Here is a 115343-nt window from a genome sequence, read left to right on the forward strand (position 1 = left end):
CAAGACTGAAACTTAAAGGAATTGGCGGGGGAGCACCACAAGGGGTGCGGCGTGCGGTTTAATCTAACTCAACGCAGAGAATCTCACTAGAGGCGACGGCAGTATGAAGGTCAGTCTGAAGGGCTTACCTGACGAGCCGAGAGGTAGTGCATGGCCGCCGTCAGCTCGTGCTGTGAGGTGTCCTGTTAAGTCAGGCAACGAGCGAGACCCACACCTACAATTGCTAGCTGATCAGAAATGATGCCAGAGCACATTGTAGGGACTGCCCGGGAAACTGGGAGGAAGGCGTGGGCCACGGTAGGTCTGTATGCTCCGAATCTTCTAGGCTACACGCGCGCAACAATGGTTGGGACAATGGGATACAACTCCGAAAGGAGAAGTCAAACCTCTAAACCCAATCTTAGTCCAGATTGAGGGTTGTAACTCACCCTCATGACGATGGAATCCCTAGTAATCGGATGTTATCAGCGTCCGGTGAATATGTCCCTGCTCCTTGCACACACCGCCCGTCAAACCATCCGAGCAGGGTTTAGATGAGAACTAGTTTCTTTGACTAGGGCGAATCTAAGCTCAGTGAGGCGGGTTAAGTCGTCACAAGGTAGCCGTAGGGGAACCTGCGGCTGGATCACCTCCTTTTATTTTTCATCGGGTTATGTTTCTCAACTCTTATTCATTTTATTTTCAGACAATCCAAAGTTGATAACTTTAGGTTATCACCTCATAATCCTGGGCCTGTAGCTCAGCCTGGTAGAGCATCGCCCTTGCACGGAAGAGCAAGTCCCTACTGACTTGATTCTCAAGTTAGGCGGGGGCCGCGGGTTCGAAATGCTCGCCGTCAAGACGAGCTCGGAAGTCCCGCCGGGTCCATTTACACTCATCGATCAAATTGGTTCGCGATGTTGATCATTGCGGCCCTTAGGTGGAAATGTTTTTTCCCACATCACATTGATGAAACCATGCATAGGAAGATTCACGCTATTAGGTGGATGACTTGGCTCAAGAGCCGAAGAAGGGCGTGACAAGCAGCGATATGCTCAGGGTAAGCGCATGTAGCTTTTGATCCTGAGATACCCGAATGAGACTTCTCATTAGATCCGAAAGGATAGGGAACGCAGGGAATTGAAACATCTCAGTACCTGCAGGAAAAGAAATCAATTGAGATGCTGTCAGTAACAGCGAGCGAACACAGCAGAGGGCAAACCGAATCTGGTGTGGTAACATACCAGGGATGTGGTGTTTGGACCATCTTTTAGTCCTTTTTCACGAGCAGAACGTGTCTGGAAAGACAGGCCCCAGAGGGTGAAAGCCCCGTAAGCAGAATGAAGAAGGATGTGGTGAGTTCCAGAGTACCGTCTACCGGAATCTAGGCGGGAATGCGGGGGACATCAACCTCCAACCCTAAATACTACTTGAGTCCGATAGCGAATAGTACCGTGAGGGAACGTTGAAAAGAACTCTTAACAGAGAGTGAAAAGAGTCTGAAACCTAATAGCTATGGTGAGGTACTGCTCTTAGGAGTTGTACCGTGCGTTTCGAATAACGTGCCAGGGAGTTTATGTTAGTGGCAAGGATAATCCGCAAAGGAGCATCCATAGGGAAACCGATTTCCCGCAGTTCACGAGGGGAATGGTATGAAAGTGCCATGAGTCACTAGCATAAGATCCGAAACCGCTCGATCTAGCCGTGGGTAAGGTGAAATGAGGGTAAAACTTCATGGAGGCCTGCAGAGGTGCTACGGGCAAGTGCTCTTCTAACTTGCGGCTAGGGGTGAAAAGCCAATCGAGAGCGGCGATAGCTGGTTCCTGCCGAAGTAGGCCGCAGTCTAGTGATGGAGGAGACAGGACAAGAGGTAGAGATACGGATTTGGGATTTAGGCATCGAAAGGTGTCGGTTCCTTGTCCAACTCCGAATATTTGTCCGTCGTAGAATCCATTAAACGCGGGCCCTGGGGTAAACTTGGGTCCGGAAATGGGAACAACCAAGACCAGAGTTAAGGTCCCTAAATGTTCTTTAAGTGTCAAACTACAAGAGCGTTTACAACCAGAGACAGCGAGGAGGTTGGCTCAGAAGCAGCCATCCTTTAAAAAGTGCGTAACAGCTTACTTGTCAAGGTTGTAGGTCTCTAAAATGGACGGGGCTAAATGAACTACCGATACTTTGGATCATCGCAAGATGAATGGTAGGCAGGCGTGCTGTTAGGGCGAAAGCCAGTCCGGGAGGATTGGTGAACCTTTCAGTATTGAGGATCCTGGCGATAGTAGGATTTGAGTAGAGTGAGAAACTCTATCACCGAATGGGCAAGGGTTCCTTGACAATGCAAATCAGTCAAGGGTTAGTTGATCCTAACCGTAGTCCTAACTGGTCTAACGGGAAAGGGAAACCGGTTAATATTCCGGTACTATCTGAGTATATGCGGCGACGCAAGTTCAATACCTGACGCTTCGGGATAAGTGGACATGGATCATCGTCCATGTTAATTAGGACAGGTCTGGGGAGTACTGTAATGGTGAGAACCAGAGCAAACCTTAGAACAGTGTCGCTTAAGCGGCATTCCACTGAGTCCTGGAGCCCATGAAAAGGGGATTGATCAGATCTCAGATAATCATACCCAAAACCAACACAGGTGCCCCTAGGTGAGCAACCTCAGGTGTAAGGGTGTAATCTAATCGAGGGAACTCGGCAAATTGGCCCCCTGACTTCGGTATAAGGGGTCCCTGAATTTGTAACTACGCGTTGCGATTTCAGGGCGCAGTGGCTAGGTCGGTCCGACTGTTTAACAAAAACTTAGCATCCTGCTAAGCCGTAAGGCCTTGTACAGAATGCGACATCTGCCCAGTGCCAGCACTTCAAAGTCCTTTCCAAGGGACCTAAGAACTGGTAAACGGCGGGAGTAACTATAACTCTCTTAAGGTGAACGAGTTGCCTTAGTAAAATCTGGCTAAATGCTGGAACGTCTGAGTATCCCAGACTACTCGTTTTCCACTGGTCACAGGTCGTTTTGACATTGACCTTAAATATGTGGAAAGCAGTGAAAATGTCATGGGTGCAGATAATCAGCAGGAAAGGCTAGATGCCCGATGGATTTCCGGATTTGTTGACGGAGAAGGTTGCTTTTATGTTGGGATCAATAAGATGCCGAATATGACAATTGGTTGGCAAGTGTTACCGGAGTTCCGGATTGTGCAGCACAAAAGAGATATTGAGATTCTTAAAGGAATCCAAGAATATCTCGGATGTGGTGTGGTAAGAAGGAATCATGGTGACAGGTTTGAGCTCAGGGTGCGAGGGATTTATGATTTGAATCAAATCATCGTATTCTTTGACAAGAACCAGTTGCATACCAAGAAAAGGAATGACTTCTGCAAATTCAAAGAGATAGTAAGACTCATGAATGAAGGAAAGCATCTTACTGAACAAGGACTCAACATGATCGCAAGAATGGCTTCTCAGATGAACAGACAAATTAAGAATGGGTATCTAGAATCCTCAGAGACTATACGCCGGACCAACAATGCGGAATAGTTGGAAGATATAGTCCGACCCGTGCAGCGATGTACGGATGTAAGCAGAAATGCTTGCACGCCATCAACAGATGGTCAGTACCAAATCGGGAAGTAACAGAAGTGAGCGAAATGCCTTGCCGTTTGATTGACGGCCTGCATGAATGGTGTAACGAGATCGACACTGTCCCCGGTTGGAAGCCCCCGAACAACTGTCCTGGTGCAAAGGCCAGGGATTTCCAGTGGGAAGCGAAGACCCCGTGAAACTTTACTGTAGCTTGTTGTTGTGACGTAAGTTTTGTTGTGTAGGGTAGCTAGTAGTCGCCATGGTGCAGTCGCCAGATTGTACATAGACACAGCTGAAACACTAGCCTACGAAGTTTATGCCACTAACCTAGAAATAGGGACATCAGCAGGCGGACAGTTTGGCTGGGGTGGCACGCTGTTGAAAATGTATCAATAGCGCCCAATGGTTGGCTCAGTCCGGTCAGAAATCGGACGTGGAGTGCAAGAGCAAATGCCAGCCTGATTGGATCTGGGATAAGGACAGATCCAAAGACGAAAGTCTGGTCTAGCGAACCCCTGCAGCGCCTTGATGGCGCTTAGGGATGACCGAAAAGTTACTCCGGGGATAACAGAGTCGTCTCGCCCGAGAGCTCATATTGGGACAAGGAATTCTTGTTCCAAGAGTTTATCGACGGCGAGGCTTGCTACATCGATGTCGGCTCATCCTATCCTGGCGGTGCAGAAGCTGCCAAGGGTGGAGGTGTTCACTCATCAAAAGGGTTCGTGAGCTGGGTTCACAACGCTGTGAGGCAGTTGGTTTGATATCTACTGGAAATGCGTGATGTCTGAAGGGAAGGATCTTCTAGTACGAGAGGAACGAGGGTTCGAGGCCACTGGTCTGACGGTTATCCGACAGGGTATGCCGTGCAGCTACGCCTTAAGCGATAAAAGCTGAAAGCATCTAAGCTTGAAGCGCACCCTGAAAAGAGACATCTTAGAACACGAGTAGAAGACTCGTTTGATGGAACCGGTGTGTAAGTGCGAAGCTTCGGCGACGTATTCAGCATGCGGTCCCCAATAGTTCATACCTTCCTATGCATGGTTTTCTCATCTTTTTCTTCCAATGAGAGAACAGCTAGCGATAGCTCTGTGATTCTTATGCCATTTTTTTTTACTAGTTCTTATTTCTTCTTTGCCCTGCTTTCTTTTTAGCGGGAAAATTCAAGAGGTCCTGACCAGATGTGCAAAGCAAATCTGGATAAGATATTTCTAATCCCTTGAATTATCTATCAAAATACATAGCATGGCACAGTATGCAGAGAAAGAACAAAAACCCTATATCATCACTAACACAAGGAAAACCTTTTTAAATGGATTCGAGTTTGATTGTGTTAAAGAGGTGAATTCAATGGCAGATCGCATTCCTACAGGCATTCAGGGCTTTGATGAGCTGGTCCAAGGAGGCTTTCCAAGAGGGAGTTCTATTCTTTATACAGGCACACCAGGTACAGGCAAGTCTATATTCGGCATGCAATTCATATACAACGGAGCCCTGAAATTCAAGGAAAAAGGAGCATATGTCACGTTTGAAGAGACTGCAGATGAGATAAAAGAACAGGCAACAATGTTCGGGTGGGACTTTGACAAGCTTGAGAAAGCAGGCAAGGTCAAGATAATATCTATACCTGCAAGACAGATCACAGACACCACATCAACTGAAATAATAAACTTGGTGAAGAAAGATGGATACAAGAGGCTAGTCATAGACTCATTGTCAACACTCTCCATCAATGCACCGATCTACAATGTGATGGGAGATGTCAGGGTGAAAGATGTCGTCGGTGACAATGTATTCTTCTCGCCGCCAGTTGTCGGCGACGTGCTCATCAAGAAATTCATCTACGGATTCATCGATGACCTCAAATCAATGAAGGATGTCACCACAATATGCATCTCAGAGACGCCCAAGGAATCAGAATATCTTTCACGCGACACAATATCTGAGTTCTTGTGTGATGGGGTGATTGTCGTGTCATTCGAGTCTCTCGGAGGCGCTTATTCAAGATCACTGCTTGTCAGGAAACTGCGAAGGACGAAGAATGACGAGGACATCCACCCAGTGGAGATCTCAGAGAAAGGTCTTGTAGTGCATAGTATCGAATAATCTTACATTTCTTGTATATTTTTCTGTTTTTGGCTAATATTTGATAGTCTGTTAATATCTCATAGGAAAAAGTTCCAAAGGCATAAGAATCTTGATAATAAGAAAGAAATGCGCGCCACCGTAGGTTAATAAGGTAAACCGCTCAGCTAACCACCGAGTGAATTACGAGACATCAGGCATTAAAAATCTATCGATTTTTAGGTGTCAAAACTTGTTTTGACATTTCAAAAAGCTTTCGGTTTGCCGGAGGTTTGAAACCCTGGAATGGGCAAAAAACTCCCCGCGCCGGCGCACATTTCTATTTAAATAGTGTTGTTCTATAAAGGGCAAAAAGATATAAAGAAAACCTGAAAATCTTCTATAAATGCTATCCAATGACCTGTTCGTAAGGCATGTATCAGAGGCCCTTCAGAAGCAGCAGATGGTTGTTTTTGGGGCTAGATGCTCTGTGAGGTATTCAGGAAGGGCTGAATCATTCTTGCCTTTCGGGGATCGCCTTATTGTGATAAAGACAGATGGCACGATGCTTGTCCACCAGCCAAATGGGGCAGCGCCAGTCAATTACATGAAAGACAGGACAACCCATAGGGTCTATGCAGATGAAGAGCTGGTGAAGATGAAATCACAGAATCTCATTCTGAAGGAATTCATGGAAGTCATGATTGATCAGGTTCATTTTTTGCATACCCAATATATGGATGATGCAGAGAAGATAGTGCTGCAGGGCTCTGAACGTGACATGGCAGACATGATAATGAAGAATCCAGGTCTCATAGAATCTGGATTTGTGCCGGTTTCGCAGGAAGAGCAGACAAAATATGGCTATATCGACGTCATGGGGAATGACAAAGACGGGACATTGGTCATCATCGAATGCAAGAGGTATAGTGTCGGCCTTTCAGCAGTGCAACAGGTACGGCGCTATGTCGAGAAGATCAAGCAGTCAAAGGGGCTTGACAAGGTGCGCGGTATATTAGCTGCACCAAAGATAACACCAAATGCAGAGAAGATGCTATTGGATTGGGGCTTTGAATACAAGCGAGTGGAACCGCCAAAATACCTGGAACAGTTCAATAAGAACCAGATGAGCATCGGTGAATTTCTGAATAATTAGATATTGTCACAATATTCCTATGTTATATGTCATAACAAAATATTTCATTTATCTATTATTTGTTATATTATCTAACAACTAGAAAGGAGATCTCTCCTGAACATCCTTTTAGGAATCATGACTGGCAGGTATCTATATTCTATCTTGACATGATCAAAAAAATCCTTGGCAAGCTCTATCTTTGACAAGGGAACGGCGATGACATTGTCAGAAATCCTTATGCCCTCAATATCCCTTATTACCCCTATGCTTGAACCCCTGCCATTCAAAGCATAATAAAACTTGGTCTTCTGCACATTTGACATTCCTTTTGTTGAATAGATAAAAAATCCCAGTGAAGAGAACCCATATCCATCAGCCAAATATCTGCCTGTAATCAGACTCATCCCCTCAAACAGGATCCCTTCCCTCGCATCAAAATCCGGAGATCTTATAGCCCCTTCAATCTTAGATATCAAAGTGATCCGATGATCAATGACTTCAAGTCTCTTCCTTAACACATATTCCAGGTCTTTGTCAACCTTCTGCTTGAAAACCAAGAGCATATCAATATCGGCTGGCTGTTTCTTTCCTCTCATCATTGAGCCAAACACCAATATATCAGATACTTGACTCTTATGCTCACTGAAGAAAACCCTGCAAACCTTCCTAAACTGAATGTCTTTTGATCTCATCTTCCACCAGACTCCTTATCCTGCTGCAGGTAGGCTTGTCCAATATCTTTGTATAAGTATCACGATAAGTAGAGAATTCCTTGTCAAGGATTGTGTAGCTCTCTGGGAAATATTTCTGGAGCATCCTGAAACGCTCGTTATGATCCTTAGGGGACTGCCCTATCTTCTCGAGAAGGATAAAATCCTCAATAGCAAAAAGGGTCTTGAAATAGAGTATTGTCGCTGATGTGAAATCGCCAGCACTGAACAATATATCTGCACTGCTCTTGAAAGTCAATATGTTCGTCTTCGCCATCACGTTATTAATTATAACATCAAAGGAGTATATATATCTTTTGGTTATATGTGATAACAAAATGGAAACATTTATATATTCATTGTATATACAATAGCTATATGGCTACTGAGATGATAACACTGAAGCTTGATAGGGAATTCTTACGTGATATAGATGAGATGGTGAAGCACAGGCATTACCACAACAGGACAGAGTTCATACGAGAGGCATTACGTGAGAAGCTCACAGCAGAAGAGAAGGAGTATATGCTCGCTCATCTGAAGAAGATACGCGGTTCTGCGAAGAAGAAAGTGACAAAGGAAGAGTATGAAAGAGTGAGAAAGACTGCAGCGGATGATCTGGCAAGGGAGAGAGGTTGGATCAAATAAGGCTTTCTGGTTTCCTGTAATAAGTTATATCCCTTATTTTCTTAAAATGCTTATCACGAGCAATAAGCAGAGATGCACTATCTCTGGAAAGTATCGCATGCAGGACATCATCTTTTGGTAAATTCCGTGACTTACTTATCTCTGTGGCCTCGGCATGCTGATCCAAATTAAAGAAAATCAAATCAATAACTTTCTGGAATGGCCTAAACATTGAATTGAGGGTTTCATCAGAATAGAATCTCCTAAGTTCTTTGATCACTATATCTGAAGTCACAATTCTTGAATCTTCTGACATGATCATAGAAATAAGCTTAGCTGCATACCTCCCTAATGGCTCTCCCCTGAAACCTTTCCGGTCCTCATACAGATCCATCCAGATGGAGGTGTCCAAGTAATATCTCATCCTTAAATGCTTGATTTTGAGGTTTATTTGGGTTGAGGGGAAAAAGGCGGAAAGCTTTTGCATCTAAAGCCCATTGCATTAGTAATCGCTGAATAAGCCAACTGCCTTCTTATGATATTCCACGACACTCTTCTCTGAAAGACCGGCAATAAGATTATGTATCTTTGATATAAACTCTTCCGCCACCCTTATGGAATTGACTGCCTCTTCCAAACCGACTGAGAAGTCAACATAATACTGCTTGTCGACCCTTTCTGATTTTGCTTTTTTTATGTCACTTGAGTCAATGTCAAATATCTCCTTAAGAAATATTATCGACGCCATGTGATTCTCTGATTTTATGCCTATCCTGAAAAGCGCTGCAAGAAGACAATGATACATTGAATAATAAGCAAGAGCGACTGAATCCTTCAGGTTGCCTATCTTAAGCAAAGCTTTGGCAGAAGAGAGTGATTCGTCTGATCTCAGCAGATAAGCCTTCTTTATCTCATCGCTTGGCTCAACAGCCTGTAATCTCCCTTCTTTCGCCAGCTTAATCAAAAAATTTATTCTTTTCGTAATAAAGCTCTACCCCTTTAATTATGACATGATTCTTCTCAATCTCTTTGATAAGGATACTATCCTTATTATACATGCCGATCTTGACGCTTATCCTCGAGTCAATGCCCTGTATTTCCTCTTTCAACCCATTATCTCCAGTCTCGATATAGACATCAATATCACTATCTTTCCTTGCAATGCCTTTTGCATATGATCCGAAAAGAATCGCCAGACTAATCTTGTTGTTCTGCTTAATCGCTTCAATGACCCTCCTTAAAGATGGATATTTCCTAACAGTTTCAATAAGCTTCTGGCTCTCAACCTGATAGGCAGATTGTTTGGCCTCCAATGATCTCTTAAGGAACACAACTTTGTTCTTCCCTTGCTGCCTGAAATCAACCACATTATTCTTGCTCAGGTCATTCACTTTCCTTGCAATAGATGTTTGGTTTGTATTGATCAATTTGGCTAGCCCCCTGATATGATTCTCTGACCTAAGCAATGCTTCAATGATTTTATTGTAAATATTTTGTGACATATGTAACAATAATGTTACATTAGTATATAAATGTTGCTGTTTTTTAGGTATCTGCATCAACAATCCTGACTGTTCCATGCAATCCACTATAGATTTCAAGGTTTATATCATTTTATGAGAAAAATCCGCAAGATATCTGATTAACGCAGGGAAGGGGGTTAAATATAATCAAAGATTGATCACAAACTTGCAATCCTTGGGACCCTGGGCTGCACATTCAATCTCGTTACAATTCAAATCTTTATCTCTTAGAAAACTGAATAAGCCAGCTATTGCACCTGAGGTGATATTACAAACAGGATCCTTGTTGTAACCTTGATGTGTTTTCTTATATTCTGCGGCAAGTGTCGAGTTTGGAATGTTCACAACTATAATCTTGCCACTACTCTCTGCAATCTTGATATTGCCCAAACCCAAGCTTCCGAACAGCTCTTCAACAACAAAAGTCTGCTTTGCTTGTGAAGCACCAAGCTTACGAAAATAACTCTTGGTCAGCTCCTTCACATGCTCTTTTGTCAATGAATACACTTTTGCTTTATCCATCTCCGTCTGGAGGGCATAAAAGAAGGATGATCTGAACATGATATTTTCCTGATCAAGGATATTTATCTTTCCATTCCCTATATTGAACTGCCTTGCCAGCATCAGCTTCTTCAGGAAAGCAGATAACATTATTAACCCTCCTTTCCTTTCTTAATACTCTTCAAAGTCTCCCATTTTTTATAGGTCAAAGAGATATCATCTTCTGATTGAACTTCTATTGACTGGAGAAACATCTCTTTGATAGGTGTGTCTGGCAATGTCTCATATAAAGTCTGTCTAAGAGCTTCTGCAAAAGTCTTTGCATGCTCTTCCTGAAAAAAATGAGCATTCATAGCAACAGGAGCCTCAATCATTATCTCAAAAAATCCTCCTTCCTCAAAGATAAAACGCTCATAAAACCTTCCCGCTATCTCATCAAATCCCAGATAGAGTATTTTCTTATTGAATCTCTGTTCCAGAACACCAATAAATTTCATCAATTCCTGTCTTGATCTCTCCTGCTCCTGCATTGATTCCTCAAGATTCTCATAAGAACGGAATGTGAAAGGCAGCATCTCTTCAATATCGACTAATGGAACAAATATATGGTGAGTCTCCATAAAACAGAAAAATAGGATAATAATTTATAAAGCTTTCTAAGACTAAGCTGTGCGGAACTGCGTCTCTTTGAGCAATTCCTTCACTCTGGTGTAAAGGTTTGCATCCTCATTTTCTGACTGCTTCTGGATGACACCATCAACAACTTTCACCCTTTTACCCGATCTGGTCACAAGTTCCTCGTTCGCCATCTTCAGTATATCATTGAACTGGGCTTGGCCAGTAAGAATCACCACCCGTGTATTCTGATACTGCTGCTTAATATGCCTGGCTACTTCAAGGCCATTTGTCCCGTGACCCAGGACATGATCAAATATCAATACATCTGGGCCGCCAATCAATCTGTGGCCAGTTGGGTCAAATTCTCCTGCATCATCGTCATATTTTAATGTATCAAGAGGATTTAGCTTGAACCCTCCATTCTCCCTCACAATATACATGGATGGTTCCTCTGAAAAACCAAAGAAAAGTTCATTATGCTCATTGATTTCTGGATCATCCAAAAACATCTCTGCCAATCTTTCAGCTTTGCCCTGAGCAACACCCGGTATGTCATCTAGCAACAATATGTCTCTCCTCTGCTTTGTCGTATCAAACTCTTTCATGATAAGATCATAGATTTCACATATCCTTGCATAACTTCTCTCAAAATCATCTTTCTCAGCATCTGTCAGAATATCATAATGAAAAACAACTTTTCCATCCTTCTTGCTGACCGGCAAGCCAATAACATGGTCCCTGAATTTAACCCCCTCAACAGTAATTGGATGGTTCTCTGCAAGGATGAAATCAATTGTCCTCATCAATCCATGGGCAGGGCCATACCAAGTCCCGCCTTGCATCACAGCAATCCTGGGTCCATCCATCATAGCCTTCTTCTGTATATCAACCATATCTTCATGAGTAAGCCCAATGTCTTCCAACGATTTTCCATTTATCCTTAATTGGGATTCTGGGAATACCTGAGTCGGCCCATGCTCACCAATGACCCTCGCTGCTACCTCCAACTCACTAGGATTAATACCATACCTCTTTGGATCTGATATCACATGCTTGACAATCTGCTCAACATACCTCCCTGTATCAAGCACAGGACCAAATGCATAGACCTGATGATCAGCAATCCCTGAATATCTCTGGAAATAAGTACATAAAGGATTCACTGGGTTTGTGACCATGACAACACTGCCTTCAAAGCCATTCTCGGCAGTCCTCTCTGCTATCCTCCTAATCATAGAGGGATCATATTTCAGTCCAACAAGCCTGATATCCTCCGGAGGATAGTCCTTGTAATTATAGCCCTCTTTTGCTGTGACTATGGTGATGCCATTCGGATTAATCTCCAGAACATCATCAACTCGCATTATCCTAGTTCCAGACCCATCAATGACAGCACCGGTCCTCAAATCATCTAGGGCAGCAAGCGATTCAGGCCTTGACCCTCTTGTATAAACATTAATCTCGGGAGTCTTGCCAACCAACAAAGAAGCAAGTTCTCTACCAACATTACCAAAACCCACAATATTTATCGGAATCTGATATTTCATTTTCTCATCACATCCAACAAGAAGTATGAACCCTGATGCGGCTTGAAAACATCCACACCCAAAGACATATTTAATTTAAGAGTATCATGAGGTATCCTTGATGATAGATAATCCGCTAGCTCCCCTGTCCCAAACACACCCAAAGACAGAAGCTTATCGGTGCCCCTTACATGCATTGAATCCCTTATCTGCTTAACAGCTCCGATATAAGTGCTATAAGGCAGAAGAGCTATCACGGGAAGAGAAACCTCTTGAGCCTCCAAAACCTTAGATGAAGGAAGCTCGTATATCATCAGATCGATATCATTCTTATCGGGAAAAATCCTACCAAAACGAGGACTCAATCCGGAATCCAAAATCCCTCTTAGCGCGGATTCATGAAACCTCGGCAAGTCTGTCTTTGGATTTGTTGGACTGCCATGCTTCAAACCCTTTGCTCGGTTTTCAAGAGCATCTACAAATTCATCATACACATCTTCATGGACATAGACAGCAGTCACTGCCCAGCATTTATTCCCCTTATTCCTTGCAGAAGCATAAACTAGCTCATCAGCAGCCTGATCAATGTCAGCACCATTACCCACTATGGCAATACTATGACCAGAACCGTAACGCCTTGATGACCTTCCGATTGACAAATCCTTGATAACCCTATCCCCCACAACTGTACGAACAATCCGCTCATAAGCTGCATTTGAAGAGAATATTGAGAATCCCTTGCTGAATGCCAATGCCTCCTGAACCATCTCAGGCTTGCTTAGTGATGACCAACTGAGCTTCTGCGCAAGATAAGGCAATCCCATCTCCGCAATCTTCTCAAAAAGTATGTGAGCGGCAATATCATTCGCACTAGGCCTTATTATCGCATGAGCCCCACCAAGAATGCTCTGGCCCACAATGAAAGGTGTCTCATAGACCTCATCATTGCCAGCAGCGACAATGAAATAAGGGCTAACAAGAGATCTTTCAGAAAGATGAACACCATCTCGTTCAACAGAGAACCTGTCGACATTTTCAACAAATCTCCCAAGATCATCAGCCCAAGTCCGCAGGGAGTCAGCAGTGCCTGAAAGATAGTTGACAGGAGTTCCATGCACAAGAGCCACATTCTCCAGCAGACGCGAATCTGACAATGTCCTGCTGATCATCTCATGAACCAGTCCAATCCTGTCCTCAAGAGGCAGAAGATCAACCTTGTGACCTTCATTATATGCAAATATCCTAGCTTCGACAAGTTCAGTTCTTCCTGAATCAGGAACAGTCGCAACAACACCCTTACCTGAGTAGTCTGTTACCTGCAAATCTACACCTTCAGCTGAATCCTGCATCTCTCCCCTGACAAAATTCTGGAATCTCATCTTGACCTCATTGCTCGGGCATCGAACAGCTGTCCGAGCCGGTTATCTGGAATAATGAAACACCTTTTAAGGTTGGCGCTTCAATCTTTTTCTGTGCAATATCATCTGGTGACCCATCAAAATCATAAGTCCTCTCAAGACCTTCCCCCTTTGCAGTGTACCTGCCACAACCACACTCATGGGGTGCTGAATAAGTTGTAAGGTTCATTGTTCCGCTGAATCTCAAGAGCTGTGTCGCTTGATTAGGTATAATACCTGAACTCTTATGATATAATGATTTCAGTTGTGCAATTATCTCATCTGTATGCTGCGAAAGAATATCTGCACCATAGAATCTTCCAAGATAATCCCTGTCTGCACTGTCAATATTCTTCCCATCTGCCAATCTTCGCTCAGCCCTGACAGCAGCATCATAAAGGCCTTGAATTATAGGATCGACAACCCGCTGACCGGCGATCCTGCTCACCAGGACCCTGCCTTTCTCCCCATCTGTCACATGCCTTTTTTTTTCGTCGACAACCTCAAAATATATATGGCCCTGCATGAGATGGAACCTCCCCGGATCATAAGGGCAATTTATTGTTGATGGGCCTGTATCAGTTGATCCACCAACATCCTTAACATAATCAATCCCTACATCATCCAATGCTCTGCGGATCCTGTATGTCAAGGGAGTGCTTGATGTAAGGATGAATCTGATATTATCACCAGTCAAGAAAGGATTCTCCGGATCATCATGCACCATGAGGTCCATGATCCCCTGTCCTTTTCCTTTGTATGATGATGGAGGTGAAACCAGACCATTGACACCTGCCTGTCTCATCAGCCTGAAAGCATCCTCATTTGTAAGATTAGGAGGCCTTGGATGCGCGACAACACCAAAGTGCTTGTTGAGAGTGTCAGAGAAGCAAGGTGCAGCAATATGATCCCATGTATAATTGATGAAGACCTCCCCAGGCATCTGAAATCTGGGATGCTCTTCAACAAGAAATCTCGCAGTTGACAAGGAAATCCCGAGCCAATCACTGTTTGAGTATCTAATATTTGTGAAATCAGCTACACTCTTAATGGAGGTACCCCCCGTGTAACGCATGATGAGATGAATCTGCTGATCTATCGGTAAACCTGATTGACCAGAGTTGAGAGATGCATGGTATCTCTCAGGCAAGAATGCATTTGAACCATATCCCCTGAACATCTTCTTTGTTGTCACAGGAAACTTCTCTTCAAAATCACCCAAAGACTTTATGTCATCCAAAGTCAATCCTGCTTCATTCATTATTGCCAATATAGCAGGGGTCCTGTGACGGACTGCAAAGTGCAACTGCTCAAGAATCCTTGCTTCAAGCCAGGATTGCCTCTCATCAGGGCTCAAGCGATCTAGAGCACCATCCCCAAGCGAATTTATCTCTGCCATAATCTTATATTAGGGGAAGATTAAGTATTTATAAATATTATGTATGTAATCACTTAGAAGTAACTATTCTGTTAATAATTTATCATATATCACAAACAGCGAAACAGACTGATTAACTGTCTGGGCCTGGCGATTCTGCACAGTCCCGATCTCACCAAAGGTATGCATACCCACCACTTTGAGAGCAGGATGGGCTTTCTTTGCAGCATCCACTTCTTTATTTATCTCCTGGCCAATGATCGCTTTTCTCCCACAACAATCAAAGACAAATGATATCGCTCCTTGGTCTAGAGTAGCATGTGCTTTCTCAGCTGCAGATATGATACCCTCCTTGATTGTGTTTATGGTCTTTTCCTGATCATAATCAACAATAGTGATTGCGGAATTCGGTGCAAGTCTCATGAGAACATTCATAGCATCATTATCCGGAAACGGCATCCACTCTTTGATGTACAATGATCCATCAGTATCAATCACACCAATAGGGTGCTCAAAAGTGTACTTGAAAGGATCCTTCCTTACGATTTCTTTGTCAACATCCAATAATCTTGAGTATTCCACCAGTGCAGGTTTCCCATTCAATTCTTCAAGCTTATGCCCATCAGGAGACAGCTTGGTAGCAAGAGCAACCCTGTTAGACATCAGGTAGCCGTTTGCGAGATTTGTTGAGAAATGAAGATTTGAAATCACAAAAACAACCAAAGCTGCATGCCTCAAGACCTTACCATCTGCAAATAGGAATAGGTTAGTCTGGTTTTTGTGCAGGAATGTGTCAAGGTCAGAGCTGCAAGCCTGACCGACTATCGGAAGATGAGAACCTGTCACATTAAAAATCCCCTCTAAGAATTCATTTTCCATACCCGGCACCATAACCCCATCTACAACCTCCACACCAGTAGAAAAATCGATGATAAAATAAGGAGGTGTCTTGACAATCTCATTATAAGACTTTGTCTGGGCTCTCCTGAACTGTATATATGGATCAACAATCTTGTCTGAATGGACCTTATCAAGAGCCATCTTGATGGCTTCTTCACCTGATCTCTGCGGGTTCTCTTTATAGTCTTCCTTGTATCCGACACCAAAATGCATATGATCTGTGTCAAGTACAATAGCTTGAATCGCTTTTTGGATGTATCCATCCTTATTATTGAACTGGCTGTCAGCAGAAGTGCCAACCCAATCCTTACCGAAATGAGCATTGGCTACTTCTGCAACCTCATAAGGATTGTAGCTATCATGCACAAACAGGAAAGCAAATCTTGGTTTCTTGATGTCGCCATCAGCCATAGAATTCTTGATCGCTTCCTCTACGCATTTCTTAGTATCCTCTTGAGAACTTAATCCAACACCCACTTTTATATGCTTGCCTTGCATAATGTTAGTTATATTATGATAGAACTTTAATAAGTTTTCGCTTTCTCGAATGAAATGGTGAATGTTGTGTACTCTCCAAGCCTTGACTCCAATGAGATTTGACCATTCATACGCTCGATGTTGCTCTTCACAGTAGATAAACCCATTCCATGGATGCCAGGCTCATCCCTTGTGGTGAATCTTGGCTCAAAAACTCTCTGTTGTATGTCTTCAGGAATACCCGTGCCATAATCCTTGAATTCGAAATAAATCCTGTCATCGCACTCATATGTCCTGATGTCAATCCTCCTTGAATCAGGTCTTGCAAACTGGAAAGCGTTCTCAAAAAGATTCTTGAGCACAAAATTGAACAGGGCGGGATTCACCATCGCAACTTGAGATGTTGCATCAGGCAATGGATTGCCTTGTTCGTCAATTACAGAATTCCCTTCCCGGTCATAAAAATGGAACTCAAATCCCGCTTTCCTCAGCTTGAAATCATAATATCTTGCCATCTTGATAACAAATGGATTGACATCATAGGAAGCCATCTCATCCCTCTGCTGGGCATAATCTTCCATCTGATTCAACTGCTGAGCTATCATGCCTGCACCATGCAGGGCAGATTCCAGATCCTGGGGGGGGATTGCTTTCCCTCTTTCCAACCTTCTCTGCATCTTCTTCAACCTATCTACAACAACAGTCAGAGGACTTCTCAACTCATGGGCAATGGTCGATGCAAAATCACCATAAGCAGCAGAAGACAACAAAGCAACTCTCTCATTCTGCAGTTCATCCCTCTGCCTGCCAGTCTCCTCCAAATCAGCGTAGGCTTGTCTTAAAGCTTCATTCCTTCTGTAAAGTTCATTGCCGAAGATTGCAAATTTTATTATCCCATCAACCTTACCTGCTATCCTAAGCACTCGTTTCATCTTCTCCTCTGGAGGGGGTAAATGGTAATCAATATCTATCGGAGAATCCAGAGATATCATTCCAATAGGTTCTCTGACCCCCTGAACAAATCTGAACAACCCTATATGTAATTGATAGAAATATTCATCAAATGTTAAATTTGGGTTTTTTGGTTTTATCCCAACTTCAAAAGTATTCTTGGAACGATGGAAAGTGCCTTCTGGCAAGATTCCTTTAGATTCTAATTGTAACATGTATGACTCATCATTCAAACAATAGGTATATTCCAAATCTCCAGTAAATAGCCCAACAGGAGGGCCTGGTAATCTGCCTGCTCGAATTTCTTTTAGATCGGCAAACATATTTTTAACATAGTCTAAATACTCTTGCTCATAATTGACTCCTGTGATCCATTGCAGAAATCTGGTACCCCCAAACAGATCACCCATTTTCCCTGGTGTTATCAAAGTGTTATTAGGATCCTTTATCAAAGCTATCTCACAACATCTGAATCCTAGAAACTTGCTCATTGAATGTAAAATTGTCTGAAGTGAATCAATTAGATAATCCGGACCAATGGAATCAACATCAGATACTTTATCTGCCAGCTCGGTCTCTAGTTGTTCCATTATAGAAGCATAGTCAATAACTTTAGCAGTATCTTGAAAATCTGACATACAGAATGATGAAAATTTAAAGATTTATAAAATTATTTATTACTACAAAGAAATAAATTGGACATATTAACTCTTATCTTGCTTTAAGACCTAAACCTAGAGTACCTATCCTCTTCTTCTTGCCCTTTGCAGGGGCTTTCTTCTTTGTTTTTGCCATACCACATCCTCCGCATACCATATTTGCACCTCTTGCCTTAACAAGAAAAAAAGGCCAGCAAAGCTGGCCAGTACTGTGATTTCTTGTTAAGATAGCCTATTACGCTATATGCAGCTACCCCTATATATATTTTTCTATACTGGAATAGAGGAGATATAGGAAAAATAAAAACGTAATATTTATATAACATTTGTTATTATTTTATTACAGATGTTAAAAAAAAGTAACAGACAGAAGCTCTTGAACTTATTCTTCACAGATCCTTCTCCACAATACCAATTAAGAGAGATATGCAGAAAAATCAGATTAAGCCCAAAATCTGTCAAGAATTATCTAGAAGAATTAAGCAAAGAAGGACTCATAAGGATCACAAAGCACCGAGTGCATGAATATCCTTTGTATCAAGCAAACAGAGATGATCCTTTGTTCAGATTATTAAAAAGAAATGAGCTTATCCTTGAAATCAAAGAGACAGGATTGCTGGATCTCCTGAATGACAGATATATGCCAGATGTAATAATCCTGTTCGGATCAGCATCAAGAGGAGAGGATACAAATGAAAGTGATATTGATCTCTTCCTCCAATGCAAAGGTGACAAAACAGAATTCAGGTCAGCAGAACACCAACTGAACCGGAAAATCAACCTATTCTTCTCAGAAGACTTTAATAAGCTCAGCAGCGAACTCAAGAACAACATAATCAATGGAATAAAATTGAGAGGATATCTGAAAATATGGGGATAATCAGCATAACACCAGACAAAGAGAGATGCAGATCAATAATGAGAATGGCAGAGACAAGCCTGAACATGATAAATGAAATTGATCACCTAAAATATCCCTCCAATGTGATAAAAGAATATTATGAGATCATCAGAGAGCTCTTGAGTGTAATCATGCTGCTTGAGGGCAAGAAAGCAGTAGGTGAAGAGGCCCATAAGAGACTGATAGAACACATAAGATCAATGAACATATTCCCTGAGAATGAGATCCAGATGATTGATGATCTGAGAATCCTGAGGAATCGCATTGCATATGAGGGATTCTTCATAAGACCAGATTATCTGGAAAGAAATCATCCAATGATAAAACAAATAATCAACAGACAAAATGAGATTATACAGAAGCAGATATAGCAAATATTTATAAATAAAACAACGAGAAACCAATCAAAAGAGGTCTAGGAATGCAGAAACATCAGAAGAATCTAAAATTATTATATTATATTGAGGCATTTTTCTCATTCTCCGGCAGCCTGATTGCAGACATGATAACATATTATGCAGAATCCATAGGCATATTCAGGGGCCTTATCGGCATGATATCCGGGTTCATAGAGCTGGTGTCATACACATCAGAGGTCATAGCCGGATACCTGTCAGACAAGTTCCAGCAGAGAAAGATATTCCTGATCCTCAGCGTGACAGCATGGACACTCATGTGGATACCTATAATACAGACAACAAACCACATGCTGTTCCTCGGTCTGGTCCTGGTGCAGGCATTCCTTGGGGGATCGATAGTGCCTGTCTTCGATGCTCTGACATTCTCGAACTCAAACCCGAAGAACAGGGTGCATGTGATAACAAACCTTGATTTCATAAACCAGCTGTTCGGATTCTTCGGCACCCTGGTCGCAGCAGGGCTCGCATTCTATTACAAGGATGTGCTCCTCACAAATATTGAGATAACAAGGAACCTTTTCATACTTGCGGCATGCATACAATTCATAAGCCTGGCATTCATAGTGCGGATAAAAGAAAGCCCTGTAAAGAGCAATTCAAAGAACCTCTTCAGGGAAGCGAATTTCATAAACAAGTACTTCTTCCAGAAGAACAAGAGGCTCAGGACATTCCTGCTGGTCAATCTCTTATGGGCATTCGCGACAGGAATACCTTTAGGATTCATGTCAATATACATAATAAACGAGATGGGCGCTTCCATGTTCTTCTTCTTCATGACAAATGCAGTCATGGTCATCAGCATGCTCGCCTCAATCAAGAGCTGGGAGGCATTTGCAGAGAAGTTCGGAGGAAAGGTGACATTATTCTTCTCAGCGCTCCTTACAACAATAGCGATCGCAGGCTACCTTTTCCATTACGAAATGATTATATTCGCAAACATAATACTGGGAATAGGCTGGGCAGGGTTCAACATGACAGCATCAGTCCTGTTCATGAATTATCTCCCAAAGGATGACACTGCCGGATTTGTGGGGATGTTCGACCTCTATATGGGAGTGGTCTTCTTCATAGCTCCTATAATAGGAGGCATACTCGCAAGCCAGTATGATATAAGGATGATAATAATAGTATCACTCATACTTAGGATATGCGTCGTGCCATTATTCTCATTCATACAGGAAGAATACAAGGAAGTAATCACATGAACCAGGCAATATCATACCTCAGGAAACAGAATCTCAAGTTCTGGGACATAAGGATAGAGGAATCGCATGCATCAAGCCTGTCTGTGAGAAACAAGGAAGTGCAGGACATAGGCTATTCCAACAACAAGAGCTACTCGATAAGGGTCCTGCATAAGAACGCGTTCGGCTTCATCAATTCAGACAACTTCAGCCAGATGCTGGAGAGTGCCAGGAAAGCTGTCAGGATATCAAAAATCCTCGAGAAGCACACAAAAGACAAGATAGAGATAGCGCCCTACAAAAGGATCATGGAGAACAAGTCAATGCGGCTGGTCGACTTCAACATTGAGCAGGCAAGGAAGCTCCTCATCGATGCCACAGACAGGAAGAGATGCAACAATCACATCAAGGATATCGGAGCAAGCTTCAGCCAGCAGGATCTCGAGAAGACCTACTACAATTCTGAAGGATCCGAGATAATCCAGAACCACCAATATTCAGAGGGGGTCATAACAGCAACAGCCCGACGAGGCAATGCCACTGAATCATATTCAAACGCGTTCCCGAACTTCAGGTATCTTGACATAGTCACACAGAGGGCCTGCAAGCATGCAGTTGAGATGCTGGATGCAGTTGAACTGAAGACAGGCCACTACGATGTGCTTCTAGACAATGAGCTCACAGGGGTATTTGTACATGAAGCACTGGGGCACTGCCTTGAGGCAGACAATATAATCAGCAGATCAAGCGTCCTCTGGGACAAGAAAGGCAAGAAGATAGCGTCAGACAAGGTCACAGTCATAGATGACCCTGAACAGCAGGGATACGGGTTCTATTATTTCGACGACGAGGGCATACCAGGCAAGAAGACCACACTCATAGAGAATGGATTGCTGAAAGGATTCATGCACTCGAGGGAGACAGCAGCAGCGATGGGAGCAAAGCCAACAGGCAACGGCAGATGCCAGGACATAAGCACAAGGCCCATTGTCAGGATGTCAAACACATACATCAAGAAAGGAGGCAATACATTCGACCAGCTCCTGGAAAAGCTCAAGAACGGGCTGTATCTCAAGGGAGAGAACTCCGGAGAAGTGGACAGCACCACAGGCGAGTTCGAATTCTCGGTCAAGGCAGCATATGAGATAAAGAACTACACTGTGGCAAGACTTTTCAAGAATGTCACATTGGTCGGGAACCTGCTCGACATAATGAAGAATGTGAGCGCTGTGGGCAACAAGTATGACATCCCTAAGCCCAGCTACTGCGAGAAGGACGGACAGCAGGTTCCTGTGAACGGATTCAACCCGCAGATACTCATAAAAGATGCGCTGGTGGTGGGCAATGACTGAGATATATGAGAAGGCGCAGAACCTGCTGGACTATGCAAGGAAGCATGCAGACGAAGCCCAGGTGAATGCGATACACCAGAAAGAGAAGGTCATGCTGATACAGAACAACAAGGTCGAGCTCATAGAATACGGGGAAAGGAAGGCTTACTGGCTCAGGATAATCAAGGACAAGAGGATGGGCACAGCAAGCAGCAACAATCCGGACCAGAACCTAGCAAAAAGAGCACTGAAGATCGCAAGGACAAGCCCGAAGATGCATCATTATTACGGCCTGCCTCAGAAACAGAGATTCAGGAGGATGAAGATATTCGACAAGAGGATGCCTCTGATCGACTTCGAGCAACTCTCACAGACAGGCAAGGATGTGCTCAAAGGGCTCAAAGGGCTCAATGTGCTGCTTGTCAAGATCATCACAATGGAAGGGGACACCTGCATACTCAATACGAACGGCGTAGACTACACTGAGCTCGAGACAAGCAACTCGATAGGGTCAAGCACATCAAACAAGCTGAACATCAACCTGTGGAAGACAGCATCAGAAAGGAGACTCATAGACTTCCATGCATACGCGCGGAGCGTGGCAGATGACATGAAGAGGATGAAGAAGCCTGAGCCTCTCAAGAATGCAGTCGATGACATAGTATTCGCGCCAGTCCCGTTCTCAGAGATAATGGACGGGGCATTCATGGGGAACCTTGACCTGTCATCGACAAACTCAAGATTCAGGACAGGGTATGATTTCGGCTGCGACATGAGCATAACAGACAAGGGCCATATGGATTACGGCATAATGACAAGCAGCTTCGATGACGACGGCGTGCCTACAAGCGACACGCAGCTCATAAAGAACGGGATAATCAATGAGAAGATCAGCGACTACCAGACAGCAAAGAGATTCAGGAAAAGGCCCACAGGAAATGCAGGAGGATTCTCGAATGTGGTTGTATCAGGGAAGAACAGCATCAGAGACATCGACAAGGGTGTCCTTGTGACAGCAGTCCTGGGAGAAGACAACTCAAATGCGCTCACAACAGAATTCAGCGTAGAGGTCGACAGGGGATTCATGATCGAGAATGGGCAGATAACAAGGCCTGTGAATGAGTTCATGATATCAGGGAGGTTCACAGACCTCATGAAGAGTATAGCAGGGTATGGGAAAGACGTTACAAATGTCCATGGGTTCTACCTGCCGTCAGTGCATGTGCACGGGCTTAAGACAAAACTTTTCTGAGAAAAATTAATAAATCATGGAAACATACTATTCTTATGGTAAAAATATCAAGCATCAGGTTCAGGAAGCTGAAGATGCCAGAGATTGAGAAGATAAAGCCTCTCTGGCAGGGACTGATGGATGATAACTTCGATAAAGTCGCAAAGAGGAATCCTAATCTCAAAGAAGAAAGGAAGATGATCAAGAATCCCTGGAGGGATGTGAAGAAATATTATTCTGACAATATAAAGAAAGGGAAAGGAGTCATATTTGTTGCTGAACATAATGATGAAATCATAGCACATAATTTCAACCTCATCAAGCTCAACATACCTATCTTCCTGCCAAAAGAGCTAGGATATATCGGAGAGCTCTATGTTGAAAAAGGATATAGAAGCTTAGGGATAGGAAACAGGTTCAGGAAGATGGCATTTGATTGGTTCAAGAAGAAAGGCATCAAGAGAGCTTCAATACAGGTCATGAGAGATAATCCTATGGCACATAAGTTATATAAGAGATGGGGCTTCCATGATTTCAAGATAGAGATGCGAAAAAATCTTTAATATGTTTTAAATAAATTGTGATATATTCTTAAAATGTTGTAAATTTTGCTTAACTTAAATGATGATAATTGGTAAGATGTTGAATATGTATAATTTGTATAATTCTGTATACTGAAGTTTTTTATAATCCAAAATACTCCCTTGCCCCATGCAGATGTTTGATTTTTACAAGCGGATAATCGAAGAGGAACTGAAGCAGGCAATACCCAAAGAGATGACATTCAACTATGCAAGAAGCTTCTCAAATTCCAAGGAATATGAGTATGACTACAAGGCGCTGACAAAAGCAATCCTTGAGCCATTATGGGAATTCCTCAACAGAGGAGGCAAGAGATGGAGGCCTGTGCTCATGATGCTGGCACATGAGGCGACAGGAGGGAATCCGCTTGAGATAAGAAGGCTCAGCATAATACCTGAACTCATACACAACGGCACGCTCATAGTGGATGATATCGAGGATGACAGCAAGACAAGGAGAGGAAAAAGGGCATCGCACCTGATATTCGGGAAAGATGTCTCGATAAACATGGCAAACTTCCTGTATTTCCTGCCGCACAAGATAATCAGCGAGTCAGACCTTACGCCGAGAAAAAAGAAGACACTCAATGACCTGATAAACCAGGAGATGTCACGACTCCACCTGGGACAGGCAATGGACATACACTGGCATAATTCCAAAGAGCACAATGTGGCAGAAGCGCAGTACTTCCAGATGTGCGCATTCAAGACAGGATGCCTTGCAAGGCTTCCTGTGAAGATGGGTGCAGTCCTGGCAGGAGCAAGCAGGAAAGAGATAAATGCGCTTTCAAGATTCGCAGAGGCTGTGGGGATAGCTTTCCAGATAAAGGATGACATACTCAACCTCACAGGATCAAAGCACTGGGGCAAGGAAGTCGGGGATGATATACAGGAGAACAAGAAAAGCCTCATCATGATACACTTCATGAAAAGCTCAAGCCAGAAAGACAGGAACAGGATGATATCCTATCTTGGGAAGAAGCCAAGCAAGAGTGACATGGCAGCCATACTCTCGCTCCTCAACAAATATGGCTCAATCGAGTATTCCATGAAAAAAGCAGAGGACATGATAAGCAGAGCCCAGAGAGAGCTATACACATCGCTCCCTGACACAAGAGCAAAGAATGACCTGCTGATGATGTCAGGCTATCTCATAACAAGAAAATTCTGAATCTGACACCAGCACCGTCACGCACCGTCACCTTTATTAATATACAGTTTACATCAGCAGGAATGGCATTCAGACTAATCATGGATGATATCCTCCTGAAGCTCATTGTATCAGTAGCAGTGCTACTCATAGGGTTGCTCCTATCAAAGGCAGGAGAGAGGATAATCATATCATATTACAGGAAGAAATACAAATTCATCAAGAAGGCTCCGCTCGCAAGGACATATTCAGCGATAGTCTGGACACTGACAATCATCATAGCACTTCTCTTCCTCAGGGTAGATATCTCAAGAGAACTGTTCCTGAATGCCTACCAGTCCCTGCCAAGGCTGCTCAGCATAGTGCTGGTGCTCATACTCGTGATAACCCTCGTCAACCTTGTCATATATTTCCTGAAAAAGATACTATCGACAACAGGACTGACAGATTATCTCAGGGAGAACAAGAACGAGCAGGTGATAGATGTCATAATATGGGTGCTGAGGCTGCTCCTGTATATCCTCCTCGGACTGGCAGCACTTGAAGCCCTCGGGTTCAATGTCAGCAGGGCCATATCCACCTTCGGCAGCATAATCTACCCATTATTCCTGCTCTTCCTGCTGTTCGTATTCATCGGACTCAAGGATATCTTCCAGAACTTCTTCATCAGCCTATATCTCAGGGGCAACAAGAAATACAGGGTCGGCATGAGGATAAGGATAAATGGGGATGTGGGCACGCTGAAAGAGATAGGGAGCCAGGATGTCCTGATAAGCACAGACCAGGGCAATTACCTTTATGTGCCGAACAAGAGCTTCATCAACTACAACAAGAACATCAAGAAAGCCATGACAGACCTGGACACCCTTGAGAAGATAAAATCACATTTCGTCGCACAGCACCCGAGCTACTGCGGGCCTGCAAGCGCGAGCATGATACTGAACATATTCGGATTCGAGATAAGCCAGGAGCAGATAGGGGAACAGGCAAATACAGAGAAGGATGTGGGGACACACCCGGATGCGCTCATCAAAGTCATCCAGAAACTCGCAAAGAACCAGGTCAAGGGCGTATGGATAGACACCACACAGTTCAATGACCTGAAAGTGGAGCTCCAGAGCTGGCTCAATGACGGTGCACTCACCATAGTCGACTACAAGAAGAACATCCTCTTCCCGAGCTCAAAGAAGGCGCATTACTCTGCATGCCTGGGCATCGAAGGCGATGATGCGATCATACTCGACCCGTCAAAAGTGACAGGAGGGGTCTACTTTGTCAACATACCTCTGCTGTTCAAGGGCATGGACACATACTCAGATCTCATCCAAGGCAAGAGAGGTTTCATAGTGCTCGCCCCTAAAGGGACGACAGCATTCGAGAGGATCGAGCAGGGCATGCATTTCTATGACATATCATTATACAAGAAGCTGAACAAGAATTTCAGGAAGAACCTCAACAGCATGATAAAGGAGACCAAGCTTCTCGAGTTCATACTGCCTGACCCGGTAAGGGAATACATGAAAAAATATGAAAGCAGCGAGAAGGTCTCAAGGATCTGGAGCGTATTAGAGGCAGAGGAGAAGGAATAGTGTCTCAATCAAAAAAAATCCAACATATGGGCATCAAGTGATTGTCTTCATATCAACAATGCAGTCGACGACATTCCTAATCTCCTTTATCCTCCGGGTAAGGTGCTCGAGATATCCTATGTGAGGACTTGTCCATTCGAATATGACATGTATCCTGTCCTTCTTGGACACAGAGTTCACAGAGGAGATATCGACATTCTCAGCAGCAAAGGCATCAAGCATCTCAGCAAGCAGACCGACCCTGTTCTGCACAACAACAGTCATCCTGACAGACTTCAGCTCCTTTTTCCAATTCAGATCAAGCCTCCTGGCTTTTCCCTTGAGGACAGCAATGTTAGGACAGCCAACCTTATGTATCGTGATCCGGTTATCCCTTGTCTTGTATGATTCTATATCATCCATATACCCCGGGTTGCAGCATTTTGAGAGCTTGACATTGGATTTATCCTTCTCATCGATCTCGAGATGATCCAGGGGATTAGACCCAGTCTCCTTCTGCTTGGCCTGATGACGCAGCCTTGCCTGCTTCGCACTGTGTTCGAGAGAAAGGCCGGCAGCCTGTCTGATCTTGTTCTTGGCCTTAGTGGTGCGGACAAAGTTGAGCCACTGCCTATTAGGCTTCGCGCTCTTGCTGGTGAGTATGTCAACTATATCCCCGCTCTTGAGCACTGTATCGAGCTGGACCATCTTATTATTCACCTTGGCCTTGGCAGTCCTGTTCCCTATGCTCGTGTGGATCTCATAAGCGAAATCAATCGGAGTGGATCCTTCAGGAAGGGAGATAGGATCACCTTTTGGGGTGAAAGCGACTATCTCGTCTTTCAGGAAATCTATCTTCAATGTCTCGATGAAATCAGAAGCATTATCAGAGTGACGCATCCACTCAAGGACCTGCTTCAGCCAGTCGACCTTCTTGTCGAACTTCTTGTCACGCTCAGTGCCGGAATAACGCCAGTGGGCAGCAATGCCCTCCTCAGCAAGATGATGCATCTCCCAAGTCCTTATCTGCACCTCAAGTATCTTGCCATGAGGCCCTATCACAACAGTGTGGAGGGACTGATACCCATTTGATTTAGGGACAGCAATATAATCCTTGAACTTCCCAGGCATGGGCTTCCAGAGGTCATGGATGATGCCAAGGACACTGTAGCAGTCAGGCACAGAGCCGGTGATGATCCTCACTGCATTCACATCAAAGATCTCATTGAACTCCTTATGCTTCTTCACCATCTTCTTGTATATAGAAAAAAAGCTCTTTGCCCTGCCGAAAACCTCTGCCTTTATACCCCTAAGGCTGATCTCATGCTTGATGGTCTCGATTATCCTCTTGATATCCTTGTCCCTCTGATCAGCATCCTTAGCAAGCCTCTGCTCGAACTGCCTGTACACTTCTGGGAAGCGCCACTTGAGGGCAAGATCATCAAGCTCAGCCTTGATATTGTTCATGCCAAGCTTATGCGCTATCGGAGAATATATCTTATGGACCTCTTCAGCGATCCTCTTCCTCTTATCCTCCCTGAAATGCTGGAGGGTCCTCATATTATGGAGCTTGTCTGCAAGCTTGACAAGTATGACCCTGATATCCTTCATTGATGCGATCAGGATCTTCCTGATGTTCTCTGCCTTGTATTCCTCTTTTGTCTCGAACTTGATCTGGCGCAGATTGGTCAAGGCCTGCACTATATTAGCGATCTCATCACCGAACTCCTTAGCGATCTGATCCTTTGTCACAGGAGTATCCTCTACAACATCATGCAGCAAAGCAGCGCAGATGGAAGCAGTATCACCACCCATCTCGACCACTATCTCGGCACATGCGTACAGATGGATGAAATAAGGCTCGCCAGAGGCCCTCTTCTGATCCTTATGAGATCTTTCTGAAAGCCTGTAAGCTTTCTGTATCAGCTCAATATTAGCCTTGGGATTATGTTCTAGAATGTGCTTCTTGAGTTCCTGGAAATCCATTGAATATGTAGTGTATCGGTGATTTATAAAGGTTTTCGGGCAAATCTGAAAGAGACAGACCAAAAAAGGCAGAAAAAAGCAAGAAAAATGAGCCAGCTTATGTTTGAATGGAAAAGGCCTAATGCAAAGCTCCTGCTGTGTAGACCCACCCAGATAAGGAGCATGAGCCTGAAAATGTTCAGGCACCAGATCAAAAAAAGGCCGATCAGCAGTAGGGACAGCATCTTTCTGTGACAGACCTCTCTCCTGCTGATTATCCAGAAAACCAGGAAAAGGGAAAGGAACAGCAACAAGGATTCTATTCCAGAACACTGTTCGGCTATTGTTATTATGAAATCATCTACCTTGATTATATTGGCTGATATCAGCCTAGCAGTTGGAAAAGGCAGGATTATCAATCTGGAGATTGCAGGTATTAGTGATGAAGTCAGCCCTCTGAAGAATATCACAGCAAAATAGGCTGTCAGTACAAACAAGGGCATCAACACAATATGCACTTGATATCTTCGTGCCAGCATCCTGATGTTCCTTGAGCCAAAAACAGCAGACAAAAGCGAAGCACAAGCAAAGAAAAGGATAGGAAATCTCAGCAATGGATCATGATGCCCAGATAATTTCAGGAACAGATAGACAGAAAAGAGAAGGATAGAGATGAGTGAAGATACCGCAATCTCTATGGCGCTCATCCTATGAAACTGGATATTCTTCAACCCATCCCAACAGAGCAGAAGAAAGACAACACCCACGAACAGGGCGGAGCCGACAAGATCTGTTGTGTACACTGCACCCGGAAAAGGATATTTCCTGTCAAACAAGGAGAAGAAGAACTGCAGAGCGACAATGATCACACAGTACAATGCTGACCTAAGAATAATAGACCTGCGCAGCTCCATTATCATACACCTTGTTCTCGTCTGCAAGCATATTTGGAAATATTGTCTGACTGATCGGGACTGAATATATTGTCTCACCGATATCAATGAACTCCCTGTTCCTCTCTCTCAAGAACACAATGCTGTCAGGCGGCAATGAATCAATGCCGGCCAGCTCCTGTGCATCATCCAACCCTTTCAAAATCAGTATGCCTCTTGCCCATGAGTTCGCATAGATCCTGGCGATCTTCTGCTCTGAGACCCACTGAGCAGCATCCAGCTCAGCATCATGGATATATATCCTGTCATAATCAAAACCTGAATTAGAAAAAGCAATAGGATAATCAACATCATACATTGCGTAAATGAGGCCTGAATTCGTGATGAGCTGAAGGATGAGAATGATAGATAACAATGGCACTGAAAATCTTCTGAGCGGCTTTGCACCAAATACAAACAAAGGAGCAAGGATCACCAAAGATTGTTGATATAATCTTGTGATTCCATAATGCTTCTGCAGCAGTGGAGAAGCGAGCATAACCAGCAGGAAAAGAAAGAATATTGAGGTTGCGATAAGCATGAAAGAAGATTCTTTGTTAATGAAAAACCGGCACAGAACATAAATGAACCCAATAATAATAAGCAATCTTGTCAACAGACCGGCAATTTTTACGATTCTCTTGACCTTGTTCAGCTCTGAGAGCCTGTCTCTGTAAGGATTGGACTGGGTTGAGGCGCTTTCCTTGTTGATAACTGGTCCAGCTATTGAAGCACCCGGCTTCTTGTAGATATCCATGACTTTATCCTTGCTGAAATCAATCGCAGAGAAGGCAGACCTGATGGAATCATGATATAAAATGTTTGAAAGGACACCAAGATAAAGGAGTATGAAAGAGCACACCAAAATCACAAAAGACAGCTTAATCCTGTTATGGGACAAGATCCTTGACATGCAGAGCAATGCAAGGAATACAGCAAACATGAAAGCTGTTGTGTAATGTGAGACGACGATAAGCAATGCGAACAGGACCATTAGCACAATGTTGCCATGCATATATGCCAAGATGAACAAAGCGAATAAAAGGAGTGCAATCTCCTGCCTGATATGCCTGGGCATCTCATAGATGAAAGTCCATTGGGCAATGAACAAGAATGATGCGAGGAAGCTCTCCATGTCTGACAGGAAAAATCTCGCTATGAGGGATACAGTCGGGGCAGATATCGCAAAGATGAGCTGCATCAGGACCTTATAGACCCAGACAGGATCCATCCTTGTGATAAAATAAAGAATTGAAGGCAGGATATTCGTGCTCAAGGACCAATTGTAAGGATGCGTGTCTGCAGGATCCCATCCATTCTCCAGGGTCTGCTGGAAGTAGAAGAATTCTGTCCTGATATCCTCTCCGACAACATGACCTGACCTGGCAGAGTTCATGAGAAGCAAAGAGAAAGCGAACAGGAACAGGATGATGCAGAAAACTGCAGGTGAGAGATTCTTATGGACTATGATGCAGAGTATGAATATGACGATTATTGAGATGATGAGGATTATGTTCAACAGAGGGCTTCCTGCATCCATTGACTTTGCTCCAAACAGAGCCACCAATGGCAAAGGAGCTGCAGCAAACAATATCAGATCTGACCAATGCATGAGAAATGATTAGGAATAGGGATTAATAAGATTATACAAGAAAAAACCGGAAAAACTTCAGACTTTGGCGATAATGACCTCGATTGTCGAGACCCTTACTTTCCTACCTTCCTTGTTCTCGAACTCCTCGCTGTCGATCCTTATGTCCTTGACCTTGGCCTGCCCTTCCAGAAATCTCTTGGTGGCCACCTCAACGACATCCACTGCCCTGGAGATGAACTTGCCCCTCGCCTTCACTATGACTTCGCCGGCGTTCTTCGTGGTCAGCTGCATCACAACACCAGTCACATAATTCATGAACGGCTTGCCGCCGATAAAGATAGAGTTGTCGTCTGTCATTTCACCCACCCCCTATGCTGTGTCAACGTGAATCAGAGTATCTGTGTTATCAGATGGTCTCTTTCTTCTTCGAAAGCCTGGTGACATATCCTGCGATGATGTTCCTCATCTTCTTCGAAGGTATGTCCATGAATTTGGAGACCAGTCTCTTATTCTGCTCAAAGTCAACCTTGAAGTCATCCATGTGCCTATGGATAAGCTCATTTGTGGTTCTCTTGATTAGTTTAGTCTTGATTCTCCCCATGAGAATCTTTTGAACTTTGGTGATGGTATATAAATATTTCTGCTGGACCTGAATTGGTAAAAATGTATATTAGTATATACTTATATACACAAAATAATACCGCAAGCAGATATCACAAGTAAATACAAGGGGCATATAATGCAGAAAATCCATCAAAACATCTCCAGATCCAGGTATAACCCCATAGTTCGGCTTCAGAGCATATAGAAAAGAAGTGCTGAGAAAAGGCCTGATGCTGGAAGTTTATTGACCTGATTGAAGGATCCGTGATTATCCGGAGTTATCCGGGATTCATTCACATCTCATCCAGCACATCGATGCTCATGAGGCCAAAGCAGGTCCTGAGGACCACTGCAACTGACTGAGCAAGAAGAAGACGGAACTTCTTCACTTCTTCAGTCTCTTGCAGGATCGGACAAGCATGATAGAACTCATTGAAGGCCTGGGCAAGTTCATATGCATAGTTAGCGAGAAGGCTGGTCTTGTAGTTCTCAGTTATCTTCTCAAGCACTGCAGGGAACTTATCCAGATGCTTCACGAGCCTGAATTCCTGGCCCTCATTCAGCACAGAGAAATCAGCACCACCAATCGCATTATTGATATCAAGACATCCTTTCCTGAAAATCGAAGTTATCCTTGCATAAGTGTATTGCAGATAAGGCCCAGTCTCTCCCTCAAATGACAATGATGCCTTAGGATCAAACACAAAGTTCTTCAGCGGATCGAATTTAAGGAAGAAGAACCTTATCGCAGCCATCCCGATCGCTTCAGCACGCCTCCCAATCTCATCCTGCGGCAGATTACCATAGCGGGATGATACCTCTTTCCCTGCAAGACCTATCATCTGGTCAATCAGGTCATCAGTGTCAATCACAGTCCCTTCCCTTGACTTCATCCTGCCCTCAGGCAGTTCGACCAGGCCATAGGAGAAATGATAGCACCTGTCTGCAAACTCCCACTTCAGCATCCGGAAAAGCTCAAAGAGGACCCTGAAATGATGCTCCTGTTCATTGCCGACAACATATATCATCCTGTCGAACTTATAATCATCATACCTGCTCTTAGCCACAAAGAGGTCCTGCGTGATGTAAATGGATGTGCCGTCTGCCCTAAGAAGGACCTTCTTCCCGAGATCCCGGTCTGTCAGATCAGCGACTATCGAGCCATCAGCCTCTCTCACAAATATCTTCCTCTTCAGGCCATCCATCACGATATTCTTGCCATCAAGATAGCTTTCGCTCTCAAGATATTCCTTCTCTATCGAGAAATGGAGCTTCCCGTATGTCTGCCTGAAACCCTCAAGGGCCCAGCTGTTCATCATCTCCCAGAGCTTCCTCGTCTCCGGATCGCCTGCCTCCCATTTCCTGAGAAGCTCTCCGACCTCCAGCTCGATATCAGGATCCTTCTCAAAGAGCTTCGCGTATTCCACATAATAATCGCCGACAAAATGATCAGGCTTCCTCTTCTCTGATCCAGGTGTTTTCCCGTTCCCCAGCTTCTGATAGGCAAGCATAGACTTGCAGATATGGACCCCCCTGTCATTGACGATGTTGATTATGTGGGCATCGAATCCGGAGAACCTCATAACATTGAACAGCGTGCTGCCGAGAAGCATGTTCCTCAGATGACCGAGATGCAGAGGCTTGTTTGTGTTCGGGCCGGGGGATTCTATAAGGACCCTGCCCTTGCTCTCTGTCTCAGGCCTTCCGAAAGCATCTCTCTCCTTCGCTATCGTGTCAAGCACATACTCGCTGAACCTGTGCTTGTCGATATAAAAATTCAGATAAGGTCCTTTTGCATCCACAGCCTTTATCATATCATCAGGCTTGATCTTCTTAGCGAGCTCATCCGCAAGCTCTGCAGGATTCTTGCTGTACTTCTTCGCATACTGGAATGTGGGAAAAGCGTAGTCACCCATCTTCGGATCAGGAGGGACCTCTATATCAGAATGGGATATCTCAATCTCCTTGTGCAGAAGCCTGAAGATGTGTTCCTTGAACGGATTCATTTTTTCCTTGATTTCGGGTTCATGGCCTTCAGTATCTTGAGCTCCATGACCTGCATGCTGTTCCTGAGGCTCTTCATCTCCTTCCTGAGCTCTTTTATCTGTACTCTCAGGACCCTGGCCTCATACCATTTCAGGATGATCATGATGAGATAAAGGCCGAAGATACCTCCTGCAAGAACTTTGAGGGAATTATACAGATTCTCAAAAGGAGTCACTAAAGTCAATGGGTCTGTGATATTCATAGAAGCGGATTGGGAAGCATTTATTTATAAATATAATGCTGCAGATATTGAAATGATGTCCAAAATTGGACATAAATATCCAAAACAAAACATTTATAAGTCATTGCCCATTCATGGTGCCCAATGACAATAAGCAAGATAATGGAGAATGCCACAACAAGCTCAGAGATGATGCACGAAAAATTCAGCCTTCTGCGGGCCAGATCAATGAGATATGAAAGGGAATCCGGCCAGATATCCAGATCACAGGGACCAATAGCCTACTGAAGGAGGTGAGAATTTGCAGACCAAGCTTTCTGATTATATCGATATCAGCTTCGCCTATCTTGAACAGGAGATGACCGAGATCATCAGGGATTTCAAGGTGAGCGCAGTCAAGAGCGCAAAAACCTGATTCTCATGAACATCGCCAGGATCACAGAGGAATTTGTAGATGACAACCACAGCATTAGGGAGAGCCTCAAGAAAGACCTTATCAACTATTCCTCACTGGCAAGAAGGATAATGAGCAAAAGAAGACTTGGACCTGAAAATTTTGAGGCTATTGTCGCTGCTGCAAGAAGATACAGGAAAAGGATCGGCCATTCCGACGATGATTCATATGCCAAAGAGCTCCTCAAGGACATAGATCTCGACATCAGGAAGCAAAAGGACAAGGCAAGCATAATTCTGACAGGAAAAGAAGATGATGTCTATGCATTCATCACCCACATATTCTCGATATTCTGGGAAAGAGGCATAATCATCCCTGAATCCCACATCAAGACAGGAAGAGCTGAACTCACACTAGAGAAAGAGACCATATCAAAAGCGCTGGCAGCGCTCAATCTGTAAGGATCAATCAGACTTATACCCTCTCATGAAAGCATCTTCTTCAGGAGAGACCTCATCATCCTCAAGGAGATCGGAATCAGTGTCTGAATCCTCATCCTCATTTATCTCATCATCGAACAGGTCTTCATCAAATTCATCATACATTAGCGCTCACCCCGCTGAGTATTTATAAATTAAAACAATATACAATTTGAGGTTATATATATTTAAACGAAATTCTATATAGAACATATATACAATATCAAAAAAGTATGATGAAATATCATCCAGAATACTTAATCATGAGTACATAAGTAGCTGGAATAATCATAAAAAAACTCAATATCTGACCCATTGTGAGACCCATGTAAGTCGGCTCTGCCCTCCAGAAATCGATCGCAAAGCGGCCAAGGCCCATGAGGAGCACAAAAAGCCAAAACACGAAACCTTTCCTGAACTTCCTTTTCTGATAGATAAAAAGAAGGACAAAGAATATCATCAAACGCTTGACTGCACTGTAGATCTGATAAGGGTGCCTGCATCCATCAGCTGTGCGGAACTTCACGCACCATGGCAGGCCTGATATCCTGCCGTAAATCTCATGATTTGTGAAATTGGCGATCCTCCCGAGAGCAAGGAAGAATGCAGCGGGAAGAACAAGGAAATCAGCCAGCTCAAGGAAATCTATCCCCTTCTTCCGGCAGAAGACCCACACAGCAAGCAATGAGCCGAAGATGCCGCCGTGAAAGCTCATGCCCCCCTCCCAGAATGCAAATATCTTGAGTGGGCTGGCGAGATAATAATCCAGGTTGAAGAAGACAATCTCAAACACCCTTGACCCTATCACCACGCCGAGCATCAGATAGACCAGGAAAAGCTCGACGTCAACAGGATGGAAATTCCTGATACGCTTCTTCCCGACAATCCGGTACAGGAAAAAATAGGTTGCAAGGAATGCAAGGACATAGACAAGACCATAATACCTTATCTGGAAAGGGCCGAACTCAAGCAGAACCGGATTGATGGTGTTTATTATCATTTCCTATGCTTCTCCAGCTCTTTCTTAAGCTCGTCAAACTCAAGCCTGAGAGCCGCATTATCCTTCAGCGCCTTATTCAGCCTTTCGATGATCTCCTGGTTCTTGTCAGCCTGCCTGATAGCGGTGTGCATCGTCAGATGAGAATCCTTCCTCAAGGCTTCTATCATTTCGTCCTTGCGCTTCAGCTCATCATGAAAAATCCTCTCAAGCTTGTCATAATCCTCTTTCGGCACAAAGCTCTTGAGCTTCGTTTTCTCCCCTTCTCTCTTTCTCTCATCCATCTTCAGTCTCCGGCGCTCATTCCCCGAACTTGATTGTCTGATAAATAAAAATCTTTGCCTCTGGATCCTTCCAGGCATCAGGGGGAAGCCCTGCTTTCTGGCAGAGAGACTCAAGGAATCCCTTCTTATCAGAAAAATGCTCCCACACATCAGGCAGATAAGTCGCACCATGGCCCCTGAGCTGGAGCCAGACCCCATCAATATCAGGCCTGAGCCTGGCAAGCAGATCATCAGGGCCTGAATGGTCAAGCCTCTTCATCGGGGTAAGGACCGAGACCTCTATCTTTATCCTCTTGAGCTCAGTAGCATCCACAGGAGGGAATCTCGGGTCATCCACCGCTGCATTCACTGTGTTATTGATGACACTCTTGAAAATGGGCTCGCCTGGAGTGAGTGAGCCGATGCACCCTCTCAGATCACCTGCAACAGTAAGAGTCACAAAAGTCCCTGACTTCTGCTTAAGTGAATCAGGCACATCATCAGGAGCATATGTATCACCTGTCAGGATATACTTATCCAGGGTATTCCTGGCAAGCTTCAGCAAATAATCCTTATCTGCATCATTCATCTGAAAACCCCCTCTACCAGTGTTGAGCATCCAGGACACTTGTCTCCATCCAGATCAATCTTGACCTTCCCTGCATGCCAAGCCCTGTCAATCACAAGCTTCCTGCATTTTGGGCAAAAGGTCCTCTCATACTTCTCATCAGGGATATTCCCCACATAGACATATTCCAAGCCTGCCCTCTTCCCGGCTTCATATGCACGGAGAAGAGAAGCCATCGAGGTCTGAGGCAGGTCAAGCATCTTATACATCGGGAAGAACCTTGATATGTGCCAAGGGATGCTCTTGTCGACAGATGCGATGAACTCTGCGATCTGCTTCAGCTCGGCATCAGAATCATTCTTTCCGGGTATCACAAGAGTGGTTATCTCAGTCCAGAAACCCATATCTTTAGCACGCCTGATCGTATCCAGTACAGGCTGGAGCCTTGCTCCGCAAAGCTTCCTGTAGAAATCATCTGAGAATGATTTCAGATCAATGTTGATAGCATCGATATAAGGCCTCATGTATTTCAGGGCTTCTTCTGTTTCATATCCATTTGATACATAAACATTCTTCAGCCCTTCAGCCCTTGCGAGCATAGCAACATCATGCGCAAATTCGATGAAGATGGCGGGTTCATTGTAAGTGTATGCGATGCCACTGCATCCATTCAGCTTCGCCTTGCTGACAATCTCGCTGGCTTTGACATTTTCACCATAGACAGGACCATCATTCTTCGGAGCCTGGCTAATCTCCCAATTCTGGCAGAAATCGCAGCGGAAATTACAGCCCACTGTGCCGATTGACATGATTGATGTCCCCGGCAGGAAATGATAGAGAGGCTTCTTTTCCATGGGATCCATATGCATGGCCACGACCTTATCATAGACAAGGAGATAGAGCTTGCCTGCCCTGTTCTGCCTCACACCGCAGATACCGCGCTTGCCATCTGCGATTATGCAGCGATGAGAGCAGGCCTTGCAGCGCACAGAACCCCCCTTTTCCGTAGGTTCGTAAAGCACACACTCTTTCATGGCAAAAATAATTGGGGCAGGATATAAAAATGTTATCTGGGCGAGTATAATAAGCTGTATGATTTAGGATAAAATACCATAAAAAACATAAAAAATAAGGGCATATAAAAGGGCATTATAAAGCATGATAAAGTATAAGTATAAAAACAAGCCATGTTCCACCCCCAAAGATATACACGATAATCAAATACAGGAGCGACGCAGCAGATGAAATACCCGAAGATGATATCAGACTCCCTGTGAGCATTGACCTGCTGATACTCACGCACGGGAAATCATCCGGATTCACGCCAGGGATCGAAGTGGATGACTGCATAAGCACCTACAGGGTCTATGGGAAATCAGTGAATTCTGAAAATATCCATCAAGCGCTGATTTCAGCCTACAACCATTCATTTGACATGGCAATGCGTTTCATGCAGGCATATTCCAGAAGGCCGGTGATGCTGAACCTCATGCCTGTCTCTGAAGATATCGAATATGAGAACTGAGGTTTCATAATATTTAAAAACCTATCCGGATTCTAAGCGCTCATGAATCATATCGAGAAACAAGGAAAGAGGTTCAGGATGCCGGCTGTTGCAGGCTCATTCTATCCAGCAGACAGGGAAACGCTCAAAGGTATGATCAAGAAGCTCTTTGAGAAAGCCAAAAAGATTACGAAACCAGAAGAGATACACGGCATCATAGTGCCGCATGCAGGATATGTGTATTCAGGATATGTGGCAGCAGCTGCATATTCACTCATTGACAAGAAGACAAAGAAAGTCTGCGTTCTGGGGCCGAGCCACAGAGAATATTTCAATGATGCACTATCAGATGAGGCTGACTTCTGGCTGACACCGTTAGGAGAGGTCAAGATAACTGGCACACAGGATTTTGTGAAGAACAGGGAAGCGCACATGGCTGAGCATTCCCTCGAAGTGCAGATACCGTTCCTGCAGACTGTGCTCGACAAGTTCGAATTGCTTCCATTATGCTGCGGCCACATGACAAACCTGCAATGTGCAGGAGTTGCGGAGAAGCTCGCAAAGATGGAAGATGCGCTCTTTGTGATAAGCACTGACCTGAGCCACTTCGAGGACCAAAAGACCGCTAACCTGCTGGACAAAAAGACAAATGAGATAATCGAGGATCTTGACATCGACAAGATAGACAAGCTGAATGCATGCGGTCAGGTGCCGGTGATGATAGCCATGCACCTCTGCAGGATAAAAGGATGGAAGATGCATCTGATTGACTACATGACATCAGGGGATATCACAGGAGACAAGACAAGCGTTGTCGGGTATTCCAGTTTCTGGTTCTGAGGCCATATGATATGCCATATTGTAAAAAGACAAAAGGTTCATAAAAGAATGAAGAGCGTAAACCAAAAATGAGGACAAAAAATATATTCACACTCCCAAATATGCTTTCTCTGAGCAGGATACCTTTTGCAATCCTCATAATACTCCAGTCTGATTCACTAATGAGGTATGTTTGGCTAGGATTGGCTGCACTCAGTGATTTCTTTGATGGTCTTGTGGCAAGAAAAATGAAGCTTGTGACAAAAACAGGCGCCATGATAGACGGATTTGCAGATAAGGTGTTTGTCATAGCGATATTCGGATACTTCTTTGTCGAGCTGAACCTACCCCTCTATTTCATAATCCTTTTCTTCCTAAGGGATATTGTCACATCCATAGCCGCTGTTTTTCTGCTGACAAAAAAAGTGGTCATACCGGCGAGGATGCTTGGAAAAATCACGACAATACTCCAGTTCCTGGTGCTATTATTCATGGTGGCAAAGCAGGAACTGATAGTATTAATAGGAGTCTATTCAGTGTTCGCATTCTCAATGGCCAGCCTGGTAGATTATTTTTTCTATGCAAAAAATAAGGATATAATATAAATCAAGCCAGATCAAGCAGCTTAAGCATGATAGCTTTCTGGATGTGCATCCTGTTCTCTGCCTGGTCAAAGATGATGGATCTCTCGTGGTCTATCATGTCCCTTGTGATCTCATAGCCGACATGAGCAGGCAGGTCATGCATGATGAGAGCATGGGGCGCATTTGAATGGAGCTCCTTGTTCAGCTGGTATGGCATGAAAGTCCTTATCCTGCGATCTTTCTCTTCTGCAAAGGCAGGGTCATTGAAGAACTCCATATTGACCCAGGTATCGGTGTATATCACATCTGCATTCATGATCGCTTCTTTAGGATCAGATATCTCCTCATAGTTCCCGCTCTTTTCAAGGAGTCCATGCAAGTCCCTATCTATCGCATCACGATCCTTGTCAGGACAGCACAGAACAAACTTCATGCCAAGCTTTGCAGCTGCAAGAGAAAGAGTGTTGCTCACATTGTTATTGATGCCGAAATACACAAGCTTCTTCCCTTTCACAGGACCCAGATGCTCCTGTATTGTCATGATGTCGCCAAGGCTCTGGCAGGGATGGTACATGTCATCGCAGCCATTTATGACAGGGACTCTTGAATTGTTAGCCAGCTCATACATATGCTCATTCTTCTTCACCCTGGCCATGATGATGTCACCATATCTCGCAAGACACTTTGCCTCGTCTGCAAGGCTGGCCTTGTCCAGCTGGGTAGTGCGCCAGTCAATGAATATGGCATGGCCGCCAAGCTGTGTTGCACCTGCTTCAAAAGAAGTCCTTGTCCTGGTGCTCGCCTTCTGGAACAGCATTATCAGGGTCTTGTTCTTCATCTTATCCTTGTATGCTTCAGGATTCTTCTTTGTATCGATGGCAAGATCAATACAGTCCTGCATCCACTTGCCGTCAAACTCCTTCAGAGAAATCAAATGCTTCAACTGATCCACATATCCCACCTCGGATTTTTTGATACACAACAATAAGTGGATTATAAATCTTTTGCAGAAAAAATATTATGCATCACGCAGTGGTCAGAAAGTTATTTAAAGAATGATGAATCCAATATCACTTTCTCATCTGCCAAGCCACTTCTTCTTGAGTTGCAGGAACTTCCCGATCCTGATCGATTCCCTTATATCCTCCATAAGCTGAAGCATGAAATGGAGATTATGGATTGTTGTCAGACGGTAAGCGAGATATTCCCTGCTTTTGAACAGATGCCTGATATATGACCTTGAATGTCTCTTGCAGACAGGACAGGAGCATGTCTTGTCAATAGGCACCCTGTCATTCTCAAACTTACTGTTTGTTATCTTGAACCTGAACTTGTTCTTCTTGGTGCCGCCGGATTTCGGGGTGATGTAGACATAACCGCACCTTGCTATGCGCGTCGGGCCGACACAGTCAAACAGGTCAATGCCCCTCTGCACTGATTCAAAGATGTCCTCGACAGTGCCGATGCCGAGCAGATGGACAGGCCTGACACTGCTGCCTTTGCTGCCTGAAATCTCCTCGTGCACCCAATCGAGTATCCTATGCATGTCATCCTTAGACCTTCCGAGACTTCCGCCGACACAGATGCCGTCAAAGCTTAGGCTTGAGATGAACCTTGCAGATTCCCTCCTGAGATCCTCATAATAACCGCCTTGTATGACACCGAACAGGGACTGATGCTTCCTGTTCCGCTTATGGGCCTTAAGGCTTCTTTCTGCCCACCTATGGGTGCGCTCCATGCTCTGCTTTGTGTAATCATGATCAGAATAAGGCGACGTGCACTCGTCAAAAGCGATTATTATATCAGCACCCAATGCTTTCTGGATAGCGATCGATTTCTCAGGTGTAAGATGACGCACCTCATTGTTGTATATGGAGTTGAACCTTACACCTTCCTCGTCCACATGAGCAAGCTTCTTTGCAACATGGCCCTTTTTTCTCCCAAGCTCATCATCCCCGATGAAATAAGAACCTATCTTGCCTGTGAAGTGCTCTATCCCGTAACCCAGGCTGAAGGCCTGGAAACCTGCACTGTCTGTGATGATCGGCTTTTTCCAGTCCATGAAGCTGTGGAGGCCGCCCAGCCTTTTCACGACCTGCTCTCCTGGCTGGAGATGAAGATGATATGTATTGCACATCAGGATCTGCGCGCCGAGAGACTCCATGTCCTCGCTGCTCAGGGTCTTGACTGTCGCTTTGGTCGCCACAGGCATGAAGGCAGGTGTCTCGATGGTTCCGTGCTTCAGCCTCAGCAGACCTGCTCTTGCGCGGCACTCAGGGTCTGTCACAAGGATCCTGAATCCCAGATTGCCTCTTTTCTCTCCTTTTTTCTCTCCTAATCTCTTCCTCATTGTCAGCCTGCACCCCCATCAGTCACGTCTCGTGAAGACGGGCTTGTCTGGTACGAGATAGATCATCCAGAATGAGATAATTGTCAAGGCGAATTTGACAATGACCCCGGCAATGAACATCTGGAAGATGACACCCCAATCCAGTATGCCCAAGAAAGCGATAATAGGGAATACAATGCTGTCGATAGGTATAGATATCCCGTTGCTGATAAACACCCTCAGATAATGAGGCTTGCCCCTGCCGATCCCTGTTGTCCAGTAATGATAGACATAAGTGTCTATCACCTCAGCGATAATCATCGCAAGTATGGAACCGAGAACAATCCTTATCTGAAGGCCGAAAAGGAATTCCCATGCCACCTGACCGCCTGCAGCAGCCCATTGGGTCTCAGCAGGGAGCAGGACTGCAAGCTGGAAATATATTGCTGCAAGAAAATTTATGATTGCAGAAACATATATCGTGGTGAGAGCAGCAGACTTCCCGAGCTGCTTGTGTATCAGATCCCTCCAAGTGAAGGTCAAAGAGTAGATGATGCCTGCATCCATGACAAACTTGCCGAAGTAAGTGACTTTTGTCGCAGCAATGTTTGCAGTGAGCGAAAAGAAGACATAGACTGATGCAAGGATGATGGTCAATTGTGTCCTGCTGAGATTCAGCTTCCTTATCCAATCATAAAGGTGGGCCTTCATCAGTCCTGGCAGAGCCCCCTGATTTTTAATTTTTTGGAAAAAATAGTCCGGAACAGTTACAAAATCACAATAAGGCCTGTATACCCACCTGAAAGTCCCCCCAGAACCTAATTTATAAATAATCACTATTTTCTAATAGTAATCTTTAAAAAGGACCAAACCTCCCAAAATTGTTCTATGATTGACATCGTGCATATTTTATGGGACCTTCACAAAACGCTGCTTCCCTGGGATAAGCGTATCGAGGATGAATTTTTTGAAAGATTTGTAAGGATATACAGCAAAGCCAGCAATCTGAAAGGCAGAAAAAAGGACAAGAAAGTCAAAAAGAGAATGGGAGAAAGGAGCGTATCGCAGTTCTGCTATGATGAGCAAAGGAAACTGCCTTTGGGGGCACTTTATGGAAAGCCTCCTGTTCCAGTACTCGATTATTCAGGTTTACCCCAGAAACTAATAGATGGGATAGATTTCTCCAAATATTTCATCAGATCAAAAGATGGACATTATGAGCCAGGGCCTTCGCCCGAAGCACTTGAGCATATTGCAGATGTCAGAAGCCTTTTCAGCTATCTAAAGACAAAGGACATACATTCATCAATCCTCACAAATGACCTGAAGCCAAGGACAATTGAACTAATCCAGCTTCTCGGACTCAGCGAGGATGATTTCTCACTCATAATCACCCCAGATGGCATTGGGTTCCCAAAGAGATACTTCTCATTCCACCGTAAGGTGTTTGACCAAGCAACAATCGCATGCTATGTGAAAGCAGCCACATTAATACAAGAATTTGAGGCATCAAATGGCAGAAGCAATGTCCGGCCTAACCAGATCCTATATGTGGATGATAATCGCCTTTACTGCCTTGAACCTGCAGCAGCCACTGGCATGCAGACATTATGGCTGACAGATTCAGAAATCTATGTACCTGGCCCAAAATTCCAATACAACTCAGTCAGAGGCCTGGAAAACCTGCTGAGAAAGTGAGATATGCAAGACAGGTCTGATTGGATGCATTAAATCCAATGAACCCAAATCTGGACCCATATAACGAAAATGGTTTGACTATCTTATAGTCAGTCCTATCTCTGCCCTAAAGGGCGGAGTATTACAGGCTCACATTAATGTCACACCATTGCAAAAATGTGCACATTTTTGAGACCCTAAAATGAATTTTATGGTTTTCGGGATTGAAAACCACGAAAATCCCGAAATTTTCGGGGTGATCAGAAATCAAGGATTTCTGACATCTCGACCTAAAGGTCGGGGCATTATCCATCCCACAAAAATCTCGCTTGTCGAGATTTTCAATAATATCCAGGTCCAAACAAATCCTGATCCTGACATTATCTTGATCCCGACAATATCCTCCCCAACTATATCCAGATCCTGACAATACTCCAATGCAAAAAATATCTCAGCAGAAAAAAAGCTCTGCAGAAAAGACATATCCGGAATTCTGATGCAAAAGAAAATAGAAATGGCCATTAGAAAAAGAGAGAAAGAAAAAGAGAAAGATAAAGAAAAAGACCCCCCAGTCACCTGGAGGGCTGAAAGACGTTTCTCCCATTAATGCAATTCCCAAGAACTAACCTGCTTCATCCCATCCTTCCATAAAAGCTATTTCCAGAGGTGTGAGATCTTCTTCGAAAAAATCATCCTCCTCCATAGCTTTCAGGTTTGCATTATTGGAGAGTAATTTAGTGAGCTTTTTTTTCATATGTGACACCCCTTTAGGTAATTAATATTAGAACAGATAATTATATATATCTATTCGATATACCATATATAACATATAATATGCATATAGTTATTATGTATTTGTATGATTACTGGTATTCAGAAGGCCAGTTTTTAAGATGGGGGGACAGATTTGGAATATCGCAAGATAATCGGATTTGGCAGAAGTTCTTTTGTAATATCAATCCCTAAAAGCTGGATAACCAGGAATAACCTGAAAAAAGGGGATATGATCTATCTTGAGGACAAAGGGGATGAACTGGCTTTTTCGCTCGGCCAGAAAGAAGATGATGAAAGGGAGATCAGGGATTATGTCAAAGACATATCAGGCATAAAACCATATGAGCTATGCAGGCATATCATCCCTGCCTACATAAACAACCATAATTCTATCAGACTGAAGGCAAAGGATCTCGCCCTCAAGTCATCCGAAGTCAAAGAAGTCCTCAGGGAACTAATGGCTCTTGAGATAATGGAAGAGACCAAGGACATGATAGTCGCAAGGGATTTCATCTCCATGAAGAAGGTCAATATCCCGACACTCATCAGGAAGATGGACAACATCACAAGAGGGATGATCAGCGACTGCATAAGCATGATGGACAGGCCGGAGATCCTGGAGAGCCTGACAGAGAGGGACAAGAACATAAACCGGCTCACCTACCTCATATTCAGGACCATAAAATACGGCATGACAAATCCCACAGCAGCAAAATCATACAACCTCACAAATGACGAGCTGCTGAAGCTATGGCTTGTGACAGACAGGATAGAAAAGATAGCTGACAATATAAAGAGAATCAGCAGGCTGCTCGCAAAGGCAGAACTGAGACCTGAGACAAAGGAACAGATCTCAGCCATATGCAAGAGGATGGAAGAATTCTACAAAGACAACATGAAAGGATTCTACTCAAACGACCATGAACTGCTCTACAAATGCGTGAGGACAAAGAAAGACATCATCATGGAAATCGACAAGATCATCGAAGAGCCCCACCAGAAATACCTTCCGAATATATGTGAAAACCTGAAGATAAACATAGGCCAGATCAATGATATCGCCTGGCACACCTTTGGGAGATAGACCCAGAGAGCATCACAGTCTCCCACACCAAAAAGAGGTAAATCATGTCCCTATTAGACGACCAGACCAAAATGGAAACAGACACAGAACAGAAGGATTCAGAAGATAAGGGGTTCATATGCAACCGAAGCAGCCATTATCTTGAAGAAAGCGCATGCTACATAGGAAGGGATCTTCAGCGCGTGCTTCCCGACTCCTTTGTAGACGAAGTCCTGTTCCATGACTGCTACTGGAACAACCATGTTACACCAAAGCTGAGAGTGCTGAAACCCCATCTTAACCCATCAAACATAAACCTGTTCGCCGTGACCGCAGACAATATCACAAACAACCTGGGAAGGCCCGGCAAGAGGACGGTGGTCGAGCTCGGGCTCTACTTCAATACACTGGAACACGCAGCAAAGACCAGGGAGACAGCAGAATATTCTGCAAAATTGGCAGGGAAGATCTATTGGCACAAGAGGAAGAATGTCCTCAAAGAAAGGTCTGAAGAGCTTGACCCCTGGAATGAGCTGGCAGCAATGATGTTCGGCAGAGAGATAGGGCTCAGATTCATCTACCCACTTGATTTCTTCGTATTCAGAGAAAAATCCAGAGATGTGATAGGGAGCGAATTTGCAAAGTTCTTTGTCATGGAATACACAGAAAAGAAACTGGAGATTGAGATGTATAAGCTGGTTGGCAAAAATATACGCGAAAAATTTGATGAATACAATGCTGCAATCGCTGAATCATATGATAAGGATGAGGACCCCTCAGATAGATCCAAAGCCTCAGCCAGAGCAAACAAAGCGGAAGCTGATCTAAAAAAGCTTGAAGACAGGAACAGAAACCTCATAGAAATGGCCCTGGAAAGCATAGCCTACAATAATGTTATGGGAACAAAAAATTTTGAGACATTCGAGCGAATCAGAAGCCTGATACTTAAAAGGAGCAGAACATCATATTATATGCTCCCCCACGAGAAGCATTATTTGCTGGATGAGACCCTCCCGGACAACTTCGTAGAAGAGTATTACAGACCAAACTACCAAGGCAGCGTCAATAGTGCGATCAGATTCTGGACATTATGGTGGTTCAGCGAAAAGGTCCAGGGCGAAACAGAGCAGGAAAGGATAGAATGGCTCAAAGAATTCTCTCTCAACAATGAGGACCTTGAAAAAAGGATAACAAGAGCAGCACACCACATCACAGGGTGGCTCGGAGACACAAGCCAGTATGTATTCTCACATAATGACACCACACTCAGGCATGCGTTCCTGAAAGAACAGACTGAAGATGAAGAGAAAGAAGATGTGTTCTGGTACGACCTTGAGAAAGCCGGCGCAAGGAGATTTGGCTATGACGCAGTGCAGGTGCTGAACAGCAGAGTCCTAGAGCTTGGCACCAATGAATTCCTTGAATACATGGGGGAATATTTCAGGAGGGCTTACAACCAATCAGGAGGGAGATTTGAATCAATCAGAGGCAAGGATGTACTATTGGACAGCAAGGATTTCGACGGCAAGACCAGCCTTGAAGATAGGCTGGTGAGCGCCAGATTAGGGGATATCCGCATACATCCAGGGCTGAGATATCACATCAAAGCGAGCCTCTATATGAAAATACATGACTCACTGCACCACATCAAGAACGCAGTGCTCGGCCATATAATAAACAGGACTGACCGGCAGATATTCCACTATGCACCAAATGAACTGGACCTCGGAACAAAGATATTCTCTAAGCCGATGATAGAATTCTACAGGAGGGTCCTCAAAGAGGACCTGCTCTTCATAGATAAACACAAAGACCAGCTCGGCTTCACAAAAGATGAGATAAAGAAGCTGCTCGAGCTGCTGGACATCCTTAAATGCGTAACATTCAGATTCGAAGAACATGGTGTCAAGACAGAATACAGCCCCAACCTGATAGACACAGAAGTCAGCTGAAGATTAGCCAAATGACCAGAAATCAAGATGTGCCGTAACCAGGATCCAGAAGATATGCCCACATATATCAGTAACGCAAGACAATAAACAGGTATCTGATCCTATACTCCCCTGGATGAACCCCTCCCGATATCTCTCCTGTAAGTCATGCCAGGAAAACTGACAAGACCTTGTTCCACAATAGAATATCCCCTTTCAGAAGCCTGAGATAAGGTGTTTCCTGTCGACATTACATACATCACCCTCCCTCCTTCTGTAACAAGGCGCCGACCGGCGTCCCTTGCCACACCTGCATAGGCCAGACTTGTGCCCTGAGGCAGACAATCAGAAATCCTGATAGGCCAACCCTTATGATAGGCTCCGGGGTAACCATAGGACGCAAGGCTCAGACAGTGTGAATAACCATCACGCCAACTTATCTCGGCTTCTGGAAGTCTTCCCTTAGCTGCCCCCATCAGCAGAGGGAACAGGTCAGACTCCATCAGCGCCATCTGTGCTTGAGTCTCCGGATCACCGAACCGGCAGTTTATCTCCAGCACTTTCGGCCCGTCATCAGTCAGAATGATCCCTGCATAGAGCGCACCCTTATAGGGATGACCTGACTCATTCATCGCCCACATTAAAGGCCTCATTATCCTCTCACGGATATCCCCGGACATCTCCGCACTTACAGATGCATCAGGAGCATAAGCACCCATGCCCCCTGTATTCGGACCGAGATCACCTTCAAATATCGGCTTATGATCCCTTGTTGGGACAAGCATCCTCAGGTCATTGCCGTCGCAGACTGCAATAGCAGAAGTCTCAGCTCCGCGAAGCCTCTCCTCAAGCAGGACACAGGAATGATGCCCATAAATACCGGACTTAAAGAAACCGGTCAGGGCTTCCTTGAGATAACAATCATCATCGCTGACCACAACACCCTTCCCAGCGGCAAGACCATTGCCTTTGAGGACAACATTCCTGGCACCGAGCCGGTCTATCCTCCTGTGAGCCTCATCCAGAAGACCTTTTGTCACAACCATTTCAAGCCCTGCTGTCGGGATACCATGCATGGCCATGATCTGCTTGGCGAAATGCTTGCTGCCCTCAAGCTGAGCACAATACGCATCCGGGGCGAACACAGCGACGCCGCCATTTGTCATCTCGTCGAGAATGTCAGCAATGCCCAGGCATATCGGCTGCTCCGGACCAACCACAACAAGACTGATGCGCTCCTTGAATGTCAGCTTGCTTATCTCCCCGAAATAATGCTGAAAAGAACTGATTGTGCGCCTCATATCATCATGTACACGGGGGATTTCCAGCGGAACAATCCTAAGCCTTCCTTCGAGCCCACACAGCATCCCCGGATTGCCAGGCGAGGCTAAGATGCGGTTCACATGAGGGCTCTCAGCAAGCTTCTTGACAAGAGAATGCTCCCGACCACCAGAGCCGATGACAAGCACACCATTTTCTTTACCATAATCCAGACAAACAGCACTCTCTTCTGACCCACTTCCGGAACTCATCATGACACCTCCTGAAAATAACAATAATGACCAATGGAAGAACCATCAAGTATAGAAGAGAGATCAAGAAAAGAAGAGGAATCAAGAAAAGAAGAGAGATCAAGAACACAAAAATAATCAGCAATAGAATAGCAATCAACAGAAATCAGGGTAGGCAGAAATCCCTGGAAAAATCCATGAGGCACATAAAACCCAGTAAGGATATTATTCCTTCCCAGAGTCTCTTTGTGCATCACTTCACCCCAATTTCCCAAAACTGCCTGCAGAGATAATAAATAATAAGCAACATGGACCTGCAAAGTATAAAAGCTTTGCTGTGATGAAGACGAGAAATAAAAAATCTCCCACATGCAGTGAATAAAGAATCTTCGTCAATATCAAGTGAATAATCCCATGCCGAGCTAGGACTGCTCACTCCTCTTCCTGGCTTGGACCGTACTTCCTGATCACAATCTTTCCTTTCTCAGCAGATATCTGAACATCCTGATTGTCCTTGAATCGGGATATCTCAGTTATGACCTCAGGCAGCAGAATCCTGTTTGCCCTGAAGTCAAGCAAACCGACAATCTCCTTGGCCACACCCCTTACCTGGGCCTCCTCGATGCCCAGATCAGTCAGGATCCTCTCTTTCTTATGCTTCTCCAAAGACATCTTCCTTTCATATGCCCTCTTGTAGAGATATTTCGCCATCTCATCTGCCACATCAATCTTCGTAGCCCCTGTTATCCCCTGCAGACCCGGGCTCAGATTGACCTCGATGACAAGCGGACCTGTCGGCGACATCAATAAGTCGATACCGCAGATGTCAGCGCCGATGATCTGCGCAGCCTTCACAGCTATCAGCCTTGTTTTCGAGTCAAGCTCCACAGGCTCGCCCTTGCCACCTGCATGGATGTTAGACCTCTTCTCATTGTCAGGGGATGAAGACACCCTCTTCATTGAAGCTATGACCTTATCGCCGACGACAAAAGCCCTGATGTCAGCTCCGCCTGTCTCTATGTATTCCTGTATGATGAAAGGCTGGTTCAGTGCAGTCAGGGCATCGAGCACAGAGACAGCAGCCGATATCGAATCAGCAAAAACAACACCCTTCCCCTGAGTGCCCTGAGGGAACTTCATGACGATCGGGAAATTCATCTTCTGCAGGATCTTCTTGGCAGCCTCGACAGTCGCCGGGATGAAGGTCTTGGGCATCGGGATGCCGCTCTTCTGCAGAGCGAGCTGGGTCAGGAGCTTATCATGCCCCAGGTTGAATGCCTCAGGAGATATCGGGGTATAGGTCCTGCTGGGAAGCAGCTGGGCAATTGACCTGAGAAGAGCAAGATAACGGAAAGAACCCTTGATGTAGACACAATCATAATCCTTCAATGGCTTGTCTTCCTGGAATATCTGGACATCAGATTTCCCAAGCTGGACCTCAACACTCTTAAGATTGACATTGTCAACCCTGTGGAAATACTTCTTCATAGCCTCGGCTGTCCACAGAGATGAAACACTCCCGAGGCTCACCAATGCAGCCTTCAGCTTCATATCATTCTCTTCGACTTTTACTCACCATCCCATCTTTCTTATATTCCCTGAATGACCTCTGAGGATCAACCAGAAAACCCTGTGTCAGGATATTCTGGCCGATAAGCACCCTATACCTCATATGGCTCCTGTCAGCGACAGTGAACTCACCATGATAATTCTTCTTCCCTATCCTGACCTTAACATCAACAACAGGCCTGATCGACTTCCCGGAGGCGCTCTTCACAAGCTTTGTCTTTGTTATCGGGCCGACACCCAGCTCAGCTGCAAGGGATGTATCAATGCTGCTCTTTGTCGCGCCGGTATCAATCCTTGCGATCTCATAGCAGTCTTTCTTGGCACCGAAAATCCTGACCCTTTCAATCAATCCGACTATGTTATGCTTGGAATAATCCATCAGATCACCGATTCAGGTATGTTTTTAAATTTATCCCAAATCAGCAGCTTATTTTGCGAAACATTTAAATAAGCTGTTTATAAATAACCTAGTGGGGAAAGTTTTGCTAAAAGGGGTGTTGATTGGCAGACGATTATTATAATCAGTTGATCATATATATCGAGGACCTTATTTCAAAAGGGTATAGCCCTGAATATATCAGGAATTTTCTTTCAAGCCAAGGCATAAGCCAAAAGGATATCGATTACTGCCTCCGATATATCCAGGGAGGGGAGCAACAACTGGTCGACTGGACAAGGCAGCAGCTGCAGTCCGGATACAACGTCGACCAGGTCAAGAAATATCTCCTGGGCTACTATCCAAGGAACATCGTAAATGCTGTGATCTCAAATTTTGAGCCCAAACAGATGGATGTGCTGTACACCCCCGCCCCAGAGCATGAAAGGCATCTCAAAGCAAAAGAACTGTACATCGCATTCATTGCATTGTTCATAGTCGTCATAATCGGGTTCACAGCCACAAACCTCATGAAACCTGAACAGAAGAAGCTGCTTGATGTGTCCACTGAACCGGCTCTGAGAACCATGGATGCAGGGGACGATCTGGTATTTGTTGGCGAGCTGACAAACATGGGAGCAGACCGGAGATATGACATACTGCTGATACACAAGCTTATCAATCCGGAAGATGAGGTGATAGACTCGAAGGAGACAACAATCGCAATCGAGACCGGCGGCTCTTTCAAAGAGAGCTTCAAAATCCCCAAAAATACCGAATCCGGCATATATTATGTAGAAACAACCGCGAGATATGATGATCTCGAAGCAAAATCCAGGTTCCAAGTAAGAATACTCGGAGTGGGAGAAGCCCCTGAACTCCCGAAGATCGAAGAGCAGATAGAGACAGAGATCGAAGAAGGCGAAGCAGAGCATGGGGTGATACCCTCCGGAACCACAGGCCAGATAGGGGAACAGATCTCGCAAAAGAAGATGACCTATGAAGAGCAGAAAAATAACATAAACCGGATAGCAGAAGGAAATCCTGCGGTCGCCAAAAAACTCATCAAAGATATCGACGACACCAAAATAAAAGACAGGCTTGCCACAGAATTCGCATCAGAATATGCAGACGCCTCGCTATGCGAAGAAGCGACACCCGGAGTCAGCAGGGACTCTTGCTACATAGGCGTTGTCGGAGCAGGGGTTTATGACACAGAAATATGCGTAAAAGTGATGAATCCGCTGCTCAAGAGCTCATGCTATACAGTCGTCAACCTGAACAATGAAGCTGCAAAACCACAGCCAGCCTCGACAATGGACAAGATAAGGGATGGGGTGGCCAAAGGACTCTCGAATGAGCAGATACTCCAGGATATAAACAAGCCGGTGAATGAACAGACACTGAACGAGATACAGAGAGTCAGGGGATTCATAGGACAAGGGCTCACAGACGAGGAGATATACGATGCGATGGGCTCATGAGGCTTAACCTGGGATCATTATCTGGATCATTATCTAATCTGTGATCATTATCCTGTCCGTATTGATCAGTTCTAGAGCGATAAACCACGAACCTGAATAGCAAAGCTACAAAGCTACCCATGATCACAACAACATGCAGAACACAGCATAATGAAGGAATTATCGAATCCTGGATAGATGATTGGATCATGGATGGACAATTTGATCCCCAATGGACGATTTAATCCTGAATGGATGATTTAATCCTGGATAGAGGGTTATTTGACCAAATGCAGGTCACATAAATATGACAAGGATGAACAAAATGAAAAACAGCTGAAACAGCGGGATCACCGGACGACTCAGGACAGAGTTGGCTTGAGATAATCTATGAATATCCCCGAATAATAACCTGTCTTTGTCATCTCCTCAAGCTCGTCGACACAAGGAGGAGTAGGCACCTGAAGGATGTTCATGTTTATGACTGACTTGCCGACAGCCTTGGGATACCTCAAGTCAAGATAACCTATCGACTCATTCAGCACAATGCCGCCCATCAGAGCAGGCTTCACTTCCTTGTCCTCATCAGGCACATATTCATCTGCACAGAGACACCAGGCGCACTCACAGATATGCTTGCAATGCTTGGGTATGATGAAACCAGGCGAATATATGTAGATGCCCTGGACATTGTACTGGCCATCAGGCAGATAGACAGAATTCCTCGGCCCTGTAGTGTTGAGTGCCGGGTAGAAATATGTCTCAAAGATGTCATCCTCAAACGGGTGATCCTTCACCTTGGTGAATATGAGTATTAGCTGATCTGTCTCAGGATCAAGATTTTCAGATGAAGGATTTATCATGTCCCCGAAATCAACATTGAATTTCTGCACTGAGATGTTGTATTCACGGTGTTTCGCAAGCACGGCGTCAAACTCAGCTTCCTCGCTGGGCAGAACATCCAGTATCTCAGTCCTCGCAAGGAAACCGTCTTTCTCGAACCTCACATAACCGCCGATGCAGGGCGGGCTTGGAACAATGGCCTGTGCAACACCAGCTGCATCAAATTCTGTGACCCCCAGAGCGCATTCATCATATGTCCCGCAACCGAACAACACCTTCACGCCGTCAAGATACGCGCCGTCATTAGATCTTGTGGTTGCGCTTATGGAGGATATCCTCTGATCAGGATCGCAGAACATTGACTTCTCAACCTGCACCGGCCGGACATCCTGTGCTATGTCATCAGCATAAGCTGGATCCACCTCTTCTGATTCAAGAGACATCCATCCATCTGGAAGAGGCCCGAATGTGCCGTTGCCGGCAAACCACTGCATGATATCGATATTATCCCTGAAATTAGCCTCATAAGCAATATTGAATGCGAAACCCTTACCCCTGAAGTCATCAGGGTTCCTTATCTCTATAAGCACCGGCCATGAGACATCATAAAAAAAATAATAGGAATTCGTCTGTGAAGAAGGTATCGGACCATATCCCTTCTGCCTATGCACATCAGGCTGCAGGACATCACCCATACTCGGGGTTATATCCACATAAGAAGGCCAGTTCAGATACATGAAGTTGACCACCATACCAGGATCCGACAGGTTGGTGTTATTCGACCTGAAAAGGAAATTATTGTACACTCCCTGGGACATCGGATCAGAGCTCTGAAAGATATACTCGTTCCTGGTGCCCGCCACCTTCATCATGGGGATGTGCTGAGCCAGTATATCCTGGATCTGCAGCTTCACAAGAGTCTTTGACCATACCGCTGTGAAATAGCCCTCATCAGACATGTATATCGGCGGCAGGCTGTCGAACTCAGAGTCCATGTACGAGCTGAGTACAGAAATGACATTCCTCTCAAAGAACTGGGCATTGAACAGCCCATCGACCAGCTGAGAAGCATAGTCATGATAATACTTAAGATTTATATCGATCACATCATTGAAATTCGCCAGATTAGCGACAGTGCCGTCCCTTGTAGACTCCAGGCTGTACTTCAGGCTTACCTGGACATCTTTAGCAGTGATTGTCGTTTCGGCCTTAGGACCGGACTTGTTCACTATGTTCATCCCGATGGACTCCAAAGGCTCAAACCCGGCTATGCATTCGCCTATATTATCCTCTATATATTTGTCAATCTGATCCTGCATCATCTCAATGGAAGGGATCTGATTATTTGTGAAAAAGCAGTTGGTGCAGGTGTTCCTGCTGCCCATGTAATACCAATAGGGAAAAGCGACTGTGGAATTCGGCGAGAGCATCAGAGCATCTGAATTGGTCGGGTTTTCCGGATCAATGCTGATGCCGCCGACATAGTCAGGATCCAATGGATCCATATACCCCCCATGAGCTCCAAGATTCCTTACAGCCTCGAGAGCGACCTTCCTAAGGCATGATTCCACATAATCCCTGATCGGAGAGACATCATAAGGCGTCACTTCAGTCTCCACCACTGAAGCCTCAGTCTCTTCTTCCTGCACAGTTAGATAATAGGTCCCTATCGAGAATGCAGCAATCAGAAGAATCCCTATTATGATAAACAATGTCACCTGGGCCTTCCTTGGAGGGATCGGGGAGATCATGGACAGACCTCCAATCTCCTGACCAGCAGATGATAATAGACCCTTGCCCATCCGAGCAGCAACAGGAAAAGCATCACCAGGATCCAGGGATATATGCTGAACCGACCGAAAGGATATGACACCCAGCTGACCAGGAAAAAAACCAGGACTATGACAAGCATATGCAGCAAGAAATGGTGAACTTTCCTGAGCCCGAAATCAAGAGCGGATGTCACAGTGCATATCAATCCCCTTTTCCTGAAAATCAGGTAGAGAATCGGCGTGAAGTACAGATACAGCGGACACAGGAAAAAAAAGACAAAGACAGGCAGCAGGCTGAAGCTAAAAAAGAATGATGCGATGAAGACAAGAAGCCCGGATCCGTACCAGGCCAGATTGAGCATAAAAAACTGATAGAACCTGCGGGAATCCCACTTCCTGGAAATCACCTTGTCATAAATCAGCAACCTGAAGAATGACTGGGCCAGGATAATGATGCCGAAAAGCACGATGAATGAAAACACTGTCTTAGCGACAAAAGCATACCATACCTGCCTGTTCTGAGACAGCATCCCGTAAAGTGAAGCTACATCAGGGAGATTGCCCGGCACAGCCTGGATCATGGTCTGCTGCACAAGCTGCGCATAATCCATGAGAGGCTGAAGATCCAAGGAGATCCTGACAAAATACATCGAAAACAGCAGGACCGAAACAAGAGAGACAGCGAAGAACAATGAATCATAGACAATCTGCCACGGCAATGAAGAAAGATCCCTGAAAGACCGAAAAAGGACTGACTTCCTGAAAAGATCCAGCATTTTCCCTGTCATCCCCTGCCGCTTCTTCCTAGTCTTCATATTCCTCACTCCTGTCTATGATCGGGACCTCAAACTCAATGGGCCCTCCCTCCATGCCATAGACATCAAGGGATCCGCTCACATGCATAACTGCCCGGTCATACCTCTCCCTTGAACGATTAACATAAAAAGTCTCAAAGCCAGCCATGCCGCCAGGACCCACATCAGTCGAGTTCTTGACACCCATCCTTGTGTTGTACGGGCCAAAAAGAGTTATCCTGAATGTTACATTCCCCTGGATCGGCTGGATGTAATAGCCGACCTCATACAGCTGTGTATTATCCGGCAGGACCTCACCCTTTGTCGCCTGGAGAGTCAAAGCGAGCTGTGACATGAAATAGCTGAATCCGCCTGTTGTCGATATGGGCTCCTCTTTCCCGCCATAATAGCTGCAGAACTCGATCTCCCAATCCTCGACAGTGTCATACCAGTTCTCTGTCGGCGTGACAGCCCCTGCATAGAGAGAGAAACCTAGCAAAACCAAGATGCATATTCCGGCGAAAATGTCTTTCTTTCCCATCATCCGCAGTAATCCTGCTCTGAGGTCAGCGCCCCATCATACATGGCATACATGTCCCCGATGCCTGATGTCACCCAGCTTATCTCAAGCAATCCCAAGGCACTTGAAACCACCACACATGTTGCAGTGCCTTTAGTGAAAGCAAAATCCTTGTTTGAACTACTACATTGATCCGGAACTGAACCCGGCTGATCGCACATCATACCACCTATCAATGCGAAGACCATCAGTTCCAGCAATACAAATATTATCAGTGATAATAGCTTATCAGCCCAGTACTCAGCAAAACCGCCATCAGTGGCAATCCACGCCGCACCCTCATAATAAAGGCATTTGGATTCAGCATGAGACCTTGCGCAGACACTTATCGGCAGGCCGTTCTCAGCATTCATCTCCAGGCAATTCCTATACTTGCACTCGAGCTGCCTCTTCTTATTATAATTATATATCATGGCAGGGATACAATAGCAGGACTTGGCGACATGTATGCTCTTGTATGGATCAAAATCGGCCTGGGTTACACTGATGCTGTGCGAATTCGCCGAACCATCCTGGCCATTTATCGTATATTTTGCATCCCCAAGCGGGATAGACTGCGTCAAGACACCAGCGATATTATCTGTATCACAAAGCTTGCAGGAATAGAGCATGCAGAGGATCTTGACAAACATGCCGAAGCTTGCCACTGCACCTGTAGGATATACATACTTCCTGAGACCATGAATCAATTCACTCCCTTGACAGATAAGTTTCCAAAAAGCTTCCCCCAACTTTAACCAACTCGTAATAGCCGCAACAACCAACCTCACGACCCCTAAGATCAGATCAATGACCACCAAAGCCTCGGCGATTGCGCAGAACTTGCCGAGAAGATCATTGATATCCTCCCAGTCTTCTATTGTCTTATCGAGGGAATCTATCTCATCATCTACCTTGTCTATCTGATCCTGGATGGCATCTGATATCTCACCGAGAGGGAGCTCGTAAAGGTCCACATAGACCTCGACAGGGACGATGTCAGGCTCCTCATAGACAGTCAGGCCGCGCTGTATCATCAGTGAATAATTGCACTCTATCTTCAGCGAATTGTCCTCGAGCGAATCATTGTCGCCGACAATATTCAGCACCATATAAGGGTCATCAGCATCCTCATTCATGAGATAAGGAGGGTCATATGTGTTATCCACCATGTCCCCGCAGGAGAAAGATTTCGATAGTATAGTGGCACCAGAGAGATAAGTGTGGATGAAGACCTTCTGGCCGGTCTGGGATGCAAGCTTCCTGCTGACCTTGTCAGGGACAGATGCAGGCCTGTCATACTCGATTTTGACATGGGTGCCAGACCTCGTCGCGATCTGGCAGAGCTCTATCTCCTTGCTGAAATCATAAGAGTTTCCGGCTGCATCCCTCAAAGAAAAATCGACCTCACCGCGAAAAGAATCCTCACTGAGAGAACCCACTTCCATGGTGCAGTTGAATATCCTTGAGCCGATAGCTTCGCATTCAACAGTCTGCTCATCCTCGCCGGTAAAATGATGCGTGTCAGCGATGAGCACAACTGAACCAGAGACCTCTTCCCTGACAACAGCATTGATGACCATGCCATCCCTGTATGTCGGGCAGAAGCCTGATGAAGAGTTGATGGTCCACCCTAGAAGCTCAGGGGCCTTGGCGTCCATGACTATAGTCTTAGCCCTCGCACCGGTCATGGCATTACCTGCCAGATCCATACCTTCGACAACGACTGAGAACTCAGAGCCGTCAGACCCGCTGCCGCCAAGATTGTCCCACCTGCACATTGACTGGGTGCAGTTCGTGGCCGGCAGCATCGAAGCCCCCAGATTCGGCGCAGTCAGGAGCACATCAGACTCTGTAACACCTGAACCGGCCTCCAGGAAATTAACATAGACAGTATTATTCACCAAAGCAGCATACTGGACCTCGGCAGAAGGGCCCGACTGGGTGTAGATGGACTGGACATCCGGACCCACATCATCTATCTGGACACTGAGGGTATAAGAAAGGACATCCTGATTGCCGGCATCATCTGTCACATTGAAATCGATATTGTAGGAAGTCTCATCTGCCTTGAAATGGCCGATAAGCCCTGTCCATGTGCACTGGAGCACATCATCATGCCTCCTGCATGTTGTAGGGGCTTTCCTCCTGTAAGCCATATTGATGCTCCTCATGTTCGCAAATATATTCTCCTGGGAGACACCTGCAATTGACGACGAGAAATCAGCCTTCAGCTTGAAACCAGTATCACCTGTGCCGACCCATTCCAGAGGCTCGTCATTAATGTCTAGTGCTGAGACATCCTCCAGCTCAGCACCTTCCAGGGAGACCATCCTCGATTCGCAGAAAGGCTCGCTCTTCTGCTCCAATTGGTCATAAGCTACAACGCAAAGCTTCCTGGATCCGGAAGAGCTGGCGAATTCTGATGAATTGAAAGAGATGGTGCCGGATCTCGAGCAGGCAGTGGTCGTCAGGTCCTGCTCCTTGAAAATCCTTTCCTCCTCCATGAGCTCAATGCGCCTGATGCCAGAACATTTTGAGGTATCACCCCTTGAAAACGCATAATCCTTCACCATATAGCTCAGTGATATCATCTCATCACCGTAAGCAGTCTTATCAGTCGTGAAAGACACGTCAGGCCTCTGGTTGTCGACATAGAAATTTCCCTGCCTTGAGGCTATCTCATTGCTCTCATTGTCGAACATCAATACATTATATGGGTGAGTCGTCGCAGCAATGGCCTGCACAGGTAGGATGTAGAAGCAATGAAAGAAATCATTCGGCTCTGGCTCGCATGAAAGGAACTGCTGGGTGTTGAATTTAAGCTGCTCCGGAAATATCTCACGACCCTCATCCCTCACCCTCACATCAACATTCAGGGTATCGGTCTGCCTTATGTAATTCGGGACCAGATTGTCCCCTTTTATGTTGACTTCAGATATCTGGGCACTCGCATAGACGTCAGATATATAGAAAGGCAGAGTGATGATTAATCCGATGAAAAATATCGCTATCGGTTCAAGGTAGCACTTACCCATTTTCCCTCTTTTTTCCGGTAATCTATCACTATTACTTCATCTTATCTTGGAGCCTTCCGGCAAATCAACAAAAACATATTCCTTATCTGTCTTTAAAGCTTTCCCTTTATGCAAAGCATCCCTGCCAGGCCCCACCTTGAGGTCCAGCTTCGAGAACTCCTCAAAAGAGATTTCCCCTGCCGGAACATTCGGACTGACAGTGAAAACCGCATCTCCGGGATCAGAGTTTTCTGCCTCGAGCACCCTGACCTTCTCGCCTGCCTGGGCTGCCAAGAGCATTCCCTGGCTCTCAAAACCCCTGAGCTTAGCAGGCTTGAGGTTCCTTATCACAATTATATGCTTGCCTTTCAGCTCATCCTTTGACAGATAAGACCTGAGGCCGGCAACAAGCTGACGCTGTTCAGTCCCCAGGTCGATCTTCATGATGTAAAGCCTGTCTGCCTCTGGATGATCCCTTATCTCCAGAATACTGGCAACCCTCAGGTCAAGCCTGCTGAAAATATCCCCATTGCCTGAATCATCTCCTGACACTGCATCAGTCCCAATACCATCAGTCCCTGAAACATCAATCCCGGGATCACCAGCCACAGAACCATCAGTGCCTGAGCCATCAGTCCCTGAAACTGCTCCATCTTCTGACTTAGTAGGCTGTATCAGCTTATCAGGCTCATCCTCAATCTTCTTCACGATGATTGCAGAGGATACTATCCTGTGATTCTCCAGCGAAAAATCCAGATCCTTCCATCCCAGATCCTTAAGGCCCATCTGCATCTCCACACTCTCTGAGAATTTGGGTATTATGGGCTTGAAAAGTATCGCAATATTCTTGACAATGTTGGCTGAAAGAGTGATTATCTTCTGGACCCTTCCTTTGTCATCCTTTATCAGCTTCCACGGCTCGAACTTCTGGAAATACTTGTTCCCGATATTCGCGATTATGTTTATCTCCTTCATCGCTTCCCTGAAATTGACCTCAGAATAATGCTTCTTCACAATATCAAACCTGAGCGAGATCTCATCAATGACCTGCCTGGAATCCTCATCATCTGGCAGAGAGCCCAGCTGGGAATCGAAGTTCTTCTCGGTGAAGCTCAGCACACGATAAGTCAGATTTGCGGTGTTTGCGATGAACTCATTGTTGATGCGGTCCTTGAAATCCTTCAGATCAAGATCTATGTCCACCATCTTTGATGAAAGATTAGCGGCATAATAATACCTCAGATAGATAGGATCAAGCACCTTGAGATAATCCCTGGCCATGAGGAAAGTGCCTCGTGACTTCGACATCTTCTCCCTGTTTATCGTCAGGAATCCGTGCACGAACACCTTGTCAGGGACATGGAAGCCAGAGCCCATGAGCATTGCTGGCCAGAAAAGGAGATGGAAATAGATTATATCCTTGCCTATGAAATGGATTATCCTGGCCTTGTCCCTGGTCTGCCAGTAATCATCAGCATCCAGACCGTTCTGCCTGCAATAATTTGCGGTGCTTGCAATGTAACCGACAGGCGCATCAAGCCAGACATAATAGTATTTGTCCTTCTCGCCGGGAATGTTGAAACCGAAATAAGGGCCGTCCCTGGAGATGCACCAGTCCTCCAGGCCATCGTTTATCCAGGCAAGCACATGATTCCTCACCTCGTCCTGGAGTTCCTCATTCATCGTGAGCCAGTCCCTGAGCTTTTCTGAGAATTGCCCGAGCCTGAAGAAATAATGCTTTGAGGTCCGCCTTACAGGAGGCTTGCCGCAGACTGCGCACTTTGGGTCTATCAGGTCAGTTGTCTTATGGGTGGAGCTGCACTTCTCGCAGACATCGCCATATTGGTCCTCGGCGCCGCACTTCGGGCAGGTGCCTTTAACAAACCTGTCTGGGAGGAATCGGTTGCAGTTCTCGCAGAAAGTGAGCTCCATATCTTTAGTGTAGATGTGGCCATTATCTTTCAGCCGCGCAAATATCAGATCAGCATAATGCCTGTTCTCAGGAGAATTTGTGCTGTAATAAGAATCGAACCTGATGCCGAATCTTGAGAAATCATCAACATGCTCCTTATAGAATCTGGCAATCAGCTGCTCAGGGGATACACCGAGCTTCTTCGCATTTATCTCGATCGGGGTGCCATGAGTGTCATCAGCACAGCAGTAGATGGCATCTTCTCCGATCATCCTGAGGAAACGTACAAAGATATCTGTCTGGATATATTCCACCAAATGCCCAAGATGGATTGAGCCATTTGCATAAGGCAGGGCGCTTGTGACAATGATTTTCTTCTTCGGATTGATATCTCCCATTATTTAAAAAGATAGAGTGGTCATTTTTAAAGGTAGCGGAAAGAAAAGGATTATGCAGAGAAAACAGCACATAAGGTAATACCTGGGGTTTGATAACGCAATCAGATAATCAACGATTTCCCTGTACAAAGATCATATTATACCAAGATATTATAAAAGCAAAGATTATTTTTATATTATAAAAGCAAAGATCATTTTTATATTATAAAAGCAAAGATCATTTTTATATTATAAAAGCAAAGATCATTTTTATATTATAAAAGCAAAGATCATATTATACAAAGATTACCTTGTAAAATCACCTTGCACATGCTGCCTGACTGCCAGCTAACTGGATCAGGGGTTCGTTGTCATTAATACCATAGGCTTTATAGTTTATATCATCAAAGCTTATTGGGAGGGACTGCCTTATCCTCGGGCTTCCGGAGCCTATGTCATATTCCCTATGAACACCAATGATACCCTGCTCTGGCACCAGCAAAGGAGAAACATCCGGCTCATGGGCAAAGTAGAACTCCTGATATAACACACCTTTCCGGAAGTGAGTCACTTTCCCCATCCCTGTCCCATTGAAAGCAGTCCTCTTTATCTGGAATGCCTCGGTGTTATCATAATTATAGCTTGCCTTGATAGCCATCTTTGTCTTTGTCCCGAGAGTCCTCTCATTGACAGGGATATCACCAAGACAGTGTATGAAATCGTGCGGCAAAACCCGCGCAAAATCAGGGGAAGAGATATTATTATTATATTCACCGACGTGGGCGATGCTGTTCTTCATGCTGTTGATGACATAGGCCCCATCCGGCTCATCAGCAGACTCATCATCCAGATAATTCATGAAAGCCGCAATATCCTGGATAGGCACAAACTGGGGAGGTGCAGAGTCATGGATGACCTTGCTATCCAGGCTATCTGGGCTCTTCTGTATCTTCTGGGCTAATGTATCACCATTCGCGACTATAAGGAAACCATGATAGATATCATTCTCATATTTCCCCACCTTAATCTTCTTCCCAAGAGGATGGACAAATCCGCCTCTGTCCATGTGAGGAAGCACTTTTGGGAGGTTGACATCAGCATGATATGCAACCAACCACCAAAAAATCTGGTCTTTTTCCATGACTCATAAGTTAATACCAGCAATATTTAAGCTTTTTTGGGCACATTTTTTTAATTATTGGTACAAAAAACGTAAAATTTATTAATAAATAAAAAAATATCAAAAAATAATGGCCAAAATTGATAAAAATCTGCTATTCCTGATTTCAGAAGAATCCCGCTCAAAGATAAAGGCAATAGGGCTGATCCTCAAAAAAAGCCCCCAAAGGATAAAGTATGAGATAAAGGTATTCAAAAGGGAAAACATCCTGGCTGAGCCATACTGCATCATCGACTATGGCCAACTGGACCTCATCCTGTTCAGGGTATATTTCAAAGGAGGATACACAAGCGAGAAGGACAAGGCAAGGATCATCAGATACCTGTCAGATAACCACTACATCACATCGATACATGAATTCAACGGAGAATATGACCTGGCAGTTGATATGATAAGCCCGAACCCCTCCAGATTCAACAAGGAGATAAAGAAGATCGCAAGCCAGGTGCCATCCCTCAACAATTATATTGTCCTCCTGAATGTGGTCACACACATCTATCCAAAGAATTACCTTGCAAGCCCACATCTGCAGAGGACAGGCGCAGACCAGGAGACAGTCGTGGGCGGGGACAGGCCGATAAAGAACATCACAAAGGATGAGATGACCCTTGTAAAACTGCTCAGCGAGAGACCGAACTCCAGGCTCACCTATCTCTCAAAGGATGCAGAAATGAACATCAAGACAATGAAAAAATCACTGCACCATCTCATATCAAGCAGGATAATAAGGGGATTCAAATACAATATCAACATCACAAAGATCGGCGCCTACAAATTCAGGCTGTTCCTGAACCTCCACAATGTGAGCCAGGAAAGCGACAATAACCTGCTGCAATTCCTGCTGACAACGAGAGAGACGGTCCAGATGAACAGGACAGTCGGAGAGTGGGACATGGAGATCGACATCGAATCCCTCGACAGGGCAAGAGTCAGGCAGATAATCCTGAAACTGAGAGAAGAATTCAAGGATATTATACAGTCATTCAAGATAATCGAGGTCCTTGAGGCGCATAAGATCAGCTATATCCCCAGATACATCTTCGATGAGAAAGTCATGACCTGAGAAATCCTATCTCCTTAATCTGCTTCTCAAAGACCTGCGGCGTCTCAATCGTGACCTCGGCATCCTTGGGCAGGAGACCCTTAAGCATATCCAGATCAATGCCGCCTTCCCAGAAATTCATGTGGATCTCACGATAGGAACCTATAGGCTTCTTCTCAAGCTTCGTGTCAGTCATATGGAAATGGGAAGGCTTGAGATCAACCATCCTCTGGATGAATGGCCTGACATCCAACCCGAAGTAATGGGCATATTCGAATGCATGGCTCAAGTCAAGGCAGAAACCTATCCTGCAAGGCCTGATGACAGACTCCACATCTTCCGGTGTATTGACAAGATGCCTGAAACCATGGACTGCAGGAGGCATGTTCTCGATCATCATCCTCCTGTCATGATGCTTTCTCACAAAATCCCTGACTGAATCGATATTACAGGCAGGATTCTCGGCAAGCTCCGGGTGTATTATTATCTTCGAAGAATCGAACCTGTCAGCAAGATGCTGAGACCACATCAATGATGCAAGATTGATCTTCCCCTTCGCAGGATCAGCAAAATTCACCTTGTTGAAGCTGTGGGCGTTATGGATGATGATCGGCCTGCCTATCCCAAGGAAATCATCATACCCATGATCAGGGAAAGCATACAGCTCAAAGAAATCAACATGGTCCCTTATCCTCCGGACATATTCCAGAGGCACATCAGGCCAGACCTTTATCCCGACCTTCATCATGACAGCCTCTTGACCTCGATGCTTATTGCTGGCCTGCCTACACGGATGTACCTGGGGCATTCTGTGAATTCAAGCTTCTTCTCACTGCAATATGAGATTATCTTCTCCCTGTCTGCCTCAAGATGAAGAGCCACGACGACAACCAAGGATCTCGAATCCCTGTGGATGATGTCAAAATCCTGCAGGTCATCCTTCACCATCCCGCATCGCTCCATGAGCATCTCAATCCTTTCACGGGCTCTCTGGAGCTTCTGGTAGAGCTCGATGTACTGCGGGAAGAAAGACGAGAGCGAGAAGATATCCTTGGCACCCTCAAAAAGGCCCTTGTCCTTCACGGAGATGAAACCGCCATACCCAAGATCGACAACCTTCCATCTGCCGAAAGAACCTATGAGCACATCAGAAAGGGCGCCATTGCACAAGAACTCATCACCTATAGCACCGCTGGCATCCTCAATGAGAATGCACCCGGCTTCCCTGCAGATACCTGAGATCCCTTCCATAGGCTGCTGGACAAAATAACCGCCGAAAGAAGGCATGATGAGGACACTGAGACCATCTGCCTTGTTCCTGAGATCATCAAGGTCCAGAAGGGCATCCTTTGTCTTCACTTCAACAATATCCATATCCAGGATCTTTGGATAGGTCCTGTAAGTGAGCCATCCGCCCTGATCAGGAACAACAACCCTTGTCTTCCCCTGCTGCTTTGCGATGTACAAAGAGAAGAATATTGCCATGTCGCCAGAATCGACAATCCTCACATTCTCATGGCCTGTCATGCTCTGCAGCAGCTTAATGCATTTCTCCTTGAACTCAAGCTGGAATTTCGGATCCATGCTTTGGCAGAGTAACTGATGATTTATATTGGTTTTGATAGGATGATCCGCACCCATAAGAGGATATATCCTGAAAGTTTTATTGTCATTGAGAGGATAATAATCTTTTTATATCTGATAATGCAGAGGATGCAGATGGAAAGGCATTTTGTCCACATACTTGAGATGCTCGTCGGATGGCTCATAATACCCAGAGTCATAACCTTTTTTTGGGTGCTTCTTGTGCCATATCTCGGATTGAGCGCGCAAGCAGCGATAATCGTCAAGCTTGTCATCTCTGCAGCAATCCTTCTATTATGCTTTGTCTACAGAAAAGCCCTTGCACTCGGATTCCTTATAGCGATGGCCTGGGATGTGACAGGGATGTTCATGGCACTTAACTGAGTGACACTGCATAACCAGACCTGGACCGCCTATCCTAATGACCCATGCTCACTCTTCGCCACGATACCAAGCGGCAGCTTTTTCCGGGGACATAGAATTTATTATTGTGCCAGAGAACTCGAAACCCGCCCACAGGGCAAGCCTTGGGGCGATGATCAGCTGGAGATGCATCTCCTTGCCTTTCGGCGCATAATGAATCCAGTAATTGAACGGGGCATTTATCTCCCTCAATCTTGCCAGAATCTTCTTGAGAAGGAGAGCCATATCATAAAGCTCTGTGTCAGTGAGATCATCAAGCCTGCGGACATGACGCTTAGGCATGATCCACGCCTCAAGAAGAAACTCGCTCGCATAAGGACAGAATGCCATGAAAGTGCTGTTCTCCTCTATCTTCCTTACCTCTTTTGACTCGCGCTCAATGACCATGCAATAAGGGCATCGCCCGTTCTCATAAATCGCATCAACCTTCTTCCCCACCCAGAAAGGCACCTTATTGGTTGCGATTACCTGGCTGTGGCTGTGTATCAAGGATGTGCCCGCAGCTGCCCCATGATTCTTGAACACCTGGACATATTCAACACCATCCATCTTCTCGATCTCTGATATGCGCTCATTGTATATCTTGAGCAATTGGACCATATCATCCGGGGAAAGGTCAGAAAGCTCCTTCTCATGATCAGGAGTCTCCACTATGACCTCATGCTTGCCGAAATTATCAGAATGGACAAATGGGGAATCAAGCTTCATCTCAGGGCTGCTGTCAGTGGTGACAGCAGCAAACTTGTTCGGGAAGACCCTCATCTGCCAGCCGCCATCTGAACCCACCCTCATTATCTCAGGAGGAGTCATATTCTCATTGCCAGGACAGAAATAGCATACATCGACCTTCTTGTCAATCGCACCCTGCTTGAGCTGATGAGGCCTCCTGCCCCTATCCTCGGCGATGATGACCCACTTGTCCAGGACATAATCCCTTCGAAGCTGCCCCATTTTCAGTGACTGATCCCCTCGACGACATGAATAGCGCTGCATCTGGCAAGTGCGCTGTTATGCGCATCAATGTAATTCTTGATCAGGACTTTCCAGTCTGCAAGGCCGCTGAGATTCTTGGCTATCAGCTTCTGCTCAACCCTCTCAGCGCGATTGAAATTCGTGTACTTGTACATGATGTCGGCGAACTGGCTGACCTGCTCCTCTTCAGACCTATCCCTCCTCCTGAGGACATAGATGCCGCCCTGCTGCTTGGCATTCTTGTTCATGAACATGCCGAAACCGGCAAGATCAGATGTTATCGACGGGACACCCAATGCAGCAGATTCCAGGGGGGTGTAACCCCAAGGCTCATAATATGAAGGGAATATGCCAAGATGACAACCCACGATAGCCTCATAATATGACAGATCGATCAGACCGTCAGCACCAGTAAGATAAACGGGATAATAGACAACCTTCACACGGTCATCTTCCTTGTTGTCAAGACCTGTCTCATTGAAGCTCCTAATGATTATATCATCATGCTCATTAGGGATGTCATGCGTGCAGAGAACCGGGTTGCCTTTCTGCATGAATTCAAGTCGGAGCTTCTTGACGTTGTTCAGGAAATCCCTGTCAAACAAGTCGATAGTCAGGTTCTTGTTAGAGACTATGTTCATCTCAAGCCTCTCACCGATTACATACTTATTCTTATCAATAAACGAGTGGATCCTCCTGTAGCCCTGCTTGTTGGTTATGATCTGCTGCTTCACATTCCTGACATCTCTCGGTATCCAGAAGAATGCAACAACAGTCTTCTTGGACTGTTCGGCCTTCAGCCTCTCATTCAGCACCTTCAAGGCCTTGATCATTATGTCAATCCCCTTGTTCTTGAACTCATACCTGCCTACAATGAAGAAATTCAAGGTCTCATCGATGTCAAAGGAATAATGGGCCATGAAATAGTATGTCAAGAACTCCCTGATCTGATCACGATTATCCTGATGCTTTATGGAAATCTCCTCAAAGGTCGGGAACTTGCCTATGTCGAGACCGTTCAGGACAAGTATCTCGGGCTTCCTGCCAAGAATCTTCTCAGCCTCGATGCCAGTTATCTCAGAGACTGTGGTGAATATCACAGCTGCATTGGCAGCAGCGCGTTCTGTAGTGAACTTGTCCTGTATGCCATGATGGTAGGCTTCAGCAGCCGGATCAATATACTCGAGCTCAGAATAGAGATTCCTGCCAGAGCCAGCGATGGAACGGCCCAGCATCGTCGCATGCGTGGTGAAGACTGTCGCGACCCGCGCATTATTGGCTTTCAGATACAGGATCGCAAAACCGGCAAGCCACTCATGGCAGTGGGCGCAGATATCTTTGTTCGGGTTGAACCTCTGGAACTTCTCCAGCAGTTTGCCTACTGCTGTCGCCCAGATCATAGGCTCGTCAAAAGACCATTGGGAATAGAGGGAATCCACTTGGTAAGAATCCCAGTACATCTTCTTGAATTCATCCCTCCTCCCGACCAATCCGCTTGAATCAATGAGGATCACTTGAGGGTTGCCCTTGACATTCCATGTGCCGAAATGGCACCTTATCCCTTCTGACTCAAGCTCCTTGAATACCGAAGCCAACGTTTCAGGAGGATTCTGCTCCTCAAGCTCGAACTTGGCCTTATCTTCAAAATAGGGCCCAACAAGGAAATACTTATCTGAATAATTCTGGACCATCAATGCGGCTTTTGATTTGACAACTGTGTAGATGCCGCCTACTTTGTTGCAGACCTCCCAAGAGGCTTCAAACAAGAAATCTGCGGATGGAGTCTGATCCAGAGTGACACCCTGATTTTTTTGGTCTTCCATCAAATATCCTCTTTTTAGGCTAAGTTTTTAAATTTGATATTATTTGATATGAATAGGATATTTAAAAATTTTTGGTAAACAACATATGAGTAAGCAGTTTGGCCACTAGGGGGTACTACTTTTAAGTTTACACGAAGTTTTAAATGTTATTTCGGATTTTTTGTTTATAAATTAGCTGCATAAAAGATTTAATCAGGTAAGATGGAAAATTATTCCATCCAGATGTAAGTGAAAAAAGGGGACTGATCCAAATACAGAACCCAAAAAAGGGCAATAATAGATTTAGTACAATAACATATAATCATAAACATCTTCTATCAGGAAGAGGTGGGATTAAGTGAGGAAAGTTCTTATGTTCGGCTGGGAGTTCCCACCATATTATTCCGGCGGATTAGGGACAGCCTGCTTCGGACTGACCAAGAGCATGAGCAAGCTCGGAGCACAGATAACATTTGTCATCCCGCACGCACCAGATGATATCCATTCAGACCATGTCAAGCTTGTCGGGGCAAGCAATTCAAAGATCAGGATAAAGACAGTCAGCAGCATACTGACACCCTACATCTCAGAGAATGAATACAATACAAAATACCTTCAGCACACAAAGGGCGGAACAGGCGGCAATTACGGGCGCAACCTGTATGAAGAGGTCAGGAGGTATGCAATGAAAGCCCGCATGATAGCTGAAGAAGAGGATTTTGAGATAATCCATGCGCACGACTGGCTGACAGCAGTCGCAGGAGTGGAAGCCAAAAAAGCATCAGGAAAACCCCTGGTCCTGCACATCCACGCGACAGAGTTCGACAGGACAGGAGGCAACCCGAACCAGTATGTGTATGACATCGAGAGATATGGGATGCATAACGCAGACAGGATCATCGCAGTAAGCAATTTCACCAAGGAGAAGATAGTGAACCATTACGGAGTGCCAGCAGACAAGGTGGAAGTGGTCCACAATGCAGTGGAGTTTAGCGATAAAAAATTTAACAAGGGGTCGTTCGGCATCAACAAGGAAGATAAGGTAGTTCTCTTTCTGGGAAGGATCACAATCCAAAAGGGACCTGATTATTTCCTTTATGCAGCCAAAAAGGTGCTGGAGTCAGACCCCCATGTTAAATTTGTGATGGCAGGGAACGGGGACATGCAGCCATTCATCATCGAGAAGGCAGCAGAGCTCGGCATCGCAGACAGGCTATTGTTCACTGGCTTCCTGCGCGGACCAGACATAGACAGGGCATATGCAATGGCAGACCTCTATGTGATGCCATCAGTGTCAGAGCCTTTTGGCATAACACCGCTCGAGGCGCTCCGCAACAATACGCCGGTGCTCATATCAAAGCAGAGCGGAGTATCAGAAGTGCTCCAGAATTGCCTTAAGGTCGATTTCTGGGATGTCCATGACATGGCCAACAAGATAATAGCCACGCTCAAGTACCGACCCCTGCATGAAGAGCTGACTTCAAATGGAGTCGAAGAGGTCTACAGGTTCTCATGGGACAACCCTGCCCGGAAATGCCTCAATGTATATGAGGATGTGCTAAGAGGGGTGATGTGATGGTCAATCTATGCATGTACTTCCAGGTGCACCAGCCATATCGCCTCGGGAAATACCAAGTATTCGACATCGGAGAGAAGCATGAGTATTTCGACGACAAGAAAAACAGGGAGATAATGCGCAAAGTCTCAGAGAAGTGCTACCTGCCGACAAATGCTGCGCTGCTTGACCTTATCAAAAAGCACGGCGGGAAATTCAAGGTGAGCTTCAGCATATCAGGAGTGGCACTTGAGCAGTTCGAGAAATACGCGCCAGAGGTCCTGGAGAGCTTCAAAGAGCTGGCAAAGACAGGATGCGTCGAGTTCCTCGGCGAGACATATTACCACTCATTGTCATTCCTCTACTCAAAAGACGAGTTCAAGAAGCAGATAATAAAGCACAGGCATAAGATAATGACACTGTTCGGACAGAGACCTGCAGTATTCAGGAACACAGAGCTCATCTACAACAATGAGCTAGCGATGTTCATCGAAGAGATGGGATACAAGGCCATACTGGCAGAAGGAGCAGACCACATACTTGAATGGAGAAGCCCCAACTTTGTCTATAAACCAAGACACTGCAAGGACATAAGGCTCCTGATGAAGAACTATAAACTGTCGGATGACATAGCATTCCGGTTCAGCAACAGGGGATGGAAAGAATGGCCGCTCACAGTGGACAAGTATTCCAGATGGATAAATGCAGTGAACGGCAACGGAGAGGTCATAAACCTGTTCATGGATTATGAGACATTCGGGGAACACCAATGGGAGGATACTGGCATATTCGAATTCCTGAAAGTGCTTCCAGGAGAGATACTCCGGCACCCTGACAATGGATTCGTGACAGTGAGCGAAGCAGCCAAGCAGACTGTAAGAGGGGACATGGACATACATTCGGTAGTGAGCTGGGCAGACCTGGAAAGGGACCTCAGCGCCTGGGTTGGGAACATGATGCAGCACAGCGCACTGAATGAGATATATGCAATTGAAGGGCAGGTATTGTCTTCGGGAGATGAGAAGCTGATCGATGACTGGAGGAAGCTGCAGACCTCAGACCATTTCTATTACATGTGCACCAAATATTTCTCAGACGGAGATGTGCACAAATACTTCAATCCATACGACAGCCCGTATGACTGCTTCATAGCATACATGAATGTGCTCAATGACATAAAATTAAGATTGAAACTGGGCCAGAAGGAAAAAGGCGCAGTCTGCACAGAGGCAACAATCGCAGAGGGGTGAAAAAGATGCAAGCATTAGTCAAAAGCGTCTATAAAGGCAAGAAACCGACAGCAGAGAGGCTTGTCGAGGAAGCCAGGAAGACAAGGACTGCAAATGAACCTAAGATGAGGATCACAGTCAAGAAAAAGATGTTCGGCAAAGCACCGGAAGAGCACACATTCTACCTCAAAGGAGGAGACCAGGTAAGGTCGATCATGCAACTGGTCGACAAGCTTGAGGGCATGGCAGAAGAGGAATTCAGCCATCATGTAACAGGCTCCAACAATGATTTTGCAAACTGGGTGGAGCATGTCTTTGACGAGAAACAGCTTGCAGCAGAACTGAGAGACGCAAAGACAAGGATGGAACATCAGATCAGGATCATGAACCACATGCTGAAAGAGCTAGGGGTAAAGGGGTGAAACAATGAAACTACAACCAGAAGATGCCGAATCGCTGCTTGTGCAGGCCAAACAAGAACATCATTTCAAGCTGCACATGGGAGCAGACATCGGCTCACTTAAGGAATTGGCAGACGCGCTCGAGATAATGAACGACACAAGCTTCGGACACCATGTGAACCAGCACAAGAATGACTTCGCTGTATGGGTGGAAGAAGTCATCGGGGACAAGGAGCTTGCTTCAGAGATCAAGCATGTCAAGGAAAGGGCGAAGATGCTCAAGAAGGTCCAGAAAAGGATCATCTATCTTGAAAGCAAGAAAGAAGAAGGCATGCCGATCCATACACGCGAGAGCATGTGGATAGGATCAAGGGATTTCCTCGTCGGAATGGTGCTCGGCTTCGTGATAGGGTACATAATCAGGAACATAGTGTGGCTTTACGGGATCTGACAGGGCTTTCAGTCCAGCATCTTGTGGTCAACACCAATTATATGCTTCAGCACCAGCGGAACAAGAAGAGTGGTGACAATGGCCACAAATATTATCATTGAATAGACTTCTGCGGAAATCAGGCCTATCAACCTGGCAGCCTCAGCCAATACCAGCTCTGCAGTGCCTCTCGTATTCATGGCCCATCCGACAAAATGGAGCTGCCTGAAGCTCAGCGACGTGAAAGGCTTTGCCAGGAAAGCAGCGCCAATCTTCCCTGCAAGAGCCACAACCAGGATGACAGTCAAAGGGAAAAGATGGGTCTTCAGGATAGAATAATCAAAATGCAGGCCTATATTTATGAAGAAGAAAGGGATTATGAAAGTGAAGGCCACAAGCTCCAGGGTCTTAAGATGATCCGTGAACTCATAAGTGCCGTTCTCCCTCATGTTGATTATGATCCCTGCAATGAAAGCACCGATATCAGTCCCGAATCCCAGGCTCTTCGACAATATCGCTGCAAAAAGCCCGAACAGGATGACAACAGAGAAATCCACGATGCGGGAATGCTCCTTATGCACATAATTGTGGATGTAAGGGAAAATCTTATTGACAATGAAGATTGCAGATACAAAGATCAGGACATAAAACGGCAGCCTGATGAATGAGCCATCGCCATTCGAAGCCAGCATGAACAGTGAAGCAAGGAAGATCACATGGAACATGTCATCCATTATCGCTGCAGCGAGGGTCGTGAGGCCGACCTTTGTATGGAGAGCCTTCAGATCAAGGAGGATCTTTGTCTTTGTGGCCTCAGATGTCACTGATATGCCTGCTGCGACAACAAGAGAAGCAGCAGTGGAATAATGCATGAGCCTCATCGCAGCAAAACCGAGTATGAACGGGACCCCTGCAGAGAGTATGGCGATCGCCAGGGCATCACCTGTCGCCTTCTCAAGCTTCTTTATGTTTATGCGCATTGCTGTGAGAAAAAGCAGGAATATTATGCCAAGATCAGAAAGAAACTTTATTGAGATGGCAGATTCAGGCGTGAATATTGTGGCGAACAGCGGGACCATTATCACCCCTGCCAGGATCTGACCGACCAATCTCGGATATTTAATCCTGTGGAATATATCACCGAATATGAATGAGACAAAGAGGCAGATTGCCGCAACAACAATTACATCAACCATCTTGAAGAATACCCAACCTTCAAGTATTTAAATAGTTTCTGGCACTTCGGCATTTCAGCGGGAAGATATATACTGTTCAGTGATATGGGTGAAATGACGCCCCATTATCGCCAGTGTGACTGCTGTTGAGAATGCTTTCGGATTGGTGGCGAAAGCCCTGCCAAGAAAATCCCAGTACTCTAACCTGCCTTTCTCAAATATCCCTTGCTTGATCATCGAAGTCACAAAAGCCCGGACATCTGCAAAATTAGGATTAACATGAATCCTCTTGGGATTATACCTCTCCAAGAATCTCAAGCAGCGACTATAATATTCTTTCGGAGAGTAGATCGAACCCAGGACATCACGATATTTTTCCATGAGCTTGTCCAGCTGCATCTTGGGTATGAAATTCACACTGTTATGGGTATTGTTGCCGTCAGATTCCCCCAGAAGACGCTTCTCCTCTTTCAGACGCCTGTAAAGCTGGGTCCCTTTCATCGCAGTGAGCAGGCCGACCATCGAAAGAGGGATACCTGATTCCTGGATGAATGATTTCATCCTGTCAAAGGTCGATTCCTTGTCTGCATCGAAACCCAGGATGAATCCTGCCATCACCTCCATGCCTGACTCCTGGATCTTCCTCACCTTGTCCTCGAGCGGCATGCCGTGCAGGTTTACCCTTTTACCTGCCTGCAAAAGGCACTCCTCTTCAGGCGTCTCGATCCCCAGGAAAACTTTCCTGAAACCCGCATCTGTCATCATGTCAAGGAGATCATCATCCTCTGCAAGATTCACAGAAGCCTGAGTGAAGAAAGCAAAAGGGTACTTGTGATCATGCTGCCATCCTGTTATCCCGGGAAGCAGCTGCTTCACCTTCGCTTTGTTACCTATGAAGTTATCATCGCCAAAGAAGACAGATCCGCGCCAGCCCTGGTCATACAAAGCCTGAAGCTCTGCAACCATCTGATCATTTGACTTTGTCCTGACCTTCCTTCCGTAGAGCTCAATGATATCGCAGAAATCACAATTGTTAGGACAGCCCCTTGAATACTGCACGCTCATGGAATTGTAAGGACGCAGAGAGATGGCCTTATAAGCGGGGATGGGTGCAGAGCTCAAGGGAGGCCTGCCTTGCGGGGCATACACCCTTTTCGCCTCACCTCTCTCAAAATCTGCAGCAAATCCCGACATTATCTCCTCCGGCTCACCGATTATCAGGTGGTCTATCCTATCATCAACACATCCTGATTCAGCATAATCCGCTGTGACCATGGGGCCGCCAGCGACAACAGGAAGACCATAAACCTTAGCACGGTCCAGTGCTTCATCGAATGAGGCCCTCTGGATAGTCATCCCGGAGATGAAGACTGCATCCGCCCATCTCAGATCCTTATCCTTCAGATTTCTCACATTCAAGTCGACAAGACGCTGATCCCAGCCTGCCGGAAGCATTGCAGCAGCTGTGAGTATGCCTAATGGCGGAAAAGCAGCCCTCTTGCCTTTAAGGGACAGAGCATAAGTGAAGCTCCAGTACGTATCTTTCGGTGTTTCGGGATTCACCCAGAGTATGTTCATCTCTGCCTCCTGTAAAGATATCTCAGCCACAACTGCTTGAACAATGGCAAAGACAACGTTGACAAGACAAAAGCAACTGCTGGCACAATAGCGTTGATGAATGGTCTCTGGATGCCGGCGAAGATGAAGAATACAACAATTATTATGTAAGTGAGGACAGCGATGATTATCTTCCGTGAGAGGCTTGTCTCCCATGCCTTGTCAGACTCAACCCTTTTGTTCCTTCTCTTGATATACTCAATTTCTTTATGGATATCCATCCTAGAACTTCATGCCAGGCATGCCTCCTTTCTGGAACTTCTTCATCATCTTCTGCATATCCTTGGGATTCCCTGATCCCTTCAGCATCTTGACCATCTTCTTGGATTGGCGATACTGCTTCAGCAATTCCCTTATCTCTGTGATTGACCTGCCAGAGCCTCTTGAGATCCTATCCAACCTCTCTGCAGTCAGCAAATCAGGATCCTCAAGCTCCTCTTTAGTGCAGGAATCCATTATGAATCTCCAGACCTTAATCTTCTCCTCCTGCCCCTTGAGCATCTCCTTCGGTATGTTCATCTGGCCCATGCCAGGGATCAGTTCCATCACTTTTGTGAGAGGGCCCATCTTCTGCATGGCTTCCATCTGCTGATAAAGGTCGACAAGATTGAATTTCCCTTTCAGGAATTTCTTGCCAAGATCCTGGGCCTCTTCCTCTGACATCGCTTCCCTTGCTTTCTCCAGAAGAGACTCAATATCCCCCATGCCGAGCAATCTGCTTACAAAACGCTTCGGCTCAAATTCCTCGAGGTCATCGATCTTCTCCCCGACACCTATGAACCTGACATTGGCATCTGTAATTGCGCATGCTGACAAAGCGCCACCGCCTTTTGCAGTGCCGTCCATCTTTGTGATGATGACTCCGTTGACTCTCACAGTGTCATGAAAAGTCTGGGCCTGCTTCTCTGCTGCCTGGCCGATGTCAGCGCTGATGACAAGAAGGGATTCGCTCGGCTGGACAGCCTTGTTTATATCATTAAGCTCTTCGACAAGCTCATCATTGAGGGCATCACGCCCTGCACTGTCGACGATTACAATATCATATTTGTTCAGCTCAGGCTCAAATTTCCTGAATATCCTGACCGGGTCTTTTTCCTTGGGATCCCCGAATACAGGGACATTGATCTGCTTACCGAGAGTCTGCAGTTGGGTGAATGCAGCAGGACGCCAAGTGTCAGTGGAGATCATCACGACCTTGTGCCCTCGTTTTGAGAAGAACTTGCCTAATTTTGCAGTTGTTGTCGTCTTTCCGTTGCCGAACAGACCAACCATGAGGATCTTGAAAGGCTTCTGCTTTATCTCAGTCTTATGGCCTTCACCGCCCAAGAAATGCGCCAACTCATCATACACTATCTGGATAAGGTGCTCCTTCTTTGTAAGTCCGGGCGGAGAGTCATCCTTCAGGGCTTTCTCCTTTATCCTCCTTGTGAGGTCCAATACCAGCTTGACATTGACATCGCTCTGCAGGAGTGCTCTCTGGATGTCTTTGACCAGCTCATTGATGAGCTTCTCATCCACAAATACAACGCTGGCTATCTTGCTGAGCGTGTTCTTCAGGCTGCTGCCGAGCTTATCCAGTACCATGCTTAGGTTTGATAAGGAGAGTTTTTATAAAGGTTTAGGGGCAGGATTTAATTGATTTCTATATAGAAAATATTATAGACGCAATAAATAAATATTAGTTATATATAAGTATAATTATTGTATAACTAGGTGATAACATGGCAATCGAAGTGGAAGTGAAGAAATGGGGAAATTCATTGGGCATTGTGCTGCCTAAGGAGTTTGTATTGGATAAAGGGATCCATGCAGAGCAGAAGATATTGATAGAAGTAACTCCAAGGCTTGACATATCCCGACTATTCGGCAGGCTCAAACTGAAGAGGAAGATGACAGGGCAGGAATTCAAGGACATGGTGCGGGAAGGATGGAACTAAAAACATACTTCTTTGATACATATGCGCTTATGGAATTGGTGCTCCTGAACAAGGATTATCTCAGATTTGATAATTCAGGCTTCATAACGACAAGACTCAATCTTATGGAGCTGCATTATGGGATACTGAGAAAATATGGAGAAGAGACAGCAGACAGATTGATTGAATCACTAATGGCATACACCAGCACTGTGCCGAAGGATGTTGTTGTTGAAGCAAATAAGTTCAAGTATGGACACAGGAAGAAAAGATTGTCATATGTCGATTGTATTGGTTATATCATGGCTAAAAGAACAGGCATCAAATTCCTTACAGGAGACAAGGAATTTGAAGGCATGGAGAATGTCGAGTTTGTCAAATAGGTTTAAAATCCAGAACCTCAATAATATTCTTTGTGGTCAGTGTTATCACAATGGATTGATCCTGCAGTCTGACATCATTTGACCACAGAGGGCAGTCAAGCTTCTTAGCCAGAGCAAGTAAATCAATATCCTCCAGAAGCTCTTCATCAACAATCTGTTTCGTTAGCTGAGCAAGCTCTTCTTCATAATCTTCCAATGCAATGAAATCAACCCTTTCGACAAGCTCTTGCCTATAACTATTGAACTGAGATTCTGATATACTTGCCTTCTTCATTATCTCTTCCTTGTACTTATTGATCTCTTCAAGAGCAAATTCAGGAGAAAGCATAATCAAACCGTGACTGCAGAATTCCCTGAATACAGAACTTTCCCAAAAATATGTGAAAAGCACGTTGGAATCAATGACCAATACCATCTAGACCAGCTTCTTCTTTTTCAGATATTCCAAGCGTTGCTTTCTTGATCTTCTCTGCAATCCAACTGCCCACCCATTTATTTCGGATTCCTTCTCCAGTTTCTGCTTGAGGGATTGCTTCAGCTCCAACTGTCTAGTCTTTTCAATAATTGCGTTCCTGACAAAACCAGACCAGTTTATCTCATTGAATCTCTCCATCTTCTGCTTGACTTCAGCGGGAATTGCCAATGTGACACTTACCATGATATCACCATTTATGTTTTTTAACATAAATATGTTTAATAATTATATAAAGATTACTGAAATTAAATATATTTTCTATATTGATAAATATTGCAAAAGAATTATGATAATCCTTAAAAAGCAGGGCAGAATTGTGAATCTAAATGAAAGAAAAACTGGAAGTGTATGATCTGAATGATAAGCTGATCGGAATAGAAGATAGAGACAAATTCTACAAAGATATTGAAGCAGAATTCAAATCAACAGGTAAGATCACCAAAAAAGTGAAATCAATAAGAGTTTTATTGATGAATTCCAATGGTAGAATTTATCTTCAAAAAAGAAGCAAACACAAGGAAGTCAATCCGGGCTGTTATGACAAAACACTTGGTGGCCATGTTCCTGCTTCTCATTCATGGGACTTGACATTAATCAGGGAATGCGCAGAAGAGCTGGGATTTCCTGCTACAGTTTTGTCAATTGATGAATTTGACAAAGCAATTAAGGTAACAGATCTATCAGTTATTGGAATTTTCAAAAAGATTGATTATATCAAGGACTTCAAATCAAAAAGAAAGACAAGAAATGGAGATTATGTTGATCAACCCTGGATGACAACAATATTTTTTGGTTATTATGATGGTGCAATCAGATTTGTTGATGGGGAGAGTACGGGCATAGAAGTGTTCTCATTGAGTGAATTACAAGAGGATCTCAAAAAGTAACCAGACAGGTACACTGAAGATATTAAGATCATGATTGAAAAATATGAAAAATTCTTAAGGCCGATAGCATAATGGGAATACAGACTGAATACAATCCTGATCTTGCGCTTCGGGCGGCAGGGACAGTAGGAAGGAAAAAGGAAGAGTGTGTTCCAGAGGATATCTCTGCCGGAAGTATCTATGAATTTCTGAAGAAAGGGCAGAGAAATTATTGGCTTGAAGGAGAGCTGCCGCTTGTGATCACAAGAGGGAATCAGGAATTATCAAGACCGATAGCAAGCATAATAATCCTTGAAGCAACACATTTCATTTCTGAAGGGGAAGTCTGGACAAAAGGCAAGTACAGAATAATCGAGGTGTTCGGGGATGACAAGATCCATTTCGACGGATTTGCCAGAATCAGACCTTAACTGCTGAATTCTTAGTTTATAGAGATTCAGGGGCTTGAATTGTCAAATCAAAACATTTAAAAGCCACCGCATTTCTTTTGATAATATCAGCAAAAAGTAGTAGCTTAAGATTAAGTTTTTTACGCGTGCTTTTTCTGATTAAAACCATAAGAACAGTGAGGTAATAAAATGGAAGGAACTGTAAAGTTTTTCAACGACATGAAGGGTTTCGGTTTCATCACTGCTGAAGATGGCAAGGATTACTTTGTCCATCAGACAGCACTTGGTGAGGGAGTCACACTTCATGAAGGGGACGCTGTGACCTTTGACATCGAGCAAGGGGACAGGGGACCGAAAGCAGTCAATGTGAGCAAACAGTAAGCATTGCCTGAAACAAAATTTTCCCAAATTTTTCCATTTCTTTTTTTCCTTTTCTTGAGCCATGGATATCCTGCCTGTCTTAGAAGCAGTCAGACATGATGCAGTCATCACAAGACCCAATAAATTATTTTCATATATAAAAATATCCCCATAATCTCAGTATCATATAAATATAGTACCAACACCCACCATATCCACAAAACCTATTTAAAGGAAGGCCTTGCTCTTGTGACCTTATGGGGAGTAAAAACAAGAAGAACCCCTATGAAGGCAAATCAACATGGGGAAAGATCTGGCACTTCATCTGGGATGATGACTCTGTCTGGAGCTGGCTAGTGAACATTGTCCTCGCATTTGTCATCATCAAATTCTTGGTATATCCCGGGCTTGGGTTCATATTCCAGACATCACACCCGATAGTTGCAGTGGTATCCGGAAGCATGGAGCATGACGGAAGCTTTGACGACTGGTGGCAGGTGCACCAGATGTATTATGCTGATCTAGGGATAACAAGAGAAGAATTCCTCGAGTTCGATTTCAAGAACGGATTCAATACAGGCGACATCATGGTGCTCTACGGGAAAGACCCCGGAAAGATAGAAGCAGGCGATGTCATAGTGTACCGGAGCATGAGGCCTGACCCCATAATCCACAGGGTTGTCGAAGTCTGGGATGAAGACGGGGAAATGCATTTCCACACAAAAGGCGATCACAACACACAGGAGATAACCGACTATTTCCTCAACGGGATGAGGGTGAGCCCTGACACAGAAGGCGCAGTCAAATACCTCGACGAAAGAGACATCCCTGAAAATGACTACATAGGAAAAGCCGCAGTCAGGATACCCTGGCTCGGCTATGTCAAGATAATATTCGTGAAGCTTGTCGGATTCATGATAAGTCTCATAAGGTGATAAAATGTTCTGCCCAAAATGCGGCTCAATGCTCCTGCCAAAAAAAGACAATGGCAAGAAAGTCATGGCCTGCAGCTGCGGGTACAAATCCAGCGACACAGACTCTGCCAGGATAACAGAGAAGAGGAAGGATGACGGCAGAGGCCTTGAGATAATAGACAGGCAGCCGGATACATATCCCAAAGTAGAGGCAAAATGCGAGAAATGCGGACATGACAAGGCATTCTTCTCGACACAGCAGACAAGGGCGGGCGATGAGCCAGAGACAAAATTCTTCAAGTGCGAGAAATGCGGGCATATCTGGAGAGATTACAACTGATTCTCAGGACATTGTCTCTTCAGATGATAGAGGATTATGGCATTGACATCCAGGCCAATGAGCCTTGATTCCCTATCCAAATCCTTCATCCCAAGATAATTATCGCAGACACCTATCCTGATCGTAAGGCCTTCTGATTCAACTGTGTCAGGAGAAAAATACCCAGAACAATCAGTATTCATACCATCACAATGCCTGCAGTTAGTCTTATACATCCAGAATCACCGGGCAATGCGAGAATGACAGGAGGTATAAATATATTTCCTGAGAAAATGTCGTCCTTATCAGTGGATAATATGCAGGATCTTATCTTTTGAAGCCATGCCTGTCTTTATCTCCACCCTCCTGCCCAGCTGCTTAGAAACAAATCTCACAAGCTCCTTATTGGCCTTGCCCTTGTCAGGCGGTGCCTTGAACGCGATCTTCGGCAGGCCCCTGGCCTTGTCCATACCTAGGAATTCAGTCCTCGCAGAATTGGGCCTGACAAGAACCCTGAGAACATCACCCCTGACAAAATCCTTCAGTTCCATCTTCAAGGCCTGCTTATCTCTTCCAGGACAAAATCAATCTTCCTGTACAGCGCATTCAGATCACCCTGATTCAGGACCATGACATCAGCCATGACAATCGGGCCGCCCATGTCAAACTCCTCAATCATCTTCTTGTCCTTAAGCTTAGCCTGGTCATGAGTCAGATTCTTCGCCTCAGAAAGCCTCTGATAACGGGTGGATGCAGGCGAGAAAACACCGATCAGAACAAGATTCATGTATCTCTTCTTCAGAAACTTGTATTCGGACCAGGACAACAGGCAGTCGATAACAACATCTCTTCCCTCTTCCCTCAGCCTGTCTATCTCGGGGAGATTAAGCACGGCATATGCTGCAGAGCCATACTGATCGATGAACTCCTGCCGTATCCTTGCCTTGCTCTCCCTTGTCGGCTTCATGCCTCTCCTGACGACCTCATCATCAATGATCTTTCCCAGCTTGATGTACGAGAAACCCTTATCAGAGATATATTCAGCAGTCGTGGTCCTGCCAGATCCTGGCAGTCCGACAATACCAAGCATCTTCATACGCATGAATTATGAAAACAGATTATATAAATTTGATGGTTCCCAGGGCTCTGTGCGGAATCCCGGAGCTGCGACAGCGAAAATGCGCCATTTTCGGCTCACAACAAAGATTATGAGGACAGCTGGCACCTTATTCAAGTGTGGCACAAGGCCCTACGAACTGCTCACAAGAGAATAATTGATCAGGGAGCATCCCCCGCAACGCACCAGAACTAGAGTAAGCAAAGCATTCTGACCGCCAATGGCTTACTGGACAGACCAGTTTCTAAACAGGCACGCTTCCGGCAGAGATGCCCTTTATGTAGAATTCTATTATTATGAAGAACACATACATCAGCACAAGGGCTATGCCCTCGTTTACGGACAATCTTGACTCAGATTCCAGGAATGTCATGAACAGGAAACCGATGACAAGCATGAATACCGAGCTTGAGAGGAAGATGACAAAGTTCGCTTCGATAGGCATTATCAGAGCAGTCACACCAACAATGAAAGTCGAGTTTATGACAGTCGCACCGATTATATCACCCACTGACATCTCAGGATGCCCACCCAATGCAGCTTTCAATCCGAAGACAAGCTCGGGCAGGCTTGTGCCGACTGCAAGGAGGACCAGACCGACAAACATATAGCTGAAACCTATCTGGTCTGCAATGAATCCTGCATACCTGACCACAAACTTGGCGCTGACAAGCAGGATGGCTGCGCTTATCAGGAAAACCAGGAAATCCTTTGCCAAATGCTTCCTTGACACATGATCGATTGTCTTATGGAATTCCTTCCTCTGCTTAAGCAGGATCCGCATATATACAATGAATACAGCGATCAGGATAGCGCCGTCAATCCTGGAGATCTGATTGCCGAGGGTATAAAGGAAGAGCGGGAGAAGAGATATGACAAACATCATGATAGTGTCCTTCCTGACAGTCTTCGAGGTCACATTGATACCCCTCCCCACAATCACAATAAGCCCTATGATAAGACTCATGTTCACTATGTTTGAACCGATGACATTACCAAGAGCGAGGGCAGGAGTGCCATCCAGGGCAGCATTTATGCCGACCAAAAGCTCAGGCAATGAAGTTGAGAAAGCGACAAGGACAAAGCTGACAAGGAATTCGCTGTAACGCATGAACCTGGCGATTGTCGCAATCGATTTCACAAGATAAGCGCCTGATTCCACCATCACAAAGCAGGCCACCAAAAAAAGCAGCAGATTTGTTATTATCATGTCATACCTCTTTGATATGGCCCTATTTATATACCTATTTAAATGTTGCGCTATAAGGTTTGACAATCTATTTATACATCAGAACCTTGCTTTCCGATAAGAGGTACCATGATAAGGCTGAAGCACGGTGTCAGGCTGAGCCTTGACAAGGACTATGTATTTGACGGCAAGAGCGTGAAGGCTGGAGAGGTGCACCTGATCTCCCACGGACACTATGACCACATCCCTTCTAATTTCGAGCATGACAAGGTGATATGCTCAAAGGTGACAAAGAAGATAATAGAGTTCCGCAAGAGGATCAAGATCAGAAGGATGTTCAAATGGAATGTCAAGATGCTGGACGCAGGCCATGTTCTCGGCAGCACAATGTTCCTCGTCGACAAGAAAGTCCTCTACACAGGCGATTTCAATACCGTCCAGAAATACTGCGGGAAGGCAGAGCCCAGGAAATGCAGCACGCTCATAATCGACTCCACATTCGGCAAGCCGAAATACGAATTCCCCGAATACAATGACATCACAAAGGAGATAAGGGATTATGTCGAACATCTTCTCAAGAAAGAGCTGAAGATCATACTGTATGCATACTCATTCGGCAAGAGCCAGGAACTGTGCCATCTGCTGGACAGGGCAGGGATAGGATTCTCAGTCAGCAAGAGGATAGGGGAAGCCAATGACCACCTTGGGCTGAGCTACAGGAATGAAGAGCTCAAAGGGAATGTGTATATAACCAACTACCCTCAGATGCTCAGCAGCAAAGAGCATGTGAAGATCGGATTCTCAGGATGGGCAGCAGAGCCATACTATGAGCGGATAATGAAGATAGACAAGGCTTTTGTCCTCAGCAACCACTGCGATTTCCCTTCCCTGATGGAGTTCGTGAGGAAGTGCGGGCCGGACAGGGTGATGACGCACCACGGCTTCAATGTCGACCTGGCATATGAGATAAGGAAAAGGCTGGGCATAGAAGCAGAGCCGCTTCTTGAGGACCAGAAGCTTTTGACTAATTTCATGGATTGAAAAAATATTATTTCTTATTCTTAGTGCTTGCTGATGCTTGGCCTCAAATTGATCAGGGCAAGAAGAATTGCCCGAATGAAACAAACCATAGTCAGACTTTGCCCTGCAAAGTCTGTCTGCAAATTTTAGGCCTGCACTTAAAGCGCAGGATCATACTTGTCTGGACGGACAATGCCTCTATCTTGGATAAGAGAAAGACAGAGGAGTTAAGAACAACAAGCCATAAGTGGCCTGTCCGGAAAGTCCTAAAATAAGCAAAAAAATATTTTAGGTATCAGCCCACAATATACCTCAGTCCTTGTTGTCTTGGCTTTCCTGTTGAAGGTATATCCTCCAATTGTCTTTGTTAAAGCATGAAAGAGATTCCCATAAAATCAATTTATAGAATAATAATATTTTTGCACGATTTTAAAATAAGCAATTGCAACAATTATTCACATACCTTTGGACCTTCAGGATCCTTGTATTGTGCTGGTTGGAGGCCGAAGCCAGGACAGATATCAGAATAATATGTTGATTGATCCCACCCTCCTGCAGGGCATTTCTCAGAATTTCCAGGGTAATTCCAGGTGTATACTGAAGGATGCAAAGACCAGTGATGGAAATTACCAACATGATCATTGTAGATAGTTGTTGTATCATAGTCAATAAATGCCCCATTATTTTCAGTAAGATAGCGCGTAGCTGAATTGAAATAGTCTCCTATCGGGCCCCAATCCATCACCCTGTAGGCATTCTTATACAAGACAATGTTATATTCATGGGAATGACTTCCTCTTGCTGTAAAGACACATCTCCAGCTGACACCAAGCGACCTTAGTAATGCTGTCTTCAGATTAGTATGCTCCTGGCAGTCTGCGCAAAGCGTGCAATAAGGACAATTGCTATTGCAGCAAGGGCTGCCGCCCCTGTCCAAGACATCACTTACAGTTAGATGAGTTTCTTCAGACCCATCACCGGGAATGTAAAGATAAACATGGTTGTGCACATAATTTGAAATAGCTTCCAGATACTCATCGCTTGTGTCTAGCTCAGCATAAGGAGTGCCGTTTACAGCAGACCACCAATACAGGGCTTCCTGAGCCATCTGATAGACACGAGGGTCATCCAATGAAAACAAATATGCAGCATCACCATTTCCAGGAGCAGCTTCGGCAGGATTAAGACAATCTATTTTTTCAAAATCCGGAGGGTGAATGTATCTCTGTGGCGAGCCTATCCCTTGCAATGCCTGTCCAGCAACATTTTCTGAAATCAGCCTTCTTTCTTCTGATTTGACCCCGCCTTCAATAAAAAAACCCAAAGTGAATCCTGTCAATAAAGCAAGGAAAATGAATATCCAAAAATATTGAAATCCCTCTTTTGCCATAATATCTCCTTTCTTGTTCAATATTTTATTGAATTTATAAATATTGTGCTAAAAAAGGCTCTGTCCGGAATCTTGCTAACACTCGGGTTAGTGGCTTCAAAGTCCCAGTTAAAACCAATCCAAAGCTGACATTCCCCGAGCATGAAAGGCCACGCTAGCACCCCTAATCAAGTGGGACATAAAGCCCCACAGACAAACCCATATTGATAAGCATTTATCAGGAAGCATCCCCTTTGTCAACCAGAAAATCACTCATTAGGACTTTGACCTGATGCCACTAAACTACATCCCGGACAGAGCCGCTAAAAAAAAAAGGTCTGCCTGGAATATTACTTATTTCAATTTTACTTATTCCAATTTATGTTGGCTTCAAAATGCTTGCTGTATTTGCATAGGTGCTATGTTCGCTTTGCAAGTGAGCTCACAAGCTCGCTCATATCTACCAGAACAATCCCTCACAACGCACCCCATACCCATATTGGATGTCATTGACCATATGACAACAACTTTCAGGACAGACCCAGCCATAAGATAATATTTATAAAGGTAGGATGGAGACCATCAGACATGGACAATCCATCATTCAAGCGGGATATAAAGGATAAGAGCATCAGGGAAGGGACGATGCTAGAGATAAAAGGCTTTGATGCAGCTTCTGATGTGGGTCTTAAGGATCTTCCTGGATTGTACAAGAAGATAGGATTCCAGGCAACGCACCTCGGCCAGGCAGCTGAGATAATAGGCAAGATGAAAGGGAGTGCTATTTTTCTTGCTTGTACAAGCAACATTGTTTCATCTGGTCTTCGTGAGATGATTGCGCAGCTGGTTAGGGAGAAAAAGATTGTTGCGCTGATTACCAGCACCGGAGCAATTGAAGAGGACTGGATGAAATCACAGAAGCCTTTCCTTGCAGGGGATTTCAATGCAGATGATGTGCAGCTCAAGGAGAACGGCATGAACAGGATCGGGAACATATTTGTCCCTGATGAATATTATGGAAGGCTTGAAGACTTCCATATGGGATTCATTGCAGAGATGATGGCTAAGAAGAGAATATGGACACCATCAGAATATGTTCGCGAGATCGGATTGCGTATGGATGATGAGAATTCCATCCTTTATTGGGCTGCAAAGAACAATATCCCAATATTCTGCCCAGGATTTGTAGACGGGGCAATAGGGGACCATTTCTTTTTCTATAACCAGAACAAGCCAACTGAAGAGAAGATAGTGATCGACCAGGCAGGGGATGTCGAGAGGTTCTACAAGATGATACTCGCACCTGAGAAGATATCAGCAATCATCCTTGGAGGAGGGATAGCGAAACACCATCTCATCGGAGCATCAATAATCAGGGACGGGCTTGACTATGCAGTCTATGTGCAGACAGGAACAGAAGGTGATGGTTCGCTATCTGGAGCAAAACCAAAAGAAGCAGTAAGCTGGAACAAGCTCAAGGAAGGGAAGAATTCTGTGTGTATCGAAGCAGATGCAACGCTCGTGTTCCCTATACTCGCAGCAGGGCTGCTAGAATGAAATTCGTCGAGCTCAACAATCTCCTGAAAGCAAAAGGCCTGGCATCCACCGGCGGGCAGGCCAAGATCATGATAAGGTCAGGGAAAGTCCTTGTGAATGGGGATGCTGAAACGCGTGTCAGAAGAAAACTGGTTCCTGGAGACAGAGTAGAGGCAGCAGGACAGCAGTTCACAGTCAGGGAAGAGGAGTGCAGGCAGTCAAAATGAACCAAGACCTGACTGTTTTTCAGTCTTTGGGACCTCTTTACCATTGAAGCAATAGTCATAGAAGTCGCACTGGCCAGAGCTCCATTTGCATAGCGGGCTGGGATTCAGCGGATAATCAACCATCTTATCCGATTCTGTCAACGAATGGATCTGCTCTATGGCTGCTTGGGCGTTACGGATCATCCCCTCGCTGACAGACAGAAGATGCTCAGTGTCCTTAAGGAAGTAGATGCCGACTTTGCTGGGGACCTTGCCGAACCTTCTCTTGTAAAGCAGAGCATAAATCCCGAGCTGGAGCAGATAAGCATCAGTCATCTTAGGGGTCTTCGATGTCTTGTAATCCATCAGCCTGACGTTCCCATCAATCTCCTCCACAGTATCAATATAGCCCTGCACCATGAGCTCAGGGTCCCTGATGAAGACCTCACGCTTCGGAGTCAAAGCGGCGAAAGCCTCATTGAAAGAAAGGCCGATGCCCATGAACTTCTCCATCTTGCTGCTGAACTGGTTGACCCAGTTGACAAGCATCATCTGGGTCTCGTCATGATAGAACTGGAGCTCTTCAGGCGACAGGTCCAGCCCAGAGAAATCAGCACTGCCCCAGTGCTCCCTGAACAATTCAAGGATCCTCTTCTGGAAGACTGACCTGAAATTCCTCTGATCAGGCCCGAAATCAAAGAAATGCTCCAGAGCAGAATGCGCGACAGAACCCCTCACAAGGTGGATTGATGGGAGTGTCGGGAGCTTAAGGTTATAGATATAATAATATTTTCTCGGACACTGGAGATAGGTGTTTATTGATGAGGGAGACTGCACACGTTTCATAAGTTGACTAGAAAAAGAAGGGTTTTATAAAATTAATGGTGATTCGACCAGTGGGTTGTGGCATACAAACCAGATATACAAACCCCATATTGATGATATGTTGATGATATATTGATGCCTTGACTTCATCTGGATTCAAAATATGACCTGCATTTCTTCACATTTTCTTTTACGGCCAGCAGGCTACAGATGGATACATCACCGAGGTCTATGGCAAGGTGGCCAATGCAGTAATCCCTTTCAGTCTCATCACCATAAATCCGGCATAGGTCCGGGTCCTTCCTGGCAGCAATAGTCTTCCTTATGCAGACATGATTCTCCTCATGATTGTCAACTGATGAATTCTCACCCAGCTCTACATCAAAGACAGTCTCACATAGGAATACATCACCTTCAGAGACAGCTTTCTGGACAATGCAAGCAAGCTGCTGCTGAGCATCTCCTTCCCTGCATTCTGGAGGCATTTCCCTTATTTCATAGTACACATCAGAATCATGGATTCCTATATCTTCTGAACCGACACCTGTAAAAACATCTCCAGTCCTGCCGAGAGAGCATCCTGCCAAAAAAACTGCAGAAATCATGAAAATGACCAATGACAAACGGACCAATGACAAGCTCATAAAGGAACACCTCTTTTTGCATCCGGCATATCAAATCCAGGATACACTTATTTATAAAGCTTTCAGGAGTTGAGGAAAACCAGGTTGGAGAGTGCATGCCTGATGAATACATTGCAGTACAGGACCCTCACAATCGGATAGCTTGCAAATTTCCTGTCATCCAGCATCCTTACAGCTGAATCAGCCAATGAACGCCCCCTATCCCTGAGCTCCTGAAAAGAGTTGACATCTATCCTGAATATACTAGCCCTGAACAAATCGAAGAAATCCTCGAACCTTCTCAGAAGAACGACAAATTCCTTTCTTGGCCTGCCGCACGCTGAAAGCTGTTCATACAGGTGGTAGTAATGATGCGTCAGCTTTTCAAGAGTCCTCATCAGCCCGATATAACCATATCCCTTGTCTCCGTAAAGCCGGTTCTTGACGACAGCACGATGGCAGTATTCCCTGAACTTCCTCTGGTTGTCAGCGATATCCCTCACTGTGTCAAGATTCCCCATCCCGCCTTTCTCAAAATCCTTTCTTGTGATCTCCAGGATAGTCCTGACAATCTGGCACATCTTGAGAAGTTTCTTGTCTATGTCCAGCTCCTCATGCTCCATAATGGACTTCACAGTGCAGGATTTTGGCTCCTGATCCGTTATCTCGAATCCCATGAGATTGGCGACATTCTGCTGGACAGCCTTATAGATGCACTCATCATCATACGCTATGCTTATCTCATCATAGCCCCGCCTGTAAAGGCTTCCGAGCAAAGAGCGGACAAGCCTCACATCATCTTTCCTGAGCTTCAAGGAGGTCTTTTTCCATGCTTTCCTCGATGCTTTTGTTATGACAAGCTCTCCATCGCGCTCTTCGATATCAACCTCATCCCCTGGATGCAGGCCTTTGGAATCAATCCATTTCTTCGGGATATAAAGAGTGGTGCCACCGATGCCCTGACGTATCAGTTTGCGTTTCATGCTGTGGGGGTTAATATTGTTATATATTAATTTTTTGTTTTTAATATGTCCTAATATTAAACATATCAATAATATATTAATACTTTAAAATTATCATTATACAGTAATAAACCATCCTTCACTTATGAGGCAATACAATGAGTTATGAGAATCCAAAGTGGGAAAAAGATAATGATATGCATATTCTTGGATTAGGCCAGAGGTCCGGCATAGCTGTCAGGGCATGTGATGATTGTGATGGAATCAGGCAATATCAGGTTGAAATCAGGGAAAACAGAAGATATTCCCTTGTGCAGTACAATCCTCTGACAGATGAGCTTGTGATGATACCTGTAGATAGGAGTACAGGAGAAACCATCCTTCGGCACAGGTGGTTTGTCGAAGAGATCCCAGGACTACCATCTGAACTCAAAGGAGGGCTTGAACTGCTCTTCGACAGGATAACAGAAGCATCAGATCATCCGCATCAGTAGGTGAAAAAAATGAATATTGAAGAGATGAAGAAAAAGCATCCAAGCTGGTTCACAGCAGTCGGAGAGACACCAGAAGAATATGTCAAAAGAGTCACAGAAGGATTGCCGAACAGGGCAGAGAAGTTCAAAAGGCTACTTGGATCTTACAGGAAGATAATGGAATGGGATGATACAGATCTCAGGATAAATATCAGGAACCAGGAATTGCTAGTCATTGATCCTGTGACAAACCATCCAGAAACGCCGCCAGCAGTCATATTCTCAATACTTGACAGGAAAGTCAATGGCATCTCAAGAATATATTTTGAGGGAACCTATTTTGAAAAAGTAAAAGAATACCATGAAAGAAGAGGATATTGGACAGAACAGAATCCTTGGGCAGGATGCGAGCTCAGACTCCGCCCCTGCATCAGCCTCAAAGCAATGGATATACAGGATGACCAAGGCCGCAGAGAAGTGCTGCTGATCGCAGACTACAACTTGGCGGGAAAGCGTGAGATTGTCAGATATGACCCCCACACAGGCGAGATAGCCGCAAGGAACTCCGATGACATGCCGAATGACATACTGAATTTTAGCGGCGTCTACCTTGATCCGCATCAAAGGAACCAGCTAGCACATTATATCAAAGAGGGGACCAGGAGGGCCGGATTATCTGGACAGATGAAGCAGGACCTTGAAGCGATTACGCAGAAACTGTCTGTAAGAGATCCTGCAATAGTCGGCACAGACATGACAATACATCTCGGAAGATATGGTGAATAAAGATGAAAAAGATAATATTGATGGTCTTGACTGTGATAGTGCTCCTCTCCTCACCGAGCGCCATTGCACTCATGCCAAAGGACAGCGGATCATGCAAAGTACAGGCATTCGGATTCCAGGAAGAGCAGCTATCCGTGCATAACACTGCATACTGGGAAATACTGACAAAAGACTGCAAAGGCGGATTCATGGTGAACATGCATGACACAGCGACAGGGAATGCCGTGGCATCAGTCATCTTCAATATACAGAATGATTTCCAGCACACCACAGGCAGATTCGTTGCAGCACCGCAAGGCAGCCTGATACTCCAAGCATACAGGATAACACCCAATGGTGATGTAATCTATCTAGGCAGCTCGATCCAGAAAGGGAAACCAGAATGGGGATATTATCCAGTGCTTGAGGTGACAGGATGAGACCAGAAGACAGGCAATACACCCAGATAGGACAAGAGAATGGATTTGAGGTAGAGCCGAAAACAGTAGGTCCTGTTGAAGGGTATACCGCAAGAAGGGACAGATTACCATTTGACATAACATTCAGTTATCACCCTGGAAACAATGAGTATGAATTCTTCCTCGGGCTTGATGCCACGGAACTCTCAGGAAGCGGAATGATATACAGGGCAGTCGGACTGATGGATGTTGTTGACCAGCACCTGAAGAGAAGATTCAGAAGAAATGATATCAGCTCTGACAGAGGATGCATCGATTTCGTCTACATGGTGCCGAATAAGGATTTCAAGGAGAACCCAGAAGCAACAAGACCATTCTTCAAAACCCTTGATCAGGCCATAAGACAATATGATGAAGCGTTCCCTCAGAATTGAAAATGCAAACCCAGGAATGGTTCAGTTCAGGAGGCGAATATATTCTAATCCTGTCCCCAGGATACCTGACAGCAGGACAGATCAGGGGATATTTTGACCTTTTTGCAAAAACAGAAGGGATTCGCGGATGGGTGGATCACAGGAGATGCACATAACAAACCACATCTGAGAATATGAAATCAACTGCCTTGCACAAAAGTCTTCTCTCCTGCCCTGCACTGTGGCGGATTTGACTCCATTATAGGATAGCCTGCTGCTTTGCATTCTTCAAAGCTGTTGATGTTCTCTGTCTGGCAGGGTGCGAACTCACAATTCGGACCTGTCCTCCCTACTGCAGTGCCGTCAGGGCAGATCTTTGCATCAGCTGTGCATACTGTCTGGGCAGGAGTGCATCCTGCAAGAAATACCAACAGAGCAGCAAGGATCAGTGTTCTCATAGAAGGAGAGAATCAAACAGGGTTATTAAATGTTTCAAAAATATTTATAAATATGTATATCAATCAATCATCAAAAGAGGTGTTGCATGAAAGAAAATCATCTATATCTAATCACAATCTGTGTTGTAGGAATTGTGGCACTGTTTCTTACATTATCCTCGAGCTTCAGCCCATCAGGGACAGATCTTGTGGGACAGGGGCTGACCCCGGCAGAGAGAATAGTGGACATACAATATGAGGTTGTGCGAGAATTTGATTATGAAAGTGGTTCATCATTTACAAATGTTTATTGCCCACAAGGAAAGTATGTACTCGGGGGATTCTGTTCAGCAACCCAAGTCACGTCTTTCTATGCTTCTGATCATGGCGGAGATGGTTATTATGACCTGTGGACATGCGTAGTAGAACCGGGCGGCAGCCTCCCAGTTGTTGCAGGAGTAATCTGCGGGAAGGTCAAGTGAACATTTAAATAGATTATTTCATTTCTACTTATCATGAAAAAGTATATCCTGCTTATCTCCCTTGCGCTGATCATCATATCAGGCTGTGCAGAGCACACAGAGGACAATCCTCTTGATGCGAAAACAAAAGAGAAATGCCTCTACCTCGCATCAGAGAAAGCCAAACTCGAGTACGCAGAATGCCTGAGCACAACCTTTGAAGACTGCCCTGCGGCAGAGATGTACAGGCACAATGCGATAATATGCATCGCAAACCTGGCAAAGAGGAACAATAATTTGACAATTTGCAGTGATGAAGGCATCATGACAGAAATCTGCGAGACCTACACACGGCTGATGAACAAAGGCAATCTTACAGAACCCTGTGTGGCATATTCTGAGGAACTGTGCATCTTCCAGTATAATGCAGAAAACTAGAATCTCCTTTGCCTTGATTGGGCAGGATTTCTTCTCGGACCGAATCTCTCACCCTGACGGCCCTGCTGCTGACCCCGGCCCTGTCTGCCCTGCTGACCCTGACGAGGCGCTGGACCACGCCCCCTTCCTTGATTGCCCCTGAAACCACTCCTGCCTTCCCTGAAACCGGTTCTGGGCTGATCAATCTTCACCCTTATCTTATCGATAAAAGGCCTCTCCATCTTCTCGATCTGGAGATCATAATCCTTGAACACCCTTGACATATTGTCATGATCCCTAGGCGACAGGATATTTATCGCTATCCCATCCTTGCCGGCCCTGGCAGTCCTCCCGATCCTGTGGATGTACTGCTTGCTCTCTTTCGGGATATCATAATTGTATACGTGGGTCACGCCCTTTATATCAAGGCCGCGTGCAGCCACATCTGTGCAGACCAGGACCTTGAAGCTCTTATTGTGAAAATCATCCATTGTCCTTGTCCTCTTTGCCTGGGTGAAGCCTCCATGAATAGCTAAGGCACTGATGCCTGAAAGCTTAAGATTCCTCGCCACAAAATCAGTGTTCCTCTGCGTGTTGCAGAATATCATCGCCAGGCCCGCCTGCTCATTCCTCAAAAGATGGACCAGAAGAGAGAACTTCATGTTATCCTCGACATCATAATATACCTGCTTCAGCTTCTTAGGGTCGACATAGGAATCCACTGATACCTTGACTGCGTCATGCATATACCTCTTGGAAAGGCTGGCCAAGTCAGGGGGTATGGTCGCTGAGAAAAGCAGTGTCTGCCTCTCTTTCGGACACACCTTTATGATCCTCTCGACATCATCGATGAAACCCATGTCAAGCATCCTGTCAGCCTCGTCAAGCACAAGGATCCTGACCTTCGAAAAGTTGACAGTGCCCCGGCTCATATGATCAAGTATCCTGCCCGGAGTGCCGACAACAACATCAGCTGTCCTCAGCTTGCTCATCTGGGGATCTATAGCAACACCGCCATAGACCACTGCAACCTGCAATGGCTTGTACTTTGAGAATTTTATCAGCTCCTTGTGTATCTGCTCCGCAAGCTCGCGAGTAGGGGTGAGGATCAGTGCCTGTATGCCTCTCCCTCTCTCTGAATTCTGGATGATACCTGCACCAAAAGCAAGTGTCTTGCCAGAGCCTGTTGCGGATCCTGCAATGACATCCTTGCCTGACAGGATCAGAGGGATGGATTTCTGCTGGATATCGCTGGGACTAACAAACTGCTGGTCTTTTATAGCCTTCAATATCGGCTCAATCAATTTCAAATCCGTGAACTCATTCATGATAATCTCAAGAAAAAGTCAAAACTTGCTTTTTCTTATGGACCTCGATATACTCAAAAAAGTGCTCCTCTTTATAAATCTTTACATAATCAACCGAAAATCCGGACTTTTTGTCCCAGTAATGCATAATGATGGCCAACTGAATATTTAAGTGAAAAAGGAAAAAATCAGGCCATATGAAAAATCTTGCCAAATATGTCATAGGCCTGCTGACTGTGCTTCTCCTAAGACTGATGCCCCACCCACCGAATGTGGAGCCGATAATGGCAACAATGATGCCATTCGCGAAACGATGGGGTTGGATGTCCGGTCTGGTTTTCACATCACTTGCGATGCTCCTCTTTGACTTAATCACGAGGACAATAGGTGTGTGGTCAATACTGACAATTGGGACCTATTGCCTGATATCCTCTTGCGCTGGGATTTACCTGAAACAAAGAGAGAACAAGATAAGATATTATGTGGGTTTTGCCATAATCGGCACTATCATCTATGATGCAATAACCGGCATTGGTACAGGCATGATATTCTTCAACCAGAGCTTCATGGACACCCTGATCGGACAGATACATTTCACACTCTATCATCTGGCAGGCAATGTCCTCCTGTCAGCAACCCTCTCGCCTTTGCTTTATAAATGGGCACTGGATAACCCAAACCTCGAGACAGAGGCTATAATGGCCAAAATCGGGGCTTTAGCATGAAAGGATAAATTTAAATACAAGAGATATAAAAACCATGCCAAGCTATACAGATGACCTATTTCCAGTTCATGTGTATATAGCTAAGAAAATGAATAGGTGAAGAATATGGGATATGAAGATAGGAGCGACCGAGGATTTGACAGGGGCGCAGGCAGAGGCGGCGGAAGAGGATTCAGAGGAGGCCGCGATTTCGGTCCAAAGGAAATGCACAAAGCAACCTGCTCAGAATGCGGACAAGAATGCGAAGTCCCGTTCAAACCAGGAAAGGATGCAGACGGCAATCCGAGACCAGTATACTGCAAAGAATGCTACAGGAAAAGGAAAAGCTACTGATTCTAAAAGATAAAAAAATCTAATAAATTTTTATATCACCATAGCTCAGTTGAATCTCTTTGACTGAGCTAAGGTCTTCTATCTCATTGATCCTCAGGAGACCAGGAGATTTTGTATAGAGCAATTCCTCAATATACAATGATCTCTCGACAGCAGGCTGATAATATCCCCACCCAGGCTGGTCACCGGCGAAGCCCTCTGAATGATCCACAAGACCACGCAGCTCAATCTCATCCTTTGTGATATGGAAGACAAATGCCCCGTTATAGCTCTGCTGGCCGTCCCGATAATCCATGCTGTATGCCGGGATCACCATCAGCTCCTTCTCCTTGGAGAAGAGGAATGCCTTGTGCTCCCAAAGGGCAGTTGAGTCAGCATAATCTGATTCAGTCACATACTTGGCGATCTCCTCCGGGTTCTCCACATCAGACACATCAAACAACGAGACCTTGAGGCCTGCCTGCCTGCCATCATCAGTATCCTTGCCGATGCCGATTATGGTATCCTCATCATAAGGATGCAGATATCTGGAGAAACCAGGTATCTTAAGCTTCCCAAGCTCAGTGATATCAGTCGGATCGCTCAGATCAATGACAAAGAAAGGATCAATCTGCTTGAAAGTCACCATATAAAGCCTGTCACCCATGAACCTTGTGGAGAAGATGCTCTCATCCTCTGCAAGGCCTTCAAGCTCTCCGATTATGCCAAGATCCATATCCAGAGCATAAACATTGTTTGAAGACAAGGATCGCTCACCTTCAAATCTTGACCACCTTGGGCTCAGGGTTGTCGCAATCCTGAACACACCATCATATTCATCCATGGAGAACTGATTGAGCACTCTTCCAGGGACCTTGCCATTGGCTTCAGGATCGATATCAAGGCCATCCACCTCAATCCTGTTGATGACAGTGTACTCAAAATACTTTATCTCCTCAAGCCTCTGCTCCAATAATCCCTCAGCCCTCTCCTCAAACGTCTCCTGCTCGTCCTCGTCAAGGGTAACGATCACAGACTCATACACCTGATATATCTTCGCCTCTTTCTCAAGCCTTGAAAGCACAGCATTGTCTGTCTGCTTTATCTTAGAGATGAGATCCCTGTGCTTCTCTGCAAGATGAGGCTCAAGCAGCTCCATGACTATGCCCTTCTGGATATCATACTCATTGACATATTCGCCATAAGTCACATAGATATTATTCCCTGACATATAGAGTTCCTGGGAGCCTTCGACAGCCACTGAAACAGAATCCATATCACCTGAGCCAAGCTCGAGGGCATGTATATTGACAAACATCGGATAATTGTAAGGGATGTTGAAATAATGGACATGCCCAATCGGGACAGATCTCACCACATCATCCTCAATTATCAAAGGAGTCGGCATCTCAAGCCTGTACTCTGGCTGTGAAGTGGTAAGCATATAGACAAAGCCATCGCTCATCCTGCCCCTGAAATAATTGCCTTCAAACTTATACTTCCTGATCGGCTCAGGATCGCTCCTGTCGCTGATGTCATAGACATCAAAGAAGGTCATGCCCTGCCTCGGCACAATATCTATCTTCTTATAATAATCATTGTCATAATAATTCCCGAACACAGCAAGATAATCCCCATCAACAAAAAGGGACTCTATCTGCTGATCAAACCTGATTGTCGATATTATCTCAGCATCCTCGCCAGGATAAGCCCTGATAATGAACAATGTCTGTCCGGTGACAGTGTAGATGTAATTGCCGTCAGTCTTGATTATATCCGCCTCATCAACACCCTGGACCTGGACATTTGTCCCGGAATAATCAAGGCCATCATAATCTGCGCCTGCAGCTGGCGCAGACTCAGCCATGTCCATAGCAGGCATCGGCTCTGAGAGTCTTTCTATAGAGGCACCCTGCATCTTGACAGAAGAGCCATAGCCCAGATTTGCGCCTGAGTTATCCTTAATGAAGCTGAGAAGCTGGTCTTCAGTATCGAATGTGAGTGTCTTCACCTCTGCGCCATAATCAAACTTAAGCTCATCATAAGTGCCCGCACCATACCTGTAAACCACCTTGTCCGGAGGAGGTGTGGTCTGCTGGCAAGCTGCTAAAAAAACAATGCTGAACAATGCAATGACCGCGATTATCTTTCTCATAAGTATCACCCTTTTTCTAATAAATATACACTTGGATATATAGTTTGTTTTGATTTTGGTCCGGATTGAAGCTATACATAATATCCAATAACAAAAATCGCACTAATCCCCAACCTGAAGGTTGGGGTATTTTATCGTGCGATTCCCTCAAAAATCTTTGATTTTTGGGGCCCTAAAATTGCTTTGCAATTTTATGGTTTGGAATTGAAAATGACGCCCTGAAGGGCGTGGTATTAAACCCCTGAAAATGACAGGCGTCATTTTCAATAATCCAATAATCAATATTGATAATAAGTATGATTGACAGTCATGATAATCTTGTGTTGTTCAATTACAATAATAATAAGTGTAATAAATAGTATTTTCATTCATATATGCACTTATAAATGTAATGCTTTTCGTCACCTATGCCAGATGCCAAATCTTTATAATGAATCCTGACCGCACCCATATAAATTGGCAATACTATACCAACGGAAAGGATATGCAGGGATAGATGAAAAGAACCATGGCTCTTTCCCTGAAATATATGTCGCTGTCTTCTCGATGAATCCTGGATTCCTAAAACAATTCAAAGGCCTATCCAAGAGCCACAATCCCAATCCTGACATCAGCGAATACCTGAAGCCAGACAAGGCATTCAGGTATATCGTACTGACAAAGGAACAGAAAGAAGCTATGGGGTACACAAAAGCTAAGATAATGGTGGTCGCTGAACTCATACGAAGCCTAAGCCCGCTGGAGATTGCAGCCATCGACGGATGCATCCCGAGAGAGCCTATGAGGATGCTGAAATGGCTGACAGGACCTCAGAGGCCGAGTGAGATCAGGTCCGGCAAGAAGTTCGACAAGAGATACCCGCTTGTGAACGATGCACATCATGCTGCCCACATCCTATACAAATACGAGACAGACGAACTCTATGCTCGAAACAGGGATACCTGCAGAGAATTCATGATAACCCCCAATCTTGATGCATATATACATCTTTATGATGAGATGAGGAAAAAATTCCCCCATGGCATAACAGACATAAATGATCCGACACCCCAGAAATTTCTCGATGCTGCATAATCTTTAAATACATCTCTCCAACAGCAATAGCATGGCACAGATAAATGGTGTTAAGCACATAATCTTTGACTGGGACGGCGTGATCGCTGACTCATTCGAGCACCAGCACAAGTTCTTCAAGGCAGCATGCAAGAAATTCGGAAAAACATACAATATCAAGACAATCGACGAGCTCAGGGAATATTACAAAGAACCATTCAGACTCATGTATGAGGATTGGGGATTTGACCTTGACAACAAGGAAGAGCTTGATGCGCTCACTGGATATTTCAGGAAGTTCAATGACAGCAACCATGTAAAACTGTTCCCGAATATGCCAAGCATACTGAAGGAACTGCATGAAAAAGGGTTCAGCCTGAACATCGTCTCATCCAACAGGGAGTTCGTGGTCCATAAATGGATGAAAGAGCATCATGTCGACAAATATTTCACGCATGTCATAACATATGACAGGAGAACAGCCCATAGGGAGAAGCCGGCACCTGACCTCATATTGCTGTGCATCGAAAAGCTTGGAGCAAGAAAAGAGGAATGTGCCTATATCGGCGACCAAAGGTTTGATATCCAGGCAGCCAGGCATGCCGGCATAAGGAGCATAGCTGTGACATGGGGCTATGGACATGTGACAAAGCTCATCGCAGAGAATCCAGACCACACAGTCAACAAGCCAGAAGAGCTGCTGGAATTATTCATGCATCCATAGAATCAATCTTCTTCTTCAGGCCCTCAGTGTCCTTGAGAATCAGAAGACCCTTGATGTCCCCCTCATAGAAGGATCTCTTTGTCCTGAAATTCACCTGGAACAGCATGAGATCCTTGGGGGTGATGCCAGAGACCTCCTTGATGAAATGCTCGACGCTGGGCGCTTTTGATATGACAATCTTCACAGGATGATGCTTGATCCCCATCTTAAGGAAGGAATTCAATGAATCCAGATATGCCATAGTCGATACCTCCGATAGCTGGACAAGCTCTTCCTCATCCTTTGGAGTCAGATAATCGATATGGGAGTCCTTGGAGATGATCCCCGAGATCATCAAAGCGCTTTTGAAAGGGAAGAGAAGCATGAAGAAGCCATTAAAACCATTATCATAGACAGCAGTATAGCTTATCACCACTTCCTCCTCTGCAAATATGATATCCCTTATCTCATCAAATGTCTGGAACCTAGCAAATATCACATCAAGATCTATTGGGTCGCTGATTGTCCTCTCCTTGAAATAGGCAGAGAGAGCTGTTGCCAGATTGCCGGCGCCTACATTCACCACCTCTGACAGTGGATCACGGTATCTCTTGTCCATCCTAATCCAACACCTCAACCCATCCTCACATAAACCACATCCCATCAACAATGCAACATCAACCGCATTATGCCTAAAACAGGGACATGACATCCAGTATCATGCATATCCTCCCATCACCAAGTATTGTCGCACCGGCAATCCCCTTCACATCCTTCAGGACCCTGCCCATGCTCTTGATGAGGATCTCCTGCTCATTGAATATCGAATCAGCCAATAAGGCCACAGGCCTCTCATCCTTCTCCACAATAACAGCAATATGACGACCTGGACCAGGGCCGCCTCTGATGCCGAAAAAATCATCAAGCCTGAGAACAGGGACCTGACGTTTGTTATGGATAATAACTTCCTGCATCTGGATAGACCTGATGGCGCCCTGTTCTATATGGAATGTTTTCTGTACATTCGTCAATGGTATGGCAAAGACGTGATCCCTGACATTGACAAGCAGCGCTTTTATTATAGCAAGAGTCAATGGAATATGCAGCCTTATAGATGTGCCTTCACCAGGCTTTGAAGCCAGTTTCACAAAACCTCCATAAGAGCTGACCTTCGACTGCACAACATCCATGCCTACACCTCTTCCTGATACAGATGTCACTTTCTCTGCAGTCGAGACACCCTGCCTGAACACGAGCCTCTGTGATTCCTGAGGGCTCAGCTTTTCAGCCTCCTGCATTGAGATGATGCCCTTCCTGACAGCAGCCTCCCTGACCTTGACAGGATCTATCCCCCTTCCGTCATCAATCAGCTCAATGGTTGCAGAATCCCTGCCCCTGCTGGCGATGATCCTGATGGTCCCTGCAGGATTCTTTCCTGCTTTCTGCCTCTCCTCAGCCGATTCGATGCCATGATCTATCGCATTCCTCAGCATGTGCATCATCGGATCACCTATCTCCTCAAATACAGTGCGGTCTATCTCAATATCCTCCCCCTCAATGATGAGATTCACATTCTTCCCTGCCTGGTTCGCCAGATCACGCACGACCCTTGGCAGTTTTGAGAACATCTGCTTTAGGGGAAGCATCCTCTCATCCATCACCTCATCCTGTATCTCACGCACAATCAGGTCAAGACTATTCGCGAGCTCGACAAGCTCCTTATTCCCTGCCCGTTCAGATATCTGCCTCAGCCTTATATTGCTGATTATCAGTTCTCCCACAAGATTCAGGAGATGATCGAGCTTCTTGATGTCAATCCTGATGGATCTTGAAGGCCGGGCAAACACCTGCGGAGCCTCTGCCTGAAGCAGATCAGGATTCATCTCCTCATCCCACCCGATGACAAAGAATTTTGAAGTCTCTGTTATGCCTGACAGGACACTGCTGATCGAGTCTTCATGACCGGCAGTCACCGCTATTATCAGCTCGAAGAAATTGAAGCTGTCCTCAGCCATACTATCGAATTTCGGGTTGACTGCCAGGACCTCGCCCACCCTTTCCAGGTCCCTCTTTATTATCATGCTCTTCGCTTTCTTGAAATTGCAGGCCTTCTTGAACAGGATCACGGCCCTAAGGCATCTTAATCCTTCAACCAGCCTCTTCCTTATCTGCGCCTTTGCGGGCGCTGCCAGCGGGAATCTCGTCTGCACCTCCTGCTTTTCAGAGACAATATCCTTATCCCCTGAGAGATTCGCCAGCTCCCGGTCCATCTCATCAGTGGAGAGCTCGTGCTCGCGGTCATCCCTGATCAGGTCGATCCCTGCATCAAGGAGATCCACTGCCCGGAAAAGCGCATCAATGACCTCTGGCGTGGCCTTCAGCTCCTTTGACCTTATCTTGCCGAGAAGATTCTCAGCAGAATGCGCCAGCGCGGAATACCTCTTGTAAGACAGGGCAGCAGAATTCCCCTTCAGGGTATGACAGAAACGGAATATCTCATTGATATAATCAAGATTTCCAGGCTCCCTCTCCAGGTTGATGAGCAGGGTGTTTATCTTCGTTATCTGGTCCTTGGCCTCACTCAGGAATTCATCCTTGTATGCAGCAACCTCCTGCATGCCGCACCTCACTTGTCATTTGCGGCGACGATATTCTTTATCTCATCTGCCCTGAAAGGTTTAGTGATGAAATCCCTCGCCCCAGCCTCTATAGCCTCATTGATTATCTTCTCCTGGCCCACAGAGGTGCACATGACAACAACGGCATCCTTCCTTATCTTCATGATCTCCCTCAGGGCCTCAATGCCGTTCTTCTTGGGCATCATGATATCCATGAATACAAGTCCAGGCTCATTATCCCTGAACATCTTGACAGCCTCATCACCGTCAGAAGCCTCCAGTATCTCCTTCACGCTTGTCTCCTTCAGGATGTTCTTTATCATGCTCCTCATGAAATTAGAGTCATCCACAACCAATACCCTCAATGCCATCTAAGCACCTCCTTTGATTATCCTGTCCAGAACCTTCACCATATCATCCCTGCCCTGTACCTTCCTGATGCTCTCGACTACCCTGCCATGATCCTTGATGCCTGAAAACTCATGCTCAATCCAGTTGGCGAAATCATTCTTCTCCTGGTTGAGGTATCTCCTGAAATCTTCGTCAGTTATCTGGAGCAGGTGCTTCCTCAGATGGACAAGATTCTTTATCCTCATACCATCCAGCCAGAAAGGATTCTCAGGGATGTGGAATTTTGCCAGCCCCTCAGGTCTTTCTCCCTCTGCATCCCCCTGCTTCTTCACCGGCACAGGAGCCTTGTCCTGCACCTCCTTGCCGAGCTCCAGGTCCTTGACCATCTGCATAAGATCCACGAGTATTATCATCCTGTCCTCTGCAATGCTTACGCCTTCAAGGTATTTCACATTAATCCTCTTTGCTATGACCGGCGGAGGAGGCGCTACAGACGACTCGTCTATCTGGACAATCTCCTCGACAGCATCCACCATTATGCCGACGATCTCATTCGGCTCAACCTCAACTATGAGTATCCTCGATTTCTCCCCTTCATCAGGGAAATTGAAGACTCTCGCAAGATCGATGACAGGACATATTGTGCCCTTAAGATTCATTATCCCGGAGACATAGCTCTTGACATTAGGCACCCTTGTCAGGCCTGAGCTCTGGACAACCTCCTTCAGGTCGCTGATATCCGCTCCGAACTCCTCATCCAGTATCCTGAATACCAGAACTTTCCTGAACCTGACCTCAGGTATCTCATCCTCAATATCCTTCAGATAGGACTGCACCATTTTACAGATTTATCCTGAACCTATTTGTCATATCCTTGAGCTCATTGATGGCCTTCGCCAGCTCCTGCGCAGACTTCGCCACCTCCCTTATCTCAGAAGCCTGCTCCTCTGCTGAAGCTGAGACCTCCTCAGTCGAGCCCGCGCTGTCCTCGGAAATCTTGGCGATCTTGTCCACTGAGACCTCGATGCTCTTGATGGCATCCACCTGCTTCTCGATTGCGCTTGAGATATCCTTAACCTCATGGGAGGCATCCTGCACCATAGAAGAAATAGATTCCAGCAATGTAAGTGTGTTTCGGACGCCCTCAGCACCCTTCTCGACTTCCTTTGAACTGACATTCATGCTGTTGACCGCATCATCAGCGCTGCCCTGGACCTCAGAGATCAGGCTGTTTATCTGGCCAGTGGCTCTGCTCGACTCCTCAGCGAGCTTCCTTATCTGGTCAGCGACGACAGCAAATCCCTTGCCGGCCTCCCCTGCCCTCGCTGCCTCAATCGCAGCATTCAATGAAAGCAGATTGGTCTGCTCTGCGATCTTATTTATGAGATCTATGATCCTGCCAATCTTCTGGGTCTTGTCATTCAGGCCCCCGATGACCTCAGAGCTGTTCCTCACAGCAGAGATGATATCATTCATCCTCGTCACAGAATCCTTGGCTGTGATGGCACCTGACCTCGCTGTCTCATTTGCCTTGGTAGAGGATGACACCGCAATCCTCGCAGAATCAGTCACAGCAGAAGACAATGCCGCTATGTTCCTCACGAACTGGGATGTCTCAGCAATCCTGTTGCTCTGCACCTCAGCACCCTCTGCAATGAAATGAATGGCCTTGAGGATGTCATCGGTGTTCTTGTTGACCTGTTCGCTGGATTTCGTGAGCTTGACAGAGTTCTCAGAGACAAGCCTGGAGCTGGAATGGATCTGCTTTACAAGCTCCTTGAGATTCTCTACCATGATATTGAAGGAAAATGCAACATCAGTTATCATGTTGTACTTATCTATGATTATGCTCTCGCTCAGCTCGAAAGTCAAGTCGCCCTTCGCTACACGGCTCATATCCTTCACAAGATCCTTGAGCTGCTTATCGATTATGTTGGACAAGTAGATGGCGATAGCTATACCCACTATTATCCCTATGAAGATGTCAAGAGTCAGGAGGACCCATGTATCAGTTGTCAGGTCACTGAGCCTTGTGATGTTCGAGATGACAAAAATGTAAGCCAATGTCATGAAGAATATGATGAGCAGAACACCGGCAACCAATGTCTGCTTCAGTCCTTTCAGCCTAATAATTGCCATTAATCATCCTCTTTTTTAGTCCCTGACTTCCAGTCTTCTAACCCCTTTAAAAGTACATTAATAATATATTATATAAAGATTAATATTCACTTTAGAGTACTAAAGATTGCCATGAAAGATTGCCATGACCAACATCCACGATTCCAGAGGCTTTTTCTCATTCAAGCATATCACGCAGCTTCTGCTTCCATTTATCAAGAAGATTGGGCTCATTTGTGACAGCATGCCTTATTATCTCCTTGTCATCGGCTTTCTCATCATAGTAATGCTGCATTGTGCGCAGAAAAAGGTCTATCTCATTCACTGCACCATAGACCTGGTGCTGTTCAGCAGCATCCATCGTATCCCTCTGCTTCTCAAGCAGGTCAACAAGATTCGATCTCCTCTTCTCAAAAATCCTAATTAGTTCTTTCATGAAGGGTCACATCATGATCCTGATCCTTTGTCCTGTAATTATCTATGAGCTCGATTATTATGGAATTATAGCTGTCATTCTTAGAAACAAAATCAAGCCTGTCCAGCATCTCTTTTGTCTGGCGCTTGATACGTATTGAAGTATCAGTCAAGTCAGTGACTATCATCTCTTTCTCAATATTAACCACCCCCAGCCCAAAAACACCTCTTTTCCGCAGATAATAGAGTGAGTGCTCAGTATGCAATCACTATGGGGTATGCTTTGCATACAAGTCTTTATAAATGTTTTGATTTGAAATCATGATAACCAGATCAGCAAATCCTGCAACCAATCCAGCAACCAATCCAGCAATCAATCCAGTTTACAGTGTATCGGCCTGCCCTTCTTCTCATCATATATGCTGCCATCCTCAAAGACAAGATTGCCATTCACAAAGGTCTTGACCGGCCATCCCTGAAGCTCCCTTCCCTCAAAAGGGGACCAGCCGCACTTGGTGAAGAGATCATCATTCTTAATACGCTTCTTCATCTTCATGTCAACAAGCACAAGATCTGCGTCATAGCCCTCCTTGATCCTCGCCTTCCCTATCATCCTGTACCTCAGTGCAGCATTCAGCGATGTTATATTGATCAGCCTGGACAAGGAGAGAGCTGTCTTATTCACCTCATTGAGAAGAAGAGGGAGAGAGGTCTCGACACCTGGCACGCCGCCAGGAGCCTTCCAATAATCCTCATGCTTCTCTTTCAGGGAATGTGGTGCATGGTCTGATGCTACAAAACAGTTATTGCCTGTCTTCAATGCATCCCAAAGAGCCTGCCTGTCAGCATCATATCTGAGAGGAGGATTCATCTTCGCGCAATTTCCCAGCCTCTTGTAGTCCTTGATCGTCATGAAAAGATGATGAGGGGTGGCTTCCCAGCTCAAGGGAAACCTCTTGTCCCGGATCACCTGCAGCTCATCGCTCGTCGAGAGATGGCAGATATGCAGCTCAGACCTCGTGGCCCTTGCAGTCTCGATGGCGCGCATCACAGCCTGGACAGCAACCTGATGGCTCCTTATCTTTGAATGGATTGAGGGATCATGCTCGCCCCTGAAATGGGCCATGTTCTTCTCTATAAGCCTCTCATCCTCGGCATGCACAGCTATTATCTTCCTTGAGGCGCTGAAGACCTGCTTCAGGATGAGAGCATCATCAATGAAAAGCTCTCCTGTAGTGGATCCCATGAACACCTTGAGAGCAGGGGAGAAACTCACATCATTGGCAAGCCTTATCTCCTCAAGATTATTGAGAGCAGCACCGAAATGAAGGCCGAAATTGACAATGGATTTCTTGGCCATCCTAAGCTTCTGCATCAGCTTCCCCTTAGTTATTGTCGGAGGCACAGTGTTCGGCATATCGCAGACTGTTGTCACGCCGCCGGCTGCTGCAGCACACGAGCCTGTGTAGAAATCCTCCTTATTGGTCAGGCCGGGCTCCCTGAAATGGACATGAGGATCAATCATGCCGGGCAGCAGGATATTATTGTTGCCATCGACAACCTCATCGCCTTCCAGAGGGTGCTTTGAGATGATGTCAATCTTATCAGAGAAAGAGAGATTCACAGGCTCCAGCCTCCCATTGAGAAGCATCCTCACATTTTTCAGTATCATATCAGAATCTCACCAAATTCCCGGCAGCATCACGACGGTACTCGCCGAATTCCTTCACCTTCTTCAGCTTTTCCTGATCAAGCACAGGCCCTTCCTTGCACATCCTGAACCCTGAATCATCGACGCAGCACTGGCCGCAGACGCCGAAACCGCATTTCATATAGCGCTCCAGAGACACCTCGACAGGGATCCCATAACGCTCGCACAGAGTGACCACAGACTTCATCATCTTCTCCGGACCGACAGCAAACACCTTATCAGGGCTCCTCTCCTGGATCCTTCTCTCCAGAAGTTCAGTGCAGAAGCCATGGTGGCCGCATGAGCCGTCGTCAGTAGCAGGGAGATAATTCACACCTCCTGATCCCAGCCTCTCTCTGAAAAGAAGCTTGCTCTCATCACGGGCACCGATAACAAAATCTACCTCAAGACCCCTCTTCTTTGCCTCTTCTGCAAGGAAAGCCAGGGGAGCAGCGCCATAACCTCCTGCCACGCAGATTATCAACTCACCTTCAAGACTGAAGCTTGAGCCATAAGGCCCCCTTATCCCCAGAATATCCCCGACCTCCAGGGCATGCATCCTGGATGACCAAGGGCCCACTGAACGCACAGTTACTGCAAAAGAAGCCTCATCCTGATAAGAGACACCGACCGGCTTCTCATCAACACCCGGAAGCCAGACCATGAGGAACTGGCCGGGAGATGCCTCGATATGATGACGGAAATAAAATGTCTTGACCCCTTCAGCCTCCTCGACTATCCTGCTTATCCTCAATGAGACAGGCTTATTCATGAGCACCACCCACAAGCTGATTCACGTCTGAATAACCATTCTTCTGCATGAAATCCTTAAGCTCCCCGACAGAAGTCCTGAAAACATCAACCCCCCTGTACCAGACAGCAGACCCTATGCCCACTGCATTCGCGCCTGCAAGAAGCATCTCGACAATATCATTGCCGGAAGATATCCCGCCCACACCGATTATGGGCACATCAACAACCTTCCTTATGTCATAGACGCAGCGCACTGCAATCGGTTTGATAGCCGGACCTGACAAGCCTCCCACAATGTTCGCAAGAACAGGCTTCCTTGAGACAGGATCTATCAGCATGCCTGGGCCCACAGTGTTTATTGCTGTTATGCCATCAGCCCCTCCGGCGACAGCAGCGATAGCAGCGTTCTTTATGTCAGGGACATTAGGGCTCAGCTTCACAAATACAGGGCAATGCACATTATCCTTGACAATCTGGGTGACCTTCTGCAAGGCCACGAGATCCATGCAGAACATCCTGCCGAATTCAGACTCGACATTAGGGCAGGAAACATTCACCTCGACCATGTGGGGGCCTGCTTCGCCGATTATCCTGGCAACCTCACCATACTCATCAACAGTCCTCCCGAATATCGATGCAAATACCGGGACAGAGCATCGCGCCCTGGCCTCGACAATCTCACCTGCACCTGCACGGGCGCCAGGATTCGACAGGCCGACTGCATTTATGATGCCCGCAGGGAATTCAATAACTGTAGGATTAGGATGCCCTTTCCTCGGTTCAAGGCCTATGGATTTAGTGGTCAGGGCGCCAGCGCCGTTCTGCTCGCAGAACTTCAGAGATGAAGGAGTCACGCCCATTATCCCAGAGGCCAGTACAGTCGGGTTTTCCAGTTCAATATTATGCAGCTTAACTGAAACATCTATTCTCGCCACCCCCTTGATGAAATCACGAAAATAAAATCATTAACTGATCAAATGATAAAAATAAAATTATCAAATGATTAAAGGATACAAATAGTAAAAATTAAAAAAAATCCCAAAACTCAATGCCTGCCCATGCAGCAACAGACACCTGTAAGATTCAGCAAGAGCAGTATTGCAGCAGCGATGGTTATGGCCCAATGGGTCCAAGCGCCGCTCATCCAAGTGAAGATTATCACAAGCAATGCAAGAACTGCTGAGCAATAACACGGCCCTCTTGAGCAAGCGCATGCTGACGCAGCAGATACAGCCGGTGCTGTCTTTTTAGCTTTGGTTGTCTTTTTCTTTGCCATGATCCCACCTCTCCAATCCAAATTCCTTATCGACTTTCGATGCATACTCCAAGACCCTCTCCTTGACTGTGGACAGGAGATATGTCTCGATCCTGGTCGCAAAAATATTGCTCAGTGAATCAAATTCAGTGATGCGATAATTGTTCTTGACCTTCTCAACAAGATGCATCTCTCGCAGCCTCTTGATCTGTCTCCTGATATTCGATGACGCAGTGCCATTGACTGAGAGATTATTATGCTTCCTGAGCCCTATCACCTTATCCCGTATCTCTTCAGAACCCATAAGGACCTTATCCCTCCCACTGCTGAGGATCACATAGACCACATCAACAACAATATCCCTGGAATCACCAGGCTGGAGAAGACCGAAAGAGAGGCAGAGCTTCCTGACAAGCTCCCTGTCAGTCAGGTCAAAAGGCCTCTCATACCTTCTCAAAGTAATTTCAGAAATAGGAGCATCCTTGCTTCTCTTAGTGATTTTGCTGACACCCATTTTCCCAACCCTTTTTCTAAAAACTTTTAAGCGTTTTTGTATATAAATGTATTGATTCCCAGCCAAAATATTTAAAAGGCAAACCTTCCGGAGCCATGGTTGAGGTGGTTTGATGATCAAAGTGAACCTTTTGATATTAGACATATTAAAGCCCCACCAGCCAAATATCCTGGAATTCGGGAAGGAGATAATCAACAGCATGGAAGGGGTCTCCATAAACCTGCGAGTGGTCGAGATAGATGAGAAGACAGAATCTGTTGAGCTTGTAGCGGTCGGAGACATTGATTTTGAAGAGCTCAAGAAGCACATAGAATCCCTCGGAGCAAGCATCCACAGCATCGATGAAGTCTCTGTCGGCAGAGAGATGATCAATTCTCAGAAGTACCTCAATGTAGGAAAATGAATCCCAGCTCATACCTGAAGCTCACAAAGAGCCATGAGATAGCAAGAAGATATTTTGTCACGAACGGATTCGACGGCACAATATCAATACTCGGCATACTTGCCGGCAGCTTCTTCGCAGGCATGAGGGATCCGAGACTGGTGCTGGTTGCAGGGCTGAGCGTTGCCCTCGCACTCGGCATATCCGGCTTCGCCAGCACCTACCTCAGCGAGGATGCAGAGAAGAAATCAGAGCTCAGGAAGATAGAGAGAGCCATGCTCAAGAAGCTGAGGAAGACAAACCAGGGCAAGGCTGCAAGATGGAGCGCGATCTTCACATCTTTCATCAGCGGGATATCACCTCTTGCACTGTCGATGCTGATACTCCTTCCTTTCATATTGCATGATCTTGTCGGCAGCATAACAACAATGTACTACCTGTCATTCACGCTTGTATTCCTTGTCCTTTCCGGACTTGGCTATTATGTCGGGAGGATAAGCAAGGACGGGGTGCTGAAATATATGATAAGGACCCTTCTTGTCGGCGGGCTGACTGCAGTGCTGCTCTACTTTGTCGGCGGGTTTTTCTAGAGCGGTTCTGCATGCAGATAAAATTCTGAAGATTTCACAACCCTGACATCAATGAACATCCCAATCATATTCTCCTGGCTATTCTTTTGGATCATAACCTTTTGGATCATATCCTTCTGTATTATTATCTGCTTGTAAGCAAAGTTCCTTGCTATCCAAGTGTTGTTCTTGCCATGGCCTTCAACCAACACCCTTCCCTGCCAGCCGAGCCACTTCCTGTTCTCCTCTCCTGATATCCTGTGATGGATCTCACGCATCATCCTGCTCCTCTGCACACGCTTCCTATCAGATACAGGCTCCAGGGCTTCAGCTTCAGTGCCAGGCCTCAGCCAGAATTTTGAGATATGCATCACAGCGGGCCGGGTCCCCTCTACAAGGCTGATTGTATCCTGGAACTGCTGATCTGTTTCAGTCGGGAAACCGCAGATAATGTCAGTCGAGAAGGTCATGCCCGGAATCACTCTCTTGAATTCATTAATAATCCTCTTGTAATCTCCAACTGTGTATCTCCTTCTCATCGCTCTCAGGACAAAATCACTGCCGGATTGTATTGGACAATGCAGGAACTTGAAAATCTTCTCTCCCTTGAAAGCCCTGATAAGCTCCGGGAGGAATTGCATAAAATTATTGGGATTGCCCATACCAACCCTTACCATGAAGTCGCCTTCCAGATCGTTGATGTCATTGATGAGATCCGGAAGAAAATATTTTTCTGGGCGTCTGTCAAATCCATAGCAGCCTGTATCCTGGCTTGTGAGCCAGATCTCCCTGACACCTTCATTGATTGCCTGCTCTGCCTGCCGGATTATATCTTCCTTCTGGTAAGAATGAAGAATGCCACGCGCCTGCTTTGTCTTGCAGTATGAACATGAGTCAATGCAGCCTGCATTGATCGGGATTATCTCAATAATATTGTTATTCCTCATCTTCGGCAGATTGAGCCTCTGCGAGTGGACCCTGTCCAGCATTCTCACATTGCTGCCGTCAAGAGTCTGTGTGACAGCATCCACTACCCTATCAATCTGATAAGTCCCTATGCAAGAATGGCTACCTGCGGCACCTGGATCAGACTGCGGGATGCAGCCAGCAACAATGACCACTTTTCCTTCCTTCTCCAGCTCTTCCAGCTTTTTCCTGAAGAATGATTCAGTCGGGCCCTTTACTGTGCAGGTGTTGAATATGATGATGTCTGCATCTCTCTCATCACCGATGATCTCGTGATCAGCCTCCCTGAGCAGGCCCATCATCACCTCAGAATCTGAATGATTCATGCTGCAGCCCTGGGTTATGAAATGGATTTTTGCCATCTTGTATGTGATTTTAGAATCATTTTTATTTTCTTCTATCCACAATATTTATAAGTACTGACCCCATAATTCAAACAAGAGGTGAAATATTTGAACCTGATACTGTTCTTGGCTGGCGTATTCCTCCTGACATTCCTTGTGGGAAGGTTTCTCGAAAGGATAAGAATACCTTGGATATTCTCTTCTCTTCTCATAGGTCTCGCATTAGCTGCATATAACCCTTTCTCAGACATTACATCTTCATCATCATTCCTGTTCCTGGCAGAGCTAGGCATGTACTTCCTGTTGTTCATAATAGGCTTTGAACTGGAGATAAAGAATATCCTGAAGCAGGGAAGCTTCATATTCAAGACAACAGCGGCCATCATTGTCTTTGAGACGATTGTCGGAGCTGTACTCGTGCACTATATCTTCAGAACTCCCTGGATGATTGCAATACTTGTGGCCTCATCATTCGCAACAGTGGGAGAGGCAGTGCTCCTCCCAATATTGGATGAGTTCAAGCTGACAAAGACCAAGCTCGGGCAGGCCATTCTCGGCATAGGAGTGCTGGATGACATTGTGGAGATAGCTACAATAATCGTTGCAGCCATACTTGTCGGAAGATCGGTGGGGCATACCCACCTGACCATATGGGGAGACCTTTTCCTGCTTGGCTTGCTTTTTGGAGTAGTCTTCCTGTTGATAAGATACCACAAAAAACTGCCTTCATTCAAATTCAAGGATATTCCCTCATTCTTCCTCTTCATAATATTCTTCATCTTCCTTTTCATAGGAGTGGGGGCATTTGTCGAATCAGCTGCACTCGGTGCCCTGCTTGCCGGCATTGCATTGAGAAACATCGTGCCTAGAGAGAAGCTTAAATTCATAGATTCAGAGATAAGGACCATGTCTTATGGTTTCTTCGCACCAATATTCTTCGTGTGGGTCGGTCTCGATACAGATGTAGGTTATATACTGAAGTTTCCTTTGCTGATAGTGCTCCTAGTGCTGATGACAAACATGACCAAGATATTGGCCAGTTATTTCACAGGCAAGGCTGTCCTTGGCAAGAGAAAATCAATCATCCTGGGAATTGCCCTGACTGTAAAATTCAGCACAAGCATTGTCATCATCAAGTTCCTCTTCGACAGAGGATTGATACATTCTGAGCTTTATTCTGTCCTTATCGGCACCACAATAGCATTCAAATTCGTAGTGCCTATGCTCATGTCTTATCTTATCACCAAGTGGAAGATAGGGCCGAAGGCTTCTTGAAATCAGCAAGATTTATTAAGTAGAATCACCAGTAGCCTAAGAATGATTATCCAGCCAATAACTGCGGTGCTCATCTGCCTCATATCCGCCTATGTTTTCGCGGAATTCTTCAGACTATTGGGTCTGCCAAGGGTTGTAGGCCAAATAAGTGCAGGATTGTTTTTAGGCATAACTTTCAAATTCGTAACATTAAGCCAGCCATCAATAGACACCCTGACATTTCTCTCAGATCTGGGGATAATATTATTATTCTACTATGTGGGACTTGAGACCAACTTCAAGGCATTCTCCAGAAATATCAAGAGATCAATATTAATCTCATTGTTCAATACAACAATACCCTTCTTGACTGGCTTCCTCGTGATGCGATACCTATTTTATTTTGAGATGCTGCCAAGCATAATAATCGGAGTGAGCCTTTCAGTGAGCGCACAGTCAGTATCAATCGATATACTGGAAGAGATGAAGAAACTGAAATCCAAGCTCGGCAATCTTGTGATCAGCATAGGCGCAGTCGATGACATCATTGAACTTATCCTCGTGACATCGTTGCTTTCCATATTCCACTTCTCGATATCGAACCTGACCCTGTCAAGACTCTTGATAGATCTCCTCATATTCCTGTTCATCGTGGTCGCATCAAGGCTATGGTTCATACCACACACACTGAAGTACTTCGATAAGGAAAAATCAAGCACTGCAAGATTCATGGGCTCCATGATAATAGTCCTGCTGATCGCAAGCCTCTCAGAATTCCTGGGTTTCGGGTTGCTGATAGGGGCCATGATAGCCGGAATGATAGTGAGGCAGACAATCTTCAAAGAGGTCAATATACCAAATTGGGAGGAGCATGATATCGCAAAATCGACACATATAATCGCGTTCGGATTCTTGATACCATTGTTCTTCATATGGGTCGGATTCAACACAGACCTCACACTGATACAAGGAAATTTCCATCTAATACTTGCATTTATCCTGATTGCAGTATTAGGTACAGTCGGCGGGACAATAATAGGCACATTGCTTGGCAAGGGATCTTTCAAAGAAGGCCACATGCTCGGATGGGGGCTAAACCCAAAAGGGGATGTTGAGCTTGTCATAGCCACGATAGCGCTGAAAGCCTCTATAATCAGTCCGCAGATATTCACAGCAATAGTCATAATGTCCCTATTCACAACAATAATATCCCCTATCATATTCAAACAACTTGCTGCAAAGTACTAGATCTTTCACAATATTTTTAAAGGGATAATAATCTGACAGAATCAATGAAAGATATTATCGTAGCTAAGAACCTGAGCAAGAGCTTCAAGCATATCAAGGCGGTTGATGATATATCATTCAGCGTGAAGCCCGGAAAGATAGTGGCTTTCCTCGGACCGAACGGAGCCGGCAAGACCACCACAATAAAGATGCTCACCACACTTCTGAATCCGACTTCTGGGACATTAGAGATAGATGGCAATGATCCTGTGACAGAGAAGGATATCGTGAGAAAATCATTCGGGATAGTATTCCAGGACCCAAGCGTGGATGATGAGCTAACAGCATACGAGAACATGGAATTCCATGGAGTGCTGTATGGAGTTCCAAAGAAGGAAAGAGCTGAAAGGATCAAATACCTGCTCTCTATCGTAGACCTCTGGGACAGGAAAGATGATTTTGTGAAGACATTCTCCGGCGGGATGAAAAGGAGGCTTGAGATCGCTCGCGGGCTTATCCATCATCCGAAGATATTATTCCTCGATGAGCCTACATTAGGGCTTGATCCGCAGACAAGAGAGAACATCTGGGAGCATATCCTTGAACTGAACAAGAAAGAAGGCATGACCATCTTCTTCACAACACATTACATGCCTGAGGCAGAGAAGGCAGCTGATGAGATAATCATCATAGACCATGGAAGGATAATGAAGAAAGGATCCCTCCAGAAGCTCAAGAAATCAACAAAATCAAGATCACTGGAAGAGGCTTTCCTGAAGATAACAGGGAAGACGATACGAGAGGACCATGCCTCAAAACTCGACAGGATGAGGCTAGTGAGAAGAATAAGGAGGAGATGATGCAAGTTATCTATATACTCTGGCTCAGGCAGATCAAAAGATACTGGCGTTCAAAGCCAAGGATAATCGGATCACTTGGACAGCCACTGCTTTTCCTTGTAGCACTGGGATTCGGATTCGGGCCGATATACCAGAGAGCAGGAGGAGGGGATTACATACAATTCCTTGCTCCTGGAGTGATAGCGATGAGCATACTGTTCACATCAATGTTCAATGGGATAGAAGTGATCTGGGACAGGCAGTTCGGATTCCTGAAAGAGACTCTTGTTGCACCGATATCAAGAGTGAAGATAATGTTCGGAAGAACATTAGGGGGAGCAACTGTGGCCACAGTGCAGGGCATAATAGTATTCCTCATGAGCATGATTGTCGGTTTCAGGCCAGCCAACTGGATGCATCTCCCGCTGGCTTTCTTATTCATGTTCCTGATAGCCATGCTCTTCACCTCATTAGGCACAGCAATAGCATCAAAGCTCGAGGACATGCACGGCTTCCAGCTAATCATGAACTTCCTGATAATGCCCATATTCTTTCTCTCAGGAGCGCTGTTCCCCTTGGAAGGCCTGCCGAAGGTGATTGACACCATCACGATATTCAACCCATTGACATATGGGGTGGATGCACTGAGATATTCATTTACCGGGGTGGCTCACCTAGGTGTGATAACAGATCTCTCTGTTGTTGGAGGGGTAGCATTAGTCGTCGGCCTGATAGGAGCATACTTGTTCTCGAAGATAGAAATATAAAAAAATCATATTTTTTTCGGCCTGGAGATAATGAATTTCAGCAGAATAAATATGAATATCAGAATTGCAGGAATCCAAGTAAGTGCAACAAAAGGTTCAATTATGAGCTCTTCCAGCAAATGATTAACATGAATATGGAATTTCCATAATACTGCAAATACTAATTCCAGTATTATAAATGCAATGTAAAAAGTAGTCCTCGGATCACTTCTTTGATAATTCATCTCTAATCTGTATATGCAATACAAAGAGGACACCCCAAATATTATTGACAATAGTATCAATAATATGAGTAATACAATATTTGGCGATAGACCTGATAATAGGACAGTAAACGCAGAAATAACAACTATCAGAATTAAGGAAAATACAGAAATATTAAATGCCTTGTCTTTATCCATTGTTTACATCTCAAATATCAAAAATGGGTTAAAAATCATAACCCTAA

Annotated in this window: 125 protein-coding genes, 1 tRNA gene and 2 rRNA genes (1 of these 128 running past the window's edge); 55 read left to right on the forward strand and 73 right to left on the reverse strand. The window is 45.3% G+C overall.

What is annotated here, in order from left to right; translation table 11 throughout:
* The 5 genes from JW968_01685 to nucS form a co-directional block, all read left to right on the forward strand.
* Positions 1–634 (forward strand): 16S ribosomal RNA (locus JW968_01685); the annotation flags it as partial.
* A gap of 94 nt (positions 635–728) precedes the next feature.
* Positions 729–867, forward strand: a tRNA-Ala gene (locus tag JW968_01690).
* Between the two features lie 91 nt (positions 868–958).
* Positions 959–4604 (forward strand): 23S ribosomal RNA (locus JW968_01695).
* A gap of 310 nt (positions 4605–4914) precedes the next feature.
* The gene (locus tag JW968_01700; GenBank protein ID MBN1385669.1) at positions 4915–5670 is read left to right on the forward strand and encodes a hypothetical protein; all 756 of its coding nucleotides are present in this window, start codon (positions 4915–4917) and stop codon (positions 5668–5670) included.
* A gap of 364 nt (positions 5671–6034) precedes the next feature.
* Entirely contained in the window at positions 6035–6784 is a 750-nt protein-coding gene (nucS, locus tag JW968_01705; protein MBN1385670.1) for an endonuclease NucS, read from the forward strand.
* 71 nt (positions 6785–6855) lie between these two features.
* On the opposite strand, the gene JW968_01710 is transcribed toward nucS, so the two are convergent.
* Complete coding sequence (locus tag JW968_01710) at positions 6856–7365, reverse strand: hypothetical protein (protein MBN1385671.1); 510 nt, start codon at positions 7363–7365, stop codon at positions 6856–6858.
* Positions 7366–7432: 67 nt separating this feature from the next.
* The gene (locus JW968_01715) at positions 7433–7753 is read right to left on the reverse strand and encodes a hypothetical protein (protein MBN1385672.1); all 321 of its coding nucleotides are present in this window, start codon (positions 7751–7753) and stop codon (positions 7433–7435) included.
* Positions 7754–7854: 101 nt separating this feature from the next.
* On the opposite strand from JW968_01715, the gene JW968_01720 reads away from it, so the two are divergent.
* Complete coding sequence (locus JW968_01720; protein ID MBN1385673.1) at positions 7855–8124, forward strand: ribbon-helix-helix protein, CopG family; 270 nt, start codon at positions 7855–7857, stop codon at positions 8122–8124.
* Here JW968_01720 and JW968_01725 read toward each other — a convergent pair.
* The 10 genes from JW968_01725 to JW968_01770 form a co-directional block, all read right to left on the reverse strand.
* Complete coding sequence (locus JW968_01725; GenBank protein MBN1385674.1) at positions 8117–8497, reverse strand: PIN domain-containing protein; 381 nt, start codon at positions 8495–8497, stop codon at positions 8117–8119. The genes JW968_01720 and JW968_01725 overlap by 8 nt on opposite strands.
* 108 nt (positions 8498–8605) lie before the next feature.
* Positions 8606–9067 (reverse strand): HEPN domain-containing protein, encoded by a 462-nt coding sequence (locus tag JW968_01730; protein MBN1385675.1) that lies wholly within the window; start codon positions 9065–9067, stop codon positions 8606–8608.
* Complete coding sequence (locus JW968_01735) at positions 9060–9605, reverse strand: nucleotidyltransferase domain-containing protein (protein ID MBN1385676.1); 546 nt, start codon at positions 9603–9605, stop codon at positions 9060–9062. Before JW968_01735 ends, JW968_01730 begins: the two co-directional genes overlap by 8 nt.
* 168 nt (positions 9606–9773) lie before the next feature.
* Positions 9774–10277, reverse strand: coding sequence for a hypothetical protein (locus tag JW968_01740; GenBank protein ID MBN1385677.1), 504 nt, complete (start codon positions 10275–10277; stop codon positions 9774–9776).
* 2 nt (positions 10278–10279) lie between these two features.
* Positions 10280–10747 carry a hypothetical protein gene (locus JW968_01745; GenBank protein MBN1385678.1) on the reverse strand — a complete coding sequence of 156 codons (468 nt, stop codon included), beginning with the start codon at positions 10745–10747 and terminating at the stop codon, positions 10280–10282.
* 42 nt (positions 10748–10789) lie between these two features.
* Positions 10790–12292, reverse strand: a complete 1503-nt coding sequence (locus JW968_01750) for a hypothetical protein (protein ID MBN1385679.1) — start codon at positions 12290–12292, stop codon at positions 10790–10792.
* Positions 12289–13650 carry an aldehyde dehydrogenase family protein gene (locus JW968_01755; protein MBN1385680.1) on the reverse strand — a complete coding sequence of 454 codons (1362 nt, stop codon included), beginning with the start codon at positions 13648–13650 and terminating at the stop codon, positions 12289–12291. Before JW968_01755 ends, JW968_01750 begins: the two co-directional genes overlap by 4 nt.
* Positions 13651–13657: 7 nt before the next feature.
* Positions 13658–15067: a hypothetical protein gene (locus JW968_01760; protein ID MBN1385681.1), complete on the reverse strand. Its 1410-nt coding sequence runs from the start codon at positions 15065–15067 to the stop codon at positions 13658–13660.
* Positions 15068–15130: 63 nt separating this feature from the next.
* Positions 15131–16444: an FIST C-terminal domain-containing protein gene (locus JW968_01765; GenBank protein MBN1385682.1), complete on the reverse strand. Its 1314-nt coding sequence runs from the start codon at positions 16442–16444 to the stop codon at positions 15131–15133.
* Between the two features lie 26 nt (positions 16445–16470).
* Positions 16471–17355: a HAMP domain-containing histidine kinase gene (locus tag JW968_01770; GenBank protein ID MBN1385683.1), complete on the reverse strand. Its 885-nt coding sequence runs from the start codon at positions 17353–17355 to the stop codon at positions 16471–16473.
* Positions 17356–18379: 1024 nt separating this feature from the next.
* On the opposite strand from JW968_01770, the gene JW968_01775 reads away from it, so the two are divergent.
* The 8 genes from JW968_01775 to JW968_01810 all read left to right on the forward strand — a co-directional run bounded on the left by JW968_01775 (position 18380) and on the right by JW968_01810 (position 26419).
* Positions 18380–18913, forward strand: coding sequence for a nucleotidyltransferase domain-containing protein (locus tag JW968_01775; protein ID MBN1385684.1), 534 nt, complete (start codon positions 18380–18382; stop codon positions 18911–18913).
* Positions 18904–19305 carry a hypothetical protein gene (locus JW968_01780; protein ID MBN1385685.1) on the forward strand — a complete coding sequence of 134 codons (402 nt, stop codon included), beginning with the start codon at positions 18904–18906 and terminating at the stop codon, positions 19303–19305. The genes JW968_01775 and JW968_01780 overlap by 10 nt, the downstream gene beginning before the upstream one ends.
* A gap of 50 nt (positions 19306–19355) precedes the next feature.
* Positions 19356–20558, forward strand: a complete 1203-nt coding sequence (locus tag JW968_01785) for an MFS transporter (GenBank protein MBN1385686.1) — start codon at positions 19356–19358, stop codon at positions 20556–20558.
* A complete protein-coding gene (locus JW968_01790; protein MBN1385687.1) occupies positions 20555–21889 on the forward strand; it encodes a TldD/PmbA family protein in 1335 nt (444 codons plus the stop codon). Before JW968_01785 ends, JW968_01790 begins: the two co-directional genes overlap by 4 nt.
* On the forward strand, positions 21882–23120 hold the full coding sequence (locus JW968_01795) for a TldD/PmbA family protein (protein MBN1385688.1): 1239 nt from the start codon (positions 21882–21884) through the stop codon (positions 23118–23120). The genes JW968_01790 and JW968_01795 overlap by 8 nt, the downstream gene beginning before the upstream one ends.
* Positions 23121–23155: 35 nt before the next feature.
* On the forward strand, positions 23156–23662 hold the full coding sequence (locus JW968_01800) for a GNAT family N-acetyltransferase (protein MBN1385689.1): 507 nt from the start codon (positions 23156–23158) through the stop codon (positions 23660–23662).
* 148 nt (positions 23663–23810) lie between these two features.
* Positions 23811–24851, forward strand: coding sequence for a polyprenyl synthetase family protein (locus JW968_01805; protein ID MBN1385690.1), 1041 nt, complete (start codon positions 23811–23813; stop codon positions 24849–24851).
* A 62-nt stretch (positions 24852–24913) separates the two neighbouring features.
* Positions 24914–26419, forward strand: coding sequence for a mechanosensitive ion channel (locus tag JW968_01810; GenBank protein MBN1385691.1), 1506 nt, complete (start codon positions 24914–24916; stop codon positions 26417–26419).
* Positions 26420–26452: 33 nt separating this feature from the next.
* On the opposite strand, the gene JW968_01815 is transcribed toward JW968_01810, so the two are convergent.
* The 7 genes from JW968_01815 to JW968_01845 form a co-directional block, all read right to left on the reverse strand.
* Positions 26453–28384 (reverse strand): bifunctional (p)ppGpp synthetase/guanosine-3',5'-bis(diphosphate) 3'-pyrophosphohydrolase, encoded by a 1932-nt coding sequence (locus JW968_01815; GenBank protein MBN1385692.1) that lies wholly within the window; start codon positions 28382–28384, stop codon positions 26453–26455.
* Positions 28385–28407: 23 nt separating this feature from the next.
* On the reverse strand, positions 28408–29277 hold the full coding sequence (locus tag JW968_01820; protein ID MBN1385693.1) for an archaeosortase/exosortase family protein: 870 nt from the start codon (positions 29275–29277) through the stop codon (positions 28408–28410).
* Positions 29249–30907, reverse strand: coding sequence for a DUF2206 domain-containing protein (locus tag JW968_01825; protein ID MBN1385694.1), 1659 nt, complete (start codon positions 30905–30907; stop codon positions 29249–29251). The genes JW968_01820 and JW968_01825 overlap by 29 nt, the downstream gene beginning before the upstream one ends.
* Before the next feature lie 57 nt (positions 30908–30964).
* Positions 30965–31246: a DNA-binding protein Alba gene (albA, locus tag JW968_01830; GenBank protein MBN1385695.1), complete on the reverse strand. Its 282-nt coding sequence runs from the start codon at positions 31244–31246 to the stop codon at positions 30965–30967.
* A gap of 49 nt (positions 31247–31295) precedes the next feature.
* On the reverse strand, positions 31296–31490 hold the full coding sequence (locus tag JW968_01835; GenBank protein MBN1385696.1) for a 30S ribosomal protein S17e: 195 nt from the start codon (positions 31488–31490) through the stop codon (positions 31296–31298).
* 295 nt (positions 31491–31785) lie between these two features.
* On the reverse strand, positions 31786–33498 hold the full coding sequence (argS, locus tag JW968_01840; GenBank protein ID MBN1385697.1) for an arginine--tRNA ligase: 1713 nt from the start codon (positions 33496–33498) through the stop codon (positions 31786–31788).
* On the reverse strand, positions 33495–33740 hold the full coding sequence (locus JW968_01845) for a hypothetical protein (protein MBN1385698.1): 246 nt from the start codon (positions 33738–33740) through the stop codon (positions 33495–33497). The genes argS and JW968_01845 overlap by 4 nt, the downstream gene beginning before the upstream one ends.
* A 123-nt stretch (positions 33741–33863) precedes the next feature.
* Between JW968_01845 and JW968_01850 the strand changes: the two genes are divergently transcribed.
* Both JW968_01850 and JW968_01855 read left to right on the forward strand, forming a co-directional pair.
* Positions 33864–34007: a hypothetical protein gene (locus tag JW968_01850; GenBank protein MBN1385699.1), complete on the forward strand. Its 144-nt coding sequence runs from the start codon at positions 33864–33866 to the stop codon at positions 34005–34007.
* 132 nt (positions 34008–34139) lie between these two features.
* On the forward strand, positions 34140–34574 hold the full coding sequence (locus JW968_01855) for a hypothetical protein (GenBank protein ID MBN1385700.1): 435 nt from the start codon (positions 34140–34142) through the stop codon (positions 34572–34574).
* A 3-nt stretch (positions 34575–34577) separates the two neighbouring features.
* Here the strand turns inward: JW968_01855 and JW968_01860 are convergent, their stop codons facing one another.
* The 5 genes from JW968_01860 to amrS form a co-directional block, all read right to left on the reverse strand.
* On the reverse strand, positions 34578–34718 hold the full coding sequence (locus JW968_01860) for a hypothetical protein (protein MBN1385701.1): 141 nt from the start codon (positions 34716–34718) through the stop codon (positions 34578–34580).
* Between the two features lie 118 nt (positions 34719–34836).
* Complete coding sequence (gene lgt, locus JW968_01865) at positions 34837–35592, reverse strand: prolipoprotein diacylglyceryl transferase (GenBank protein MBN1385702.1); 756 nt, start codon at positions 35590–35592, stop codon at positions 34837–34839.
* The gene (locus JW968_01870) at positions 35589–35873 is read right to left on the reverse strand and encodes a hypothetical protein (protein MBN1385703.1); all 285 of its coding nucleotides are present in this window, start codon (positions 35871–35873) and stop codon (positions 35589–35591) included. Before JW968_01870 ends, lgt begins: the two co-directional genes overlap by 4 nt.
* Before the next feature lie 16 nt (positions 35874–35889).
* Complete coding sequence (gene amrA, locus JW968_01875) at positions 35890–36441, reverse strand: AmmeMemoRadiSam system protein A (protein MBN1385704.1); 552 nt, start codon at positions 36439–36441, stop codon at positions 35890–35892.
* Entirely contained in the window at positions 36438–37454 is a 1017-nt protein-coding gene (amrS, locus tag JW968_01880) for an AmmeMemoRadiSam system radical SAM enzyme (GenBank protein MBN1385705.1), read from the reverse strand. The genes amrA and amrS overlap by 4 nt, the downstream gene beginning before the upstream one ends.
* A gap of 239 nt (positions 37455–37693) precedes the next feature.
* On the opposite strand from amrS, the gene JW968_01885 reads away from it, so the two are divergent.
* The 3 genes from JW968_01885 (at position 37694) to JW968_01895 (ending at position 39348) form a co-directional block, all read left to right on the forward strand.
* Positions 37694–37945, forward strand: coding sequence for a hypothetical protein (locus JW968_01885; GenBank protein ID MBN1385706.1), 252 nt, complete (start codon positions 37694–37696; stop codon positions 37943–37945).
* A gap of 42 nt (positions 37946–37987) precedes the next feature.
* Positions 37988–38764 (forward strand): AmmeMemoRadiSam system protein B, encoded by a 777-nt coding sequence (amrB, locus tag JW968_01890; protein MBN1385707.1) that lies wholly within the window; start codon positions 37988–37990, stop codon positions 38762–38764.
* 68 nt (positions 38765–38832) lie between these two features.
* A complete protein-coding gene (locus tag JW968_01895; protein ID MBN1385708.1) occupies positions 38833–39348 on the forward strand; it encodes a CDP-alcohol phosphatidyltransferase family protein in 516 nt (171 codons plus the stop codon).
* Between the two features lies 1 nt (position 39349).
* On the opposite strand, the gene argF is transcribed toward JW968_01895, so the two are convergent.
* The 3 genes from argF to JW968_01910 form a co-directional block, all read right to left on the reverse strand.
* Complete coding sequence (gene argF / locus JW968_01900) at positions 39350–40279, reverse strand: ornithine carbamoyltransferase (GenBank protein MBN1385709.1); 930 nt, start codon at positions 40277–40279, stop codon at positions 39350–39352.
* A gap of 126 nt (positions 40280–40405) precedes the next feature.
* Positions 40406–41677, reverse strand: coding sequence for a tRNA guanosine(34) transglycosylase Tgt (gene tgt, locus JW968_01905; protein MBN1385710.1), 1272 nt, complete (start codon positions 41675–41677; stop codon positions 40406–40408).
* An 18-nt stretch (positions 41678–41695) separates the two neighbouring features.
* Positions 41696–42367 carry a queuosine precursor transporter gene (locus JW968_01910; GenBank protein ID MBN1385711.1) on the reverse strand — a complete coding sequence of 224 codons (672 nt, stop codon included), beginning with the start codon at positions 42365–42367 and terminating at the stop codon, positions 41696–41698.
* A gap of 177 nt (positions 42368–42544) precedes the next feature.
* On the opposite strand from JW968_01910, the gene JW968_01915 reads away from it, so the two are divergent.
* From JW968_01915 to JW968_01925, 3 genes are all read left to right on the forward strand, one after another.
* On the forward strand, positions 42545–43354 hold the full coding sequence (locus JW968_01915; GenBank protein ID MBN1385712.1) for an HAD family hydrolase: 810 nt from the start codon (positions 42545–42547) through the stop codon (positions 43352–43354).
* Between the two features lie 982 nt (positions 43355–44336).
* A complete protein-coding gene (locus tag JW968_01920) occupies positions 44337–45191 on the forward strand; it encodes a hypothetical protein (GenBank protein ID MBN1385713.1) in 855 nt (284 codons plus the stop codon).
* 44 nt (positions 45192–45235) lie between these two features.
* A complete protein-coding gene (locus JW968_01925) occupies positions 45236–47122 on the forward strand; it encodes a hypothetical protein (GenBank protein ID MBN1385714.1) in 1887 nt (628 codons plus the stop codon).
* A 101-nt stretch (positions 47123–47223) separates the two neighbouring features.
* On the opposite strand, the gene purD is transcribed toward JW968_01925, so the two are convergent.
* The 4 genes from purD to JW968_01945 all read right to left on the reverse strand — a co-directional run bounded on the left by purD (position 47224) and on the right by JW968_01945 (position 50560).
* Positions 47224–48633 carry a phosphoribosylamine--glycine ligase gene (purD, locus tag JW968_01930; GenBank protein ID MBN1385715.1) on the reverse strand — a complete coding sequence of 470 codons (1410 nt, stop codon included), beginning with the start codon at positions 48631–48633 and terminating at the stop codon, positions 47224–47226.
* Positions 48633–48866, reverse strand: coding sequence for a hypothetical protein (locus JW968_01935; GenBank protein ID MBN1385716.1), 234 nt, complete (start codon positions 48864–48866; stop codon positions 48633–48635). Before JW968_01935 ends, purD begins: the two co-directional genes overlap by 1 nt.
* A 178-nt stretch (positions 48867–49044) precedes the next feature.
* Positions 49045–50163, reverse strand: a complete 1119-nt coding sequence (locus tag JW968_01940; protein ID MBN1385717.1) for a RimK family alpha-L-glutamate ligase — start codon at positions 50161–50163, stop codon at positions 49045–49047.
* Between the two features lies 1 nt (position 50164).
* Positions 50165–50560: an ATP-dependent zinc protease gene (locus tag JW968_01945; GenBank protein MBN1385718.1), complete on the reverse strand. Its 396-nt coding sequence runs from the start codon at positions 50558–50560 to the stop codon at positions 50165–50167.
* 122 nt (positions 50561–50682) lie between these two features.
* Here JW968_01945 and JW968_01950 point away from each other — a divergent pair, with 122 nt between their 5' ends.
* A complete protein-coding gene (locus JW968_01950) occupies positions 50683–52041 on the forward strand; it encodes a hypothetical protein (protein MBN1385719.1) in 1359 nt (452 codons plus the stop codon).
* A gap of 341 nt (positions 52042–52382) precedes the next feature.
* Here JW968_01950 and JW968_01955 read toward each other — a convergent pair whose 3' ends face one another.
* From JW968_01955 to JW968_01980, 6 genes are all read right to left on the reverse strand, one after another.
* A complete protein-coding gene (locus JW968_01955; GenBank protein MBN1385720.1) occupies positions 52383–54614 on the reverse strand; it encodes a hypothetical protein in 2232 nt (743 codons plus the stop codon).
* Positions 54611–55450, reverse strand: coding sequence for a hypothetical protein (locus tag JW968_01960; protein MBN1385721.1), 840 nt, complete (start codon positions 55448–55450; stop codon positions 54611–54613). Before JW968_01960 ends, JW968_01955 begins: the two co-directional genes overlap by 4 nt.
* Positions 55440–55970 carry a hypothetical protein gene (locus tag JW968_01965; protein ID MBN1385722.1) on the reverse strand — a complete coding sequence of 177 codons (531 nt, stop codon included), beginning with the start codon at positions 55968–55970 and terminating at the stop codon, positions 55440–55442. Before JW968_01965 ends, JW968_01960 begins: the two co-directional genes overlap by 11 nt.
* Positions 55970–59026 (reverse strand): hypothetical protein, encoded by a 3057-nt coding sequence (locus tag JW968_01970; GenBank protein MBN1385723.1) that lies wholly within the window; start codon positions 59024–59026, stop codon positions 55970–55972. The genes JW968_01965 and JW968_01970 overlap by 1 nt, the downstream gene beginning before the upstream one ends.
* A gap of 36 nt (positions 59027–59062) precedes the next feature.
* Complete coding sequence (metG, locus tag JW968_01975; protein MBN1385724.1) at positions 59063–61315, reverse strand: methionine--tRNA ligase; 2253 nt, start codon at positions 61313–61315, stop codon at positions 59063–59065.
* A 298-nt stretch (positions 61316–61613) separates the two neighbouring features.
* Entirely contained in the window at positions 61614–62435 is an 822-nt protein-coding gene (locus JW968_01980; GenBank protein ID MBN1385725.1) for a hypothetical protein, read from the reverse strand.
* 109 nt (positions 62436–62544) lie between these two features.
* Here JW968_01980 and JW968_01985 point away from each other — a divergent pair, with 109 nt between their 5' ends.
* Positions 62545–63537: an Lrp/AsnC family transcriptional regulator gene (locus tag JW968_01985; protein ID MBN1385726.1), complete on the forward strand. Its 993-nt coding sequence runs from the start codon at positions 62545–62547 to the stop codon at positions 63535–63537.
* Here the strand turns inward: JW968_01985 and JW968_01990 are convergent.
* Both JW968_01990 and JW968_01995 read right to left on the reverse strand, forming a co-directional pair.
* Entirely contained in the window at positions 63527–64261 is a 735-nt protein-coding gene (locus JW968_01990; GenBank protein ID MBN1385727.1) for a sugar phosphate isomerase/epimerase, read from the reverse strand. The genes JW968_01985 and JW968_01990 overlap by 11 nt on opposite strands.
* Positions 64261–65100 carry a DegT/DnrJ/EryC1/StrS family aminotransferase gene (locus JW968_01995; GenBank protein ID MBN1385728.1) on the reverse strand — a complete coding sequence of 280 codons (840 nt, stop codon included), beginning with the start codon at positions 65098–65100 and terminating at the stop codon, positions 64261–64263. Before JW968_01995 ends, JW968_01990 begins: the two co-directional genes overlap by 1 nt.
* Before the next feature lie 135 nt (positions 65101–65235).
* Between JW968_01995 and JW968_02000 the strand changes: the two genes are divergently transcribed.
* Complete coding sequence (locus JW968_02000; GenBank protein ID MBN1385729.1) at positions 65236–65484, forward strand: hypothetical protein; 249 nt, start codon at positions 65236–65238, stop codon at positions 65482–65484.
* Positions 65485–65532: 48 nt separating this feature from the next.
* On the opposite strand, the gene galT is transcribed toward JW968_02000, so the two are convergent.
* Together galT and JW968_02010 are read right to left on the reverse strand one after the other, a co-directional pair.
* Entirely contained in the window at positions 65533–66474 is a 942-nt protein-coding gene (gene galT, locus JW968_02005) for a galactose-1-phosphate uridylyltransferase (GenBank protein ID MBN1385730.1), read from the reverse strand.
* Between the two features lie 2 nt (positions 66475–66476).
* Complete coding sequence (locus JW968_02010) at positions 66477–68318, reverse strand: glycogen/starch synthase (protein ID MBN1385731.1); 1842 nt, start codon at positions 68316–68318, stop codon at positions 66477–66479.
* Positions 68319–68670: 352 nt separating this feature from the next.
* Here JW968_02010 and JW968_02015 point away from each other — a divergent pair, with 352 nt between their 5' ends.
* Genes JW968_02015 through JW968_02030 form a run of 4 tightly spaced genes read left to right on the forward strand, consistent with a single transcriptional unit; the run spans position 68671 to position 71933 of the window.
* On the forward strand, positions 68671–69873 hold the full coding sequence (locus tag JW968_02015; protein MBN1385732.1) for a glycosyltransferase family 4 protein: 1203 nt from the start codon (positions 68671–68673) through the stop codon (positions 69871–69873).
* On the forward strand, positions 69873–71102 hold the full coding sequence (locus JW968_02020; GenBank protein ID MBN1385733.1) for a glycoside hydrolase family 57 protein: 1230 nt from the start codon (positions 69873–69875) through the stop codon (positions 71100–71102). The genes JW968_02015 and JW968_02020 overlap by 1 nt, the downstream gene beginning before the upstream one ends.
* A 5-nt stretch (positions 71103–71107) precedes the next feature.
* Positions 71108–71503, forward strand: a complete 396-nt coding sequence (locus JW968_02025) for a hypothetical protein (GenBank protein MBN1385734.1) — start codon at positions 71108–71110, stop codon at positions 71501–71503.
* Positions 71504–71507: 4 nt separating this feature from the next.
* Positions 71508–71933 carry a hypothetical protein gene (locus JW968_02030; protein ID MBN1385735.1) on the forward strand — a complete coding sequence of 142 codons (426 nt, stop codon included), beginning with the start codon at positions 71508–71510 and terminating at the stop codon, positions 71931–71933.
* A gap of 8 nt (positions 71934–71941) precedes the next feature.
* Here JW968_02030 and JW968_02035 read toward each other — a convergent pair whose 3' ends face one another.
* From JW968_02035 to ffh, 4 genes are read right to left on the reverse strand one after another with little or no spacing between them, the layout of a single operon-like run.
* Positions 71942–73108, reverse strand: coding sequence for a cation:proton antiporter (locus JW968_02035; protein MBN1385736.1), 1167 nt, complete (start codon positions 73106–73108; stop codon positions 71942–71944).
* A gap of 54 nt (positions 73109–73162) precedes the next feature.
* The gene (locus JW968_02040; protein MBN1385737.1) at positions 73163–74665 is read right to left on the reverse strand and encodes a DUF4070 domain-containing protein; all 1503 of its coding nucleotides are present in this window, start codon (positions 74663–74665) and stop codon (positions 73163–73165) included.
* The gene (locus JW968_02045; GenBank protein ID MBN1385738.1) at positions 74662–74925 is read right to left on the reverse strand and encodes a hypothetical protein; all 264 of its coding nucleotides are present in this window, start codon (positions 74923–74925) and stop codon (positions 74662–74664) included. The genes JW968_02040 and JW968_02045 overlap by 4 nt, the downstream gene beginning before the upstream one ends.
* A 1-nt stretch (position 74926) precedes the next feature.
* Positions 74927–76288: a signal recognition particle protein gene (gene ffh / locus JW968_02050; GenBank protein ID MBN1385739.1), complete on the reverse strand. Its 1362-nt coding sequence runs from the start codon at positions 76286–76288 to the stop codon at positions 74927–74929.
* A 137-nt stretch (positions 76289–76425) separates the two neighbouring features.
* On the opposite strand from ffh, the gene JW968_02055 reads away from it, so the two are divergent.
* Positions 76426–76641, forward strand: coding sequence for an AbrB/MazE/SpoVT family DNA-binding domain-containing protein (locus JW968_02055; protein MBN1385740.1), 216 nt, complete (start codon positions 76426–76428; stop codon positions 76639–76641).
* A complete protein-coding gene (locus JW968_02060; protein MBN1385741.1) occupies positions 76632–77003 on the forward strand; it encodes a PIN domain-containing protein in 372 nt (123 codons plus the stop codon). Before JW968_02055 ends, JW968_02060 begins: the two co-directional genes overlap by 10 nt.
* On the opposite strand, the gene JW968_02065 is transcribed toward JW968_02060, so the two are convergent.
* Both JW968_02065 and JW968_02070 read right to left on the reverse strand, forming a co-directional pair.
* Positions 76996–77418, reverse strand: coding sequence for a hypothetical protein (locus JW968_02065; GenBank protein MBN1385742.1), 423 nt, complete (start codon positions 77416–77418; stop codon positions 76996–76998). The genes JW968_02060 and JW968_02065 overlap by 8 nt on opposite strands.
* Positions 77419–77688 (reverse strand): hypothetical protein, encoded by a 270-nt coding sequence (locus tag JW968_02070; GenBank protein MBN1385743.1) that lies wholly within the window; start codon positions 77686–77688, stop codon positions 77419–77421. It abuts the gene before it with no gap.
* A 116-nt stretch (positions 77689–77804) separates the two neighbouring features.
* Here JW968_02070 and JW968_02075 point away from each other — a divergent pair, with 116 nt between their 5' ends.
* The 5 genes from JW968_02075 (at position 77805) to JW968_02095 (ending at position 80368) form a co-directional block, all read left to right on the forward strand.
* Positions 77805–78365 (forward strand): NUDIX domain-containing protein, encoded by a 561-nt coding sequence (locus JW968_02075; protein ID MBN1385744.1) that lies wholly within the window; start codon positions 77805–77807, stop codon positions 78363–78365.
* 71 nt (positions 78366–78436) lie between these two features.
* Positions 78437–78775, forward strand: a complete 339-nt coding sequence (locus JW968_02080; GenBank protein MBN1385745.1) for a hypothetical protein — start codon at positions 78437–78439, stop codon at positions 78773–78775.
* Positions 78776–78943: 168 nt separating this feature from the next.
* Positions 78944–79135 (forward strand): cold shock domain-containing protein, encoded by a 192-nt coding sequence (locus tag JW968_02085; GenBank protein MBN1385746.1) that lies wholly within the window; start codon positions 78944–78946, stop codon positions 79133–79135.
* Between the two features lie 236 nt (positions 79136–79371).
* Entirely contained in the window at positions 79372–80049 is a 678-nt protein-coding gene (locus JW968_02090) for a signal peptidase I (GenBank protein ID MBN1385747.1), read from the forward strand.
* A 4-nt stretch (positions 80050–80053) separates the two neighbouring features.
* A complete protein-coding gene (locus JW968_02095; protein ID MBN1385748.1) occupies positions 80054–80368 on the forward strand; it encodes a transcription factor S in 315 nt (104 codons plus the stop codon).
* On the opposite strand, the gene JW968_02100 is transcribed toward JW968_02095, so the two are convergent.
* The 4 genes from JW968_02100 to JW968_02115 form a co-directional block, all read right to left on the reverse strand.
* Positions 80359–80583 (reverse strand): hypothetical protein, encoded by a 225-nt coding sequence (locus tag JW968_02100; protein ID MBN1385749.1) that lies wholly within the window; start codon positions 80581–80583, stop codon positions 80359–80361. The two genes, JW968_02095 and JW968_02100, sit on opposite strands and share 10 nt — an antisense overlap.
* A gap of 69 nt (positions 80584–80652) precedes the next feature.
* Positions 80653–80898, reverse strand: a complete 246-nt coding sequence (locus tag JW968_02105) for a YggU family protein (protein ID MBN1385750.1) — start codon at positions 80896–80898, stop codon at positions 80653–80655.
* 2 nt (positions 80899–80900) lie between these two features.
* Positions 80901–81443: an AAA family ATPase gene (locus JW968_02110; protein ID MBN1385751.1), complete on the reverse strand. Its 543-nt coding sequence runs from the start codon at positions 81441–81443 to the stop codon at positions 80901–80903.
* Positions 81444–81708: 265 nt separating this feature from the next.
* On the reverse strand, positions 81709–82674 hold the full coding sequence (locus JW968_02115; protein MBN1385752.1) for a sodium:calcium antiporter: 966 nt from the start codon (positions 82672–82674) through the stop codon (positions 81709–81711).
* A 108-nt stretch (positions 82675–82782) separates the two neighbouring features.
* Between JW968_02115 and JW968_02120 the strand changes: the two genes are divergently transcribed.
* Positions 82783–83694, forward strand: a complete 912-nt coding sequence (locus tag JW968_02120) for a hypothetical protein (GenBank protein MBN1385753.1) — start codon at positions 82783–82785, stop codon at positions 83692–83694.
* Positions 83695–84124: 430 nt separating this feature from the next.
* On the opposite strand, the gene JW968_02125 is transcribed toward JW968_02120, so the two are convergent.
* Positions 84125–85063 (reverse strand): hypothetical protein, encoded by a 939-nt coding sequence (locus JW968_02125; protein ID MBN1385754.1) that lies wholly within the window; start codon positions 85061–85063, stop codon positions 84125–84127.
* 567 nt (positions 85064–85630) lie between these two features.
* On the opposite strand from JW968_02125, the gene JW968_02130 reads away from it, so the two are divergent.
* Positions 85631–86599: a deoxyhypusine synthase gene (locus tag JW968_02130; GenBank protein MBN1385755.1), complete on the forward strand. Its 969-nt coding sequence runs from the start codon at positions 85631–85633 to the stop codon at positions 86597–86599.
* On the forward strand, positions 86596–86805 hold the full coding sequence (locus JW968_02135) for an RNA-binding S4 domain-containing protein (protein MBN1385756.1): 210 nt from the start codon (positions 86596–86598) through the stop codon (positions 86803–86805). The genes JW968_02130 and JW968_02135 overlap by 4 nt, the downstream gene beginning before the upstream one ends.
* Here the strand turns inward: JW968_02135 and JW968_02140 are convergent.
* The 3 genes from JW968_02140 to JW968_02150 all read right to left on the reverse strand — a co-directional run bounded on the left by JW968_02140 (position 86797) and on the right by JW968_02150 (position 89215).
* Positions 86797–87630 (reverse strand): PD-(D/E)XK nuclease family protein, encoded by an 834-nt coding sequence (locus JW968_02140; protein MBN1385757.1) that lies wholly within the window; start codon positions 87628–87630, stop codon positions 86797–86799. The two genes, JW968_02135 and JW968_02140, sit on opposite strands and share 9 nt — an antisense overlap.
* A 125-nt stretch (positions 87631–87755) precedes the next feature.
* The gene (locus JW968_02145) at positions 87756–88253 is read right to left on the reverse strand and encodes a hypothetical protein (protein MBN1385758.1); all 498 of its coding nucleotides are present in this window, start codon (positions 88251–88253) and stop codon (positions 87756–87758) included.
* Positions 88254–88315: 62 nt separating this feature from the next.
* The gene (locus tag JW968_02150) at positions 88316–89215 is read right to left on the reverse strand and encodes a hypothetical protein (GenBank protein MBN1385759.1); all 900 of its coding nucleotides are present in this window, start codon (positions 89213–89215) and stop codon (positions 88316–88318) included.
* A 137-nt stretch (positions 89216–89352) separates the two neighbouring features.
* Here JW968_02150 and JW968_02155 point away from each other — a divergent pair, with 137 nt between their 5' ends.
* Genes JW968_02155 through JW968_02170 form a run of 4 tightly spaced genes read left to right on the forward strand, consistent with a single transcriptional unit; the run spans position 89353 to position 91285 of the window.
* Positions 89353–89688 (forward strand): hypothetical protein, encoded by a 336-nt coding sequence (locus JW968_02155; protein MBN1385760.1) that lies wholly within the window; start codon positions 89353–89355, stop codon positions 89686–89688.
* A gap of 9 nt (positions 89689–89697) precedes the next feature.
* On the forward strand, positions 89698–90453 hold the full coding sequence (locus JW968_02160; GenBank protein ID MBN1385761.1) for a hypothetical protein: 756 nt from the start codon (positions 89698–89700) through the stop codon (positions 90451–90453).
* A gap of 2 nt (positions 90454–90455) precedes the next feature.
* A complete protein-coding gene (locus JW968_02165; protein ID MBN1385762.1) occupies positions 90456–90872 on the forward strand; it encodes a hypothetical protein in 417 nt (138 codons plus the stop codon).
* Entirely contained in the window at positions 90869–91285 is a 417-nt protein-coding gene (locus JW968_02170; protein MBN1385763.1) for a hypothetical protein, read from the forward strand. The genes JW968_02165 and JW968_02170 overlap by 4 nt, the downstream gene beginning before the upstream one ends.
* 179 nt (positions 91286–91464) lie before the next feature.
* On the opposite strand, the gene JW968_02175 is transcribed toward JW968_02170, so the two are convergent.
* On the reverse strand, positions 91465–91722 hold the full coding sequence (locus JW968_02175; GenBank protein MBN1385764.1) for a hypothetical protein: 258 nt from the start codon (positions 91720–91722) through the stop codon (positions 91465–91467).
* An 86-nt stretch (positions 91723–91808) separates the two neighbouring features.
* Here JW968_02175 and JW968_02180 point away from each other — a divergent pair, with 86 nt between their 5' ends.
* Complete coding sequence (locus JW968_02180) at positions 91809–92183, forward strand: hypothetical protein (GenBank protein ID MBN1385765.1); 375 nt, start codon at positions 91809–91811, stop codon at positions 92181–92183.
* 33 nt (positions 92184–92216) lie between these two features.
* The gene (locus JW968_02185; GenBank protein ID MBN1385766.1) at positions 92217–92600 is read left to right on the forward strand and encodes a hypothetical protein; all 384 of its coding nucleotides are present in this window, start codon (positions 92217–92219) and stop codon (positions 92598–92600) included.
* Here the strand turns inward: JW968_02185 and JW968_02190 are convergent.
* Positions 92597–93868: a DEAD/DEAH box helicase gene (locus JW968_02190; GenBank protein ID MBN1385767.1), complete on the reverse strand. Its 1272-nt coding sequence runs from the start codon at positions 93866–93868 to the stop codon at positions 92597–92599. The genes JW968_02185 and JW968_02190 overlap by 4 nt on opposite strands.
* A 215-nt stretch (positions 93869–94083) precedes the next feature.
* Here JW968_02190 and JW968_02195 point away from each other — a divergent pair, with 215 nt between their 5' ends.
* On the forward strand, positions 94084–94611 hold the full coding sequence (locus JW968_02195; protein MBN1385768.1) for a hypothetical protein: 528 nt from the start codon (positions 94084–94086) through the stop codon (positions 94609–94611).
* Positions 94612–94716: 105 nt separating this feature from the next.
* Positions 94717–94944 (forward strand): DNA-directed RNA polymerase, encoded by a 228-nt coding sequence (locus tag JW968_02200; GenBank protein MBN1385769.1) that lies wholly within the window; start codon positions 94717–94719, stop codon positions 94942–94944.
* Positions 94945–94963: 19 nt separating this feature from the next.
* On the opposite strand, the gene JW968_02205 is transcribed toward JW968_02200, so the two are convergent.
* Positions 94964–97078 (reverse strand): beta-propeller domain-containing protein, encoded by a 2115-nt coding sequence (locus JW968_02205; protein MBN1385770.1) that lies wholly within the window; start codon positions 97076–97078, stop codon positions 94964–94966.
* A 456-nt stretch (positions 97079–97534) separates the two neighbouring features.
* On the opposite strand from JW968_02205, the gene JW968_02210 reads away from it, so the two are divergent.
* Complete coding sequence (locus tag JW968_02210) at positions 97535–98152, forward strand: hypothetical protein (GenBank protein ID MBN1385771.1); 618 nt, start codon at positions 97535–97537, stop codon at positions 98150–98152.
* Between the two features lie 31 nt (positions 98153–98183).
* On the forward strand, positions 98184–98855 hold the full coding sequence (locus JW968_02215) for an HAD family hydrolase (GenBank protein MBN1385772.1): 672 nt from the start codon (positions 98184–98186) through the stop codon (positions 98853–98855).
* Here JW968_02215 and JW968_02220 read toward each other — a convergent pair.
* The 12 genes from JW968_02220 to JW968_02275 all read right to left on the reverse strand — a co-directional run bounded on the left by JW968_02220 (position 98842) and on the right by JW968_02275 (position 108547).
* A complete protein-coding gene (locus JW968_02220) occupies positions 98842–99453 on the reverse strand; it encodes a hypothetical protein (GenBank protein MBN1385773.1) in 612 nt (203 codons plus the stop codon). The genes JW968_02215 and JW968_02220 overlap by 14 nt on opposite strands.
* A 73-nt stretch (positions 99454–99526) precedes the next feature.
* Entirely contained in the window at positions 99527–101452 is a 1926-nt protein-coding gene (locus JW968_02225) for a chemotaxis protein CheA (protein MBN1385774.1), read from the reverse strand.
* 8 nt (positions 101453–101460) lie between these two features.
* A complete protein-coding gene (locus JW968_02230; GenBank protein ID MBN1385775.1) occupies positions 101461–101823 on the reverse strand; it encodes a response regulator in 363 nt (120 codons plus the stop codon).
* The gene (locus JW968_02235; protein ID MBN1385776.1) at positions 101824–102642 is read right to left on the reverse strand and encodes a chemotaxis protein CheW; all 819 of its coding nucleotides are present in this window, start codon (positions 102640–102642) and stop codon (positions 101824–101826) included.
* Between the two features lies 1 nt (position 102643).
* Positions 102644–103942, reverse strand: a complete 1299-nt coding sequence (locus JW968_02240) for a methyl-accepting chemotaxis protein (GenBank protein MBN1385777.1) — start codon at positions 103940–103942, stop codon at positions 102644–102646.
* 157 nt (positions 103943–104099) lie between these two features.
* Positions 104100–104357: a hypothetical protein gene (locus JW968_02245; GenBank protein ID MBN1385778.1), complete on the reverse strand. Its 258-nt coding sequence runs from the start codon at positions 104355–104357 to the stop codon at positions 104100–104102.
* Positions 104341–104544, reverse strand: coding sequence for a hypothetical protein (locus JW968_02250; GenBank protein ID MBN1385779.1), 204 nt, complete (start codon positions 104542–104544; stop codon positions 104341–104343). The genes JW968_02245 and JW968_02250 overlap by 17 nt, the downstream gene beginning before the upstream one ends.
* Positions 104545–104708: 164 nt before the next feature.
* The gene (pyrC, locus tag JW968_02255; protein ID MBN1385780.1) at positions 104709–106007 is read right to left on the reverse strand and encodes a dihydroorotase; all 1299 of its coding nucleotides are present in this window, start codon (positions 106005–106007) and stop codon (positions 104709–104711) included.
* Between the two features lies 1 nt (position 106008).
* Positions 106009–106797: a dihydroorotate dehydrogenase electron transfer subunit gene (locus JW968_02260; GenBank protein ID MBN1385781.1), complete on the reverse strand. Its 789-nt coding sequence runs from the start codon at positions 106795–106797 to the stop codon at positions 106009–106011.
* Complete coding sequence (locus JW968_02265; GenBank protein ID MBN1385782.1) at positions 106790–107686, reverse strand: dihydroorotate dehydrogenase; 897 nt, start codon at positions 107684–107686, stop codon at positions 106790–106792. The genes JW968_02260 and JW968_02265 overlap by 8 nt, the downstream gene beginning before the upstream one ends.
* A gap of 137 nt (positions 107687–107823) precedes the next feature.
* Complete coding sequence (locus JW968_02270) at positions 107824–108054, reverse strand: hypothetical protein (GenBank protein ID MBN1385783.1); 231 nt, start codon at positions 108052–108054, stop codon at positions 107824–107826.
* The gene (locus tag JW968_02275; protein ID MBN1385784.1) at positions 108026–108547 is read right to left on the reverse strand and encodes a hypothetical protein; all 522 of its coding nucleotides are present in this window, start codon (positions 108545–108547) and stop codon (positions 108026–108028) included. Before JW968_02275 ends, JW968_02270 begins: the two co-directional genes overlap by 29 nt.
* 112 nt (positions 108548–108659) lie before the next feature.
* On the opposite strand from JW968_02275, the gene JW968_02280 reads away from it, so the two are divergent.
* Positions 108660–108950, forward strand: a complete 291-nt coding sequence (locus tag JW968_02280; protein ID MBN1385785.1) for a DUF211 domain-containing protein — start codon at positions 108660–108662, stop codon at positions 108948–108950.
* Entirely contained in the window at positions 108947–109519 is a 573-nt protein-coding gene (locus JW968_02285) for a VIT1/CCC1 transporter family protein (protein MBN1385786.1), read from the forward strand. The genes JW968_02280 and JW968_02285 overlap by 4 nt, the downstream gene beginning before the upstream one ends.
* Here JW968_02285 and JW968_02290 read toward each other — a convergent pair.
* Positions 109516–110826: a tRNA (N(6)-L-threonylcarbamoyladenosine(37)-C(2))-methylthiotransferase gene (locus JW968_02290; protein MBN1385787.1), complete on the reverse strand. Its 1311-nt coding sequence runs from the start codon at positions 110824–110826 to the stop codon at positions 109516–109518. The genes JW968_02285 and JW968_02290 overlap by 4 nt on opposite strands.
* Before the next feature lie 81 nt (positions 110827–110907).
* Between JW968_02290 and JW968_02295 the strand changes: the two genes are divergently transcribed.
* From JW968_02295 to JW968_02310, 4 genes are read left to right on the forward strand one after another with little or no spacing between them, the layout of a single operon-like run.
* Entirely contained in the window at positions 110908–112083 is a 1176-nt protein-coding gene (locus tag JW968_02295) for a cation:proton antiporter (protein MBN1385788.1), read from the forward strand.
* 42 nt (positions 112084–112125) lie between these two features.
* Positions 112126–113310, forward strand: a complete 1185-nt coding sequence (locus JW968_02300) for a cation:proton antiporter (protein MBN1385789.1) — start codon at positions 112126–112128, stop codon at positions 113308–113310.
* Between the two features lie 44 nt (positions 113311–113354).
* Complete coding sequence (locus tag JW968_02305; GenBank protein MBN1385790.1) at positions 113355–114149, forward strand: ATP-binding cassette domain-containing protein; 795 nt, start codon at positions 113355–113357, stop codon at positions 114147–114149.
* Positions 114146–114895, forward strand: a complete 750-nt coding sequence (locus JW968_02310; GenBank protein MBN1385791.1) for an ABC transporter permease — start codon at positions 114146–114148, stop codon at positions 114893–114895. The genes JW968_02305 and JW968_02310 overlap by 4 nt, the downstream gene beginning before the upstream one ends.
* 5 nt (positions 114896–114900) lie before the next feature.
* Here the strand turns inward: JW968_02310 and JW968_02315 are convergent, their stop codons facing one another.
* Both JW968_02315 and JW968_02320 read right to left on the reverse strand, forming a co-directional pair.
* Positions 114901–115296: a hypothetical protein gene (locus JW968_02315; protein ID MBN1385792.1), complete on the reverse strand. Its 396-nt coding sequence runs from the start codon at positions 115294–115296 to the stop codon at positions 114901–114903.
* Between the two features lie 35 nt (positions 115297–115331).
* A protein-coding gene (locus tag JW968_02320; protein ID MBN1385793.1) for a hypothetical protein crosses the window boundary here: on the reverse strand, positions 115332–115343 show its 3' end. The gene runs 237 nt beyond the window's last position; the window shows 12 of its 249 coding nt (coding positions 238–249); its start codon lies off the right edge, out of view; its stop codon occupies positions 115332–115334.

Source organism: Candidatus Woesearchaeota archaeon (assembly GCA_016928155.1).
GTDB lineage: Archaea > Nanobdellota > Nanobdellia > Woesearchaeales > JAFGLG01 > JAFGLG01.

Coding starts and splice junctions, on each gene's coding strand:
- JW968_02310 (MBN1385791.1), top strand. CDS start 114,146: ATGATGCAAGTTATCTATATACTCTGGCTCAGGCAGATCAAAAGATAC.
- JW968_02070 (MBN1385743.1), bottom strand. CDS start 77,688: ATGTTAAAAAACATAAATGGTGATATCATGGTAAGTGTCACATTGGCA.
- JW968_01790 (MBN1385687.1), top strand. CDS start 20,555: ATGAACCAGGCAATATCATACCTCAGGAAACAGAATCTCAAGTTCTGG.
- JW968_01770 (MBN1385683.1), bottom strand. CDS start 17,355: ATGAAACGAGTGCTTAGGATAGCAGGTAAGGTTGATGGGATAATAAAA.
- JW968_02220 (MBN1385773.1), bottom strand. CDS start 99,453: ATGGACAAGAGATACCGTGATCCACTGTCAGAGGTGGTGAATGTAGGC.
- JW968_01915 (MBN1385712.1), top strand. CDS start 42,545: ATGATTGACATCGTGCATATTTTATGGGACCTTCACAAAACGCTGCTT.
- JW968_02145 (MBN1385758.1), bottom strand. CDS start 88,253: ATGAGCTTGTCATTGGTCCGTTTGTCATTGGTCATTTTCATGATTTCT.
- metG (MBN1385724.1), bottom strand. CDS start 61,315: ATGGGAGATATCAATCCGAAGAAGAAAATCATTGTCACAAGCGCCCTG.
- albA (MBN1385695.1), bottom strand. CDS start 31,246: ATGACAGACGACAACTCTATCTTTATCGGCGGCAAGCCGTTCATGAAT.
- JW968_01850 (MBN1385699.1), top strand. CDS start 33,864: ATGACAATAAGCAAGATAATGGAGAATGCCACAACAAGCTCAGAGATG.
- JW968_01920 (MBN1385713.1), top strand. CDS start 44,337: ATGATCTATCTTGAGGACAAAGGGGATGAACTGGCTTTTTCGCTCGGC.
- JW968_02305 (MBN1385790.1), top strand. CDS start 113,355: ATGAAAGATATTATCGTAGCTAAGAACCTGAGCAAGAGCTTCAAGCAT.
- JW968_02175 (MBN1385764.1), bottom strand. CDS start 91,722: ATGAGAACACTGATCCTTGCTGCTCTGTTGGTATTTCTTGCAGGATGC.
- JW968_01860 (MBN1385701.1), bottom strand. CDS start 34,718: ATGTATGATGAATTTGATGAAGACCTGTTCGATGATGAGATAAATGAG.
- JW968_01780 (MBN1385685.1), top strand. CDS start 18,904: ATGGGGATAATCAGCATAACACCAGACAAAGAGAGATGCAGATCAATA.
- JW968_01935 (MBN1385716.1), bottom strand. CDS start 48,866: ATGCACAAAGAGACTCTGGGAAGGAATAATATCCTTACTGGGTTTTAT.
- JW968_01720 (MBN1385673.1), top strand. CDS start 7,855: ATGGCTACTGAGATGATAACACTGAAGCTTGATAGGGAATTCTTACGT.
- JW968_02205 (MBN1385770.1), bottom strand. CDS start 97,078: ATGAGAAAGATAATCGCGGTCATTGCATTGTTCAGCATTGTTTTTTTA.
- JW968_02125 (MBN1385754.1), bottom strand. CDS start 85,063: ATGGCAAAAGAGGGATTTCAATATTTTTGGATATTCATTTTCCTTGCT.
- JW968_02230 (MBN1385775.1), bottom strand. CDS start 101,823: ATGGCATTGAGGGTATTGGTTGTGGATGACTCTAATTTCATGAGGAGC.
- JW968_02235 (MBN1385776.1), bottom strand. CDS start 102,642: ATGGTGCAGTCCTATCTGAAGGATATTGAGGATGAGATACCTGAGGTC.
- JW968_02055 (MBN1385740.1), top strand. CDS start 76,426: ATGGCAATCGAAGTGGAAGTGAAGAAATGGGGAAATTCATTGGGCATT.
- JW968_02285 (MBN1385786.1), top strand. CDS start 108,947: ATGAATCCCAGCTCATACCTGAAGCTCACAAAGAGCCATGAGATAGCA.
- JW968_02215 (MBN1385772.1), top strand. CDS start 98,184: ATGGCACAGATAAATGGTGTTAAGCACATAATCTTTGACTGGGACGGC.
- JW968_01960 (MBN1385721.1), bottom strand. CDS start 55,450: ATGAAGACTAGGAAGAAGCGGCAGGGGATGACAGGGAAAATGCTGGAT.
- JW968_02020 (MBN1385733.1), top strand. CDS start 69,873: ATGGTCAATCTATGCATGTACTTCCAGGTGCACCAGCCATATCGCCTC.
- JW968_01825 (MBN1385694.1), bottom strand. CDS start 30,907: ATGCATTGGTCAGATCTGATATTGTTTGCTGCAGCTCCTTTGCCATTG.
- JW968_02185 (MBN1385766.1), top strand. CDS start 92,217: ATGAAAAAGTATATCCTGCTTATCTCCCTTGCGCTGATCATCATATCA.
- argS (MBN1385697.1), bottom strand. CDS start 33,498: ATGAATCCGTTCAAGGAACACATCTTCAGGCTTCTGCACAAGGAGATT.
- JW968_01970 (MBN1385723.1), bottom strand. CDS start 59,026: ATGGGTAAGTGCTACCTTGAACCGATAGCGATATTTTTCATCGGATTA.
- JW968_01740 (MBN1385677.1), bottom strand. CDS start 10,277: ATGTTATCTGCTTTCCTGAAGAAGCTGATGCTGGCAAGGCAGTTCAAT.
- JW968_02180 (MBN1385765.1), top strand. CDS start 91,809: ATGAAAGAAAATCATCTATATCTAATCACAATCTGTGTTGTAGGAATT.
- JW968_02100 (MBN1385749.1), bottom strand. CDS start 80,583: ATGTATAAGACTAACTGCAGGCATTGTGATGGTATGAATACTGATTGT.
- JW968_02080 (MBN1385745.1), top strand. CDS start 78,437: ATGGGAATACAGACTGAATACAATCCTGATCTTGCGCTTCGGGCGGCA.
- JW968_01775 (MBN1385684.1), top strand. CDS start 18,380: ATGTTAAAAAAAAGTAACAGACAGAAGCTCTTGAACTTATTCTTCACA.
- JW968_02025 (MBN1385734.1), top strand. CDS start 71,108: ATGCAAGCATTAGTCAAAAGCGTCTATAAAGGCAAGAAACCGACAGCA.
- JW968_01745 (MBN1385678.1), bottom strand. CDS start 10,747: ATGGAGACTCACCATATATTTGTTCCATTAGTCGATATTGAAGAGATG.
- JW968_02240 (MBN1385777.1), bottom strand. CDS start 103,942: ATGGCAATTATTAGGCTGAAAGGACTGAAGCAGACATTGGTTGCCGGT.
- JW968_02085 (MBN1385746.1), top strand. CDS start 78,944: ATGGAAGGAACTGTAAAGTTTTTCAACGACATGAAGGGTTTCGGTTTC.
- amrS (MBN1385705.1), bottom strand. CDS start 37,454: ATGAAAGAGTGTGTGCTTTACGAACCTACGGAAAAGGGGGGTTCTGTG.
- JW968_02075 (MBN1385744.1), top strand. CDS start 77,805: ATGAAAGAAAAACTGGAAGTGTATGATCTGAATGATAAGCTGATCGGA.
- tgt (MBN1385710.1), bottom strand. CDS start 41,677: ATGAGGAAGAGATTAGGAGAGAAAAAAGGAGAGAAAAGAGGCAATCTG.
- JW968_02315 (MBN1385792.1), bottom strand. CDS start 115,296: ATGGATAAAGACAAGGCATTTAATATTTCTGTATTTTCCTTAATTCTG.
- JW968_01955 (MBN1385720.1), bottom strand. CDS start 54,614: ATGATCTCCCCGATCCCTCCAAGGAAGGCCCAGGTGACATTGTTTATC.
- JW968_01980 (MBN1385725.1), bottom strand. CDS start 62,435: ATGGAAAAAGACCAGATTTTTTGGTGGTTGGTTGCATATCATGCTGAT.
- JW968_02010 (MBN1385731.1), bottom strand. CDS start 68,318: ATGGAAGACCAAAAAAATCAGGGTGTCACTCTGGATCAGACTCCATCC.
- JW968_01810 (MBN1385691.1), top strand. CDS start 24,914: ATGGCATTCAGACTAATCATGGATGATATCCTCCTGAAGCTCATTGTA.
- JW968_02115 (MBN1385752.1), bottom strand. CDS start 82,674: ATGATAATAACAAATCTGCTGCTTTTTTTGGTGGCCTGCTTTGTGATG.
- JW968_02090 (MBN1385747.1), top strand. CDS start 79,372: ATGGGGAGTAAAAACAAGAAGAACCCCTATGAAGGCAAATCAACATGG.
- JW968_01715 (MBN1385672.1), bottom strand. CDS start 7,753: ATGGCGAAGACGAACATATTGACTTTCAAGAGCAGTGCAGATATATTG.
- JW968_01835 (MBN1385696.1), bottom strand. CDS start 31,490: ATGGGGAGAATCAAGACTAAACTAATCAAGAGAACCACAAATGAGCTT.
- JW968_02300 (MBN1385789.1), top strand. CDS start 112,126: ATGATTATCCAGCCAATAACTGCGGTGCTCATCTGCCTCATATCCGCC.
- JW968_01725 (MBN1385674.1), bottom strand. CDS start 8,497: ATGGATCTGTATGAGGACCGGAAAGGTTTCAGGGGAGAGCCATTAGGG.
- JW968_02060 (MBN1385741.1), top strand. CDS start 76,632: ATGGAACTAAAAACATACTTCTTTGATACATATGCGCTTATGGAATTG.
- galT (MBN1385730.1), bottom strand. CDS start 66,474: ATGGGGCAGCTTCGAAGGGATTATGTCCTGGACAAGTGGGTCATCATC.
- JW968_02095 (MBN1385748.1), top strand. CDS start 80,054: ATGTTCTGCCCAAAATGCGGCTCAATGCTCCTGCCAAAAAAAGACAAT.
- JW968_01845 (MBN1385698.1), bottom strand. CDS start 33,740: ATGAATATCACAGACCCATTGACTTTAGTGACTCCTTTTGAGAATCTG.
- JW968_01805 (MBN1385690.1), top strand. CDS start 23,811: ATGCAGATGTTTGATTTTTACAAGCGGATAATCGAAGAGGAACTGAAG.
- amrB (MBN1385707.1), top strand. CDS start 37,988: ATGAATCATATCGAGAAACAAGGAAAGAGGTTCAGGATGCCGGCTGTT.
- JW968_02275 (MBN1385784.1), bottom strand. CDS start 108,547: ATGGGTGTCAGCAAAATCACTAAGAGAAGCAAGGATGCTCCTATTTCT.
- JW968_01855 (MBN1385700.1), top strand. CDS start 34,140: ATGAACATCGCCAGGATCACAGAGGAATTTGTAGATGACAACCACAGC.
- JW968_02245 (MBN1385778.1), bottom strand. CDS start 104,357: ATGAAAGAACTAATTAGGATTTTTGAGAAGAGGAGATCGAATCTTGTT.
- lgt (MBN1385702.1), bottom strand. CDS start 35,592: ATGATAATAAACACCATCAATCCGGTTCTGCTTGAGTTCGGCCCTTTC.
- JW968_02225 (MBN1385774.1), bottom strand. CDS start 101,452: ATGCAGGAGGTTGCTGCATACAAGGATGAATTCCTGAGTGAGGCCAAG.
- JW968_01735 (MBN1385676.1), bottom strand. CDS start 9,605: ATGTCACAAAATATTTACAATAAAATCATTGAAGCATTGCTTAGGTCA.
- JW968_01940 (MBN1385717.1), bottom strand. CDS start 50,163: ATGAAGCTGAAGGCTGCATTGGTGAGCCTCGGGAGTGTTTCATCTCTG.
- JW968_02150 (MBN1385759.1), bottom strand. CDS start 89,215: ATGAAACGCAAACTGATACGTCAGGGCATCGGTGGCACCACTCTTTAT.
- JW968_02045 (MBN1385738.1), bottom strand. CDS start 74,925: ATGGATATCCATAAAGAAATTGAGTATATCAAGAGAAGGAACAAAAGG.
- JW968_01795 (MBN1385688.1), top strand. CDS start 21,882: ATGACTGAGATATATGAGAAGGCGCAGAACCTGCTGGACTATGCAAGG.
- JW968_01870 (MBN1385703.1), bottom strand. CDS start 35,873: ATGGATGAGAGAAAGAGAGAAGGGGAGAAAACGAAGCTCAAGAGCTTT.
- JW968_02195 (MBN1385768.1), top strand. CDS start 94,084: ATGAAAAATCTTGCCAAATATGTCATAGGCCTGCTGACTGTGCTTCTC.
- JW968_01765 (MBN1385682.1), bottom strand. CDS start 16,444: ATGCAAGGCAAGCATATAAAAGTGGGTGTTGGATTAAGTTCTCAAGAG.
- JW968_01995 (MBN1385728.1), bottom strand. CDS start 65,100: ATGGATCCGAAATTCCAGCTTGAGTTCAAGGAGAAATGCATTAAGCTG.
- JW968_01750 (MBN1385679.1), bottom strand. CDS start 12,292: ATGAAATATCAGATTCCGATAAATATTGTGGGTTTTGGTAATGTTGGT.
- JW968_02035 (MBN1385736.1), bottom strand. CDS start 73,108: ATGGTTGATGTAATTGTTGTTGCGGCAATCTGCCTCTTTGTCTCATTC.
- JW968_01710 (MBN1385671.1), bottom strand. CDS start 7,365: ATGATGAGAGGAAAGAAACAGCCAGCCGATATTGATATGCTCTTGGTT.
- JW968_02015 (MBN1385732.1), top strand. CDS start 68,671: ATGTTCGGCTGGGAGTTCCCACCATATTATTCCGGCGGATTAGGGACA.
- JW968_01910 (MBN1385711.1), bottom strand. CDS start 42,367: ATGAAGGCCCACCTTTATGATTGGATAAGGAAGCTGAATCTCAGCAGG.
- JW968_01820 (MBN1385693.1), bottom strand. CDS start 29,277: ATGGAGCTGCGCAGGTCTATTATTCTTAGGTCAGCATTGTACTGTGTG.
- amrA (MBN1385704.1), bottom strand. CDS start 36,441: ATGAATGATGCAGATAAGGATTATTTGCTGAAGCTTGCCAGGAATACC.
- JW968_02270 (MBN1385783.1), bottom strand. CDS start 108,054: ATGGCAAAGAAAAAGACAACCAAAGCTAAAAAGACAGCACCGGCTGTA.
- JW968_02065 (MBN1385742.1), bottom strand. CDS start 77,418: ATGGTATTGGTCATTGATTCCAACGTGCTTTTCACATATTTTTGGGAA.
- JW968_01700 (MBN1385669.1), top strand. CDS start 4,915: ATGGCAGATCGCATTCCTACAGGCATTCAGGGCTTTGATGAGCTGGTC.
- pyrC (MBN1385780.1), bottom strand. CDS start 106,007: ATGATACTGAAAAATGTGAGGATGCTTCTCAATGGGAGGCTGGAGCCT.
- JW968_01755 (MBN1385680.1), bottom strand. CDS start 13,650: ATGAGATTCCAGAATTTTGTCAGGGGAGAGATGCAGGATTCAGCTGAA.
- JW968_02155 (MBN1385760.1), top strand. CDS start 89,353: ATGAGTTATGAGAATCCAAAGTGGGAAAAAGATAATGATATGCATATT.
- JW968_01760 (MBN1385681.1), bottom strand. CDS start 15,067: ATGGCAGAGATAAATTCGCTTGGGGATGGTGCTCTAGATCGCTTGAGC.
- JW968_02280 (MBN1385785.1), top strand. CDS start 108,660: ATGATCAAAGTGAACCTTTTGATATTAGACATATTAAAGCCCCACCAG.
- JW968_02030 (MBN1385735.1), top strand. CDS start 71,508: ATGAAACTACAACCAGAAGATGCCGAATCGCTGCTTGTGCAGGCCAAA.
- JW968_02110 (MBN1385751.1), bottom strand. CDS start 81,443: ATGAAGATGCTTGGTATTGTCGGACTGCCAGGATCTGGCAGGACCACG.
- JW968_01990 (MBN1385727.1), bottom strand. CDS start 64,261: ATGAAGGTCGGGATAAAGGTCTGGCCTGATGTGCCTCTGGAATATGTC.
- JW968_02130 (MBN1385755.1), top strand. CDS start 85,631: ATGGACAATCCATCATTCAAGCGGGATATAAAGGATAAGAGCATCAGG.
- JW968_02170 (MBN1385763.1), top strand. CDS start 90,869: ATGAGACCAGAAGACAGGCAATACACCCAGATAGGACAAGAGAATGGA.
- JW968_02040 (MBN1385737.1), bottom strand. CDS start 74,665: ATGAACATACTCTGGGTGAATCCCGAAACACCGAAAGATACGTACTGG.
- JW968_02290 (MBN1385787.1), bottom strand. CDS start 110,826: ATGGCAAAAATCCATTTCATAACCCAGGGCTGCAGCATGAATCATTCA.
- JW968_01945 (MBN1385718.1), bottom strand. CDS start 50,560: ATGGATTATTCCAAGCATAACATAGTCGGATTGATTGAAAGGGTCAGG.
- JW968_02135 (MBN1385756.1), top strand. CDS start 86,596: ATGAAATTCGTCGAGCTCAACAATCTCCTGAAAGCAAAAGGCCTGGCA.
- JW968_01965 (MBN1385722.1), bottom strand. CDS start 55,970: ATGGGAAAGAAAGACATTTTCGCCGGAATATGCATCTTGGTTTTGCTA.
- JW968_02200 (MBN1385769.1), top strand. CDS start 94,717: ATGGGATATGAAGATAGGAGCGACCGAGGATTTGACAGGGGCGCAGGC.
- JW968_01815 (MBN1385692.1), bottom strand. CDS start 28,384: ATGGATTTCCAGGAACTCAAGAAGCACATTCTAGAACATAATCCCAAG.
- JW968_01985 (MBN1385726.1), top strand. CDS start 62,545: ATGGCCAAAATTGATAAAAATCTGCTATTCCTGATTTCAGAAGAATCC.
- JW968_02000 (MBN1385729.1), top strand. CDS start 65,236: ATGGAAAGGCATTTTGTCCACATACTTGAGATGCTCGTCGGATGGCTC.
- JW968_02260 (MBN1385781.1), bottom strand. CDS start 106,797: ATGAATAAGCCTGTCTCATTGAGGATAAGCAGGATAGTCGAGGAGGCT.
- JW968_02105 (MBN1385750.1), bottom strand. CDS start 80,898: ATGGAACTGAAGGATTTTGTCAGGGGTGATGTTCTCAGGGTTCTTGTC.
- JW968_02165 (MBN1385762.1), top strand. CDS start 90,456: ATGAAAAAGATAATATTGATGGTCTTGACTGTGATAGTGCTCCTCTCC.
- ffh (MBN1385739.1), bottom strand. CDS start 76,288: ATGGTACTGGATAAGCTCGGCAGCAGCCTGAAGAACACGCTCAGCAAG.
- JW968_02120 (MBN1385753.1), top strand. CDS start 82,783: ATGATAAGGCTGAAGCACGGTGTCAGGCTGAGCCTTGACAAGGACTAT.
- JW968_01800 (MBN1385689.1), top strand. CDS start 23,156: ATGGTAAAAATATCAAGCATCAGGTTCAGGAAGCTGAAGATGCCAGAG.
- JW968_01785 (MBN1385686.1), top strand. CDS start 19,356: ATGCAGAAACATCAGAAGAATCTAAAATTATTATATTATATTGAGGCA.
- JW968_01925 (MBN1385714.1), top strand. CDS start 45,236: ATGTCCCTATTAGACGACCAGACCAAAATGGAAACAGACACAGAACAG.
- purD (MBN1385715.1), bottom strand. CDS start 48,633: ATGAGTTCCGGAAGTGGGTCAGAAGAGAGTGCTGTTTGTCTGGATTAT.
- nucS (MBN1385670.1), top strand. CDS start 6,035: ATGCTATCCAATGACCTGTTCGTAAGGCATGTATCAGAGGCCCTTCAG.
- JW968_01895 (MBN1385708.1), top strand. CDS start 38,833: ATGAGGACAAAAAATATATTCACACTCCCAAATATGCTTTCTCTGAGC.
- JW968_02160 (MBN1385761.1), top strand. CDS start 89,698: ATGAATATTGAAGAGATGAAGAAAAAGCATCCAAGCTGGTTCACAGCA.
- JW968_02140 (MBN1385757.1), bottom strand. CDS start 87,630: ATGAAACGTGTGCAGTCTCCCTCATCAATAAACACCTATCTCCAGTGT.